The following is a 115343-nucleotide window of genomic DNA, read 5'->3' on the forward strand; positions in this document are numbered from 1 at the left end:
ATCTACAGCGCTGACGAAATCGATAACGGCGTGAACGCCACGGTCACCCTAGGTGAAGGCACCCAAGTGGGCGACACCCTGGTGGTCACTGACGGCAAAGGCAACGAGCTGTTCAACGGCGCCGTTACCCAGGACATGCTGACCGCTGGTCTGGTGGTCACGGTCACCGACCTGGATGCCACCGATACGGCGATCAGCGTGACCGCTACGGTCACCGACCCGGCCGGCAACACTGCGACGGCTACCGACACCGGCACGATCGACTTGGCCCCAGTAGCTGAAGATGGACAGCTGGTAGGCAAAGAAGATACGTCTCTGGCGATTACGTGGGATGCCTTTAAAATTTCAGACGCAGATTCTGCTGATGAAGAGCTGGGAGTAACCATCACCCGGTTGCCTGAAGCAGGAGCATTGCAATACAAAGCTGCCGATGGAAGTTGGCAGAGTGTTGAAGAAAATAGCCACTTCACTAAAGCCCAAATCGATGCAGGCGAGCTGCGCTTTATGCCAGCAGCTAATGAATCCGGCTTCGACGGTTATGGTGGCGATGGTGTGGGTAATCAACAGGCTGACTATGCGCAGTTCAGCTTTATACCTACGGACGCGCGCAACGAGGGTAAAGAGGCAACGCTTACTATTGATATCAAGCCCGTTGCGGATGCGCCTGAAGTATCTATTACGCTAGGGGAAACGGTAGCATCCGAGCGCGAAACAGCTATTACCGTTAAACACGGCAATGTCACGATTGATATCCGGGGAGGAGATATTGCCGCGACGGGGATTGATGGCAAGATTATCAAGCCTCCGTTTAGCGATGGAAACTTGAATCCTGGAAGTGCCAATAATACGCATGGTGCTGATGTAATTGCTTTGATAGGTGACTTTAACAAGCTGGTAAGAGGAAACCAGCCTGTTAACTCTATCAACGGGCAAGACAAGGATTATGTTTTCTTGAGTAAGCCGTATAGCAGCTATTCCGTAGCGTTGGGTGAGGAGCATCAAAACTCTGGCTACGATGGAAGTATCACTGACTTGTCAACTGGGCATACGATTGTCGTTAACAACATCAAGGGTCTCATTTTTGGTGATGGGCATACCATGATGCCGATTGATGCGACGACCACGATTGCCCAAGAGGGTTTCGACATCGTTGAGCTGGATGTATCTGCGAAGCTTGTGGATATTGATGGCAGCGAGTTGTTATCGGGCATCACGCTAACGGGTATACCCGAGGGTGTCATCGTAACCAGCCAGACAGGCGCTGAGGTCATCAAGCAGAGCGATGGCTCTTGGTTCATCAGCAACCCAGATGGTCAGAATCTCACCGATCTGGGCTTGCGGATGGAAATACCGCTTAGTGCCGGTGCGTTCGATGTGGTGGCAAGTGCAACATCGAAAGAAGTTTTGGGCTTCAATGATGACGGTACGCCGATCGTCATCGATACAGCAACCAGCACGGCGACCACGGGCATTGAGCAGTACAATATCATCGTCGGCTCGCCGGGCAATGACGGAATCGAAGGTAGCAGTGGCAACGATATTATCATCGGTGACGTGGCTGGTTTACAGCTCGTGCCAGGGTCGGACTACAATATTGCCTTTATGGTTGATACCTCAAGCAGCATGGGTGTCAAAGGCATTGAAGATGCCAAGGCTTCTCTGGCAGAAGTTTTCAAGGCATTAAAAAACAGTGCCATTGGCGATGATGCAGGTAAGGTCAACATCTTCCTGACAGACTTCAATACGCAGGTGGGTAAGACCGTAAGCGTCGATCTGAAGGATGCAGGGGCGTTGACAAAACTGCAGGCGGCTCTTGATGGCATGAAGTACGTGCGTGATAAGGGAACCAATTACGAAGACGTCTTCAAGACGACCGCCAACTGGTTCCATGGTGATCAGGTTCAAGGTAACCCGGGCACTAATCTGACGTATTTCATTACCGATGGTGCGCCCACGTTCTATCAGCAAAACGAGACCACGAAACCTGTCATTGGATCCAAGAGCAGCAGGAAGTGGACAATAGATCTGGATGTAATTCATTATCAGCCTGGACAGTCGGTTTATGCCAATATCGACGGTACGACACGCGAAGTTATCGACAAAGATGGCGCCGTCAAACAGTGGAACTATAGTTCGGGTTGCGGTGGCGGTAGCTGGAGCAGTACGGTCATTGGCTCCGTCATGGCGGATGGCAAGGGCGGGTATGAGGTCTCCGATTTAGGGGGCAACGGCAGCAGTACGACTCAGGACGTGCTTACCAGCTCGAAAGCTGCATTTGCGCTGCTGGATGGACTGTCCGACATCAATGCTATCGGTATCGGGCCAAGCCTCAACGAAACCCTACTGAGCCAGTTTGATTCTGACGGCATCGTGCAGGCGAACATTGACCCTGAAGATTTGGCTGATGCCATTCTAGGCCAGAACACTACGCTGCCATCGGGCGACGATGTCATTAAGGGCGGCGAAGGGAATGACATTCTCTTTGGTGATCAGGTCAAGTTCGCTGGTATCGAAGGAAACGGTTTGCCGGCCATGAAGGCTTACATTGCTGATAAGTTGGGTATTAAAGATCCTAACGCGCTATCAGCACAGCAGATTCATGAATACATTACCGAAAATCATGAGGAGTTTGGCCGTTTGGGCGGAGCCAGCGGGGGTAATGATATTCTCATCGGTGGCGAGGGTGATGACATTCTCTTTGGCATGGGCGGCAACGATACGCTGATCGGTGGAACTGGTAATGACATCATGTACGGCGGCACTGGTGCCAATACCTTCGTCTGGGAAAGTGGCGACCAAGGTTCGCTCCAGGCACCCGCTGTCGACCAAGTCATGGATTTCCACGTGGGGCGCTTTACCGGCAGTGATTCTGCCGACCGCCTGGATCTGGCTGATTTATTGCAAGGAGAAGACAGCGGCAATATCGATCAGTACATATATGCTGAGCAACAGGGCAGCGATACGGTGCTGCATATCAAGTCAGATGGTGGCTTGAAAGCCGGTGGTGACAATGCCGACCAGCGGATCGTGCTCAAGGATGTCGAGATGCCACAAGGGAGCAGCTCATCAGACTTCATCCAGAGCATGTTGAACGACGGGCAGCTCAAGATTGATCTCTGATATGACATCGTAGTGTAACGAAGCTCCACCTGTTTTTAACGGGTGGAGCTTTCGCCCCTTCAGGATGCTTACGCTAATGCTGAGGAAAGCTTGCAACATGTATTTCGACGATGAACAGTTATTACGCTGGATGAAAGGCGATAAATCCGCCGTTGAATTCATTGAAATGATCTGTGACGTAGCGCACAAATGGGATGATCTGATCGACAGAGATAAAGAGCTTAATGACGATAGCATCAATAAGCTCTTTTTCGACTTGCTGATCCGGCTGCCTCGCAACGTGTTTTACAGAAAGCATTTCGAGCATCTGAACTCGGTGCTGATGAATGCTATTTCCAACTGGCAGATTGCAACAGAGATGGAAAGAGAGGGAGGAGATTATGAAACAAGTATCGCCTTTATTCTGCGATCTTCCTATATTGATTTAATTACTCAGGCTGCGATGCTCACAGGTGGTAATCAATGGGCATGTAATGTCGGCAAACAAGCACGGGCGATTACGCATAACGAGACCTATGAAGGCTATTTAAAGAACTTAACGAAGGAGAAGCAGGAACGAGCGGCAAGACAGTCGTAAGTATTGAGTGTCTATCCCCGCCCTGCAAAGACACTATGTTCTATATCAAACGTAACGCCCAAGGTGAGGTTGTCATGCTCAGTAAGGAGCCGACGCCTGAGTGCAGTGAAACTCTATCGCCTGATTCGCCGGAGGTGATGGCTTTTTTGGCCACGCAAAGTGGTCAGTCTGCGCAATTTGTGGCTTCTGACCTGGCATTTGTACGCGTCGTGGAAGACATTCTTGCAGTGCTGCTAGAAAAGGGGATTATCTCGTTTACGGATCTGCCCATTCCTGCCCAGCAAAAAATCATGGAGCGTAAGTCGCTACGCGCAAAGAGTGGGGTAGGCCTGTTAAGCGACGACGACACGATCTAGGTCGCCGCCGCTAATTCAGAAAATTAAAGACGCACGCCTGGGCCGGTAACGCCATCCATACCACTTAAGAAGGCGTACATTAACTCCTGCGGCTCAGTGACACCTTCGGCAATTACCTGAATACCCAGCGAATGGCACAGTGTCGCCATCCCGCGCACGATGGTTTGTTGCTCGTGGGAAGTATCCAACCCACGAATCAAGCTGCTGTCTATTTTTAGATAAGACAGCCCCACATCGTGCAGGTCAGCGAGTTTGGTAAAGTCTGCGCCCACATGCTCGATGCCGAACTGGCAGCCCAGGGGGCGCAAGGTATTACATAGCCCACGTAATCCGGATAATGCCGATGCATTTAACGTCGCCGGCACTTCAAAACAAAGCTTGGCCGCCAGTATAGGAGCGCCTTCAAGCAGTGACCGCAGCTCAGTAACAAACTGCGCATTGGTGATGGAGGCAATCGAGAGGTTGATGCCTAAGCGCTGTTCGCTGTTGTCTTCCAGCTGGGCCAGTGCGGCCTTCACCACAGCCAGATCAAGTCTGGGTTCTAATTCAAACCGTGTTACCCAGGGGATAAAAACACCAGCGGTCTGCCACTGTTCGCCTAACGCTAACCGGGCCGGACACTCATAATGAAGCACCTGGTTCTGGGCATCGACTACCGGGAAATAAGCTAGCTGTGGGCCTTGTATGATGGCGTTATCCAGGGCTCTGCGCCACTCCGCGTGGGTATTGAATAGGGCGTGGCGTTGATGATGTCGAATGACAATGCGGTGATAAGCGCTGTCACTTTCCGCTTCGGCCAAGGCATCATCCAGGGCTGCTAACAAAAGGCCACGCTGGTCGTTAGCAGAGTAGGGTGTAATAGCGGCGGGTAAGCCTACATCATTTGCCAGTGCTGCTGTGTTATTTAGCGCTTGCTGCAGAGCTGTCTTTAAGGCTTCAACATCGTCTGCCAACGGAAGGAGTAAGGCAAAGTCGCTACCGTTTAAACGGCCAATCAGCGGCGCTTCACTTGTTGTGTCCAGCGCCGCCAGCTGCATTACCAACGTGCGTAGTAAATGGTCGGTTGCCTGATGGCCTAAACGCTCATTGAGCTTGTCCAGCTCACTGACGCGTACCATTATCATCAAGCCGCTGGCACGTGCTTCATCGCTTTCCAATAAGGCACTTAATCTGCCCATAAAGACATCACGGCTTAGCGCATCAGTGACAGGATCATGCTGCAAGCGGCGGCGCAGTTCATCGAGCTTCTGGCTTTCACTGTTGAGCATTTGGCGTACGTTGGCAGACAGCTGGTTCATGGCCTGGGCAAGGTAGCGTAATTCCAAGGTGCGGGGTTCACTGATGGTGGTAAAGCGCTGCGCACTAATATCCTGAGCTTGAGCTACCACGCGGTTAAGCGGGCGCTGAATGCCACGTACAATAGCCATCGCCAGTGCCAAGCTAATAGCTCCGGCGAGGAGAAACCAGCCTGCTAACTCTAATGTGCTGCGCCATAGCGCGTCATAGGCAAAGCTATGTTGGCTCTCAAGTTCCAGCGTACCAAACTGACGCCAGCCGTCTTGAACGGTTGCTACGCCGCTGGGCACATCAAAGTCAATTAACTGTCGAAACCACTGCGGCACGCTGCCCTGGTAGCTTTCCGCTGAGCGCTCAATCAATACGCTGTTGTCGGTATCGCGTAAGGTGATCCGCCGGTAGTAGCCGGTATCAAATTGTGCAGCAACCAGTAGCTCCAAGATAACCGTGTCTTTATCAAGCTGGCTCATGGAGAGCGCAAGAGCGGTGGCGTTGTCTGAGTTTTTAATGCGTACTTCCTGCTCGATATAGTCGCGGCTGGAGGTAATGCTGACCGCTAAGCTACCGATAAATGACAGCAATAGCAGGACAATAATTGCAAGCCAGAGCTGTTTGATCAGTGACATGGTACCTAATGACTTCTTTTCTGATGATTGAGTGCCTAAAGACATAGTGCCTTAATCCTTATTAGATGAAGCCTTGTGATTGCATGCGCTCAAGTACACCCCGCCAGCGCGACAGTCTTGCCAAGGGGTCGGCACGTGACTCAGACGAGCCGCCTGCCCATAATCCTTCGCTGTTAAAACTGAAGAGTGGGTCAAGGTCGGTACGCTGCGAGGCGGGGGTGATAGATGGCGCAATGTTATCCAGTACCAGCGGTTCGGCATTAGGCGTCGAATAGTAACCTAACACCATGTGGGCTTGGGTGATCTGGCTGCGTCCAATACGGGCACGTACATAGATCATTCGCAGCCGTTCGCCCGGCACGCCGAGTTGCTTGAGCGTTATATATTTGGCAATGGAGTAATCCTCGCAGTCTCCACGGCCATTGCCCATTGCTTCAAGAGGAGTTGCCCAATAGTCCTCTTCTCCCCACACCACCATATCGTCAACCCAACGGATGCGTCGGTTAAAGAAATCGTTGACCTCACGCAGCTGCATTTGGACATCCTGGCCGCGTAGGCGCTCCAACATGGCAAACCATTCCTCAAGCACAGCAAGGCCTGACTGCCCATAAGCTTGCTGCATGCTTTGACGTAAGCGTTGGGGGTCAAATGCCGCCGCAGGCGTTGGGTGAATGCCTAAACCAGCGCCCAATAGCAAAGCGCCAGCAGTTGCCAGGAACTGTCGGCGGGAAAGCTTGAAAGGGGAAGGATTAAAAGGCGCGGGCATGAGTCGCCGTCATCACAAAAGGGTGTGCTAAGACTACAAGCTGCCGCGGCTAAGTTCTACATTTGCTTAATGATAAATGACTACTCCGCTGATACCTGATAGGCATTATCCAGAAGCGGTTCAAGCTCAGGCCACACGTTATCTAAAATAATCGGCTGAGCATCGGCGGTTGGGTGGATCCCATCGCTTTGCATGAGCGCCTGATTAAGCGCGATATCTTCCAATAAAAAGGGTACCAGCGGCACGTCATACTCTTCTGCCAGGGAATAGTAAACGCCGGTAAACGCATCCCGGTAGGCCTGGCCGTAGTTGGGAGGAATATCAATTCCCAGCAAGAGAACTTGGGCATCGGCTTCCTGGCTTTGCTCAATCATGCTGGCTAGATTGTCGCGCATCTGAGTGGGCGCAAGACCTCGTAGGCCATCGTTACCACCCAGCTCCAGCAAGACAATATCAGGCTGTTGCTTGGTTAGAATATCGCTAAACCGCTGCAAGCCGCCGGAGGTGGTTTCACCGCTGATACTGGCATTGGCCACCGTTGCTTGGTCGCTCAGACGCTTTTCTAAAAGCGTTACCCACCCTTGGTCATTCTCCAGGCCGTAAGCTGCGCTCAAGCTGTCGCCCATGACCAATACGGTTGGGCGCTCGTTTGCGTTGATAGTTGGGGCGCTTAAGGTGACTATCAGAACCACCAGTCCGCCGGTTACCATGCGGTTAAGTTTATGCCATGCCACAGGGATGCTTTGCTTCATGCCTCACTCCTCGGATCAATCTACACAGTCTTCCACCGCTGGCACCTCGCCGCAAGCGGTTAGCCAACCCAACACCGACTCTCCAATAAGCGGCAAGGTTCCCGCGACTCCCGTGAGCCGGCCTGTTCTACAGGCAGAGAAGCTAACCAAAACGGTTACCAGCGGTGAGCGTAAGCTCGCTATTTTAAATCAGCTGTCGTTAAGCGTAGCGGCGGGCGAGAGCGTTGCAATATTGGGTAAAAGCGGGGCGGGTAAATCAACCCTGCTGGGCCTGTTGGCCGGTCTGGATACGCCCAGTGATGGCGAACTCCGACTGTTCGGTCAACCACTTAGCCGGTTGGATGAAGATGGCCGTGCCGCATTAAGAGCCGGGCGGGTAGGCTTTGTCTTCCAGAATTTCCAGCTGCTGCCTACGCTAAGCGCCCTGGAAAACGTATTATTGCCACTTGAGCTTTCCCCACGTGCAGGAGAAGACCACACTGCGCAGGCCTGGTTGGATAAGGTAGGCCTGGGGGAACGAGTGGATCATCTGCCCAAGCAGCTATCCGGCGGTGAGCAGCAGCGGGTAGCTATTGCCCGAGCGTTTGTTACCGACCCTGAACTGGTGTTTGCTGATGAGCCGACCGGTAATCTGGATCCCGACACCGGCGCTCAGATTATTGATTTGCTGTTCACACTCAACCGGGAGGCTGGCACAACGCTTATTCTGGTCACCCATGACCATGCTCTGGCACGCCGCTGTGATCGTTGCCTGCGACTCGATCAGGGCCAGCTTTTGCCCCTGGATCCCAATACGGTGGGAGGCGGGCAATGAGTGATGTTCCCTGGCGATTAGCCGCAAGAAGTTTAAAGCGTGATTTGCGCTCTGCCGATGTGCGTGCGCTCTTTGTCGCGTTGGTGCTCGCCGTGGCCGCTTCCACCATGATTGCCTTTTTTCTCGATCGTCTGGAGCGTGGTCTTGAACGCCAGGCAGGGCAAATGCTGGGAGGGGATTTAGTCCTTGAACAGCGAAGCCCCTTTTCAGACGAGCTGCGCAATACCTTGCAGGCGGCTGGTTTTGCGCTAAGTGATCAGGTCGATCTGGTCTCTATGATCAGCCTTGGCGAGCGCTTCCAACCTGCAAGTCTTAAAGCGGTCGATGATGCTTACCCGCATTATGGCGTTTCTTATGTGGATGTAGGCAATGGCGCCGAACCTTTTGAACGCGGCCCCTTGGCAGGCGAGGCATGGGTCGACCCGCGCTTGGCCCAGCTGATTGAAATAGAGCTGGGCGACCGTGTTCAGGTTGGTCAAACCGAGTTAACGGTTAGCGGTATTGTTGAGCGGGAAGCTGACCAATCCGGCGGGTTTGGTAATTTTAATCCCCGCTTGATGCTCAATACGGCAGATCTGGAGGCCACGGGGCTTGTGCAGGAGGGCTCTCGAGTCGAGTTTGAACTACTGGCGGCAGGTCCGCCGCAAGCGCTGGATCAAGTGCAAGGCCTGTTGGCGGAACTGCGTCGCGCAGGTGTTGACGTTCGCGACGTACGCGTGGACCGGCCACAGCTGGGTAATGCGTTACAGCGGGCCGACCGCTACCTTGGGCTAGCGGGGCTGGCGGCCGTTTTACTGGCTGGCGTCGCGGTGGCCATGTCGGCGCGGCGTTATGTCGAGCGCCATCTGGATACAGCCGCGTTGCTACGCTGCTTTGGCGCGAGTCAACAGCAGCTTATGGTGCTGTTTAGCCTTCAATTGATCGGCCTTGCCTTGGTAGCGTCGGTGATTGGCGCGTTATTGGGCTTAGCCGGTCAGGCAATTCTACTGCGCCTTTTGGTTAGCTTTTTACCCATGACGCTGCCACCGCCAGGAGTAACGCCACTCTGGTTAGGGATATTAACCGCACTGGCGGTACTGGTGGGGTTTGCCGGGCCGACCCTTTTACGTATTAAGCGGGTTAGCGCACTTAAAGTGTTGCGCCGTGAGCTGGACCCCTTGCCACCTTCGGCTTGGCTTGTAGCGGGCGTGGCAGCTAGCGTATTTGGCGGCCTGCTATGGCTTTACTCGGGCAGCTTGCCCTTAGCAGTCGCGCTATTATTGAGCGGCGGTGTGCTGCTGACAGTGCTGTGGGGCGTCAGTGCGCTGCTGCTTAACGGTATTTTGCATGGCGTCAAAAAGTTAGCCGGTGTGGGTGAGTGGTCGCAGGCGCTTCGTTTGGGCGCGCGTCAATTAGCGCGTCGCCGCCAAGCGGGTGTCGGTCAGCTATTGGCATTTTCGGTGACGTTTTTTGCCATGGCAATGATTGTGCTGGTGCGGGGTGATCTTCTTTCGACCTGGCAGTCTCAACTGCCTGACGATACACCCAATTACTTTGCGATTAATATCCAGCCCGCTGAGCGCGACCCATTTGAGCAGGCCGTGGCTCCACGCGTGGATACGCAAAGCACGCTTTACCCGATGGTACGCGGGCGGATTACGGCGATAAACGATCAGGCGCCAATGGAGGCCGTACCAGAAGATGCCAGAGGCGACGGTTCACTGAGACGTGAACTCAACCTTACCTGGCAGGCCGAGCTGCCGGAAGGCAATCAGGTAGTCGCCGGAGAATGGTTTACACGCCAGCAAAGCGTGCCTGCTGAGCCGCAAGGCTGGTTGAACGCCGTGGATGCCACCCCGCAGCCTGATATAGTGCCTATTTCCATGGAAGAGGAGCTGGCGAGTCGATTAGGACTATCGCTCAACGATACCTTAACCTTCTCCATAGGTGGCGATGAACTAACAACGCGCATTACCAGCTTGCGCAGTCTTAACTGGGACAGCTTCAAGCCTAACTTCTTTGTGATTTTCCCACCCGGCGTGTTGGAACAGTTTGGCCATAGCTATATCACCGCCTTCCATTTACCCGATGAGGAGCAAGGGCTAATACGCCAACTGGTGAGTGATTTTCCAGGGGTATCGTTACTCAACGTCGATGCGATTTTAGGCCAGGTGCGGGATGTGCTCGCCCAAGTGACGCGGGCAATAGAGCTTGTACTGATGCTAGTTCTGCTCGCCGGAATCAGCGTGCTTTACGCTGCTTTAACCGCAAGCCAGCCCATTCGTGCCCATGAAAGTGGCTTGTTGCGTGTCTTTGGTGCGGGTAATCGCATGATTTCTCGTATTCAAGGCGCAGAATACGCACTGCTTGGCTTTACCAGCGGCTTAATGGGGGCCGCACTTGCTGAAGTGGCAACCGCCGCACTCTACATTTACTGGCTCGACTTAACGCCGCGACTGCACATCACCTTATGGCTGGCGTTACCGTTTGGAGGCGCGCTGTTGATCGGCATCATCGGCCATACGCTCTCACGCGGGTTACGCCGCCAAGCACCTGCGGCCAGTTTAGGTTTGTTAGGGGAAGCCTAGATAAATCGCTGGCTGAAGTTAACTTCTTCAGCCCAGCGTTTTTGCGTTTGACCCGTCATGAGCGGCATTCATGCAGTACCTGACGCGGATGCGATGAAAGTCGCGTCCGGCTGCGTTATGATAGCGGCCTGATTGCTTTCATGAATGATCCTTATCTACGAGGTTTCCCGCCAATGTTCAGCCGCGATATGACAATTGCCGGATTTGATGATGCGCTGTTTGATGCCATGCAGAAAGAAGTGGCTCGCCAAGAAGCTCACATTGAGTTAATTGCTTCCGAAAACTACGCAAGTCCACGCGTAATGGAAGCGCAAGGCAGCCAGCTGACCAACAAATACGCTGAAGGCTATCCTGGCAAGCGCTACTATGGCGGCTGCGAGTTTGTCGATATCGCTGAAAACCTCGCGATTGACTACGCAAAAGAGCTGTTCGGCGCAACCTACGTTAACGTGCAGCCGCACTCTGGTTCTCAGGCCAACAGCGCGGTATTTTTAGCGCTGGTTAAGCCGGGCGACACCATTTTAGGTATGAGCCTGGACGCCGGCGGTCACTTGACCCATGGTGCCAAACCAAGCTTCTCCGGCAAGCAGTACAATGCGGTTCAGTACGGCTTAAACGAGCAAGGCCTGATTGATTATGATCAAGTGGCTGAGCTTGCCCGTGAGCACAAGCCGAAAATGATTATTGCCGGCTTCTCTGCCTACTCGCAAATTGTCGATTGGGCTAAATTCCGCGAAATTGCCGACGAAGTAGGCGCTTACCTGCTGGTGGATATGGCCCACGTAGCGGGTCTGGTCGCGGCAGGCGTTTACCCAAGCCCCTTGCCGCATGCCCACGTTGTTACCTCAACGACCCATAAGACGCTGCGCGGTCCGCGTAGTGGCGTGATTTTGTCGGCTGAAAATGATGCCGACATCGAGAAAAAGCTGCAGTCTGCCGTATTCCCCGGTGGCCAGGGCGGCCCGTTGATGCATGCGATTGCGGCAAAAGCGGTCTGCTTCAAAGAAGCCATGGCGCCCGAATTTAAAGCTTACCAGCAGCAGGTCGTTAAAAATGCCAAGGTAATGGCGGGCGTGTTTATGGACCGCGGTTTTGATATCGTTTCCGGCGGCACCGAAGACCACCTGTTCCTGCTCTCGTTAATCAAGCAGGGCGTGACCGGTAAAGATGCTGATGCGGCACTAGGCCGTGCGCATATCACCGTTAACAAAAACGCCGTGCCTAACGACCCGCAAAGCCCGTTTGTCACGTCAGGTCTGCGTATCGGTACGCCAGCGGTAACTACACGTGGTTTCGGTGAAGAAGAGTGCCGTCAGCTGGCAGGTTGGATCAGTGACATTCTGGATGTGCTGGCCAAAGGCGAAGACACCAGCGCCATTGAAGCGCAAGTGGCAGAGAAAGTGGCCGAGGTTTGTGGCCGTTTCCCGGTTTATAAGTAATTAGTAATCGCTATACTGGATAAATAGTTCTCCGGCTATGGACAGCCGCAACGCGCGGGAGGCCCCAAAGGGTCTCCCGCGTTTTGCTTTTTAAGCTCAAGCTTTTAAAACTGAAAAGCTATTAACCTAAGCGAGTGCCGCGAGGCTAGCCAAGCTTTTCTGAACCAGGGCAGATGCTTGCCCCTGTGAGTCAGACTCACAGTAGCAGCGCAGTTCCGGGGCATTGCCGGAGGGGCGCAAATGCACGATATCGCTATTTTCCAGCGTCGCGCGTAAGCCATCAATAGTGTTCACCTCTTTAATCGGCGACGCTAACTCTAAGGCTTCCTGCATATTTTCAGGAGCTGCTTGCCATTTGGCTAACAGGGACGTGCTCTGTTGGGTAGGAAAATCCTTGAGCCGGTCGCTGGCGGTGTATCGCAATGGAAGATCGCTAAATAGCTGTGACAGTCTGATACCCCGTTGGGCCGCTGTTATCATCAAGGTCAGTGCGGGTAAAAGGGCATCGCGGGTCGGCAGTGCCGCCAGCTCACGATTATCAGCCTTCAACTCACTGCCCAGTAAGAAACCGCCATTTGCCTCAAAGCCCGCGACGCGATCAAACTGCTTGTTGAGCGTTGCCATACTGGCTAATACATAGGGTGAACCAATGCGGGTCCGCTCAACTTGTTTAAACGCACCGCATGCCTCGATAGCTGTGTTACAGCTTACCGGAACCGCAAGCGCTTCAATTCCCAACGCTCGAGCGCATAGTAAGCCCACCACATCACCCCGCTGCCAGGTACCTGTCTCATCGCCCACCAGTGGCCTGTCGCCATCACCATCAGTGGAGAATAGGGCATGCAGCTGGTGCTGTTTTGCCCATGCACGGCCCTTTGCCTGATCTTCTTCGCTGACTGCTTCAGTATCCACTGGAACAAAGGTTTCGCTACGGCCGAGTACAACGACATCGGCGCCCAGCTCAGTGAATATATGGGCATTTAAATCACGCCCGGCAGCAGAATGTTGATATAGCCCTACGCGCCAGCCTTTTAGCGGCTCGCCGGTAAACCACGAGGTAAAGTGTCGGGCGTATGTCTCGTTGGCTACATCAGAAACGTCATTGCGTACCGGAAGCACCTCTGCTGGCATCTGCGCAGTAGAGGTTAAGATTGCGTTTTCGTCCTGCTTGGTAATTTCGCCATCAGGACGGTAGAACTTAATCCCATTACGATCAAAGGGGATATGACTGCCGGTAATCATTATGCAGGGAATACCGTCTGCCATGGCCTGCAGCGCAAGCGCAGGAGTAGGCAGTACGCCATAGTCATCAACCTTGATACCCATGGCGTGGGCGGCGCCAGTACACGCCGCTACCATGGCTGGACTGCTGGGGCGGCGGTCCATACCGATTGCAATCCGTTTTACGTCAAAGCTCGACTGCATGGCGGAAATAAACGCCACGCTAAATGCGGCACATACTTCGTCAGTAAACTGCTCTACCAGCCCCCGTGCGCCGCTGGTACCGAAGGCGATGCCGCTGTCAGCAATAATGGCCGCTGCTAAACGTGTTGAGCTCAACGTGTTTCTCCAAGGTTAAAGGCAGGTGTGAAGTAGTAAGCGTATAAGTTTATGCAATGAATTTAACACGCTGTAAAGCCGGGACCACGGATTACCTGTGTTCGGGGAGTTATTCGAGGCTTAAAAAAATGGCCTCCGCAAGCGAAGGCCATTGATAACTGACGTTTCAGTACTGTTTGGATGCCAAGTACTTTTTAGGTTCCAAGGACGGTTTAGACCTCTGCAGCAGTTAGGTTTAAACCCACCAAAATAGGGTCGTGATCAGAGCTGCGGAACGGGTCCGGCGCGTACAAGTTTTCAACTTGGCGCTCAGTCGTGTACTCGGTGTTGTAATCCAGCGCGGTCGCTTCATCTGCATTGATATGCCAAGTCGTCGTGCCGGTGACCTGCTGGGCCAGCGATTCGCTTGCCAACGCATGATCCAGCGACCCCCAGAAGCCATCAAAGACGTAGCTGTAATCGTCATCCAGCAGCTCAAACCCCGCTTCTTTCAGAGCCGTAATGGGGTCTTCCATGGCATAAGCGTTCAAGTCGCCCAAGATGAGTACGTCTTGATCGTTACTGCCTGTTGGGTTACTTTCCAGCCATTCAAGGAGCTCCTTGGCTGCCTCAACGCGCGTCGGGTTGTTGTTGCCTTGACCATCCCCAATGGCGTTTTCGCCATTGATCACACTGCCCTTTGACTTGAAGTGGTTGACGACCACGGAGAACTGCTCGCCGTTATCGTCGGTGAAGGTTTGCATGACCGGGGGGCGGTTGCCATAGGCAAACGCGCCGTCGGTCTTGGTGGCCGCGTCACCGGCGGGTGTCACTGCTTGGCTGTTGTAGATCACGCCAACGGTGATGGCGTCACTACCCGGGCTTACGATATTACCTTCCGCATCCTTGGGTATGCTGTAGGCCCATGTCACGCCATCAAGGCCTTTTTGCTGAGCATCGGCATTCAAGGCATTAACAAGGGCCGCAATGGCACTGTCTTCCCCGAAGCCATTGTTTTCAACTTCCATCAGGCCCACGACATCGGCACCGCTGGTATTGATGGCGTTAACGATCTTGGCTTCCTGCCGGCCAAATTCTTCAGCATTGTTGGCGCCACGCGGTGAATGCACAGTGCCGTCAAGGGTGGTTGTTTTATTGCCGTTCTCATCCAGCGTATTGAAATAGTTAAGTACGTTGAATGACGCCACCTTGATTCCAGCATCGCCCAAAGCATCGGTATCCGGAGTGGCTGGGCGGTCGGGGCCGTAGAAATCCAGGCCATCGACGTTTTGTACTTTCCACTCCCCATGGCTGAAGTCCAGTACACCCTCCAGGGTGTCCAGCATATCGCCCCCACGTAGAGGATTGGTAGCAGAGAGCTCTTCACCGTTACGACCATAGATAATCGGGTCCGGGTTTTGCGACGAGTTGGCGTCATCGATCTTGATTGTGCGGGCTTCTGCATCCTCGAGCCAAGCGCTATAACCTTCCACACTCGGCGTATTGACCTCGGTAAACTGCTCCAGGCGGCCGTTGGCAGAGAGGGTTACCTCACCATAACGGCCTAGCTCATAAAGCTCAGTAACCACTAACGGCTCGCCATTTAGCCCTTCAATAGCAACACGCATGCCTTCAAACGCTTCCAGACCCTGTTTGTTGGCAAAAGGCAGCTTGATGACCTGGCTCTGAGGCAGAGGCTGCTCGCGAGCCAGAATATCGAGGCTGGAGCGGTCAGCGGTAAGCTGGGTCTTTTCATAAAATTCTGAGACGGTGCCACCAATACGGATCTGGTCGCCAGCCGAGAGTTGCTCAAGCCAGGCGCTGCTGCCGCTTCCGGTGTAAACAAAGATGCCTTCAGAAGTCAGCGGGTTATCGTCGTTATCCTCGTCTTCTTCTTGCAAGAAGAAGCCGTCCATGCCGGGCGTTACCATGGTAACGATCGCCTCTAGCGTGACGTTCTCGCCATCTAGCGTGCTGGTGCCGCCTTCACCTTGAACCGTCGATATCAGTGTAATTTCAGGCTCCGGCTTGATTGCAACGCCAGGAGAGGCGAGGGCAGGCATGTCACCGTTATCACCCCCTGTAGCAGAAGAGCTAGCCGCGCCTTCTTCATCTGCCTGGGTGAATGCCTGGCGGTCCACGTTCCACGAAGCGGCGTCGTTTTCCGACGTGTCGGGGTAGGCTTCAAAAGCGACTTTGTTGCCATCAATACGCGGGTCGCCTTGCCAGAGAGTCACTGCATCGCCACCGCTGCCGAGGCCAGCGGCATTGTCGGCAAAGCCAATATTAAGGCTATCGATGTTACTGATATTGCTCCAGGCCTCACGAAACTGTGCCACGGCATCAATACCACCATCGACGATCACAATGGCAGATTCGCCCGGTGCCAGCGTGGTGAGTCCTTCGATAAGCACGGCATCTTGCGGGTTGGCGCTGTCGTCATCGTAGTAGAGCGGTGATTCAGTAAAGTCCAGAGTTTCACCAGAGCGATTGGTGATTTCAAACCAGTCTTCGGTAATATCCGCCCCCGCTTGGCCTGGCCAGATCTCGGTGATGGCCAGGCCAATGTCGCTTTCGCCCGGCACATACGGGGCTTCCATCGTGCCGATACGAAATGCCGTTGTTGCATTATCAGGCAGGGCGTTGCGGTCGAATGTCCAGTTGTCGGGATTGCCAATCGCTGCCAGAAGCGCGTCTGCGGTGCCATAACCATCGGCGGTAAAGGCCGCATTACGCGCGCTGCCTACGGCGATGGCTGTCGTGCCATTTTCAAGGCCCGGCGGCAGGGCAGAATTATTGGAATTTGTCGCCGTTTCCTGCCACTCGCTACTATTGGTTTGAATGGCATAGATAAACGTGGGAGCCGTATCTTCGCCCACAAACGCGATGACCTGGTCGCCACCCACGGCAAGGTTGAAACTGCCGTTACCTACTGCGGCGCTATTGGCATTCGAAAACTGGTCGGCGTTTTGAGTGTGAGAAATTACCGTGCCCGGGGCAACACCGCCAGCAGGCGCTGTCCATTTTACGGCACCTTCATTGGCCCGGAAACCATCGCCCGCCCAGCCGGAATCCGTGAAGGTAATTTCTGCTCCTTCGGCGATACCGTGTAACACCACAAACTGAAACTCTTTTTCGCTGCCGCTGACGGCCGTTACCGCTATATCGCCTGGGCGAGGTGTCATATCCGGCAATGCGGCAAAAGAAATGTCGGTGCCAATAAACTGCTGCTGGCTATCCGGGAGATCCTTTGAAGCGCGACCATCATCAAACCAGTCAACCGTGCCGCTATCAAAAAGCACGCTGGCCGAAATGCCCGCATCGCTCATTTTCACATCGAAAAGTGCTTCGGGTTTCGCGGTGAGCGCATCCGGGATGGTATTGAGATCAACCCCCTCAATTTCACGCACGGCGTGGTGGCCGTCCCAGAAGTAGAGCCCGAAATCAACGTCGTCGCTATCGTCTACAGGGCCTGCCAGAATCAGGTACCCCTCATCGCTGGCTTGCTCAATGGCGCGCACGGCCCGGCCATCAAGGTCCAGACGCAGCGGCTCGCCGAAAGACGCCTGTGTCGCGCTTCCATCGACCAGATCGATAGCATTGGTCACCGGTAGCAATTGGGCGAAACCGTCATCTAGCGGTGCCCGAAGGCCAAGATAAAGGGTATCGTCGATGAATACGGCACCTTCAACGTTTATCCCCTGGGCCAATTTGAGTGCGTTTTCGCCTAACCCGTGTCCGTTGCTGGCATCCCAGTTGGTTAGCTGTTCGGCAAGGTCGGTAAACTGGCCAGTCACGTTGATAGTAAAGGTGTCAGCGCTGTCGCCGGCCACTTCCGTGCTGAAGATCATCGAACGCTGGCCGCTTTGATGCGACCCCAGCCAGTACTGGACACCCTGGTAGGTCGCCACGGCTTCAAGATCTACTTCCTGGCTATCGCTGAGCCCTAGCGCATCATTCAGATTCATTTCCAAAAGCGGCGGGCCACCTGCCTCGCGATCATAAAGGCGCAAGGTCTGATCTTCGTCATCGGCTACCAACATTAGCTGTTCATCAATGGCAACGGCCGCGGATGCATCTGATGCACCCTGGTAGTAACGCTCGCCAAGCTGGAAATCGGGCTGGGGTGTTTTACTCTGTTCCGGCTCTTCGGGCTGTTCCGGCTCTTCGGGCTGCTCCGGTTCTTCGGGCTGCTCCGGTTCTTCGGGCTGTTCCGGCTCTTCAGGCTGCTCCGGCGTTTCTGGCTCAGGTTGGGCTGCTTCATCCTCTATTCGGTCAATAAGATCGCCCAGCAAGGTATCGAAACTCACGCCTGCTGCACTGTCATTATTCCCCATAAGGGTTTGCAGCACTTGGGCCGGGGCCAGCTCCTGGCTTTCGCTACTAGCTGTGATGGCTTGTAGAATCTGCTCACGTGAAGCGCCCGTGGAAAGTAGTCCCAGCCAGTAATCAGCGCCTGCGGGCTCCGGCGAGCGTCCCAATATCCCCTGATACGCTTGAGTCAGCCAGGCGGCATCGTCGCTTTGCGAGGCAATCGTCTGGAACTCAGCAGACGCCTTGAAACTTTCAGTGGCTTCTTGCAGCGTCAATCCCTCACGCAGCATGTTGGCCCAGTAGGTAAGGCCTTCGGTATCGGCTGAACGCAACAGGTAAGTGGTATATAGCTGACTGATCGGCTGAATCACTTCGCTGAACTCAGCGCTGGCAATCAGGTTACGAGCAACGCCCTCGACATCTATCTCAGCGCTATCAAGTAAACCCGTCCAGTAACGCTGTCCTTGATCATCGGATTGGCGTAACAGCAGCGTCTGGTACAACGAACTAACAATGATCTGATTATTCATGCTCATTTTCCGTCCAGGTAAGCAGTCATTCATTTGTGGTTTGGGCTATGCATGTGCTTGGTGCAGGCCACATGCCCGATAAGGCCCTGTCAATACGCGGCGTCCATCGTTCGCAATATCACGTGATTACCTAACCTAACGTCTGGGTATGTCATGATTGTGACGTTTTGGATATCGTGTAAACGTTACGCAACAGGCGCTTGCCCAAGTCCCGACCTCTCGGGTGAAATGATTTTTTTGTGCGAATTTATTCAAAGTGTCATATAGCCGTCATTGTTAGCTCAGTAACATTCCCCATTGCTTGACGGGCCGATTACTCAAAAAAAGAAGGGGATTTCAATGAGCAACTTTCAACTACAGCTTCTGCATGCCGCTGACATGGAAGGGGGCGGTGGGGATCTGCTGAACGCACCCAATTTCGTTTCCATTATCGACCACCTGGAAAACCAGTACGCCAACTCACTGTTTGTCAGCTCCGGTGACCTGGTGTTACCTGGGCCTTACTTGAGCGCCGCGTCTGAAGAGAGCCTGCAAGCTGCGTTCCAGACCGCCGTGGAGGATATTTACGGGTTGGAAGCGGGTTCCATGAGTGGCATTACCGCCGCGTCGGGCCGGGTTGAAGCGCTGCTGATGGATCTGGTAAATGCTGCGGCCGTGACGCTTGGCAACCATGAGTTCGATCTGGGCACCGGCTTGATTGCCGACATGCTGGCGCCTGTGGTCAATGGTGACAGTGCCGCCGACGTCGCGTGGCTGGGCGCCCAGTTTCCGTATATCTCTGCCAACCTGGACTTCTCCGGCGATTCAGCGCTAAGCGGTCTGGCCACCAACGAGATTTTCTCACACGATGCATTTCAGTCGACGCTTGAAGAAGTGCTGGCTGGCGCGAACAAGCCCAAGCTAGCCCCGGCGGTCATTGCCGAACGCGGCGGTGAAAAGATTGGCATCATTGGTATTACCACCCAGATTCTCGAGAGTATTTCATCCATTGGCGGTGTAGACGTTCTCTCGGGCGGCAGCAATGATATGCAGGCGCTTGCCGCTATCATTCAGCCAGTGATTGATGACCTGGAAGCGCAAGGCATCAACAAGATCATCCTGAGTGCGCACTTGCAGCAAATTCAGTTTGAAGAGGAGCTTGCCACCCTGCTGGACGGCGTCGATATCATTATCGCCGGTGGCTCGGATTCGCTGCTGGCCAATGAAACCGACATTGAACGCGGCCTGTTTCCCGGTGCGGGCGAGCCGTATGACACCTATCCGATTCTTACCAAGGATGCGTCCGGTAACGACGTGGTCATCGTGAACACCGATGCCGGCTGGCGCTATGTCGCTCAGCTAGTGGTCGAGTTTGACGAAAATGGCCATATCGTAACCGACTCGATCGAGCAGGCTACTTCAGGAATTTACGCCTCGACGGACGAGCAGGTAGAAGCCCTGTGGGGCAGCCTGGAAGCCGCTTTTGCAGATGGCACCAAAGGCCAGATTGCCCAGGATCTTGTCGGTGCCGTAGGTGAGTTCGTGGCCGACCAGGATGGCAATGTTCTTGGCCTGACCGATGTGTATATGGTAGGCGAGCGCGGCTCTGTGCGCACCGAAGAGACCAACCTTGGTAATCTCACCGCCGATGCCAACCTCTGGTATGCCCGCCAGCTGGATAGCGACGTCATGGTCTCGTTCAAGAACGGCGGCGGCATTCGTGAAGCGATTGGCGAAGTCGTGGTGCAAGGCGGCGATAGCGAGCCCAGCTACCAGGCACCGTCTGCCAACGATGCCATCGGCAAACCGGCAGGTGGCGTGTCGCAGTTGGACGCCGCCTCGGCACTGCGCTTCAACAACGACCTAACCATTCTGACGGTTAACCGCAGCACACTGCTTGACGTGCTAGAGCACGCGGTAGCCGCAGCTGCACCCAGTATCACTGCGGGTCAGTTCGCTCAGGTGGGTGGTATTCAATACAGCTACGACTGGGAACAGCCTGCTGGACAGCGCATTCAAAGTGCCGCCATTCTCAACGAAGACGGCAAGATTCACGACGTACTGGTGGCCAACGGGCGCCTGGTCGGCGATGCAGACGCGACCGTTAAAGTCGTTACTCTAGGCTTCATGGCCGATGGCGGCGACGGTTACCCGTTAGGGGAAGGACGCTATCTTGAACGAGTTGACCTGCTTGAAGCCTATACGCTTGATGGCAAGTTCGATTTCGCCGAGAAGGGCAGTGAGCAGGACGCCTTCGCTGAATACATGGGTGCCATGTATAGCGAGACACCGTTCAGCGAAGCCGAAACGTCGATTAGTGAAGACCTGCGCATTCAAAACCTGGCATTCCGCGATGACGCCGTGCTCAGCGAAGCGGTTGACCCGCTCCTGCGCCTTTACGATGCGGCTTTTGATCGCGATGCCGATGGCATGGGCCTGGGCTACTGGCTAGATGTGAGCCAGAGTGCAAGCTTTGAAACTATTGCCAACAGCTTTATTGCCTCTGATGAGTTCAACCAGCGCCATATAGGCATTCAAGATGACGCCTTTGTAGATTTAATGTACGCCAACGTGCTCGAACGAGCGGCAGATGCGGCAGGTAAGCAGTACTGGCTGGATGCAATGGCCAACGGCGCGGAAAAAGGTGCGGTAATGGTTGGTTTTTCAGAGTCTGATGAGAGCATGTTGCTATTTGGATGATGTTTTCGTTCTAAATATATAAAACCCGCTCTTGTAACGCCCCTACCCCTGGCAGGGGCGTTTCTGTTATGCTGCCGCGATTAATCTTCGCGTGACTTCTTTGATTCAACGGTGACCCCTCCATGGCAAAGCAACAGGAAGCAACGGATCTACAGCGCGCATTAAGTGCCTGTAAGGGTTCGTTTGTATCGGTGGGTTTTTTCAGCATGTTCGTTAACCTGCTGATGCTAGTTCCCCCGATGTATATGCTCCAGGTTTATGATCGCGTACTAACCACGCAAAGCTTCGATACTCTGGTTATGCTCACACTGGTTGTCGTATTTCTTTTTATGGTGATGGGAGGGCTGGAGCTTGTAAGGTCGCGCATGCTGGTGCGTATCGGCAACCGTCTGGATACCACCATTAATCAACGACTTTACAGCGCCATGTTCCGGCGCAGCATCGTAACGCAGGGTAGCTCCAGCGCTCAGCCGCTGAACGACTTGACCAGCCTGCGTCAGTTTTTGACTGGCAACGGCCTGTTTGCCTTTTTTGATGCGCCTTGGGTGCCTATCTATCTTGGTATTTTGTTCATTTTTCATCCATGGCTTGGCGTCTTTGCCACCTGTGCGGGCATTATCCTGTTCGTACTGGCCCTGGTGAATGAAAAATCAACAAAGGGCCTGCTGGCAGAAGCCAATAGTGAGCAGATCCAGGCGCAAAACTTGGCCAACTCCAACTTGAGAAACGCAGAAGTACTCCATGCCATGGGCATGTTGCCGGGCATCATGGGCCGCTGGTCCAAGCGCCACCATGAGTTTCTTGCCAAACAGTCCCAGGCAAGCGACCGCGCCGGTGCATTGACAAATACATCTAAAGTGATGCGCCTTCTATTCCAGTCACTGATTCTTGGCTTGGGTGCGCTGCTGGTGCTCAATGGTGATATGACGCCCGGTATGATGATTGCAGGCTCCATCTTGATGGGGCGTGCGCTGGCACCTATCGATCAGATGATTGGTGGCTGGAAAGGCTTTGTTGCTGCGCGAGGCGCTTATAGCCGGTTAAACGAACTGCTAAACCAGATACCCGAAGACCAGCGCCGTATGTCGCTGCCGGCTCCCAAGGGTATCGTGGATATTGAAAATGTTGCAGCGGCCCCTCCAGGAACCCGCATGGCCACGATTCGCGGCATTAACTTCAGCGTGGCCCAGGGCGAACATGTCGGCATCATCGGTCCAAGTGCAGCGGGTAAGTCAACGCTTGCTCGCGTGCTGCTGGGTATATGGCCAACCCAGGTTGGCGATGTACGCCTGGATGGCGGTGAAATCAACCAGTACAACCGCGACGAGCTGGGTCCTTATATTGGTTATCTGCCACAGGATATCGAGCTTTTCGACGGCACCATTAGCGAAAATATTGCCCGGTTTGGCAACATTGACGCTGATAAAGTGGTAACAGCGGCCAAAAAAGCCGGGGTGCATGAAATGGTGTTGGAGCTTTCCAACGGTTATGACACCGTTATCTCCTCCACCAGTGGCGCGCTTTCCGGTGGCCAGCGTCAGCGACTCGGCTTGGCGCGAGCGCTGTATGGAAACCCTGTTTTAGTCGTGTTAGACGAACCCAATGCCAACTTGGATGACGCAGGAGAGCGTGCGCTAGGCCAGGCGATCTCCCATTTGAAAGCTGAAGGTACAACGCTGTTTGTCATTAGTCATCGTACTAGCGTGCTGAAGTCCATGGATAAATTATTGGTCATGAAAGAAGGCCAAGTAAGTATGTTTGGCCCTAGAGACCAAGTGCTTGCCCAGTTTGCTAAGAAATCGCGCCCCCAAGTAGGCCAGCAAAGTTCAGCTCGCCTTTCCGCTATTTCCGGTGGTCGTAGTGGCGGCAGTGAGGAGTCGTAATATGAGCAAGCATAAAGATCAACTTCCTGCGAAAAACGAAATTGATGTAACACCTCAGGGGCCAGTCACTATTGATGGTGAGGCTCAGGAAGTGTTGCCCACTAGCGATAAGGGCTATCGCAAGCTAGGTTATGCGATTTTAATTATTGCGCTAGGCGGCTTCATATTATGGTCGGTGACCGCCTCGTTGGCGGTAGCCGTTGTCGCACCAGGCAATGTGTCGATGGAGTCATTTAAGCGCACCGTCCAGCATCTTGAAGGTGGGATCGTACGCGAACTGCTGGTATCCGACGGTGATCAGGTGGAAGCCGGTCAGCCTCTGGTTGTACTGAGCGACACCCAAGTGCGTTCACAGCTGGAAATTGCCCAATCTCAGTACTACATCAACCGGGCCATGGAGGTGCGCTTGTTGGCAGAGCAGCAAGGCGCCGCGCTGCTGGAAATGCCCGAAGAACTCAGTTCTGTCGACAACGAGCGTGTTCAGCAAGTGACCGCCGTGCAGCAAGGCCTCTTTCAGGCCCGCCGCCAGTCGCTTATCAGTACCATGGAAGCTATGGATGAGCAGATCGTTCAGATGCAAGAGCAGATTGATGGTTTGGAGTCCCGCACTCGGGTCAATAACCAGCGCATCAGCTCGCTGCGCTCTGAAGCCGAAGACTTCCGTTCGCTCTACCGTGAAGGGCTGGGTGATAACCAGCGCCTACGTGAGCTTGAGCGCCAGATTCTGCAATACGAAGGTGACAATGCCGAGTTCCAGGCCAATATGGCCCAGCTGCGTTCGCAGATAAGCGAAAATCGCATGCAGAAAGAGACTACTCAGCAGGAGTTTCAGGCTGAAGTGGGCGAACAGTTGCGTAACGCTCAGTCTCAGATCGCTGAAGCGGAAGAGCGCATTACCTCGCTGACCGATCAAGTGAATCGCACCGTGGTAAGCGCGCCTGTCTCTGGCACCATTGTTGGTCAACAGGTACATACGGTCGGTGCGGTTATTCGCCCAGGCGACCCCATCATGGACGTTGTACCTTCTAATGACGGATTTGTGGTCGAAGCCCGCGTGCCCACGCGCGATATCGACAACCTTTTTTTAGGCCAGCTCGCCGAAATTCGCTTCTCCGCGTTCAATCAGCGCCTGACAAATATCATCGATGGCGAAATTATCCATATCAGTGCCGATAGCTTTGAAGACGAAGCAACCGGGCAGCGCTACTACAAGACACGTATACGTGTGACAGAAGCTGGGCGTGAAGATATGACCGAACAGATGCAGTTATTGTCTGGCATGCCAGCCGAAGTGATGATCCGTACGGGTGAGCGTACCTTTGCCAGCTACATTGCCAAGCCTGTTACCGATATGCTGGCTCGCGCTATCCGGGAGGACTAATGACACGGACGCCACGCTTTACCTTAAATGCGCTGACCATGGCGGTTGCTTTATTCAGCCATGCAGCATTCTCGCAAAGCGACGTGCCGGTTGAACAGCAGGCGTTGAACGAATTTGAAGCGCTGACCGATGCCACCGGCGAGCCCCAGGCGCTGCCCTCACTACCGGGCTTGTTCGTTCGTGCCTTGGAGCACGATTCAGATTTGTCACGCCAGCGGTTTGAACTTGAGGCCACGCGGGAAGAAATTCCTATGGCGCGCTCACGGTTGTTGCCTCAGGTAAGCGCTACGGGCGGATACTTGTGGCAAGACTCAACCAATGTTCAAACGGTTGAAGAGATAGACGAGTTTGGTAACACCCAGCGACCTGGTGAAATAGACGAAACGTACTGGCAAATCCAGCTACAGCAGCCGCTCTTTAGTCTTGAGCGTTGGCGTAGCGTCGATGTTGCAGGCGCTCAGGTAAGCGCCGCTGAGCTTCAGTTAGCCGTGATCGAGCAAGAGCTTGCGATGCAAGTCAGCGAAGCGTACATAAAAGCTTATCTGGCGGCTCAGCGTTCAGGCTTGCTGGAAGCCCAGCAGGAATCGCTCGATTTGCAGGTGCGCCAGGCAAGTCGCGCTTTTGATCTGGGCGTGGGAAACCGCGTTGATCTGCTAGAGGCTCAATCCCGTTATGATCAGGCTGTTTCAGACGCGGTAGAAGCAGAAAACGAACTGGACAATGCGCTTAGTGAGTTAGAGCGCCTGACCGGGGTAATGCCTTCCTTTACAAGCAGCTCGCCGGGCGAGTTGTCTAGCGTAACGCTAGATGACGAGATTGGTGATGTAGAGCAATGGTTAGCGCTGACAGGGCAAAACCTGAGTGTTCTGCTTGCAACTGAACAGCAGAAAATTGCCCAGGCAGATACCGGTGTAAGGCGCGCTGGCTACTATCCGGAGCTTAACCTGAATCTCAGCTACTCCGACCGCAGTAGTGATGATCCAGTACGTGAAAGTGAGGACTACCGAGCTGGCGTTGAGCTGAGCGTGCCTATTTATCGCGGTGGTTATACCAATGCCAGCGTGCGCCAGGGTGAAAGACGTATTGAAGCAGGTCAGGCTACGGTTGATAATGAACGTAACCTGGCAATACAGGAAGTTCGCCGCCGCATTCGTGCGCTGAATGGTGGCCAGCGCCGGTTGGAAGCTCTAAATCAGGCAATTGCCTCAGGGCAGCTATTTCTGGAGGCGGCAGAAAAAGGAGAGCAACTAGGTCTACGTGATCTGGTGGATGTGCTGGATGCTCGCGCAAGCTTCTACGACCAGCGTATTCAGTATGTCGATACGGTAGGTAATTATGCTCTGGACATGCTGGCGCTGCATTCCGCCGTAGGCGGTCTGGAGGGTCAGGACTTGGATCGCATCATGGCGCTATTGGCCTCGATGTCTACGTCCGTACAGGTAGCCCGGTAATCAGCATCTATGGCCGTTATAAGAACAAGTCAAGGCAATGAATGGTTGCGGCGCGCAATGCGCTGCTTTGATGCAGGTATAGCCACAGGCGTTGCTCTTATTGTACTGTGGCTGATGCCGCATATTAATGTAGAGGGCAACGATTACCTCTTCCTCATCTTGATCGGTAGCTTACTGCTGCCCGCCGTTGGGGAAATGATAGGGCTCTATCAGCCGTGGCGCGGTCGTAGTCTGTACAACATGCTAGGTATTTACCTAGCCGCCTGGATAGCCACGTTAGGGCTGCTTAGCTTGCTCTTGGTGGCTATTCAAGAGACTCAAAGCTTCTCGCGGTTGTGGATGGGCGTTTCAGCCTTGGCAGTACTCATTATCGGCAGCATAATGCGTACCTTGCTTTATGGTTACCTACGACGTCTGCGTGCCAAGGGTCACAACCTTAAACGCGTGTTGCTAATCGGTAAAAAAGACAACATTGCACTATTGGAAGAGAAGGTTGTTGAAACGCCCCACGCTGGTTACATCATAGTAGGGCATTATATTGACGAAGACGATGCTACGTTTTTTCACAAAATGGCGGCGTTTGCCAAAGCCAATATTTTTCAACGTGATTTTGATGAGATTTGGCTAGGATACCCGCTAGTTCAAGGCAACCGTGTGCGCCATCTGATGCGGCTTCTCGCCGGGATCCCGACTAGCATACGATTTTTCCCTGACTTGCCCGATATCCGTTTGTTGAATCACCGGATTACGCAAGTCGCAGGCCTCTATTCGTTAGAGCTGAATTACACTCCTTTAAATGGCCCCATGCGGTTTATCAAAGCGTTGGAGGATCGCATGCTAGGGCTTGTGCTATTTATTCTGTTTAGTCCTGTGATGCTTGGCGTGGCAATTGCCATACGCTGGAAAATGGGTGGGCCTGTCCTTTTTAAACAGGAGCGCCATGGTCTAGATGGAAAACGCTTTAAAATATATAAATTTAGAACGATGCATCTGCACGAGAGTTCAGTCACCAAACAGGCTTCACACCTCGATGAGCGTGTCACCCCTGTTGGTCGTTTTCTACGTCGTACCAGCTTGGATGAATTGCCTCAGTTATATAATGTTCTTCAAGGGCGTATGTCGCTGGTAGGGCCAAGACCCCATGCCATGGATCATAACGATCACTATAAAGACCATATCGATATCTATATGCAAAGGCATCGCGTCAAGCCCGGTATGACAGGCTGGGCGCAGGTGAACGGCCTGCGAGGTATCACCGATGATGTCAAACTGATGGAAAAGCGCGTTGAATACGACCTGTATTATATTGAGCGATGGTCGTTGGGTTTTGATTTGAAAATATTAATTATGACGCTAACACGGGGCTTCGTTAATGGCCAGCCATAAATAATATGTATTTCAGTGCATTAAGTTAAACATCGCGTTTAGAAATAGTCGGCGCAGTTTAGTCAGGTTATAAAGAAAGGCTGGGTAGGATAGCAGTCTCCCCAATGGCTTATCTCAAGGAGGAATCATGATTTTACCTGTCATTTTATCAGGAGGCTCCGGCTCACGCCTATGGCCTGTCTCTCGCGAGCATTATCCCAAGCAGTTTCTAAACCTGCATAAAGAAGATGTGAGCCTGTTGCAAGAAGCTGCGCTGCGCATAAAAGACATTGCGAATTCAGGCAAGCCTCTCATTGTTTGCAATGAAGAGCACCGTTTTCTGGTCGCTGAGCAAATGCAGCAGGTAGGGCTTAAAGGCAGCACAATTATTTTAGAGCCGTGTGGCCGTAATACAGCACCCGCGTTGGCACTTGCTGCCTTGGCAGCAAGTGCCGCCAATCCTGATGCTGAGCTGCTGGTTATGCCGGCAGATCATGTCATTAAAGATACCGAAGCCTTTGCCCATGCCGTCGAACAGGGCCGTGTGCTTAGTCAAGAAGGCAAGCTGATAACATTTGGCATTACCCCTTCGTCGCCGCATACAGGCTACGGCTATATAAAAAGAGGCCAGGCGTTAACTCAGGGATTTTCAGTCGCCGCTTTTGTTGAAAAACCCGATCTAGACGCTGCGGAAAACTATTTACAAAGCGGCGACTACTTCTGGAATAGCGGAATTTTCCTGTTTAAAGCCAGCAGTTTCCTAGCAGCGCTTGGGCAATATGCGCCGGATATATTGCAAAGCTGTCAGGCCGCTTTTGAAGCGCGTACTGAGGACATGGATTTTCTACGCATTGACGAAGAATGCTTCGCTGAATGTCGCAGTGAGTCCATTGATTATGCGGTAATGGAGCATACTGATCAGGCTGCCGTTATCCCTATGTCGCCCGGCTGGAGCGATATAGGTGCCTGGGATGCGCTGCATGAACTGCGCTCAGTGGATGATAAAGAAAATGGCAATGCCATTCATGGCGATGTCATGCTGCATCAAACCCGTAACAGCTTAGTTTATAGCGAGTCTCGTCTTGTGGCCGCTGTGGGGGTCGATAATCTGGTGATCGTCGAGACCGACGATGCTGTCCTGGTGGCCGACCGTCGTCAGGCTCAGGATACCAAGCTTATTGTTAATGCCTTGAAAGCTGCTGGTCGTAAGGAATTTCAATCACATCAGCGAGTCTATCGCCCCTGGGGGCACTATCGCACCATGGTGTTAACAGATAGCTTTCAGGTGAAAGAGATTGTGGTTAACCCGAGCGGTAAGCTTTCCTTACAAATGCATCACCACCGTGCGGAGCACTGGGTAGTTGTGCAGGGTACTGCTCAAGTGACGCAAGGCGAAGGGCATGGCAATACCGCTAATCTTCGCAGCTTTCTGCTCTCGGAAGATGAGTCAACCTACATTCCGCTGGGTACGGTTCATCGCCTTGAAAACCCTGGCGTTATTCCTCTTAAGCTTATTGAAGTGCAGACCGGCTCCTATTTAGGTGAAGACGATATAGTGCGCTATAACGACAAGTATGGGCGCGAATAGGAGCAACCCGCTGTAATGAAAGTTGCCATTATTCATGACTGGCTAACCACTTGGGCAGGCGCTGAAAAAGCGCTTGCCGAGCTGCTTAACTGTTTCCCTCAAGCTGAAATATTTACCACGGTTAATTTCCTTGAGAAAAGCGCTATTTCTGCTTTGCAGGGGCGCGTTATCCACACCAGTTTTATTCAGCGTATGCCCCTCGCACGCCGCCGGTATCGCCACTATCTGCCGCTAATGCCATTAGCGATAGAGCAGTTCGATCTTAAAGGCTTTGACCTGATTTTGTCGAGTAGTCACGCCGTAGCAAAAGGCGTGATTTCTGATCCCAATGCGGTTCACATATGCTACTGCTATAGCCCAATGCGCTACGCATGGGATATGCAGCATCAATATTTGCGCCAATCAGGTAAAGAAAAGGGATTGATGAGCTGGGTAATGCGCTGGCAGTTGCATCGTCTACGCCAGTGGGATTACTTAAGTGCCCAGCGTGTTGACCACTTTGTAGCCATTTCAAGCTATATACAGCGTCGTATTCAAGCCTGCTACCGGCGAAAATCCGACGTTGTATTTCCGCCGGTCGAAGTGGAAAAATTCCGCTACGATCAGCCAAGAGAAAACTTTTATCTAACCGCTTCGCGCATGGTGCCCTACAAGCGTATCGATCTGGTCATAGAAGCATTTAACAAAATGCCCGATAAACAGCTTGTCGTTATCGGAGATGGTCCCGACTACGCTAAATTGGCTGCGCTGGCAGGCCCCAATGTCACAATGCTTGGGTATCAGTCTGACAAGGTACTAACCGATCACCTGGAACGCACCAAGGCCTTTATATTTATGGCCGAAGAGGATTTTGGTATTTTGCCAGTAGAAGCCCAGGCGGCTGGAGCACCTGTTATTGGTTACGGCGTAGGCGGTTTAGCCGAAACAACGCTAAACAATGTCACCGCGCTCTGGGCTGAAGAACAGACCAGTCACGCGCTGGCTCAACGTGTTCAGGAGTTTGAAGAGCGCAAGCAGCACGATGCAGATGCCTTTGCACCGATGGTATGTAGACAAAGCGCAGAAAGGTTTGCGACCGCCAACTTTACCCGGGCGATCCAGTCACTGGTAGCCAAGCACATGCCTAAAGCCTAGTTTCAATAGTTTACCATGAGTAGCATGCTTTTAATGTTTAGTGCCTAGCGCTTATTTGCTTGATAGAACTGCTGGCATGCAGCCATCGGTTGGCTACCCAGCCAGCCGATAATCTGTTGGGTATACGCCGAGCGCGCCTCGTCTACCAAGTGAAAGTTAGTGTCAAAGAAGTCGTTTGCTTCCCGCATTGCTTTTAGTGGTTTACCTACCCAAAAAAGTCCTTCGCTCGTCGCCCATTGGGGCAGCGTCTCATAGAAATTAGCTTCTAAAGATGAATCCTTATAAGACTGCCGCCATAACAATGGCGGCGGCATGAAAACAGGGCAGGCTCCCTGAGTAAGTAGCTCATCACGAAAGTGTTGCAGGCGAGCCCAGTCAAAACCGCCTTGCTGCAAGGCCGCTCCATAGGTTTCATCAGGCAAAGAGTTTAAAAAATTCCAATGCCGCTCTTCGCGTAATGCCCGGGCTGTATGCAACTGATCACCTCGGCTATCCAGGTTGTGAGGACCATAATCGCCGCTAACGGAAAAATCGACAGGAACCCCTCGGTAGCCTTCTAAGATGCGTGTAAACGAGGTTTGTGCAAATACCTTGAGCGCGCGCTTGGGGGGCAATCTTAAGAAAGCCTCAGGGTGGCTATTTGCCCAATGAATCAGCGAGCTGGAAATAGTCTCCTCGCGGTTATAAAGCGGGTATTCAAGGGGGAGGAGTACTAAGTCGCCTGGCTCAATGACCGGTACAGCTTCTTGTAAGATAACCGGTAAGGAAATGCCTGCATTTACTCCCAGGTTAACGGCGGGTCGATGATAGGCAGCCTCCAGGTCACCACTATTAATACCAAACATGGCTCCTGAGCCTGAAACCACAACAATCTTTGGGGAAGGAAGCGCGCTGGCAGCCTCCTGCTTGTACGTGATCGCGTTGGCAATCCATACGTTATTAGGATGCTCGTTGCCCAATTGCCCAGCCCACAGCGCCACCCACAGTGACAGGACCACCAAGCTTCCGCCCACTACTCCTTTAATAAAGCTAGCCATGCTCGTACTCACTTATCGCCCACGTAAGATTAAAAGTTGAAATACAGGAAAGCCTGGCTGGGCAGATCCAGCATGGCTTTTGTTACCACTAGTAAAATCCCGCCTACCAAGGCGCCTTGGTAATAATGACGCTGTGATTGAGCAAGCCACGTGGTTAGCGTCATGCTGTTAGGCATGATTAATACGATCAAGGTAGCCCCTATAACTAGCAGGCCTGGCGCGCGTAGGCCCATCGCTCCCTGGTGTAAACCATTCAACAGCTCGCCTAGGGCGCCCCAATGCCATATTGAAAGAGCCGAGTAAAAGGCCCATGTGTACTCAAGGCTGTCAGCACGAAAAGGTACCCAGGCCAGCATGACGGCCATAAAGGTCAATAGCCATCCGATGCCTGTTGGTAACCGAAAAGTAGTAATCCGCTGCCATACCACCATTAATGTGAGCAAGCTGCCATGTAACCCACCCCACAACACAAACTGCCAGCCTGCGCCATGCCATAATCCACCTAGCAGCATGGTAGCGAGTAGTGCTAGCAGGTGGCGAGGCAAGCCATGTTGGCTACCCCCTAGCGGAATATATAAATAGTCACGGAGAAACCCTGAAAGGGTGATGTGCCAGCGTCGCCAAAAGGCTTGGATATCTCGTGCTTTATAAGGCGACGCAAAATTTTCGGGTAGCTTAATGCCAAACAAAAGTGCCAGGCCAATCGCCATGTCTGCATAGCCAGAAAAATCAAAGTAAAGCTGCAAACCATATGCCCAACCAGCCACGACGGTATCACCCGCCACCATTGTCTCGGCTGGTAGGCTATAAAGTTGATCAACATAAGGAGCGAGGTTATCGGCAATAATTAGTTTTTTAGCTAAACCCAGCGCCAGTAGCAGCAAGCCACACCGAATAGCCGCAGTAGTTGGCGGTGTTAAACGGCTTAACTGAGGGGCTAGATCGCGATAATGGACGATAGGTCCAGCAATCAACTGAGGAAAAAAACTAACGAACACGCCGTATAACGACAGTGGCCCGCGCTGAATGATCCCCTTGCGCACATCTACCAAAAAAGCAATTTGTTGAAAGGTAAAAAAAGAAATACCTAGCGGCAATATCAGCGGACTAAACGATTGGGGGGGCAGGTCGGCAACCGAAATGATAAAGACCGAGTATTTAAACCAACCCAGCAGACCAAGATTAAAGGCCACGCCGAGCCATAACCAATATTTGCGTTGACTGCTTACATAGCCTGCCAGCCAATAGTTCACGCCAATGCTGGCAAGTAATAAGGGTAAAAGCGTAATATCCCACGCGGCGTAAAAGAACAGCGAAGCGGCCCCTAGCCAGCCAAGCAGAAAACGCTGAGAGGAAAAGATTGAAAGTATTAAAAAAATTAGCCAAACAGTGGGCAAAAACACAAGAAGAAATTCAGGTGTGCTAAAAACCATGCCGATGATGCTCACTTATGGCAGAGGATAAAAAGAGTGACGCAGGATTTAAGTGCCGAGGCTATTGCTGCATTAACACTGAGCGCGAAGCATATCATAGCCAACGGGTGGGGCGGTTAGATGTATCATCGGTATCCTTCATTACGTGGGCAGTATGCCTTTTTCAATTATTTTGACGTAAGAGCGAGCAAATGGACATGCAACGCCGCGTAACCATAGTGATTGCTGCCTGTATAGCGGGTCTGCTGGGAAGCTATTTCTATGCCGGTATTCTCAATCCTTTAAAGGTTGAGTGGCTATTGCAAGAGGGGGATCTACTACAACACTTTTTGGGTTGGCATTATTACCGTCACGAACCCTGGGATTGGCCAATAGGTGCTTTGCACACCTATGGTTCCGAAGTGCGTAGCAGTATTGTATTTACCGATTCTTTACCGCTACTTGCTATACCGCTGAAGCTGATCCAAGCATGGCTACCTAATCCTTTTCAGTATCAAGGGCTTGCATCAGTTGCACATCTGATACTTAATGCTATCGCCGCCTGTCTTATCTTTACACGGTTGAAGATGTCTCCTATTGCGGCGATTGCACTAAGTCTTGTGGTGGCAATTATGCCACCCGTATTGTTTCGTGGGCCGGGTGGGGCCGGGCACGAATCATTAATGGCGCATTGGACGTTTTTATTCGCTATCTATTTAGTGCTGTTTAGCACTGACCCGGGCTGGAAGGCCCGCTGCCAATGGGCGTTAATGCTGACGCTTGCCGTATTGGTGCATTTTTATTTGTTTCTACTGGTGGGGCTGCTATGGAGCTTATGGTGGCTGTTACGAACCTCGCAGCAGTATCGCCTGAAAGGGCTCGCTTATCACCGTCAATGGTGGCTGCTATGGGGAGCTTATAGCCTGCTTCAACCGCTCATTATCTTATTCGTCATGTGGGGTGTCGGCTATTTACACAGCGGTGGCGAGTCGCCAGGCGCTGATGGATTCGGTTTTTACTCGGCGGAGCTGGTCGCTTATTTCAATGCCTACAGCTTCCTGCCGGGCATTATTTCTGCATCAGTAGCCTTGCCCGTTTGGGTACCTGGCATTGGTGGTCAATACGAAGGGATGAGCTATGTAGGGGCAGGGATAATGGCGCTTTGGCTGATGGCGTTGCTGCTATTTATCCGGCGTCCTATCCGTATACCTTCTACCTACCGATGGCCGGTGAGAGGTTTAGGTGCGCTGGCTATCGGTTTATTTATCTTTGCGCTGAGCGATAAAGTCGTCATAGGTCCTTATACCGTTAACTTGCCTTTACCTTGGCCTGAATCACTAAAGGCCATTTTGCGTGCAAGCGGCCGAATGGTATGGGTGCTAATGTACCTGAGTATTTTCTTGGCCGGTGCAATACTGGTTCAGCGCCTAACGCCACGTAATGCCACCCTGGCCGCTTTATGTGTGCTGGTAATACAGCTATTTGACTTGCAGCATTGGCACCACTACTTTCACACCCGTAGCCAGCAAGCAGCAACTTACCACATGGCAGAAGATCCACGCTTTACTGGCTGGGATTCATCAGATTTGCAAGCGGCGCTTAGCCAACGCCAATCGCTGCATATAACTCAAGCTGATGACATTGTCGGTATGTTACCTCTGGCATGGCTGGCAGGGCAGCACGGCATGGCCGTTAATGTCGCCTACGTGGCTCGGATTACCCCATCCATTATTCATCAAGCGGTAGCACCTGCCCAGCAAGCGCTGATGGCTGGTCAGCCAGACCCCAGTGTGGTCTACGCTATCACCAATCCTGAAGCTGTTCAGCAGGCCTGTAGCTTAACCAATATGCAGTGTATTGCCACTCCTATGGCAACCTTTGCTTGGCAACTTACTTCTGAGGAAACCCAATGAGCGAGACTAGTTGGAACCTAAGCATCATTGTTCCAGTGCTCAATGAACGTGACTCCTTAGAGCCGTTTATTGAGCAGATGCTTCCTGTATTAACAGGCTGCGCACCTAACTTTGAAATTCTGTTTATCGACGACGGCTCTACTGACGACACGCTCGTCCAGCTAAAAGTGCTTAATCAGCAGGACGCTCGTATTCGCTATGTGTCTTTCAGCCGTAATTTTGGCAAAGAAGCGGCCCTGACGGCAGGGCTGCGTCACGCGACCGGCGATGCGGTGGTGCCCATGGATGTCGACTTACAAGATCCCCCCGAACTGATTCCCGAGTTTGTGCGACTTTGGCGCGAAGAGAGCTTCGATATGATCTATGGGGTGCGAGCTTCACGCCCCGAAGACTCCGCTGCAAAGCGCACTACCGCCAAAGGCTTCTACCACCTATTTAATCGTATTACCCATTCGCCCATTCCTGGAAACGCGGGCGACTATCGCCTAATGTCACGGCGTGTGGTGGATGTATTGTTACAGCTGCCCGAGCGCAACCGATTTATGAAAGGGCTTTATGCCTGGGCGGGGTTTAAAACAACCGGCGTTCCTTACCAGCGTCCTTCACGACACGCAGGAGAAAGTAAATTCAGTTTTTGGAAGCTGTGGAATTTTGCGCTCGATGGGTTAGTCGGTTTTAGCACTATTCCGCTGCGGGTGTGGAGTTATATTGGCGCGGGGGTCGCCTTACTCGCATTTCTATATATTGTAGTACTGGTTGCAGGCGTGCTGATAGGCGGGCGCGATGTGCCTGGTTATGCCTCCTTGATGAGCGTAGTGCTATTTTTTGGGGGTATGCAATTGCTCTCGATTGGCATTTTAGGCGAATATATCGCCCGGCTATTTATCGAAGTAAAAGGCCGACCTTTGTATGTCGTGCAAGAGTCCTCCGAGCCTGATAATAGTCATTTGCCTGCTGTGAATACCCATGCCGTACCGGGCCATACAACACCTGAACATGAGTAGATATTTGGCATGACGAAAACCCGCGCCGAAGTACTCCAAGCGCTGCGGTTCATCGCGGTGGGTGCAGCCGCAACGGCTACACACATGGGGGTAGCCACGCTGCTGTTTGCCCTTATGCAAGGCCGTTATATCGCGCTTGCCAATTTTATTGCTTGGCTGGTCGCATTTGGCGTTTCATTTTGGGGACATCAGCGAGTAACGTTTAAGCGTCAAACGACCTTAAGCCGCTTTTTATTGATGTCGCTTGCTGGATTAGCTATCAATTACGCAGCGCTCGGGGTGCTATTACTAACGCCGCTTCCTCCCTTGCTAGCCATGCTCAGTGCAATTGTGACCGCCGCGGTGAGTACTTACCTACTGGCCAAATATTATACGTTTGCCATGCCCTGAGTACTCCGCTAAACCCTATGCTAATGGGGAACTATCCACACGTTTAGCTGCCAGTAACGGTGGTGTGCGCTTAGCGCTTGGCTTACCATGACGCCCTTGAATTAATCACTGCCTGGTTCGGGTAAAAGGTAACGGAATGCTGGAATCCCTAAAAGGGGCATGGCGCTATCGCCAATTTATTGCCACATCAATACGTCACGAATTAGTGACGCGTTTTGCACGTAGCCGCATTGGTGGTGCCTGGATGATCATTCATCCGCTCTCCATGGTACTGATTTACGCGCTAATACTCTCAGCAGTGCTCTCCGCCAAGCTGCCCGGCATTGAAAGCCAATATGCCTACGCTATCTACCTAACCGCTGGCATGCTCGGGTGGAGCCTGTTTAGTGAGATTCTTAACCGCTGCCTCGGCGTTTTCATTGAAAACGCCAATCTAATGAAAAAGCTCGTTTTCCCTAAAATAGCCCTACCTGTAATTATCACCGGCTCCTGTTTAATTAATAACCTTGCCCTATTTGTGGTTATTCTGGTTGTTTTTGCTGTGTTGGGTCATTTCACGCCCAGCACGCTGCCCTGGGTCATCGTGCTTACCGGCATTACGGTATTGCTGGCGCTAGGGCTTGGGTTGATGCTTGGTATTTTAAACGTCTTTATCCGTGATATAGGCCAGCTTATGCCTATTGTGTTGCAGTTTCTTTTCTGGTTTACCCCAGTGGTATATCCCGCCGAAATTGTGCCGGCTTCTTTGCAAAAGCTGATTGCCTTTAATCCCTTATTCCATTTGGTAGGGGCTTATCATGATGTGCTGGCCTACGGCCAAGCGCCTTCCCTGACGGCTTTAGCGGCTCTTACTGTACTGGGTGCCGGGCTGGTACTGATCAGCGCGCTGCTATTTCGAAAAGCCAGTCCAGAAATGGTGGATGCCCTATGAGCCAAGCAACTCAAACAACCCAAACACCACCAGCCACGCCTAAACCGTTACTTGAAGTACGCGAGCTGGGCAAATCTTATCGGCGCTACCGTAATGAGCTGATGCGTGTGGCTAGCTGGTTTAGTCCGGTTAAGCCGCTCGATGAAACCTGGATACTCCGCGATATCAATTTCGACGTTGCCCAGGGTGAAGCTGTCGGTATAGTTGGCCAAAATGGCGCGGGTAAAAGCACGCTGCTAAAAATGATTACCGGCACGTTGCGCCCGACTGAGGGATATATACGCACGCATGGGCGTGTAGCAGCCATTCTAGAGTTGGGCATGGGCTTTAATGGCGAGCTAACGGGCCGTCAGAATGTACTTCACTCCGCTGGGTTGATGGGCTTTACCCATGCGCAAGTAGATGGTGCCATGGCTGATATTGAAGCGTTTGCTGAAATAGGCGATTACTTTGACAAACCCATGCGCGTTTATTCAAGCGGAATGCAAATGCGGGTAGCCTTTTCAGTGGCGACGGCCTTTCGGCCAGAAATTTTGATCGTTGATGAAGCGCTTTCCGTTGGTGATGCCTATTTCCAGCACAAAAGTTTTGATCGTATTCGTGAGTTTCAGCGCCAGGGCACCTCGTTACTGATTGTCTCCCACGACAAGGCCGCCATTCAAAGCCTCTGCGACCGGGCTATTCTGCTAGAACAGGGAAGGGTGCTTGAGGACGGCCTGCCTCAAGACATCATGGACTACTACAATGCGCTGATTGCCAAAAAAGAGAACGACCGGGTAGAAATTACCCCGTTGGACAGCGGGCAAATCCAGACCCGCTCTGGCTCGGGCGAGGCAACGGTAAAACAGATAAGCTTGCACGCCGCCAATGGCAACGCGTTAGATGTGGTTGACGTCGGCCAAGCGGTAGAGTTGCGCATTACCGTAGCTATCCACACCAACCTGCCTGAATTAGTAGTTGGCTATAAATTAAAAGACCGTGTAGGCCAGGACGTATTTGGCACCAACACCTGGCATACCCATCAGATAGAAAAGCAGCTAACGGCAGGTGAGGTGCTTACCTATCGCATGCGCTTTAATGCCAATTTAGGCCCTGGCAGTTACTCGGTTTCGCTTTCATTGCACAGCAGCGATACCCACCTGATCCATAATTACCAATGGGTAGACCACGCGCTGGTTTTCCAGATGGTCAATATGGAAAAAGATTTCTTTTTAGGTAGTAGTTGGGTAATGCCAGCCATTGAGTGTGAACGCCACGTCGCGACCAGTTCAGAACCTAACGAGTCAGTTTAATGGATTTCTATACCCGTTTTACCAATCATTTCCGCGGCGAAAAAGACGCCATTAAAGAGCGCCTGACGGTGTATGTTCCGTTGCTGGCACCAATTATGGCCCGCTACCCAGATGCACCGGTGGTCGACCTGGGTTCTGGTCGAGGCGAATGGCTAGAGCTGATGCAAGAGAACGGCTGGCCCGCCAAGGGCATCGATACCAATGAAAGTATGGCCCAAGCCTGTAATGAAAGCGGTCTGACCGTTGAGGTCAACGACGCCTTAACCGCGCTTCAGCAAACGCCAAGCGACTCCCTGGCAGCGGTTACCGGTTTTCATATAGCCGAGCATATACCTTTTGATAGCCTGGTCGTTTTGATTCAGGAGGTGCACCGAGCGCTGGTGCCTGGCGGTGTACTCATACTTGAAACCCCTAACCCCGAAAACCTGACTGTAGGATTATGGAGTTTCTATCTTGACCCTACCCACTTGCACCCGTTGCCGCCACCGCTACTGCACTTTGTGGCCACGGACACAGGCTACGCCAAAGCCAATATCTTACGCTTGAATGGCCCAAAGCCACCAGAAGAGGACGCCCCTTTACGCCATCACCTGGACTGGTTGGTCTCTGCCTACCCCGATTACGCCCTGATTGCGCACAAGCACGCCGATGAAGCGAGCGCCCCCTGGTTTGACTACCTCGATACGCTTACCGAGGCCCAGCAAGGCAGTCTGGAAACGCTAGCCGCAAAGATAGAAGAGCAGACCGAGTTGCTGACACAGCGCGACACTGAGCTTGCCCAGCGAGACACTGAGCTTACACAGCGCGGCGTTGAGCTTAAGCAGGTAGAGCAAGAGCGCCAGCATTATCATCAGCAAGCTGAGCACTTGCTGCAAGAACTCAACAGTGTTTATAACAGTCGCTCCTGGCGGGTAACCAAACCCCTGCGCGGTGTTATGCACCTGCAGCGCCAGTCCACCATGTCAAGCGGCAAGCTAATGCGCCGAATGGCACAGATTCCCTGGCTGAAGCGGCTGGCACTGAAAGTACTCAACCGGTTTCCCGCGCTGAAAGTGCGTGTTCTAAAGCGCATGGCCGCAAGCGAAGGCCTGTTCAGCCGGGCAGGGCAGTTCCGTGATGAAGACTTCATCAACCTGGACCGCGATATTCTCGCCGCCGTACGCCTCGAGGCCGCGGCCCTGCGTGACGCCCCGCTGGCTGAGCACCATGCACTGGTGAAAGGTATCCGCCTGGAAGGCCATATCAACGGCAGCTACAGCCTAGCCGCGGTAAACCGCCACCTGCTCACCCGCTTGCAGCAGAGCGATGACGCCCCCGCCCTGTGGCTGGTGCCTCACGAAAACAGCCTGGAAGAGCGCGTGCGCACCACCCCCGGTGGGGAAGCAGAAACCACGCGCCTGAACGGGTTGACCGCGCCGGCCGCCTGGCAAGCCCTGCCCGAACAGGCGCGCGTCGCGCTTTACCACCACTATCCGTTGATTGAACCTGACCCGCGCCACGGCCTGCCCATCGCGCTGTTTTTCTGGGAAGAGTCCTGGGTGCCAAGGGAAATGGTAGACACCCTTAACCGCCATTATGCCGGTGTGATGGTAACCGCCTGGTTCGTCAAGAAGGTGCTGATGGACAGCGGCTGCAAGCTGCCTGTTCACGTGATTGCCATGCCGCTGGTGGCCAACCCCCTGGCCGCCACCAGCCAGGTAAATGACCTGGCCCGGGTAAGCCAGCGCCAGGCGCTCAACCTGCTGCATGTATCCTCAGCCTTTCCTCGCAAGGGTGTTGACGTACTGCTGCAAGCCTTCGAAAAGCTCGCTGCAGCAGATCCTGAGATTACGCTTACCCTCAAGACCTTCCCCAACCCCCACAATCAGGTGGAGGTCTGGGCTGAGCAATACGTAAGCCAGCCGCACCTTGATCGCCTGCGTATCATTATGGAAGATTACGACGCTGAGCAAATGGCCAGGCTTTACCAAGAAGCTGATATCGTCGTGCTGCCCACGCGTGGTGAAGGTCTCAATATGCCTGCCATAGAAGCCGGCGAATTTGGCCGCGCTCTGGTCGTAACCGGTTACGGCGCCCACACTGACTTTACCCCAGTACAGCATAGCGGCTGGATAAACTACTGCTTCGACCACGCGCAGTCGCATTTCAGCGCAGGCCAGGCGGTATGGGTCGAACCCAGTGTCAAAAGCGTTGTAGAACAAGTGCAGCAGCAAGCCAGCAGGTTGCGCGCTAGTGGAGCAAACGCAACCGGCGCGGCAGATAAGCTACAGCGCGCCATACAAGAGCGTTTTTTCTCACCGGCTGCCGTGGATTCGGTAATGGCTGCGCTAACACGCCTGACGCTGGTTGCCCATCAATCAGCGCCTGCGCTTTCTCTGAGTGTGTACACCACCTGGAATGAACCTTGTGGTATTGCCCAGTACACACTTCATTTGCTGCAAGCACTGAAAGAAACCAACGAAGCCGTTACCTACACGATCCATGCCCCGCATCTTGATAAACAAGGCGGCCAGCCTAATGCGGCTGAAAACGTCACTCTCAGCTGGAAACGTAGCGAAAGCCCAACGCTAACAGGCGCTACGGGCAGCATAGTATGGCTACAGCATCATTTTGCTTTCTACGAGCTGGACCGCACGTTACAACACCAAGTACAACAGTGTCGCAAACAAGGGCAGCGAGTTTACATTACCCTGCACACCACGCGCCCGGTTATCGATTTTGAGACAGCGCGCCGTCGTACGGTTGCCGCTACACTGGCCGAGTTTGATCGTGTATTTGTGCATACTCTAGATGACCTCAACTACTTGAAGCGTATTGGTGTGACCGATAACGTCACGCAAATACCTCAAGGGGTCGATGACCCTGCAGAAAGTCAGCCCGCACCCACTCAGACAGGCTCAGCACCTATTATTGGTAGCTTTGGCTTCCTGCTTCCTCATAAAGGGATTAACGCCCTAATTGAGGCGTTTGCAGCGCTGCGTAAAAAGCAGATGGTGCCCGAGGCCACGACGCTACGCTTGGTAACCTCTGTGCGTGATGAGCCAAGCTCACAAGAGGAGTTGGCGCGCTGTCAGCGTACTGCCCAGCGTCTAGGTGTCGAAGGCTATATTGAGTGGTACACCGACTTCTTGCCCTTGGAAGAGGCCCAGCAGCGCTTGGCTGAATGTGACGCAGTCGTTTTGCCGTACCAGTACACACAAGAGTCTAGCAGTGCGGCGGTACGCACGGCGGTTGCTGCCTGTCCCAATATTCTCACCACGCCAGCACCCATTTTCGATGAAGTGAAAGACGTGGTATGGCAAACCCGGGGGTTTGATAGCCACGATATTGCCGAAAGCATCACACGGGTATTAAATGCTCCAGAAGCACAGCGCAATGCTTACCATAGCGCCCGCCAAGAGTGGTTGGCCCAGCGTAGCTGGTCAACGCTTGCGTCCCGCTATCACGGGCTGCTTAGCGCAGCTTTAATTGATCAGGTGCTAACTCAAACGACTGAGTGAATTCAGGTTGACACCGGGGCCTAGCCCGCCACAATACCTAACCTATTAGGCTGTTCCGCCCCTAGAGCAGCCTACACCCTCACGCGTTAATTTCGCACCCCATGCACACCTACTACCAAGAAAGGAACTGCGTCATGAATGCAATCGTGACAGGAATAACAGGCCAGGACGGCGCCTATCTCGCTGAGCTACTGCTTGACAAAGGTTATACCGTATACGGCACGTATCGCCGGACCAGCTCGGTCAACTTTTGGCGAATAGAAGAACTGGGAATTGAAAACCACCCCAACCTGCACTTGGTCGAATACGATTTAACCGACCTGTCTGCCAGCATTCGCCTGGTGCAACAGTACAAGCCCCGTGAAATCTACAACTTGGCTGCTCAAAGCTTCGTTGGGGTGTCCTTTGACCAACCGCTCACCACCGCTGAAATTACCGGCTTGGGCGCTGTGAACCTGCTTGAAGCCATTCGCATCGTGGACAGCTCGATTCGTTTCTATCAGGCCTCCACGTCTGAGATGTTCGGTAAGGTGCAAGAAGTACCGCAAACGGAAGCGACCCCGTTCTACCCCCGAAGCCCATACGGTGTGGCCAAACTCTATGCACATTGGATGACGATTAACTATCGCGAATCTTACGATATGTTCGCCACCAGCGGAATTTTGTTTAATCATGAATCGCCCTTGCGCGGACGCGAGTTTGTAACCCGTAAGATTACCGATGGCGTGGCCCGTATCAAGCTTGGCAAGCAAGAGCGCCTGGAGCTAGGCAATCTGGATGCTAAGCGCGACTGGGGTTATGCCAAAGAGTACGTGGAAGGTATGTGGCGCATGCTGCAAGCTGATACGCCCGACACCTACGTACTGGCCACCAACCGTACTGAAACCGTCCGTGATTTTGTCACCCTAGCCTTTAAAGCGGTAGATATTGAGCTACGCTGGGAAGGGCAGGATGAAGGCGAGTTTGCGGTAGACGTTGCCACCGGAAATCGCGTAGTTGTGATCAACCCACGCTTCTACCGTCCAGCAGAAGTGGAACTGCTGATTGGCAGTCCTGCAAAAGCCACCCAGGAGCTCGGTTGGAAGCCCACTACCAGCTTGGAAGAACTATGCAAGATGATGGTAGAAGCCGACCTCGAACGAGTGAAAAACGGCACAGGTGCTTAATTAAGCGACTTATTAATGATAGCCCAAGGAGATACCATGCCAACCAGCTTGGTAACGGGCGGTAGCGGTTTTACGGGCCGCTACCTGATTGCTCACCTAAAACGTCAAGGCCACCGTGTGGTGGCCTTAGCAAGCCAGCCTTGCGGTGCTGATGAAGCTCACCATATTGATATCAACGATGCAGCCACTCTGCAAGGTGTCATCAATCAAGTCGCACCTGAATATGTATATCATCTAGCTGCGCTATCATTTGTGGGACATCCTACGCCGCTGGATTTTTATCGCGTGAATGTACTCGGCACTGAAACCCTGCTGCAAGCCTTGGTTACGCTGCCAGCGCCACCGCGTGTATTAATTGCCAGTAGCGCTAACGTGTATGGAGCTAACGCTCAAGCGGTGATTGATGAATACGTGCCGCCAGCACCTGTTAACCACTACGCCAACTCCAAAATAGCCATGGAGCATATTGCTCGCACCTATGCAGAACAGCTCCCGCTGCTCATTGCCAGACCGTTTAATTACACGGGGCCAGGCCAGGCGCCGCACTTTCTAGTGCCTAAGATTGTTGAGCATATCAAGCGACGCGAAAGTGTCATTGAGTTAGGTAATACTCACGTCAGCCGTGATTTTAGCGACGTTCGCGATATAGTTAGTATTTACTTTCAGCTACTAACGACGTGGCCTAAGCAAGCGGCAAGTGGCAGCTTAGTCAACGTGGGGAGTGGCGAGGCTGTATCGCTGCATACCTTAATCAAAAAGTTGGAAACGTTGGCCCAGCATCGCATCGAAGTAAGGGTTAACTCCGCTTTTGTACGATCTAATGAAATTCCAGAATTAAAAGCGTGTAATAAGCGCTTAAACGCCTGGGTGCCTAAGTTGGCGCGACATTCCCTTGAGCAAACCTTGCAGGAAATGTTGGAGTCACCATAACTGATTGATAGAAAATATCTTTATCATAATAATATAGTAAAACTGACAATCCTAGGCTAATCAAATCGGCTGCCAAGGTTAGGTTGGCAAGAAAAAAGTAATCCAAATGCCTGCGCTCTTAATAAAACGATGCAATTTATGTTTTTACGCCACAAAAGTGCTGTTCTGACGGGTCGCTATCTGATTGCTCACCTAGAAACGCCAAGGCCATCGTGTGGCCTTGGCAAGCCAGCCGTGGAACTGATGACGCTCACCATGTTGACATTAACGATGCAGCCACTCTGCCGCGTGTCATCAACCAAGATATCGATGCCCCCGCGTACTGCTCGTGACCTTTCCTCTAAATTAGCACCACTGGCTCAGTGAGATTCTCCACATCATGCCGCCCTTTGAGCATATTCAGCGGGTGGCACATAATTGAGTGAGCTGTGAGGGCGAACGTAATTGTAATGTTCTCGCACGCCTTTATTTCTGCTCTTGCCTCATCCAATGTTCTAAACCAGTGGCGGTTTAGGCATTCGTTTCGGAACTTGCCGTTTAAGCTCTCCACAAAGGCATTCTGAGTAGGCTTGCCAGGCTGAATAAAGTCCAGCGACACCGTAGTTTCTTTGCTCCAGAAGAACATCACCTTGCTTGTAAACTCGGTACCATTGTCGCAAATAATCTGTGAGGCTTGCCTCTTGCTTCGCACAGCTACTCTAAAAACCGAGCCACCTGACGTCATCGATACGGAGACCAGCTGACCCACCATTTCTCGTGAAAAGTCGTCCACCACATTCAGCACTCGGAAACGCCGACCATTCGCGAGCTGATCGGAGACGAAGTTCATCGACCAACGCTTATTGGCTCTTGTTGGCACGTTCAAGGGCTGTTATGGCCGATGGAGTTTCTTGCGCCGCTTGGTGCGTACCTGCAGGCCTTCTTCGGTATAAATTCGATACGTTCGCTTTCGGTTAATGACCAGCCTTCTGCTTTTAACAACGCATGTAATAGCAGATAGCCATAGGCAGATTGCTGAGTGGCAAGTGCTTTAAGACGCGCTCTTAAGGCACCGTCTTGTTTATCCAGCGCTTGATACCGATGCGCTGTTCGAGAAATGCCTACAAGTTGGCAGGCAAAACGCTCGCTGATCTGGTGGCAATCAACAAGATACCGAGCAGCCGCTTTTCGGGCTGTAGGCGTTACCACTTTTTTGACAGAACATCCTTCATGGCCTCGACTTCCAAGAGCTTGTCAGCCAAAAGCTTTTTCAGCTTATTGTTTTCCGTTTCAAGCTCTCGCAAGCGCTTCGCTTCATTTACTTCAAGCCCGGCGTACTTACTACGCCAGTTGTAGAAGGTGGCGCTGGAAATGCCCAACTTTCGGCACAGGTCGTCCACCTTGGCCCCTGCCTCATGCTCCTTGATAGCGCCAGTGATTTGCTCTTTGGTATAGCGTGTCTTTTTCATAGTGAGACCTCCGTTAACCAAGATTAACTGGAAATCTCATCGAGTTCATGGTGTTGGTTTTGGGGAAAGGTCACTCGCCAGTAGTGCCAATGTGTATGGCGCAAATGCCCAGGCGGTGATTGATGAATATGTGCCGCCAGCACCGGTTAACCATTACGTCAACTCCAAAATAGCTATGGAACATATTGCCCGCACCTCTGCAGAGCAGCTTTCGCTGCTCATTGCCAAGCCGTTTAATTACACCGGGCCAGGGTAGGGGCCGCGCTTTCTAAAGCCTAAAATTGTCGAACATATTAAGCGACGCGAAAGTGTCATAGAGCTAGTTAATACTTACGTCAGCCGTGATTTTTAGTGATGTTAACTACGTAGTAAGTGTTTACTATCAACTCATGGCAAAGTGGCCTGAGTGGCCAGTAAGTGTCAGCTTATTCAGCATGGGAAGCGGGGAGGTCGTATTGCTGCATACCTTGACCGAAAAACGAAAACGTTAGCACAGAATCACATCGAAGTAAGAGTTAACCCCTTTTTATGCGATCTAAGAACTAAAAGCGTGTAATAAACGCTTAAACGCCTGGATGCCACGGTTGGTGCGGCTTTCACTTGAGAAAAATGCTGTAAATTCCGTAACTAGCTGATTGCAAAAACTGTTTTTATTGGAAAATATCGTGAAATATGGCAGGATTAAGCTAAACTAAGTAGTTGACTAAGATTAAGTTGGTGGTAATAAAAGTAAACTGAAGTGTCCGCAGTGGCACAGAAACAGCACAATGCGCATTTTGTTGATTAATTTTTGCTCTCAAAAATGATTTTTTGAGAGGCGCTCAGTGCTAAAAAATACTGTTCAATAAATAACAGCATGCTACTAAAGTTGTGTGACGTGCTCTGGCATTGCAAAGTAACGTTTGGTGACAAACGCACAGTATTCCAAAGGCAAGTTTTTTAACTGCAGTAATGCTATTGACTTACTATGCCTGCTACGGTTAAAACGTAGCGGTGAATATTAACGGCAAAAATTAAATTTTCGTGACGGTGTTAAGTATTCGCCGATATTTCTGCGAAGCCTAAGCCGAAACATAAAGGGATGAGAATTAGTGCTGATGGTTTCCGTCAGCCTAATCTCTGGAGCGAGGCCTCGCTCACGGTCGCGTTTTCCATACAGGCTTAAACGCGACTAATGTCGATTCGACACCTAAATATGGAGTTACATCAATGGCTTTATCAGATACTCAAATTCAGCAGCTTTATACGGCCTACCTCGGTCGTCCTGTTGACCGTGAAGGTTTGGATTACTGGCAGGAACAAGACGTTTCCATTGCTGAACTTCGTGCCAGCTTGGCAAATGATGCCCAGCCTGAGTATGTCGAACTTTATGGTGACCGCACTCGCGCTGAGCTGGTAGAAGCTGTCTATCAAAATATGTTCGGTCGCGAAGCTGATGCAGAAGGCCTGGAGTACTGGGTGAACGGTGGCGGCGCATCTGTACCTGCCAGCGAACTGCAGCAACTGTTTATTTCCGCTGCTTCAGCTACAGATCGCCTAGCATTTAATGATCGTGTTGCTGCTGACCAAGCTCAAATCGAAGAGCCGATCGATCCTGTAGATCCAGGCACTCCGGGCGAAACTTATGTACTAACTGAAGGTCGCGACAATGTGACTGGTACTGCAAACGACGATACCTTCTTGGGTGACGTTGGCCAGAACCAGAACGGCGCGATTTCTAACGCCCTGTCTACTGGTGACCGTCTAGACGGTGCTGGCGGCCGCAATGTTATCGAAGCTTCTCTGATCAACGATAACGAAGTTGATAATGGCGTAACTCAAGCGCCGCGCCCGATTACACAAAACATTCAAGAAGTTTACATCGAAGCGTTGGAAAGCAATTCTTCTGATGGTGGTAACGCCACTCTAGATGCTACCCGCATGCAGAACGTTGAGCAGTACTGGTCCAACTTCAGCCGTAGCGACATGACGTTCTCTGGCGTTAATCTAAACGGCAGCAACCTGAATATCACCAAAGACGTGACATTCGGCATGCGCGATGTGGATTTCGACTCTGGCCTACGCGCCATGTTCGAAAGCCAGTCTCTGGTTCGTGCGCCGGCTACTCAGCTCAACTCTCAGCTGCTGGTTCGCATTGCTGACGTTAGCACCGAGACTCCCACTACTCCGCTGGCTAACGTTGACCTCAACCTGAGCTTCAATCTTGGTGGTGAGACGGTAACGCTTGACGGCATTCGCTCTACTGACGGCACTTATGCTGGTCTGGTAGAAGCGCTGCGCGCTGAGCTGGCGGAAGCTGGTCAGACTGATGTGAATGTAGCTTTGTCTACTCCCTACGAGCAGGTAACTGTTGCAGGTAACACTGTAACTCTGCCGTTCACTGCTCAAGAAATCCTCATTACCGATGCTTCTGGTAACGAGTTCAGCAGCGTGAACTTTACTCAGCGCGCTATTGAGCCGGTAGCGGATGGCTTCCTAGTAGCGGGTAATGCACAGCCTGTTGATCCTGCTGTAAGCAGCAACCTGATCGAAACCAACCTGATTCTTGACAACGCTGGTCGTGGTTCCACTGCAGGCGACGTTACTATCGGTGGTATGTCTAACTCCGGTAAGGTAATTGAAAAGCTGAATCTGGAAGTTGATCGTAACAGCAAAGTTAACGACGTTTTCTCTGCTTATGGCATGGGCCATGGTGTTGTTAACAACACTGAGACTAAGGTCGCCTTCGAGCAGATTGAAGTCACTTCCGGCGATGCGCAGGGCGACCTGTCGATCACTAACGTTGGCAATGTTTATAACTTCGACGCGACTGCGTTTGAGGGTGCTAACCTGACTGTTGGTGGTCAAGCTGGCGTTAGCAACTTTGCCGGTGATTGGGAGCCGAACGCTGAAGCTCGTGCTCACGTTTACAACACAGCAAACGAGGCAGGAAGTAACGACAGCGTTACCGTTGTTTACTCTCACGACAAAGCAGCTGAATTCAATGGCTTCTCGCTGGCCATTAATACTGGTGCGGGCGATGACTTCGTTCACACTATTGCTGTGGGCGAATTTAGCAACAATCTGCCTAACCAGCAGGATCTGCAGCAAAACGTCAATATCAATGCAGGCAGTGATAACAACACTGTTTGGACTGAAGGTGCAGGCGGCGTAACCGTTACTACCGGTGCTGGCAACGACGTTATCTACACCGATAACAGCGGTCTGTCCGAAATGAATGGCGATTTTGGTGCTGCTACTTGGTTGGTAAACACTGCCAATACAGAGTTCACTGATCTGCGTGGTACTGCTACTGGCCTGTCTTCCGGCGTGGCTACTCCTGCTGGCAATGACATTCCTGCTGTACTGTACGGTGCAAGCCTGACTGTTACTTTGGCCGGTGCTAACACTGGTGGAGCGGTAACAAGCGGTGCTGCTGCTGGTTTCGCAAATGGTTTTGAAGGTATTATCAACCTGAATGATATCCTGGGTGATCGTGTATTCGGTGATCAAACTGATATCAATGCTGCAATCATGCAGGTTGTTAACAACCATAGCGTACTGAGCAATCTGCTGGTTGCAGAAAACGGTCCTGATAACAGCCTTGTTATTCGCTCTTTGGTTGATGGCGAGTTTAATGCAGAAGATCTGCAGATTACTCTGTCGCCAGCAAACGCTGCCAACATCGGTACCTCTGATCAGGGTCGCCTGGTAAACGCTATTCGTGAAGAGTCTAATGACTCATCTTACAATGGCGATAACCTACAAGACGTGCTAAATGGCTCTACCAGCGCTGTACACCAAGGTATGAACGGTGTTGGCACAGCTGGTGGTGTTCAAGCTACTGACCTTGGTGTTGCTCTAGCTGGTTCAGCTTCTACCGCTGACAACACCGGTAACGTTATCAATGCTGGTGACGGCAACGATGTAATCGTTCTGTCTACTAACGGTGTGAGCAACGAAACAGTTGTTTTCGAAGAGAGCTTCGGTCGCAACACTGTTGTTAACTTTGATGCCGATGGCACAAGTGCTGGCGCTGATACCCTGGACTTCACTGCCTACTTGGGTAATGAGCAGTTCCAAGGTGGCAGCACTTCAGCGGAATCTCGTGACGTGTTCGCAACTGTTGGCTCTAATGGTACTTCAACTGTTACTGCTAACAACGTTATTACACTGAACGACTTCGCTGCTGGCACTGGTAACAACTCCGGCCAGACTTGGGGCAACCTGACTGCTGAAAACCTGCTGACTGCTATCCAGAATGGCAGCAACAGCGCTGACTACGGCAACCTGCAGTCTAGCACCCTTGACGTTGGTAACGTCGCTGGCCTCGTTGGCAACACCATCAACGCTGTTGTTATGGTTGAAAATAACAACAACGCGGGTGAGTACAAGGTGTTCTCATTGACTGGTAGCGGCGTTAATGACGCTAATACTGCCAATGAATTCACTGGTGCTGAGCTGGTTGGTATCGTGGACTTCGGTAACACTATCGATGGATCCGCGGTTAACTTCGCTTAATCGTTGAGAACGCTGGTTGTCAGTTGATTATTGTGACAACCAGCTTCCTATTTACGATTTCTTTAATCGTTTATTAGGAAAACAAAACCCCAATCCTTGGATTGGGGTTTTTCCTTTTGAAAGAGGGAGCCAGCATGTCTAAATGGGTTACCATCTCGCGTCAGCAGCACTCAGATCTATTTTATCTGCCGCGCCATAACTATCGCTTTACTGCCGAACATGCCGTCGTGCCAATTCTAGCGGGTGAATTAAGGCAAGCGGTCACTCAATTTGTAATGGGCTTTATCAAGCGTGAAGAGCGATTTATTTTGGTTGCACTGCTTGGTAAAAGTGCACATTCACATCACTATATACATCCTGAAGACGCTAGTTGGCTGGGAGTTTATGTTCCTGCCGTTTTTCGCGGGCATCCCTTTGGACTTGCCAAGCAAGACGCAACAGGAGAAATGGTCTTACAGGTTCATGCCGATCACTTATCGGATGAGGCGGGAGAGCCTTTATTTAATGATTCGGGCGCGCTTAATAACGCGGTGGAACAGCAATTGAGCTTTTTAGGTGAGTGTGCGAAAAATAGACAACAAACGGATGAGGCATGCCATCGTCTCGCCGAAAAAGGTGTGTTGCAGCCTTGGCAAACTGGTAAAGATGAGCCCAATGCTATTGGGCTATACCAAATTAACGAAGAAAAACTGAATAAATTATCCGAGGCAAGTTTTTATCAGTTACAGGGTGTGCCTCTGGCGATAGCATATGGACAGCTATTTTCTATGGCTCAGCATGAGCAGCTTTCTCAGCGTTCAGAGTTGCACGCTAAGCTAAATGTGCCCGAATCTATTGATGAGCTATTTGCAGATAATGACGAAGATTTGCATTTTAATTTTTAATCATCATCTGCCCAATACATGAGAGTAGGCTTCCATGCGCAGTTTTAGGTCTTGTCTGGAAAGTGCTTGCGCTCGACAGCGTGGCGTTAGAAAACGGCTCAGAATACTCATTTACTCTCTGTGAATTCCCTTTCTTGGCCGATTTATGATTTGTTTTGCTTTCGACCGTCAACTTTTTAGACAGAACCTAATACATCTTAGCTACCAAATTAAGCAAAACAGTTTTTACCCCGTGATGCTAATTCAGTAGAATAGCGCGCTTATTTATCGCGACGAGAGTGGAGCATGATGTCTACGTTGCCCAAAAGCGTTGTAGTGGGAGGTCGCCGATACCCAACCTGGGCGTTAAGCTCAGAGGCCCGTCAGCAGTTGATCAACTTAAAGCGGGTGGATGCGTACATTGCAGAACTAAAGGGTCGTTTGGCCTACTACTTAGCTGCTCGGAAGCAGTGTCAAGATAGCCTGAGCCGGGCGCTGCCAACCAGTCAAACTTCCCAAGTGCAGCGCTATTATTGGCAGATGGCACCTGCTGAGTGGGCACATCAGCCGTGGCCACCAGAAAGTGCCCAGCTGTTAATGCGAAACTTTGGCGCAAGAGAGCATTACCGCGAGGGCGACTGTTTGCTTATATATGTTAAAGGCTATGGTGTATGCGGCTGGGGGGAGGTTCGCGTAGGTAGCCACTCGACAAAGCGCTTACTGGTCTGGCGGAGTAGGGTGACTGCTCTGGCTGACGCAATATCGGCTAAAATGTTAAGAGAGTATGCATTACGTCACCCAACGCGAGCATCGCAACGTTTGCCCGAAGATACTAATATTGAGCCTTTATTAAGTGCGCTGAAAGCTCGAACTGGTGTAGATGCAGTATAGTTTTCAGGCAGCTTGATAGCATCAAAACTGCTACAATATGTCTGATATTTTATGATTAATTTAAAGGGAGCCTGGCATGGCAAAAGATGAAACTCAATATGTCACGATTGATGGGCATGAGTACATTTTATCTGATCTATCCGAGAACGCGCGTAATCAACTGATTAATTTGCGAGTAACCGATCAAGAAATTCAGCGTCTGAACCAGCAGCTTGCAATTGGACAGACAGCGCGCACTGCTTATGCGAACGCGTTGAAGGCAGAGCTGCCAGAGAAAAAGACTCATTAAGGGCGAGTTGTAAAAAGGTATTTAATGAAGCACAGTTTTTTAACTGTGCTTTTTTATAGATGTAGAGCGCCGAATTTTTAGCCATGCATAGAAAATAGCGCCCGCAAGCGCTTTCGTATCGTTTATCAGTGTCTGGGGATGAGTTAGTTGCATCCGGAGGTTCGTTGACACCGCTATCAGAATTAAGCTATAGCTAGATCAGTCGTTAGTTAATAACTATGCATCAGCTTAGCGTTGATCTAAAGCAGAACGAAGATTCGGCCAGCGTTATGGCTAACGGACGACAGGGAACGTAATTGATGATGTCGGGAGACAATAATGCTAACTCCATCACAGCAGTTGCAGTCGTATTATTTAGCAATGTTTGGCCGAGCCGCCGACCCGGGCGGATTAAACTACTGGCTGAATGAGTTGGACACTGGAAGTTTAAGGCTTGAGGGCGTTCTTCAGCAAATGTTGTTATCCGACGAGTTTGCTTCCCAGCGGGAAGTGCTTGCCCAGCTTGATAATAGCGGTTGGGTCAATGAGGTATACCAACGTTTGTTTGCGCGTGAAGCAGAAGCTGAGGCAGTATCTTACTGGTCTGAGCAGGCTCAAAATGGTTATTCTCCCCAAGCTATTTTGCTCGCTATTACCGACGCTGCGAAAGGTACTGATGCAGAAGCGCTGCATGCATATGCATCAATTGCGGATTTCTACTCCTCGAACGTATCAAGTGACGAGTACGATGCTGAGCGTTCGCTAGTACAGGACGGTTTCAGGTCAAACGACCAGCTTTATCAGGATTTGGCGGAGTTAGATGCTACTTACGATACTTTAAGTTTGGCTCAGGCAGGAGAGTCCATAGAGGGTCGTCCGCTATATAGCGCCACCGTTGGGGAAGGTCCACGTAAATTAATGATCGTGACCCAGCAGCATGGTGATGAACCCGTGGGCACCGAATCCGCGATGCACCTGCTGGAGTGGTTGAGTGGCGATAGTGAGGCAGCTCAATCGTTGCGTGAGCAGGTCACATTGACCGTTATGCCCAGAGTTAATCCAGATGGTTTTGAGCGCTGGGAACAGCTGGTTTCAGGTAATAGTGATCCTGAAACTACATTAGACCCACGTCGTAACTCAGCAGATATAGATCTCAACCGCACATGGGATTCCAGCGAAACTATTGATCCGGCGCTGATTCCTGAAACCTTAGCTGTACGTCAAATATTGGAAGCGTTTCAGCCGGATTTGATTCTCGATTATCACAACCAGAATAACTATCTCAATGAGATGGGCGAGCTGGAGACAATGTCGATTCTGTGGCCAACTAATGACGGTGTCGAGCCTTCTATTACGGCTACCGCGCAGCAGGCTGCTATAGCACTTGCCCAAGGGGTTGAGCTATTCGATTATGGGTATCTATCTTTATTCCCCGGCGGCGATGCGGCTGATATCGGCCGTAATGGAATAGCGATAGATGGTACGCCGGCACTTTTAATAGAACAGCGTGGGCTTGAAGAATTTGAGTTAAAAGCGCTGGAAGGGCTAGAGCTTGATTTTGATGCAGTCGCAAGCGCGCTAACTCTTGAAGGGGTTCTAAGCATGATTGGCGTTATGCAGGCTCTTGGTAAAGATGGCTTTGAAACCATTGACCCTGAATTAGCCATCTTGATCCCGGAACGAGGAGAGCGTACCCCCTTCGATGAAATTTATGCTGAAGAGGTTGATTGGGGAATGGATATCGCGGCTACCCCTAGCACAGAGTCTCTTTATGATGGGGAAGAACTTACTCCTGTGACATTGGCGGGTGTAGCTGAGCCCTCATCAACGGAATTTTTAGCCGCATAAAAAGACCCGGTGATTCCTATCTGTTCGAAATGCCCTCATGCTAATAGTGAGGGCATTTTTTTGGCTGACGTGATTTCTAAGATATTAGTATAGATAGCGTATAAGCCTGCTAAGCATATTTGCGCCTACTAGCCCCCTTTGAGAGTTGTGCTACTATCACCGGCCTTCGTTTTCTGCTGGAAGCGCTAAATGGTCGTTACAAAGCCTTTATACCAAATGATAAGTGGCATGGTGTTTTTAATGAGCGCCTTGGCGCTGGTTGTGCCATCGGGCTATTCAATCGGTCCTGTGATGCTGTTATTGGCCAGTGGGCTGCTTTTAGTTAAACGTCTACCTTGTAAGCTCAAGCCGCAAGACCTATGGATTATCGCCGCGCTGGGTATTTATGGCGTTGTTGTAGGTGCGCTTTCTTTACTTGAGCTTAGTACGCGCGAGCTTGACCGCCCGGTACGGTTTTTATTGGCGATACCCGTGTTAGTGTTGATTCTGCGCGTTCCTCCGCGGCTGCCCTGGCTATGGTCGGGCATTGCGTTAGGCGCAATCGGTGCAGGGACGCTGGCGGCTTGGCAAAAATTTGTTGAAGAAGTATGGCGTGCCGGTGGGTTTCTGCATCCCATACAGTTTGGCAATTTAAGTATGCTAATGGGGGTGTTGTGTCTAGCAGGCTTAGGTTGGGCTGCCGTGCAAAACTCTCGATATAAATGGGTGGCGCTCTTATTAATAGGTGCGCTGTGCGGCATGCTGGGATCGTTATTTTCGGGTAGCCGAGGAGGCTGGATTGGTTTGCCCATTATAGGACTGGTGCTTTACCGCAGCTATGGTCACTGTTTCTCAGCGCGGGTTAAATTCAGTATTATTGGTTTTGTAACGTTGCTTCTTGCAACGCTTTATATGTTGCCCCAAACCGGCCTTCAGCAGCGAGTAAAAGAAGCAGCCAGCGACATCAGCAGCTATGTGACGGGAGAAGAAAGGGATACCTCACTTGGGCTTCGGTTTGAAATGTGGCAAGGGGCAACGCAGTTGATCGCAGACCGCCCTTTATTAGGCTGGGGGGAGGCTGGTTATAAATCCGCCATGCACGAGTTAGGCGAGAAAGGCGATATTTCAGTCGCTGCTTCTGAATTTGGCCATGCACACAATGACGTCATCGATGCATTTGCAAAGCGCGGGATCCTAGGGGTGGCAGTATTGCTATTGTTGTACCTAGTGCCCATACGTATGTTTGCTTCAGGTTTGCTGCATTCCAATCATGAAATTCGAGCGTTAGCCGTAGCAGGCACGTTATTGTCTGTGGCTTATATTGATTTTGGTCTTTCGCAAACCTTTTTTGCGCATAATAGCGGCGCTATGTTTTACGCGTTCTGGCTAGCCGTGCTATGGGGCACTTATAGTGCAAAGAAATAATCGAGCAAGGGTTACAGTGTTACGCATTACTCGATATCAATAGGGAAATAAGGGCAGTGGCCAGGCATTAAGGTTTGCGTGGTGATGTTTTGGGGGCAACCACTTCCACTTTTTTCTGTTCTTTTGTCCACTTGCCTGCTGGTTTATCAATATATTGAAAATACTCGTTGGTAAAACTGCCCTGGTTGCAAGCATGCCGATAGGAAACCGTCGGCACGTCTGCTTGATCAAGCTCCTGATTAAAAACGCCAGGGCCGGTGATATCAAACACGTTTTTAGATTCGTTAGCCTCAATGTTCGCGCATGCTCTATCAATCAGCTTGGCTAAATTGGGGTTGGCGGGTTGGCTGGCAATAAAGTAGTTGCTGAAAAGGTCTTGCCGGGTAATGACATATAGTTCGTCAATATTTTCAGGCACCACGCGGGCTAGCGGCCAGATAGCGTGAGCATCTATATCAAGATAAACCCCGCCATGTTTTTGAAGAACCAGTAAGCGCCATAAATCCGCCTGTGCTGCCCCAATTTGCAAGCGGTCATAGCAGGCAAGTATTTCTTCATTAAAGCTTTCGCTGATAAATTGGCGCCGCTCGTCAGTCACCATAAACCGGTATTCAAACCGGGGAGCCATCAGTCGATTAAAAAGATAGTTGAGGTATACGGGGAGCGTGACCTTACCCGTAAAATTGGTCTGCCAAATAATGCGTGGTATGACAGGCTCTCCCTTGGGGGAGAGCAGTGGGGAAGCAGATGCAGGCAAGGTAAAACGTTTGTTGGGAAAAACAGCATGAAAAACATAGCTTGAGAGCTTGGTAACGTTGGCCAACAGCTTAATAAGGCGGCTTGTTCCTACAATAAGCGCATTTTTAAAGACAGATGATGCGGACATGACAATGTTCCCGACTGGCAATCATAGCCGCTTGGTTAACGGCAAATGCGGCTAGTCTACCAGCCTCCTTGGCCTTCCAGTAGACTGCGCATGTTATTGTCCAGTTTTATACGAAAGTCTGCACTGCCCAGCACCATGGCATCGCCTGAACGTACCACTCTGGCGCTGACGTACAAATAGTCTTGTCCTTGAGCATAAGTACCCATCAGGATAGAGCGGGCGTTGTGCTGAGAGCTTAAGCGCTGGACTTGGCGGGAAAGGATCAATTCACCCACGCTTTCCTCGATAAACATGCTGTCGCGCATTTTAACTTCACGCACCTGCATGCCTTGCTGGGCAAGGGCGGAGGCCATGATCTCTGAGCTAATACGCCCAAACGTGGAAGACTGACTTAAGTTATCAATACTCACAAAGGTAGCAGCAATCATGGGGCTATAGCGCGTAAGGTCTGGGTTGCTTGAAACCATCTGTTGGGCTGCTTTATGAGCCAACTCAGAAAGATCTGGCGCGGGTTCTGCTGGTTTATTGTTTGAATTACCCATCGTGCTGCAGCCCACCATGGATAGCAATAAAACGCTCATCAGAAACAGGCGACTAGCGGATGAACGTTTGCGCGATGGCAGCCTTGCGATAAATGTAAAAGACATGACGTTACCAGGTATTAGTGATGGAAACAGTGGGCGTTACCGGTGCTCTTGGAACGCGGTGAGGCGCGTATTGGCGGCGGTCGCCTGCATTGATGTAATAAATATTCGATGACGAGTAAAGGATACGCTCACCATCAATAATCTGTGTGGTGATAATAACTTCTTCATTGCCTGTCGTAGTCCAGCTGCCACTTACCGTGTCGGCAATCATTGCGGCTGGAATCAATCCAAGCGCAGGTTCTGCCCAGTGATTGAAGGGAATAGTAGCCACCGCGACACCTGCTGTTAACGCAGTAAACGCGCCTGTCGGGGGGCGAATAAAGCCTCGGTCGCGATGCTCAACGACTTCGACACCAATATGTATATTGGCGGCATTGGGTGTCGGCACGGTGGTTAAATTGGCGCCTCGTGAGACCAGTTCGCTGGTAAGCAGCGTGCGAAAGCCGCGTTCAAACTCGCCGCCGCTATAGAAGTTCACGCCTGGGTGATCAGGCTCGGTAACATGTAAGTCACGAAAGCGAACCCGCTCACGCTGTAGAATGCTGCTGGCTTCATGACGAGCAAGAACCTCCCAGTGGTGAGCGGCCTGCATGCGTTGCTGCTCTGTATAGGGGTAGGTGGTGGCTACAGGGGCCTGCGAGGTATTGGCATAGAAACAGCCACTCAGCAACAAGCCGGTAACCCCTATACTGGCAAAGCGAAATAATTGAGTAGTAAACCGACGACTTAAGCTGCTATGCACCAGAGGTTCCTTATCGCTTCACGGGGTCTTTGATAGACTAGTTGAGTTTTATCATGCCTAGTAACAATCGGCCACGAGGTTGAAAACTTGAATGAGCGATAATACGCATGCTTGAAGATCATCGCAGCGGTCCGCGCCATGATTCGCTAATGTCAGCGTACCCAACCGATGAAAGCAGTAGCGGATGGATGATTAGCTATATCGATATTATGACGCTGCTGGTGGCGCTATTTGTCATTATTGTGGCGGCGGCGGGCAAAACGGCGCCTGAAATTTTTCAAGTATCGTCAGAAGACGTTGCTCAAGTGTCCACCCCTGTGCTTGAAGTGCCGCTTCCTGATGCCATGGAAAGCGTGCTACAGCACCGCGTTATAGAAGAGTGGCGGCATGGGTTGGACCCTTTCGCGTTAAGTGCCGCATTAGGGGTAGCGGGTTTACCTAAGCCAAAACCTACGCCTAATTCGCCACCCCCTTTGCTGGCGCTTGAACGCTTTGAATCGCTACCACCTGTTGAGCTTGACGAGCCATTGGCCTGGCTTCCGCCAGTGGTATTACCTACCGCGTTAGTGCCCGCCGGTGATGTCCCGGCGGCTCCGCTGGCAAACTACATGGTATTGCTAACGGATCGCCCGCCGGTCAATGTACAAGAAATATCGGTAGATGCCATCAATAGTGCCCAGGCCGTCCAAATAGCATTAGCCGAGCGTGTCGAAACATCTCCCTACCTGCCAAACCTGGAAGGTGTTGAGGTATCGCGTGTCGCGGAAGGGATTAGTTTGCGGGTACAGGATCAATTGCTGTTTCCTTCCGCGGCCGCAGACCTAACCAGTGGAGGCTCCTCTCTGGTAGGCAGTCTATTGGAGACCATACAGCGCTACGACGGTGAAGTGTGGGTCGAGGGTCATTCTGATAGCCAGACCATCAGCACCGATGAGTTCTCTTCTAACTGGGCGCTTTCAAGCGCCCGAGCGATTGCGATTGTAGAGGCGCTGGAAGCCGAAGGAGTTGCTCCTGAACGGCTGCGGGCCGTTGGCTTGGCGGCGACCCAGCCGCTTGAAGATAACGGGACCCCAGAGGGGCGAGCGCGCAATCGGCGGGTAGAAGTGGTGATTCATGTAGAGTAGGAGATCGCTTTAGCGCTGGTCCGACACCTCGGCGAAGCGCTGCCGGATTTAAGGGGCGGCTGGCGTCGCCATCGCCGAATAAATTCAGCTCCCACCTCGTGGCCGGATGAATAGAGCTTGGCTCAATACGGTGCGCTAGCTTAGGAGGGGTAGGTATATAGAGGTTTTACTAATAAGTACCGGCTTAGCTGCACAATAATGATGCTTTTTCGGGATTAGTAATTAATGCTTTGCGCGGGACATTCTATATTTTTTTATTAAGATTTTAATAAATAATAATTTTTTCTGCATTGGCATATAAGCTGCTTATTTAAGGTGGTCATTAACGACAAAGCCTAGCGGCTTCTTTAAGCCAAAAGAGGTAGCGCTATGTCTGAACATGCCAGTACCGCATTGTTAACCGAGTTGCCTGACGCGGAACATCGCTCACGCCTGGTTCTTACCGACTTAGATGGTTCGCTACTCGATCACCACAGCTATGATTTCTCACCTGCGGCACCCAGCTTGTCGCGCTTAAAACAATTAGGCGTGCCGGTAATCCCTGTGTCCAGTAAAACACGTGCTGAATTATTGCCGCTGCGTGAATTGCTTGGACTTACGGGAACACCTTTTGTAGCTGAAAATGGCGCTATTATTGGCCTGCCGCCTAGCTGGTGCCATGCGCGTCTTGACCGTCCAGGCAATGGACGCGATGGCATTGTTACAAAACACGTCGGTGTTGATATTGGGTTTATCCGAGCACGCTTAAGGGTATGGCGCAAACGGCTGGGCGTGAATTTTACCAGCATGGGTGAGTTGAGTGTTCAAGACGTCGTTAAACTGACGGGATTAGATGAAGCGCGCGCACAGGATGCATGCAAGCGCGAAGGCAGCGAGCCGCTAATTTGGCAAGACGACACAGCCTCGCTCGAAAATTTCCGGCTGGCGCTGAAAGGTGATGGCCTCGAGCTTACTCAGGGTGGGCGCTTTTGGCACGTTATGGGCTATGGCGCAGATAAAGGCTGCGCCGTCACATGGTTAATCAAGCGCTTTGCCAAATTAAGGGGGTGCACGCCGCTCTCGTTAGGGCTGGGCGACGGACCCAATGACTTAACGATGCTGGAAGCGGTTGATCAGGCCGTGGTTATTAGAGGCTTGCATAAAGCGCTTGTTACACCGCAAACCGCGGCGTTATATCGAACAAAGGCAGCCGGGCCTGCCGGATGGGCAGAAGGAGTAGCGTACTGGTGGGGAAAGGATAGCCGTCAGCTAAACGCACCAACGAAAACCTTTGCGGTAACTCAGTAACGCCAAGGAGGGATATCCATGAGTGATTTTTACCAAAATGGGGTGATTACCGATTTTCATAATCTCACCCGTCGCCCTGTTGAGGCGCTAGAGCAGGAGCTTACCCAGTTTGCCAAGCGCCGCCCTATGGGCTTGATCTTGCCGTCGCTGTTTTCTGAGCTGGAAGGGCCTGCGCTATCAAAAATAATCGATGAATTGGTGCAAGTGCCTTATTTGAATGAAATCGTAATTGGGCTGGATCGCGCGGATCGCGATCAGTTTTTATACGCTCGAGAATTCTTTTCACGCCTGCCGCAGCATACCCGCATTTTATGGAACGACGGCCCGCGTCTACGTGAGCTGGACGCAGAGCTTGAAAGCCATGGTTTGGGAGCATTGGAGCCAGGTAAAGGACGTAATGTTTGGTACTGTGCGGGGTATGTTTTAGCTTCCCACCGCTCAGTCGTCGTTGGACTGCATGATTGCGATATTCTTACGTATGATCGAGGGCTCTTGGCGCGCTTGATGTATCCGGTTGCGCACCCGCGCTTTGACTATAGCTTCTGCAAAGGTTATTACCCGCGCATTGCTGAGGGAAAGCTTAATGGTCGTGTGTCACGCTTATTAGTAACCCCTTTGCTTCGTGCGCTTAAAACCGTGTTTGGGCCTATGCCTTACCTGGAGTATCTGGATAGCTTCCGTTACCCGCTTTCCGGTGAGTTTGCTATGCGTAGCGAGGTACTGGAAGGCATCCGTATCCCCGCCGACTGGGGGCTTGAAATCGGCGTGCTGTCTGAGCTGCAGCGCAACTACTCCCACCGCCAGCTCTGTCAGGTAGATATCGCTGATGCCTATGATCACAAGCATCAGCCCATCAGTGAGGAGGATGCCAGTGGCGGCTTGAACCGAATGAGTTTAGATATTTCCAAGGCGCTCTATCGTAAGCTGGCCACTCAAGGCGTGAGTTTTAGCAGCGAGGATTTTCGAACGCTAAAAGCCACTTATTACCGGCTGGCGCTGGATCTGATAGAAGCCTATGACCATGACGCTACCATGAATGGCTTGAGCCTGGACCGCCATTGTGAAGAACAGGCGGTAGAGCTGTTTGCGAGTAACTTACTAGAGGCAGGCAATCTGTTTCTGGATAACCCGCGCGAGCGGCCGTTTATTCCCAGCTGGAACCGCGTGCAGGCAGCCGTACCGGATTTGTTAAGCCGAATGCATGAAGCCGTGGAGCTTGATAACCAGGGTAAGGTTTAAAACGTTTACGATGAGCTTCAAGCGTTGGAAGTTGTTTTTTTTCATAAAATGTTATCTAGGTGCGAAAAAAAAACGCCCCCTTGGCCTAAAGCCAAAAGGGCGCTTGAACGCCTATCAATCAGATTTAGAAATCGTTATCGTGCGTATACCGTGTTGTTGACGAGGCTAACGGTAGGGTGGCTGACGGAGTAGGCGCTGCGTTTTGGTTAATGCGGAAGTTAGCCACTCGCTGGCGCAGCTGAATACTTAGATGGGATAAGGCTTGGGTTGCATGGTTACTCTCTTGCACCAAGCTAGCATTTTGCTGGGTCATTTGATCCATTTGGGTGACCGCCAGGTTCACCTGTTCGATGCCGCTGCTCTGTTCGCTGGTAGCCGAGGAAATTTCCTGTACCAGCGTGCTGAGCTGCTGAATATCGGTGACCACGTTATTAATGATTTCACCGGTATTGCGAACTTGCTGGCTACCATCGGCTACTTTGGCGCCTGAGTTCTCGATCAGCTTTTTAATTTCCTGGGCAGCGGATGCCGAACGGCTGGCCAACTGCCGTACCTCATTTGCTACCACCGCAAAGCCACGCCCCTGTTCCCCCGCTCTGGCCGCTTCAACCGAAGCATTAAGCGCCAAAATGTTAGTTTGGAACGCGATAGCATCAATCGTGTTAACGATGCTGCTCATTTGGGCCGAGCTTTCATTGATGTTGGCCATGGTGCTTACCACTGCCGTCATCGCATCGCTGCCCCGTTGAGCTTTTTCGGCGGTGTTGGTCGCCAGCTTGCGGGCATGATCAGCGTGCTCGGCATTTTGTTTCACCGTTGCCGTAAGCTCTTCCATGCTGGAGGCCGTTTCAGCAAGCGAGGCGGCCTGCTGTTCGGTGCGTGTTGAAAGCTCTTCATTCACGCCCACAATTTGATCAACACCATTATTTACCTGATCGGCACCGTGGTGAATATCGCCAATCGTTTCGGCTAATGCTTCACGCATGCGGTTAATATCAAACAGCAGGCTATCCTGGTCATTCCTGGAAAGCTGAGTGTTGCGGGTCAAGTCGCCGTCGGCAATATGACGAACTATGGTGGCTGCGTAACGCGGGTCTCCTCCTAAACGGCGAGCTACATCGCGAATAACCCAGCCCATCAGTACGGTAACGGGGATGCCGATAATCATCAGCGCTATTAGAGAACGGATAAGATTACTGATAAAAGCATCTTGGATATCGTCGACATAGATGCCAGCGCCAAATGCCCAGTTCCACTCGGGGATATAGGCGAAATAGCTGATTTTTGGAAATTCTTCGTCACCCGAAAGGCGGCGGGAAAAGTAATCGACATGCCCTCCACCTGAGCGCGCGGCATTAAGAAAGGCAGGATACAAGTGCATCCCTTGGGTATCTTTAAAGCCACTCATATCTTCGCCTCGTGGGCGGTTAGGGTGGGAGACGATCTTTAGCTGGTCATCAAAGGCAAAGACATATTCGCCCTCAGCGAAACTTGCATTGGCTAGGCTATCAATGGCGCGCTGCTGAGCCTCTTGCAGGGTTAGCTCTCCACGGCTTGCCATGGTTTGTAATGCATCCAGCTGAGAGTGAAGGCTTTCGACCACATGTTGAATACTCGTGCGACGTTCTTGCTCAATGGTTTGGCGAGACTCCCAGGTTAACCAGCCAACCAGCGTCAGCATGGCCAAGCAAATGATCCCCAGAATGCTCCAAAGTTGTTGATTCGTAGTCAGTCGAGTCATGTGTGTCCTGTAAAAATAAAGCTGATGATGAGTGATGCCTGTATATCGGCTTAATTTCCTACGACGTTAGCCTAATTTACAAATATTTTTTTGACGCAACACGTTATAAAAAAGCCTTCAATTATGAGCTATTAAAATCAAACGGTTATGCATATAAACACACTATAGTTAGTGCTGATTTTAATTTGTAAAGCATGGCTTGAGTTCAGTCGATTCGTAGATTGTTGTGCAATGTCTCTCGCCCAGCAGTGCTGATAGGCATTGCCTTAAAAAGTTGGGCTTTTTTGTATACTGATTCTTCGATCTCGCGTGATGACACTCTCCCGGTAATTACCTTAGCTGGCACGAACGTGAGTAAAACGTCAGCGCACCCTAGATTGAGATAACAAAACGCCCCTTAACTCTAGGCCAAGGGGCGTTTTAGTACGGCTATCAATCAGCTTAGAAATCGTTGTCGTGCGTGTACCGTGGCGTTGAAGAAGCTAGTGGTAGGGTGGTTGCCGGTGTAGGCGCTGCATTGTGATTAATGCGGAAGTTAGCTACTCGTTGACGTAGCTGAATACTCAGATGAGACAGTGCTTGCGTTGCATGATTGCTCTCTTGTACCAGGCTGGCGTTTTGCTGAGTCATTTGATCCATCTGCGTGACCGCCAGGTTCACCTGCTCAATGCCGCTGCTCTGTTCGCTGGTCGCCGCTGAAATTTCCTGTACCAGCGTACTGAGTTGCTGGATATCGATCACTACGTTATTAATGATCTCGCCGGTATTGCGAACTTGCTGGCTGCCATCAGCCACCTTGGCACCGGAGTTCTCGATCAGCTTTTTGATTTCCTGAGCAGCCGACGCTGAGCGGCTAGCCAACTGGCGTACTTCACTGGCGACAACGGCAAAGCCACGCCCCTGTTCCCCGGCTCTCGCCGCCTCGACTGAGGCATTAAGCGCTAAGATATTGGTTTGGAAAGCGATGGCATCGATCGTATTAACGATACTGCTCATTTGGGCCGAGCTTTCATTGATGTTGGCCATGGTGCTCACCATGGCGGTCATCGCATCGCTGCCCTGTTGTGCTTTATCGGCAGTAGTGGTCGCCAGTTTGCGGGCATGATCAGCGTGCTCGGCATTTTGCTTTACTGTTGCCGTGAGCTCTTCCATGCTGGAAGCCGTTTCAGCAAGCGACGCGGCCTGCTGTTCGGTGCGCGTTGAAAGCTCTTCATTCACGCCCACAATCTGCTCGACACCACTATTTACCTGGTTGGCGCCATGATGAATATCGCCAATCGTTTCGGCTAACGTTTCCCGCATACGATTAATATCAAATAGCAGACTTTGTTGGTCTTTTGATGAAAGCTGAGTTATTTGGGTTAGATCACCATTGGCTATATTACGTACAACGCCAGCCGCATAGCGGGGGTCTCCGCCTAAACGACGAGCAACATCACGAATAACCCAGCCCATAAGCATGGTTACCGGTAAACCAAAGATTAGAAGTATCCCCGCCGAGCGAAGCAAACCGGCAATAAATGCTTCATTAATATCATAAACATACACACCCGTTGCCAGTGACCACTGCCACTCGGGAAGATGCGCTACATAGCTGGTTTTCTGTAACTGTTCATCACCGCCAGCGCGAGTAGCGTAGTAGTCAACGTGGCCTCCGCCTGCCTGGGAAACACGCAGCAACGCCGGGTATAGCGCCATGCCACTAGCGTCCAGGTAGTTGGTCATATCAGTGCCAGGTGTGCGGGTAGGATGAGAAATAACCAACAGATCGTCATTGAAAGCGAAAATGTATTCGTCAGCGCCGAAGCTCACGCTGGCCATATTGTCGATAGCGCGCTGTTGCGCTTCTTCAAGGCTGAGCTCACCAGTGGCTACTCTTGCTTGTAAGGCTTCGATTTGGTTATGCACGCTTTCGACCACGTGTTGAATGCTGTCGCGGCGTTCGCTCTCAATCGTTTGGCGGTTTTCCCAGGCAAGCCAGCCCACCAGTAGCAGCATGCTGATCCAAATAATACCCAGCGTTCCCCAGAGTTTTTGTGTTGTTGTTAGACTCGTCATGTTTTTTCCTATCAAAAAACCAAGCTAATAGAGGGTTGTTATTTATGTATCGGCTCAATTAGTGAAGGCGTTAACGTAATTTACATATATTTTTGTTATGAGCAGTATTATAAAAAAGCCGCCTAAGGATAGGCGGCTTTAATCAATTAGTTATATGAATTTAATAGCTATACTTTAATGTTCGTCTGGCGCTGGGCCGCCCATCATTTCAATCAGGCGGGCTTCATCTGGCATACCCTGTGTTCGGTCGATACGTAGATCACCGTTAGGCGTTTCCCGTTGAAAGGCGCTGGTGGGCGTAGCGTAAAGTCCCAGCGCTTCAAACAGCTGGTTATTCGTGTATACCTGCTCTTCGATCTCGCGTGGCTGCGCACTCGCCGTGATCACTTCGCCTTCTTTCTGGCGCTTCAGTGCTGCGCTGGGGTCATCAGCACCAAGTAGAACGGCAGCTTTGCCGGGGCTATCTGGCGCTAATATACCGATCATAATGTGGCGTAGCTGCACCTCGCCAGCATCTACCCAGGGGCGGGTTTGTTCCCAAAACGCCTGGCAATAAGTGCAGTTGGCATCGGTAAAAGTGTAAATCACCCGAGGAGCTTCGGGGCTACCATCCTGTATCCAGTGACTGTCTTCCAGCAATTGCCATGTTTCGGCTTCAAGTGCCGCGCGTACGTGCTCATCCAGCTGGGCTTCTGTCAGATTATTGCCTTGGCTATCCATCAGCGTTCCAACAATGGCGTGCTCGCCGTCAGGGGTAAGGTAGATGGCTATTTCCTGCCCCTGAGTGCTTGCTCCATAGCCTGTAAGGCCACCCGGAACATCGAACTGGCCATGAATTTCCCACCCTTGATTGGCTAATGCCTGTACCGGGGCAGGTAGTTCACTCGCCTGGCCTGTGCCTGCAAATAATAAAAGGCCACTCAATAACGAAGAGCTAAAAAAGCAGAGCCTAAAAGACATCACAACATCCTTGCGTATACGCGATTGCGTAAAAAAGACAAACTCAGTCAGTGGCATAACGTAGCAGAGCCTATCGTCAGGTAATACCAAAATGCTGTTAATACCCAAGCACTATCAATATCCAAGCACTATCAATATCCAAACGCTATTAATATCCAAGCACTAGGCGAAAGCGACCAGCCAGCGTGCCGCGTAAGGCGAAAGCGTATCTTCTTGTGAGCTATCGGGTTCAAGCGCTTGCCAGTCGTGCTGTTCAAGTGATTGCGTAACGGCTTCGCCCGCGTCTGACAGGCGTAGAGGTTTGTCAGTGACATTATAAAGGGCAAGCAGTCGGCGTCCGTCATGTAACGGGCCGCGTTCGATGGCAAGAAGCTCCGGTGGCGAAGTAAGTACGCGCTGTGCAGTACTGGGATGAAAGCATGGTTCCTGCTGGCGTTGCTCGAGCAGGCGACACAGTGCATGGAAGATATAGTGCGTCGGGTTGGCGGTGTTATCGAGCAGTAGATCAAGTTCGCTGCGCTGCCAACGACGCCGATTGATGGAGCGCAATCGGCCACTGCGCTCGACGCCTTCGATATCATTGAGCGTACTGGTCAGCGTATGAATATAAAGTGCTGGAATTCCCTGTAGGCTCAGCATAATAGCCTGACTGCATAAAAAGCGTGCCACCTGCCAAGGATCTGGTCCGCGGTGCGTGCCGCGCATTGCCTCAAACCAGGTAATATTGATTTCGTAAGGTGTATCGCTGCCATCTGGGTTGCTGCGCATGCTGACAAAACCGCCGAAGCGATGCATCAACTCTAAAAGAGCGTCGCGCTCATGGTTAGGAAGTAAGCCTTCCAAAGGGCGCACGCCAATACCGTCGTGGCTTGCGGTAAAGTTCAGGTACGTACAGTGGTGTGGCAATACCGGTAAGCTCGATAGCCATGTTTGCAGGGTTTCCGACTCGCCCCGCGTCAAGGTATGAAGTAGCAGAGGAGGCAGCGCGAACTGGTACACCATATGTGCTTCATCAGGCGGCCCATCAGGCAGGCGTTCTAACCCGAAGTAACTGATATTTTCTTCGTGAGGCACGTTGGTTTCGGTAACTAGCAGAGTGCCCGGCGCAACCTCATCCACTATGGCGCGTAACAGACGCACAACGGTGTGGGTTTGAGGCAGATGAATACACGAAGTGCCCAGGCGCTTCCAAAGAAATGCCACGGCATCCAAGCGAATGATTCGCGTACCTTGCTGCAGGTAGAACAGTAAAATCCCTACAAACTCCAGAAGCACATCAGGGTTTTCAAAGTTTAAATCGAGCTGGTCTTCTGAAAAAGTTGCCCATAGGTGGCGCGTGCCGCGCCGTGTTGCCACCGGAACGAGTAGGGGGCTGCTTCGCGGACGGGTAACGTGGGAAACATCCGTTTCAGGATCTACTTCAATAAAGTAATCGCGGCCCGGCAAGCTGCCGCTTAAATAATCGACAAACCATAGTGATTCCCGGGAAACGTGGTTCAACACCAGATCCGCCATCACATCACAGTGGTGGGCAAGTGCCTGGATATGGTGCCAGTCGCCAAGTTCTGGATTAACCTCACGGTAGTGAATGACCGAAAAACCGTCATCGCTACTCCAGGGAAAGAAGGGCAAAACATGCACGCCGCTGATGCGATCGCCCAAGCGCGTCTGTAAAAAATCGTTCAGGACTGCAAGAGGGGGCGAGTCAGCATCTATGATGGAATCACCATAACAGATCAACCACTGATCTTTTTCGCTCCATGTTGGTGCTGAGCCATAGTGCATTGGCGCATCGGTAAATGCTGGTGCTCTTGACGAACGAAAATGGTCGAGATGCTGGCCCAGGCGACGCAACGTTTCATCAGCCCGAGGGCCATAAAGATGCGTTAGATAACCGTGAATCTTCTTTTCAAATGTTGGCATAAGCGACTCCTTATCAACCATCTGTCCCTTAAGTTTATCAAGCACATGTATTGAACAAATGCAGCTTGTGTGCCAAATCGTTACAATGCAGGGGAAGGGGCCGTTAACGTTGCATTAAGGCCCGCGTTTAACACCTTACTGGCATATGAGTTTATGTCAGGTAAGAGATAAAACGCGCTTGAAAACAGTGAGTGATAATTAGGTTATAACACGCTTACTCGTGCAGCTTACAGCACGGGCTGACAACAGGTTGACCGCTATGCATTGCCCTTTTTGTGGTGCTAATGATACTCGAGTAACCGATTCGCGACTGGTAGCGGAAGGCGATCAGGTGCGTCGGCGTCGGCAATGCGCTAATTGCCATGAGCGCTTTACTACCTACGAAACGGCCGAGCTGCTGATGCCTCGGGTCATAAAGTCAGATGGCTCTCGTGAAAGCTTTAATGAAGCCAAGTTACGCGATGGAATGGTGCGTGCATTAGAAAAACGCCCGGTCAGTGCAGAATCTATTGAAGCGGCGGTTGAGCGTATTCGTCAAACGCTGCGCGCCAGAGGCGATCGCGAAATTAACGCGCGTGATATTGGCGAATCCGTGATGCAGGCGTTAAAGAATCTGGATCAGGTCGCCTATATCCGGTTTGCCTCTGTATACCGTAAGTTTCAGGATCTGGATGAGTTTCGCGCCGAGATTGACCGGCTTTCTCAGGAGCCGCCCCGTATAACGTCTGAGCGTGACAAGGAAGATACGTAATGAGTACTACCAGCCCGTTTAGTGATTCAGACCACCACTACATGGCGCGTGCCTTACACTTGGCCAAGCAGGGGCTTTATACCACGGACCCTAACCCACGAGTGGGCTGCGTGATTGTTCAGCAGTCATCTGGCCATCCAGCGCATATTGTAGGGGAAGGTTTTCATGTTCGGGCGGGCGAGCCCCACGCGGAAATCCATGCGCTTAATGCCGCAGGTGAAAATGCCAAAGGGGCGACTGCTTACGTTACCCTTGAGCCCTGTTCTCACACCGGCCGAACCGGGCCCTGTGCGGTAGCGCTTAAAAATGCCCAGATAGCACGCGTTGTGGTCGCCATGGTCGATCCTAATCCACAGGTCAGCGGGCAGGGAATCGAAGTACTCAGGGCTGCTGGTATAGACGTCGATGTAGGCTTGCTTGAGCAGGATGCGCGGGCGCTAAACCCTGGTTTTATCGCACGTATGCAGCATAACCGGCCCTTTGTGCGCCTGAAAATGGCTATGAGCCTGGATGGCCGCACGGCGATGGGGTCAGGCGAATCGCAGTGGATAACCGGGCCTGAAGCGCGCAGTCACGTTCAACGTTTGCGAGCGCGTTCCAGCGCTATTTTAAGCGGCGTTGAGTCGATTATCATGGATGACTCGCGGCTGACCTTACGGGCTGAGCAATTGCAGTTGGCAAACGCGGATACGGTGGTTTTGCGTCAGCCGCTGCGCGTTATTGTGGATACCCGGCTGCGCTTACCGCTGGCCGCGGCCTGCTTAACCGAGCCGGGCCGAACGCTGATCATGACAACGCCTGCGCATTCGCCTGAAAAACGCGCTAAATTGATCGCCGCTGGCGCTGAAGTGCATGTGTTTGAGGCAGGTAGTGATGGACGCCTTCCGCTGAAGGAGTTGCTTCAGTGGCTGGCTGAAAACGAGCAGGTTAATGAGTTACTGGTTGAAACAGGGGCTACGCTTGCCGGGGCGCTGTTAGATGCTCAGCTAGTGGATGAGCTGCAGCTTTTTGTAGCACCCACTTTATTGGGCGGCGAAGCAAAGCCGCTCTTTGCTTTGCCTGGGCTTTCGCGAATGGCAGATCAACGGCGCTTAACCATTCATGACATGCGCGCAGTAGGCCGTGATTGGCGAATTATTGCCTCTCCTCAGCCTGACTAGCGCACGTGGCAATAGCAAGGTACTCTGTTCCCAAAATCAGTGTCCCAAAATCGGTGTCCCAAAATTAGTGTCGCCAACGTTGGCATCACAACCTTTAAATATTGCGGAGCATAGATGCTGCGCGACATCGCATACCGTGCGAATTCATATTTAGGAGCTTCCATGGCGCACTCCTCCTCTGGGGGCTTAGCCTCTATCGCCGATCTGGTAGATGATATTCGCCAGGGCAAAATGGTGATCCTCATGGATGATGAGGATCGCGAAAATGAAGGTGATATCATCATGGCGGCCGAGAAAGTGCAGGCCGAGCATATCAACTTTATGGCTCGCTTTGCCCGCGGCCTTATTTGCATGCCGATGACACGCGAACGTTGTGAACAGCTCAACTTGCCGTTAATGGTGCGGGATAACGGCTCGGGCTTTGGTACCAAGTTCACGCTTTCCATAGAAGCAACGGAAGGCGTCACGACCGGCATCTCGGCCGCTGATCGCGCACGTACGGTTCAAGCGGCCTGCGCGCCGTATGCGAAACCGACGGATATTGTGCAGCCAGGGCATATCTTTCCACTGATGGCCGAGCCCGGTGGCGTATTGCGTCGCGCAGGTCATACAGAAGCCGCCTGCGATTTATCCGCGCTAGCCGGTTGTGACCCCAGCGGTGTGATCTGCGAAATCATGAATGATGATGGCAGTATGGCGCGTCGGCCGGAGCTTGAAGCGTTCGCCAAGCAGCATGATATTAAAATCGGTACCATTGCCGATCTGATTCATTACCGTATTATTCACGAGCAGACGGTTGATCATGTGGAAACTTCCACCGTCATGACTTCTCAAGGGGAGTTGGCGCTGCATGTTTTCCGTGACCGCATCCAAGGGGCGCATCATTTAGCGTTGGTGAAAGGGCAGCCCACTCCAGACCAGGCAACTACGGTACGCGTTCATCTGGCGGATACGCTGCGTGACGTGCTCGGGTTAGCCAAGGATGAGCAGGGCCGCTGGAATGCCCATCGGGCGCTTGAAGAGATCGCGGGCTCGCCCGCCGGCGTTCTGGTGCTGATTGACGATGGTCGTCCGCATCAGGATTTAAAAGATCAGTTAGACGTGTTTTTGGACCGCGTGCGCCAACCGCGCACCAGCGAATCTGATGGCACGGGTAATTATTTAACGATTGGTACTGGCTCGCAGATTCTGCGCCACTTAGGCGTTGGTAAAATGCGGCTACTAAGCTCACCATGGAAGTTTTCGGCCCTGTCAGGCTTTGATCTCGAAGTTGTCGAGCTCGTAGGGCCTAATGACACCGTGTATGAGCCAATTTCTCAGCAGGAATAAATTGATGCAATCCCTCTCTCAAGTAGAAGGTACGTTTGTCGACGTCGATGGCCGCTACGTTATCGTGGTTGGCAGGTTCAACCATCATGTGGTTGATAGTCTTGTGGAAGGCGCTATTGATAGTTTGACGCGTCACGGCGTAGATGCCGAAAATATTCACATTGTTCACGTCCCGGGCGCCTGGGAACTGCCGCTTGCGGTAAAACGTGTTCTTAAAGTGATGAAGCCAGATGCAGTTATCGCGCTTGGCGCGGTTATTCGTGGCGGTACGCCGCACTTTGAATACGTAGCAGGCGGCTGTAATACTGCGATTAATCACTTGCAGCTTGAGTTTGATACGCCGATCGCGAACGGCGTATTGACCGTTGAGTCCATCGAGCAGGCGATTGAGCGAGCGGGTACCAAAGCGGGTAACAAGGGAACGGAAGCCGCTATGGCAGCGATGGAAATGGTCTCACTGCTGCGCGCGATACCGCTAGGAGATTCACAATGAGCGAGCGCCGTGAGCGTAAGCCCTCTGCCGCACAGCAGAGCCGTCACGCTGCCCGTGAATTGACCGTGCAAGGCTTGTACCAGTGGCAGATGACCGGTAAATCCATCACTGCTGTTGAAGCCGAGTTTCGTAGCCAGGTAGCTGATGATGACCTGGAAGATCATGAAAACTGGGTCAAGGTAATGGAAATCGCTGACAAGGCGCTTTTCCATGAGCTTTTGCACAACACCGCGCGTTTTAAAACCGAGCTTGACCGCGAAATATCTCCCTTGCTGGATCGCCGTCTGGAAGATCTGGACGCGGTAGAGCTTGCCATTTTGCGCCTGGGGGCCTACGAGCTTTCGCGCCGTATGGAAGTGCCGTACCGGGTGGTTATCAATGAAGGGGTTGAGTTGGCCAAGTCGTTTGGCGCAACCGACGGCCATAAATACGTGAACGGCATTCTCGACAAGCTGGCTAATCGCTTGAGAAGTGCCGAAGTCAGCGCTCGCCGTTTATAACGGCGGGCTGCCTGATTAAACGGTTAAGGGGCCTTTGTGCTTGCCGAATTTGATTTGATTCGTCGTTATCTGATGCCGTCGCAAAAACTGCATGTGAAAGATGGCGTCGCACTGGGCGGTGGCGACGATGCTGCCCTGTTAGTGCCTCAAGCGAATCATCAGCTCGCGGTTAGCGTTGATACGTCCGTGGTAGATGTTCACTTTCCCCATGATGCCCCTGCCTTTGCGGTGGGGCATCGTGCGCTTGCCGTGGCGTTAAGCGATTTAGCGGCCATGGGCGCAGACCCGCGCTGGTGTTTTATGGCGCTAACGCTGGATCAGCGGGCGTTTTCTGATGACGCCGCGATCCACGCGTGGGTAGAAGGTTTTGCCGATGGTTTTCATTCGTTGTGTCAGCAACACACAACCACGCTGGCCGGTGGCGACGTCACGTCGGGCGCTCTGAGCATCGGAGTAACCGTCATGGGCGAGGTGCCTGCAGGTCGTGCTTTAACGCGTGCCGGTGCAAGGCCTGGCGATATGATTGCGGTCACCGGTACTTTGGGCGGTGGCGCTGGCGGGTTAGCACTTTGGCAACGTGGCGAACGTGATCTCAAACATCCCTTGCTGCGCCGTTATTTACTGCCTGAGCCGCGCTTGGTAGCGGGGGCAGCGCTTCGCGATATAGCGACCGCCGCAATGGACATCTCGGATGGGCTGCTGGCCGATCTTGGTCATCTGCGCAAGGCATCCAAGGTGGGCGCTATTGTTGATGTCGAGTCGCTGCCATTGGCCGAGGCACTTGTCGAGTCGCTTGGCTTTGAGGGCGCGCGTAATGCAGCACTTTCAGGCGGTGACGATTATGAACTGCTGGTCACTCTGGCACCGGAAAACGTGGTTAACGCACAGCGTGATCTTCGCGAACTGGGTTTAGCATTAACGGTGATTGGTCAATGCAGTGAAACGCTAGGTGTTGAAGGAATCGCACCGTATCGCAACGCTGGTTGGCAGCATTTTAACGAGGGAACGCCATGAACCGTGCACCATCAAGTGTGTGGCGTCGCCCAACGCATTTTTTCGCGTTTGGTCTAGGCAGTGGTACGGTGCCCTGGGCGCCGGGTACCTTTGGCACGCTCGCCGCCATTCCTTTCTATTGGATAATGGCTGATCTACCCCTTGGGTGGTATTTAGGCATTGTGCTTGTCGCTTTTATCGTCGGCGTTTGGCTGTGTGATAAAACATCGCATGATTTAGGCGTACACGATCATTCCGGCATTGTTTGGGATGAGTTCGTAGGTTACTGGATTACCATGGCCGCTGTTCCTTTCTCCTGGGAAGCCGCGCTATGGGGTTTTATTGTGTTCCGTATTTTCGATGTTTTTAAACCCTGGCCGATCCGCTGGGCGGACCGGCGCGTTGCCGGTGGTTTCGGCATCATGATTGATGATGTCATGGCCGGCATCTATGCCTGGAGCACCATGCATCTATGGTATTGGTTACATTGAGAGTATTGGTTGCACTAAAATGCAGCGGCAGGTGACACTGGCGAACATTACTTCCTAATGGTGCGGCTCAAGGAGATGGCATGCGCAAGGAACGTTTAATCGTCCCTATCTTGGCAGCGATCGCCATTGTATGGATGGCGGGGCAGTTGCTGTCCAGCGTGTTATTTGAGCGCAGTCTTCGCCAGGCACTGGAAGATTTGGAAGCGCGAGGGGAGTGGCGGGTAGCCCGTACTGAGAGCAATCGTGGCTGGTTAAGTTCCCAGGGACGTTTGCTGCTCTCACCTTTATTGGGGCGCCCCTGGCGATTAGAGCTTACCTACCGCGCCCGCCACGGCATTTTAAGTACTGATGTCGAAGGCACGCTTTCGCCGCGTCTGGATACGGCCTTGCAGCGTGCGGTGGGCGAAGTCACCGCCGCGTCCGCCCCACGTTGGAAAGGGCGCTATCACACGCTAAGTGGCCGCAGTGAACTGCAGCTTGCCTTGGCACCGTTTATTATCCAGCAAAGTGGGCGTGAACTTGAAGTTCGCGGTGCGCGTCTGCGCCTTGACGGCGTGTTTGGTGACTGGCGTTTACGCGTTCGCTTCGACCAGCTGTCATTAGTCGATGGTGTAGCGCAGTTGACCTTGGGCCCAACGCTACTTGAGAGCCGTTACACCTATATTGACGATGCCTATCATTTTACCCAGCGCGACCATCTACAGGTGGATTCGGTAGCGCTACGTTATCCTGCCTATGCCATACAGCTGGCACCGCTAAGCCTGCAAAGTTATATGGTGCTGGATGAAAGCGAGCTGCGCCTGAAAGGTGAGCTGGTGATGGGCGATATGATGGTGCCCTCGGAGGCACCGGATACGCCGCTGCTTAACGGGCGTATTGAAATGGAGCTTTCGCGCCTAAACGCCGATGCTATACGCCAGACAATCCGGCGCTTGCGTCAAGAAGCTGCATGGGGCGATACCAGCCTGCCTATGGCCGAAGGGCTGGTTTCCCGCCTTGAGCCTGATCTCCTGCAGATACTGAGCGACTCTCCACGCCTGGATGTATCTACGGTGGCGTTGGATAGCCCTTTATTGGGTATTCGTGTCGATGCCGATGGTGCGCTGTTTTTCGATGCACGAAAGCTGGATCAATTAAGCGTTACCTCGCTTGATAAACCTGATGAGCGAGAGCGCTGGTTTGAACGTCTGGACGGTGATTTTATCTGGCATGAGGCACCTACTGTGGCCGCATTATGGTTAGGTTTGCCGTTAGGTACCCGGGATTTACAGTTTGACGTTATACGTGGTAGCTGGCGCGTTAATGGTCGGCCCATGCCTGAGCTATGGCCGCAATAGACGCTTACAAGGGTTGAAGTTTTCAGTCTGTGCCCGCATTCCATAAGCAATGCTAGACGGTATAGCCGTCAGTCACTGTTTATTGGAGGGTGCATGAGCGACCAGGATAATAACCGCGATCACGATAATCTCGATTGGCTGGCGGACGACGAATCGTCATCGCACCAATCTGATGATGCCAGCGAAAATGAGCATCGTTCAGACGGCGAGAAGATAAACTCGCTGGTTCCCGCCAGTGAAATGCTCCCCGAGCGCATCTACTTACTCCCTATTCACAACCGGCCTTTTTTCCCGGCTCAGGTACAGCCACTGGTAATCAACCGTGAGCGCTGGGAAGAAACCATGCGCCGCGTCGGCAATACGCCGCATAAGACCCTGGGCGTTGCATTTGTAGGCGAGGGCGGTGTTGAGTCGTTAGACCACGACGATTTTCCAGAAATTGGTACCGCCGTCAGAGTGCATAAGCTCAAAGGCGAAGACCAGCAAATTCAGTTTATTGCCCAAGGTGTGCAGCGCTTTCAAATCAAGCGCTGGCTTTCCAAAGAGCCGCCTTATCTGGTTGAGGTTACCTACCCCAAAGAACCCGTTGATGCTGAAAATGAAGAAACCCGTGCTTATGCCATGGCAATTATTAATGGCATCAAAGAATTACTGCCGATCAACCCGCTGTATGGCGAAGAGCTAAAGCACTACCTGAACCGTTTTAGTCCCCATCAGCCAGGTCCGCTCACCGATTTTGCCGCAGCGATTACCTCGGCTAAAGGGCCAGAGCTTCAGGACGTGCTGGCAACGCTGCCGGTAGCCGAGCGTATGCATAAGGTGCTGCCTCTTCTGCGTAAGGAGATTGAGGTTGCCCAGCTGCAAAGTGAAATCAGCGAGCAGGTCAATGCGCAGATGCAGGATCGCCAACGCGAGTTCTTCCTGCGTGAGCAGCTGAAAGTCATTCAGCGTGAGCTGGGTATTTCCAAGGATGACCGTGAAAACGATGTCGATACCTTTAGAAACCGCCTGGATTCGTTAGTCGTCCCCGAGCGTGTCCAAAGCCGTATCGATGATGAACTCAATAAGTTGAGTGTGCTTGAGACCGGTTCTCCCGAGTACGGTACCACGCGTAACTACCTTGACTGGTTGACCTCTTTGCCCTGGGGAGTGACAAGTCAGGATAAGCTTGATTTAGGCCATGCCCGCGAGGTGTTAAACCGTGACCACGACGGCCTGCAGGATGTTAAGGAACGTATTGTAGAGTTCTTGGCGGAAGGCACGTTTAAGGGTGATGTGGGCGGCTCGATTGTTCTGCTGATCGGCCCTCCAGGCGTGGGTAAAACCTCCATTGGCCGTTCCATTGCAGAAGCCTTGGGGCGTGAGTTTTATCGCTTTTCGGTCGGCGGAATGCGCGATGAAGCGGAAATCAAGGGCCATCGGCGCACTTACGTAGGGGCGATGCCCGGCAAGCTTGTCCAGGCGTTTAAAGAAGTCGAAGTCGAAAACCCCGTTATCATGCTGGACGAAATCGACAAGCTGGGTCAGTCATTCCAGGGCGACCCTGCATCAGCGCTGCTTGAGGTGCTGGATCCAGAGCAAAATGTCGACTTCCTGGACCACTACCTTGATGTCCGGATGGACCTTTCCAAGGTGCTGTTCATCTGCACGGCCAATACGTTGGATTCGATTCCTGGTCCGTTACTTGACCGTATGGAGCAGATTCGCCTCTCCGGTTATATCGCCGAGGAAAAGCTCGCGATTGCCAAGAACCACCTGTGGCCGAAGCTGCTCAAACGCAACAAACTGCCTAAAAAGCGCATCAACTTGACCGAGGCGGCGTTAAAGCAGGTCATCGAAGGGTACGCTCGTGAAGCAGGCGTTCGGCAGCTTGAAAAACAGCTTCACCGTATTGTGCGTAAAGCGGCCGTTAAGCTGCTGGAAGAGGAGCTTGAAACCGTCAAGGTGTCGGTCAATAACCTGGAAGAATTCCTGGGCGCGCCTATGTTCCGTAAGGAGAAAGTGCTCAAGGGCGAAGGCGTGGTAACAGGGCTTGCCTGGACGTCGATGGGCGGCGCAACGCTGCCTATTGAAGCTGGCAAGATCCATTCGCTGGATCGTGGATTCAAGCTAACGGGCAAGCTTGGCGATGTCATGAAAGAGTCCGCCAATATTGCCTACAGCTACACGCTGGGCCACCTGCAGGAGTATGGAGCAGATGCTGATTTCTTCGATTCAGCCTTTGTTCACCTTCATGTGCCAGAAGGCGCAACACCTAAGGATGGGCCGTCCGCCGGGGTAACCATGACCACCGCGCTGCTTTCACTTGCCAAGCATCAGGCGATCAACCGGCCGCTTGCGATGACGGGCGAGCTGACGCTAACCGGTCAGGTACTCCCGGTCGGGGGGATTCGTGAGAAAGTCATTGCCGCCCGGCGCAGCGATATCTTTGAGTTGATTCTGCCTGAGGCCAACCGTCGGGATTATGAAGAGCTGCCGGGGTATCTTAAAGAGGGTGTGACCGTGCACTTTGCGAATCGCTATAAGGATGTCGCCAATGTGGTTTTTAAAAATTAGGGGGTAGCGCGTTAGCGAGCACATCAATAGTTCATTAGCTAGCGTGCTAGCATAAGGCCAGTTTTATCAGCTGATTATAAGCGCCGTACAAAAGTACGGCGTTTTTTTATGTCTATTCCTTCATTCACTTTCATGGTAGATAGTGACAATAACGCTAATAAAAAAGAATTAAATTTCTTGGGGGCTCTGATGCGTAATAACCAACCTGTTACTCAGCGTGAATACGTCTTGAGCGAAGAGTCTGTATTGATTTCACGCTCTGATTTGAAAGGGCGGGTAACGTTTGCTAACTCCACGTTTGTTGAAGTCAGTGGTTATACACGCGACGAACTTATCGGAGCGCCGCACAATCTACTTCGCCACCCAGACATGCCTGAAGCCGCCTATGCAGACTTCTGGAAGACCATTAAGTCAGGCGCAACCTGGCAGGGGATCGTTAAGAATCGGCGTAAAAACGGCGATTACTACTGGGTCAGTGCAACGGTAGCCCCCCTTAAAGACGGTGACCGGGTGGTGGGTTATACCTCGGTGCGTCGCAAGGTTTCGCCCGAAGCCGTGGCCCAAGCGGCACCTGTTTATGCGGAACTGCGCGAAAAAGGCAGTGCCCGACGCTACAAGCTGGTTCAGGGCGCCCTGCGCCGCAAGGGGCTGGCGGGCCTCTTGGCGCGGTTTAATATCACCAGCTTGAAAGCCAAGCTGATTACCATGGTCGTTACGGCCCTGACGCTACTCTGCTTGGCTGGCGGCTTGGGTATCTATGGGCTGATGGAGTCGGGTAAGCGTCTGGACACGCTTAACCATTCGGGCCTTGAATCCATTGCCAGCCTGCAGCGTATTGAGCGCCACCTGGGGCAGAGCCTTGAAGCGCTAGAGCCAGCGGTGCGCAACCCTCGCCGTGCAAATATTGAGGAGCTGAATGTTGAAGTAGACCAGCATACGGCTACGCTGCGGGAGTTATGGCAGACATTCAAGGCGGATGGAGAGACCAACAATGACTTGGTCATGACATTCGACACTACCTTGAATGAATGGATATCAGGTGTGAATACTGCGCTTGAGGCCATTCAGACCGGGAATGGGTTTGCCGCCTTTGAGGCCCTGAATGACACCATACAACCGCATACCGAAGCGCTTCGTGGAATGAATAGCGAACTGGTCGCGGATGAGCGTGCGCAAGCTCAAGTGCTGGTGGCCGATGCGCAGCGCACTCGTCATCAGATGCTGATTGCCCAGCTAGTGCTGATCGGGATAGGCCTTCTGGTACTGGTCGGGCTGAGTGTGTTCATTCTGCGCAACGTATTGAACGGTCTGGCTGGCGCTCGCCATCTGACCTTTCAGATTGCGGCTGGCAATCTGGCGGCCAGCGAGCGTCAAACGAGCAATGATGAGCTTGGGGATCTGCTTTATTCGCTGGATACCATGCGCTTTAGTCTGGCGAGCATCGTCAACGACCTAGAAGGCCGGGTATCTGTTGTAACGCCTGCGATCAGGCAGATCGCCGCAGAAAATGAAGAGCTCTCTTCGCGTACCGAGCAACAGGCATCATCGCTTCAACAAACCGCGGCCAGCATGGAAGAAATCACCTCCACCGTGCAGCAGAATACCGAAAACGCTCGTCAGGCGACGGACCTCGCCATGCAAAATGCGGCCAGCACCCGAGACACCGGCAAGCAGATGGAGGCGTTGGTCGAGCGTATGCAACGCATCGCGCAAAGTGCAGACAAGATGAATGAAATGATCAGCGTGATTGATGGGATCGCTTTTCAGACCAATATCTTGGCGCTTAACGCTTCTGTCGAGGCGGCTCGGGCAGGGGAGCACGGGCGTGGTTTCGCCGTGGTTGCCAGTGAAGTACGCAATCTGGCTGGGCGAAGTGCCGACGCCGCCCAGGAAATTCGCAAGATGATCGACAGTACCACGCAAGAAGTCAACGGCGGCCGCAGCGCGGTTGAGCAAGCCGAGCGTGCTATTGAAAATGTCATGCGACAGGTGAGTCAAGTCAGCGAGTTGATGGAATCCATTAGCACGGCGTCCAACGAACAGAGCAGCGGTATCGGGCAGATTAATTCAGCCGTGGCTGAAATGGATCATGTGACGCAGCAGAATGCCTCTAAGGTACAGTCCATTGCGGCGTCCGCTGATAACCTGGCGCTGGAAGCGTTTGAGCTTGCTAACGTGGTGGATGCGTTTCGCTTAAAAGGCGTACAGGAAGAGAGCATCGTCACCGCCCGTGAAAAGCTTCAGCACACGCATCAGGCTGAGCAAAAAACGACCCAGCATTTAGCACCGGCTAAAAGTGAGTCTCGGAAGAAACTGGTTGCCCAGCCTCAACATGATGAGTGGGAGGCATTTTAACGGGACCTTACATATAGACATTGTGCTTTCTCTACATCTGGTCTGATGAGAGCGCTCATGCCACAATCTAGGGCGCTGGATTCAACTGCCCACCGCCGAGTTGGCAGCGGGCCATAAAAAAGATGTAGAGGACACCATGCCTGAGTATCGCTCCCGTACGACTACCGCTGGCCGCAATATGGCTGGCGCTCGCGCTTTATGGCGCGCCACTGGTATGAAGGATGAGGACTTTCATAAGCCGATTATTGCGGTCGCCAACTCCTTTACCCAATTTGTGCCTGGTCACGTTCACCTGAAAGATATGGGCCAGCTGGTCGCGCGTGAAATTGAAAAAGCCGGTGGCGTAGCCAAGGAATTCAATACTATCGCTGTCGACGACGGTATCGCGATGGGCCACGATGGCATGCTGTATTCGCTGCCTAGCCGCGACATTATCGCTGACAGCGTCGAGTATATGTGTAACGCGCACTGTGCGGATGCGCTGGTCTGTATCTCCAACTGCGACAAAATCACCCCCGGAATGTTGATGGCCGCTATGCGCCTGAATATTCCGGTGGTCTTTGTGTCCGGTGGGCCAATGGAAGCAGGTAAAACCAAGCTTTTAGATCACGGCCTGGATTTGGTAGATGCCATGGTCATGGCCGCCGATGACAGCGTGGATGATGAAACGCTAGCGGAAGTCGAGCGTAGCGCTTGCCCCACCTGCGGCAGCTGCTCAGGCATGTTTACCGCCAACTCGATGAACTGCCTGACCGAAGCGCTTGGTCTGGCGCTCCCGGGTAACGGCACCGTACTGGCAACGCACTCTGACCGCCGTCGGCTGTTTGAAAATGCCGGCCACAAGATTGTCGAGCTGGCCAAGCGCTACTACGAAGGTGATGAGGCGCATCTGTTGCCCCGCGCTATCGGCTCCAAGGCTGCTTTTCGTAACGCCATGACCTTGGATATCGCCATGGGCGGTTCCACCAATACCATTTTGCACCTGCTGGCGGCCGCGCAAGAAGCGGAAGTCGACTTCACCATGTCGGATATCGACCAGCTTTCCCGCGAAGTGCCTCAGCTGTGTAAAGTGGCACCCAATACTCAGAAGTATCACATTGAAGACGTGCACCGGGCAGGCGGTATCATGGCGATTCTGGGCGAGCTTGATCGCGCGGGTGTGCTGGATACCTCGGTACCCACGGTTTACGGCGACAGTCTCAAGGCAGCGCTGGACGAGTGGGACATCATGCGCTCGCCCAGCCCGGAAGTGGTTGAGTTCTTCAAAGCGGGCCCTGGTGGTGTACCCACCCAGACCGCGTTCTCGCAAAGCACACGCTGGCCAAGCTTGGACGGCGATCGGGCGACCGGCTGTATCCGTAATCTGGAGCATGCGTTCTCGACCCAGGGCGGTCTGGCGGTGCTTTATGGCAATATCGCGCTGGACGGCTGTGTGGTTAAAACCGCCGGCGTCGATGACTCAATTCTGCTGTTTGAAGGCACCGCCCACGTAGTGGAGTCCCAAGATCAAGCGGTTGCCAACGTGCTGGATGGCAAGGTAAAAGAAGGCGATGTCGTGGTGATTCGCTACGAAGGCCCTAAAGGTGGGCCCGGCATGCAGGAAATGCTTTATCCGACGTCTTACCTGAAGTCCAAGGGGCTGGGTAAAGCCTGCGCACTGCTGACCGATGGTCGCTTCTCTGGCGGTACATCCGGTTTATCAATCGGTCACGTATCCCCGGAAGCCGCGGCGGGTGGTGCGATAGGCTTGGTAGAGCAGGGCGATACTATTGTTATCGACATCCCCAACCGCACGATTAACGTCAAGCTTTCCGACGCTGAGCTTGCCGCCCGCCGCGAAGCGATGGACGCCAAAGGCAAAGACGCCTGGAAACCAGTCGAGCAGCGTCCGCGTAAGGTAACGCCTGCGCTCAAGGCTTATGCACTATTGGCTACCTCCGCGGATAAAGGGGCGGTGCGCGACCTTTCAAAACTCGATTAAACTTTCGCAAGGAGCATTATGAAAGCAACGATCAATGTGGGCCTGGTAGGTTATGGGTTCGCGAGTAAAACGTTTCACGTACCGCTCATTCAGGCCACGGAAGGCCTGAATCTGGTGGCCGTATCTTCAAGTGATGCCGACAAGGTGCGCGCTGACCTGCCTGATGTTGAGGTCGAGAGCGAAGCGCGGGCGCTATGCCAACGTTACGATATTGACCTTATCGTGATTCCCACACCCAACGATACCCACTTCCCGCTTGCCAAAATGGCCCTGGCTGCGGGTAAACACGTTGTGGTGGATAAGCCGTTTACCGTGACGCTGTCAGAAGCCAAGCAGCTGAAATCGCTTGCCGTGGTGAAAGAGCGTTTGATCTCGGTGTTTCATAATCGCCGTTGGGATAGCGATTTTTTAACCGTCAAGGCACTGCTTGAGGCCGGCACGCTAGGGCGTGTCACCGGTTTCGAGTCGCGCTTTGACAGATTCAAACCAGAAGTCCGCGACCGCTGGCGCGAGAAAGCCGCAGCAGGTGGCGGTCTCTGGTTTGATCTGGGGCCTCATCTGCTTGACCAGGCGTGTGAACTGTTCGGAATGCCCAACGCCATTTTGCTGGAGCTGGGCACACGCCGCGATGGCGCTCAAGCCGATGATGATTTTCTTGCGCTGCTCGCCTACGATGACCGGCGCGTCCAGTTAAGTGCCAGCGCACTAGTGGCCGAAGCGACACCGCGTTTTCGGATACATGGCACGCAAGGCAGCTATATAAAATATGGCCTGGACCCCCAGGAAGACCGCCTGAAGGCAGGAGAAGCGCCCGCTATAAACTGGGGAGAAGATACCCCTGGTGCGTTAACGTTGCGCGACGGGCAGGATGAAAGCGCATCACTGAAAAGCCATGAACACCCTACTCAGCCGGGTAACTACCTGGCCTATTACCAGGGAATCGTCGAGGCCATTCAAGGCCGCGCTACGTTGCCGGTCGATATCGAAGCCGCGCTACGTTCGATGACGCTTTTGGAAGCCGGCCAGGATAGCTACCGCCAACGCCGCTGGATAGCGCTTAAACCCCACTTTTAACTCCAACACGAATGTCGGCACCCGCTTCACGCGGGTGCCGGTATTCGCTCGCCCCCCGCGCTACTGCCGAATTCGAACAGAGTGACAACCCGTAGAGCGTGGTAAGCGCCAGCGCACCTGCGGAAGCAGCGCGAAGCGCTGCCGGGGTTGGGTGATGGGGGCACTAAGGCATAGCATTGATGGCGAGCCCAAGGCGGCTTGCGCCGCCACCCGCGGGTGCCTTATTTGCTCGTTCCTCGCAAAACGTTACCACGCGCTACGTAGGGGGCTTATCCATCGTTTGATAATGCACAAACCGTAGCGCGTGGTAAGCGCCAGCGCACCCGCGGAAGCAGCGCGAAGCGCTGCCGGGTGATGAGGTGCAAAGCATAGATATAGGCACGGTGACACAGCCCAGGCGGCTTAGCGCCGCTATCCGCGGGTGCCTTATTTGCTCGTTCCTCGCAAAACATTACCACGCGCTACGGTTCTTGCTGGATTCGAAGATCGAGGCCCGCGCTGAAAGGCGTGTCCGGCATTACCTCACAACAAATCAGCAGCGTCCTGACGCTTCTCATCACGTAATTTATCGCGGGCGATATACAGGGCTGCTATGGCGCGGGCTTCATGAAAATCGTCGCGCAGCAGAAGGGCAGGCAGATCTTCGATGGGGTGGGTTTCGACAATAAGCGGTTCTGGTTCATCGCCCGGCAACCGTTTGGGGTACAGGTCAGTGGCAATCAATACCTGCATTCGATGGCGCATATAGTTAGGGGCCAGCGAAAGCTCAACCAGCGGCTCGATGCGGTGAGCGCCAAAACCACACTCTTCCATCAGCTCCCGGTTTGCGGCGGTCACAATATCTTCACCCGGGTCTACAAGCCCTTTAGGAAGCGTTAATACGTAGTCTTCAAAGCCTGCCGCATACTCGCGAATCAGCAGCACATGGTCGGGGTCGGGCATGGCCACAATCATGACGGCGCCACGGTCAGCCCCGGTCAAGCGCTCAAACTGGCGCTCCTCGCCGTTTGAAAAACGTAAATCCAGCGACTCGATATGGAATAAACGGCTTTTGGCTACGCTCTCACGAGCAAGTATCTGCGGCTTGCGCAGGTAGCCGGAAGGAGAATCAGATGCTGACATACAGGCCTCCATGGCTGCTAAAAAGGGGTTAGGCTACAATAGCACGCTTACTCTTTTAGACTGGAGCGGCAATGATTGATTGGCGCGAAATTGATACCGTCCTGCTGGATATGGACGGCACGCTGCTAGACCTGCACTTTGACAGCCACTTCTGGCTTGAGCATTTGCCCCGTCGCTACAGAGAGCTTCATCAGCTTGATGAAGCGTCTCAAAATGCGCTGCAAGAGCGGATTATCGGCGAGCAGGGTACGCTAAACTGGTACAGCCTGGCGTACTGGAGCCGTGAGCTTGATGTCGATATTGTCGCGCTCAAGCGTGAAGTGCAGCATTTAATCGGTCTACGTGGCGATGCGCTCGATTTTCTGAAATGGCTGAAGCAAGCTCACCCTCGCGTAATATTGGCAACCAATGCCGATAGAGCCAGCCTATCGCTTAAATTGCCGTTAACGGGGTTGGAAAACTACCTGGATGCCATCATTTCCTCAGAAGACGTAGGGGCGGCCAAGGAGGAGCAGGCGTTTTGGTTTGCGCTTCAGGAGATCGAACCCTTTGACCCTGCCCGCACCCTGTTTATAGACGATAACTCCCGCGTGCTGGAAAGCGCCCGTGAATTTGGTATCCGGCATTTGCTGGGTATTAAACAGCCGGACAGCCAGTGCCCTGAAAAAGAGCTGCAGGAATTTATCGCCTTGGATCGATTTGCCCAGCTGCTGCCACAAGATACTCCAGGGCAGCAAGGAGAGCGTTAATGAGCGACGCCGTTCGCTTGGATAAGTGGTTATGGGCCGCACGGTTTTTCAAAACCCGCGCGCTCGCCAAAAAAGCCATTGAAGGTGGCAAGGTGCACTACGACGGTGCGCGTGTCAAAACCAGTAAAAACGTCGAGCTGGGGGCGCTGATTCGGGTGCCTCAGGGTTGGGATATCTATGAAGTCGAAGTGATCGAGCTTTCTGACCAGCGCCGTGGCGCGCCTGAAGCACGCAAGCTCTACGCAGAGACGACAGAGAGTGCCGAGCGCCGTGCCCGCGAGACCGAAGCACGCAGGCTTACTAATGAAGCCATGCAGCACCCCCTCAAGCGGCCTGATAAAAAGCAGCGCCGCGATATACAGCGCTTTCAGCGCCAGCCAGGCGAGTAGCCGATACGCTCAATGCCTAACGGGGTGCCAAAGTACCCCTCATAGGTTAATCCGCCAGGTACACTTTTTATCCTAAGGCCCTTTTATGTCTGATCAGATTCAGCGGTTCATGTTTGACCAAACCAATGTACGTGGCGAAATCGTAACGCTGGCCACTGCTTACCACGAAGTACTCACGCGCCATGCTTATCCGCCAGCGGTCAATGAGCTGCTTGGCGAACTGCTGGCCGCCGTCGCGCTGCTTACCGATACCATCAAGCTGGACGGCACGTTAAGCATTGAAGTGCGTGGCCAGGGCGTGCTGTCGCTGTTAATGGCGGAATCCAATCCCGGCGGCGAGCTACGTGCGATTGCCCGTATTGCCGAAGACAGCCACTTGCCCAGCGAACGGACGAGCTTTCGAGAGCTGGTCGGAGAAGGGCAGATCGTCATCACGCTCGACCCGCGAGAAGGCAACCGCTATCAAGGAATCGTCGCGCTGGATCATGAAACGCTTAGCGGCTGTCTGGAAGCCTACTTTAGTCAATCCGAACAGTTGCCTACGCGCTTATGGCTAGCGGCAGACGGCGAGCGCGCTGGCGGCCTATTGCTACAGCGTCTGCCTGATGCCGCGCAGAACCAGGATACTGATGCCTGGGAGCGCAGCGTAGCGCTGGCCGATACCATCAAAACCGAGGAGCTTCTGGGGCTGGAGCAGCGCGAAGTGCTTTATCGCCTTTATCACGAAGAAACCGTGCGCGTATTTGAGCCCAAGTCGCTGCGCTTTGGCTGTACCTGTTCATGGGAGCGCATGGCCGATGCATTGATAACGTTAGGCGCTGACGAACTGCGCGATATTTTGCGTGAACAGGGCGCGATCGATACGCAATGCCACTTCTGTCACACGAAATATCACTACACAGCGGCTGATATTGAAACGTTATTGGATAACCCGGATGCCCCATCACCGGTTATTCACTGATTATGTAGTCGCTTATGCAAGCGCTCTCTAAAAGTGCAAGCTCGCGGAGGGCCAGTAGCGACAACGTATTTGGCAAGTCTGTAAAACGGGTGTTTGAAATTTTACTGCGCTGCAACACAAAATATTGTGTCTTTGTAGTAGTTTAACTACAAAATGTTTGGTGAAAGCCCCCGTTTCCCGGGGGCTTTCTTTTTGCAATAATGCGCCTGACTTCAGCACACCCAGCGAATTTTATGCCGCTGGGATGACTTTTTTTGGTGGCGTCAGTGACGCCCGGTAACGAGAGAATGGCCTTAAGGCCCAGGAATCGAAATGACCACGACTCAAGCCGCTCCCCGAATCCATGTGAACCTTAGCCATGTGAATCTTAGCAGCGCCGAATTGATCGAGCGCGCCGTGGCCCGTGGTGAAGGCCGCTTGTCGGCTGATGGCGCCCTGGCCGTTAATACTGGCGTACGTACCGGCCGTTCGCCGAAAGACCGCTTTATTGTCGATGAGCCGTCCACGCGTGACAGTATTGATTGGGGCAGCGTCAACCGTCCGTTCGATGCCGCTAAATTCGATGCTCTTTGGGAGCGTGTTGAAGGCTATCTGGGTGGTCGTGAGCATTTCGTTTCCGAGCTGCATGTGGGTAGTGATTCCACCCACTATCTGCCGGTTCGTGCGACGACTGAAACCGCTTGGCAGAATCTTTTCGGCCGCACCATGTTTGTACGCCCAAGCGCTTACAACCCGGCAGGTAAAGACGAGTGGGTCATTCTCAACGCGGCAAATTTTGAGTGCGAGCCGAGCCGTGATGGCACCAACTCTGACGGCTGCGTGATTATCAATTTCGCCGCGAAGAAAGTGCTGATCGCCGGTATGCGTTACGCAGGCGAAATGAAAAAAGCCATGTTCTCGGTACAGAACTTCCTGCTGCCGGCGTCTGATGTATTGCCGATGCACTGCTCGGCCAACGTGGGTGAAGACGGCGAAACCTGCCTGTTCTTCGGCCTTTCGGGTACCGGTAAAACCACGCTTTCCGCTGACCAGGCCCGTTACCTGATCGGTGATGACGAGCACGCCTGGGGCGACGGTATCGTCTTCAACATGGAAGGTGGCTGCTACGCCAAGTGTATCGACCTTTCCGAGAAAAACGAGCCGGTTATCTGGAATGCCATCAAGTTCGGCACCGTGCTTGAAAACGTGGTGCTCAATGACCGCCACGAGCCTGACTACGCTGACGATAGCTTGACCCAGAACTCGCGTGCCGCTTACCCGCTTGAGCATGTAGAAAAGCGCGTTCCGGAAAACCTGGCGGGCGAGCCCAACGCCATTGTCTTTTTGACCTGCGATATGTCAGGCGTACTGCCGCCGGTGTCGGTGCTTTCAAAAGAAGCCGCGGCGTACCACTTCCTGTCCGGTTACACCGCTAAAGTTGGCTCTACTGAAATGGGTTCTTCTGAAGGTCTGGCCGCTACGTTCTCTACCTGCTTTGGTGCCCCGTTCTTCCCACGCCCGGCGCGTGAATACGCTGATCTTCTGATCAAGCGTGTTGATAAAAAGGACGCCCAGGTTTACCTGGTGAACACCGGCTGGACGGGTGGCGCTTACGGTGAAGGCGGTTCGCGCTTCTCTATCCCGACCACCCGCGCCATCATCAGCGCAATTCAGTCAGGCGTACTGCGTGATGTGGAAACCAAGCACATTGAAGGCTTGAATCTGGAAGTTCCGGTTGCCGTGCCGGGCGTTGATTCCAGCCTCCTTGACCCGCGCGATACCTGGGAAGACCGTGACGCCTATGATCGCCACCTGAAAGAGCTTGCGACCAAATTCGTGGATAACTTCAAGAAATTTGAAGGCGTAAATGAGGCCATCATCAAGGCCGGCCCGCAGCTGACCTGATGATGAATGGTTAGCAGAGCAAGCCATGCCATAAGGCCGCCTCCGGGCGGCCTTCTGCTATCTATGTATTTGAACGCTTCGTGGAGGCTTTTGCGTCGCGTCCAGATAAAGCGGTAATAGACTGATTGTGATACCTTGTGAGCACTTAAAAATGCTGCATGAGTTAGTTGCAATTTATGGATGTCAATCAGCGAATTATTTCCCGTCTAGCCGATGAGCTAGGCGTGCGTACACAGCAAGTGGCGGCCACAGTCGAGTTATTGGATGGTGGCGCAACGGTGCCTTTTATCGCCCGTTACCGTAAAGAGATCACCGGGGCGTTGGACGATACCCAACTGCGCCAGCTAGACGAGCGGCTGCGCTATTTGCGCGAGCTTGAAGAGCGCCGTGAAGCGGTACTGCTGGCGATTGACGAGCAGGGCAAGCTGGATGTGTCGTTAAAAGCGGCGATCCAGGCAGCAGAAACCAAGCAGCGTCTTGAAGACCTGTATCTCCCCTTCAAGAAAAAACGCCGTACCAAAGCACAAATTGCTCGCGAGGCGGGGCTTGAGCCACTTGCGGATGCGCTGCTGGCCAACCCGGCTCTTGACCCGGAAGCTGAGGCCGAAGGCTACCTGCGCCCGGCTGAGGGCGATATCCCGGCAATTGAAGATGCCAAAGCGGCACTGGATGGCGCCAAGCAAATCCTCATGGAGCGCTTTGCTGAAGACCCCGAGCTAATCGGGCGGCTGCGCGAGCGGCTCTGGCAGGAAGGCGAACTGAGTGCCCGCGTGTTGGAAGGCAAACAGCAGGAAGGTGCTAAGTTTGCGGATTACTTCGAACACGATGAGAAGCTTGCCAAAGTGCCCTCGCACCGCGCGCTTGCGATGTTCCGGGGCCGTAACGAGGGTGTACTGAGCCTAGCCATTCGCCTGCCGGGTGAAGACGAAGCGCCCATCCATCCCGCTCAGGTCGCGATTGCCAAACAGGTCGGCATTAGCGACGAGGGCCGCGCTGCCGATAAGTGGCTGGGTGAAGTAGTACGCTGGACCTGGCGAGTGAAGCTTTATACGGCGCTTGAAACCGAGCTTCTTGGCCGCCTGCGCGAACAGGCCGAGCAAACCGCCATTGATGTCTTTGCGGCGAATCTAAAAGACCTGCTACTGGCCGCTCCGGCAGGGCAGAAAGTCACTCTGGCGCTGGATCCGGGGCTGCGTACGGGGTGCAAGGTCGCCGTTGTCGATGCTACCGGGCAGTTTATTGACCAGGCGACGATCTATCCCCATGCGCCGCAAAACCGCTGGGATGAGTCACTCAACGTTCTCTCGAAGCTGGTTAAACAGCATGGTGTAGAGCTTATTGCGGTGGGCAACGGCACCGCCAGCCGTGAAACCGACAAGCTGGCCATTGAGCTGCTTAAAGCGCTGGCGCCAGCGCATCGATTAAGCAAAGTAATGGTGTCTGAAGCCGGCGCTTCGGTATATTCCGCGTCTGAATACGCTTCCCGCGAACTGCCTGATCTCGATGTGACGATACGCGGCGCGGTATCCATTGCACGCCGTTTGCAGGACCCGCTGGCTGAGCTGGTTAAAATTGAGCCCAAGTCGATTGGTGTCGGCCAGTATCAGCATGACGTTTCCCAGGTACAGCTATCGCGCAGCCTTGAAGCCGTAATTGAAGACTGCGTTAACGCCGTCGGCGTCGATCTTAATACTGCCTCCAGCGCTTTGCTCTCGCGTGTAGCAGGATTAAGCACCGCCATCGCGGAAAATATCGTAGCGCAGCGTAATATTCAGGGCGCGTTCAAAAGTCGTAAAGCGTTACTCGAAGTGAGCCGCTTAGGGCCCAAAACCTTTGAGCAGTGCGCCGGCTTCCTGCGTATCCATAACGCCGAAAACCCGCTGGATGCCAGCGCCGTACACCCCGAGGCGTACACACTGGTTGAGCGTATTGCCAAGCAAAACGGCCGCGAAGTAAAAGGTTTGATTGGCGATAGCGCGGCGCTGAAAGCCTTGAAGCCTGCTGATTTCGCTGATGAACGCTTCGGTATTCCGACCGTCAGCGATATTTTGAGCGAACTGGATAAGCCGGGACGTGACCCCCGGCCTGAGTTCAAGGCCGCTGAGTTTCGGGAAGGGGTAGAAACCTTAAAGGATCTCAAGCTGGGTATGGTATTGGAAGGCACGGTTACCAATGTGACGCCTTTTGGTGCTTTTGTGGATATCGGTGTTCACCAGGACGGCTTGGTGCATATTTCCGCGCTGTCTGACCGCTTTATCGATGACCCGCGCAGCGTGGTCAAAGCGGGCGATATTGTATCGGTTAAGGTAATGAGCGTGGATATTCCCCGCAAGCGGATCGGTCTTTCCATGCGCCTGGATGATGAGCCTGAGCAAGAGCAAAGCGCGTCAGGCAAGGCCTCCCACAGTGATACGCGCAAGCCCGCGCGCAGTCAGCGCCAAGGGAATAAACCCAATGAAGCGCCTGCTCCGATGGGCGCTTTAGGCGCTGCGCTGTTAAAGGCGCGCAAAGGTAAATAGCCGCATGTCTTGAATATTTAATGGTTGCCGCCATATCCTGCCTCTTATTGTTTATGAAATGGTTTATAAAACTGTTTATGGAAATGCTGGCGATGCCACCTGATTTCACCAAGGCCCGCAGCGCGGGCCTTACTGACAAGGAGTGTTCACCTTGCCTGAACCACTCACTGTGCCAACCGCGTTAACCGCCCAGGTTGAGCGTTTGCTGCCCAGCGCCCGTCTGGGAAGATTAGGCCGCCTACGCCGCGGTGTAGAAAAAGAAGGGCTGCGCGTTGACGCCCAAGGGCATATCGCTCAAACACCGCATCCCAGTGCCCTGGGCTCTAAATTAACGCACCCGCATATCACGACTGATTATTCCGAGTCATTGATTGAATACATCACGCCGGTGTATTCGCAGCCGCGCGAAGCGCTAGCGTTTTTGTCCGACCTGCATACGTTTACCTACCAGCATCTCGATCAAGAGTGGATCTGGCCGGGCAGCATGCCGTCGCGCCTTTCGGGTAACGACAGTATTCCGATTGCCGACTACGGCACGTCCAACGTGGGTACCATGAAGCACGTGTACCGCAAAGGGCTGGACGTGCGCTACGGGCGTATCATGCAGGCCATTGCCGGCGTGCATTACAACGTCTCGCTACCCGAAGATATGTGGCACGCCCTGCGCGAGATGGAAGGCGCGAGCAATATCCCGTTTAACGACTACCGTTCCACGCGTTATTTTGGCCTGATCCGTAATTTTCGCCGCCATAGCTGGCTGCTGCTTTATCTGTTTGGCGCCTCGCCCGCGATAGATAAAAGCTTTCTACCCGAAGGTAACGTACCCGAGAAGCTGCAGGCGCTGAACGACGATACCTTCTACGCGCCTTACGCCACCACGCTGCGCATGTCTGATCTGGGCTACCAGAATAAAGTCCAGTCGCAGCTTAAAATTTGCTTCAATTCGCTATCCAACTATGTGAATACGCTGCGCCATGCGATCTCATCGCCTTGGCCGGATTATCAAAAACTGGGCGTTAACGAGGACGGTGACTGGCAGCAGCTAAACGCCAATATCCTGCAAATCGAGAACGAGTACTACAGCGATATACGCCCCAAACGGGTTGCCAAGCACAATGAAACGCCCAGCCAGGCGCTTGAAGCGCGGGGTGTTGAATATATTGAAGTGCGCTGCCTGGATTTGAACCCGTTTGATCCTTTAGGCGTCACTGAAGCCCAAATGCGTTTCGTCGATACCTTCCTGATGTGGTGTCTACTCAGCGATAGCCCATGGATTTCCGATGAAGAGTGCGACCGCCTGGACGATAACCGGCGCTGGGTGGTGGAGCGCGGACGCGATCCTGAATTGACGTTGATTCGTCAGGGCCAGACCACTTCGGTACGTGAGTGGGGCGAGCAAATCATTGCCGAAATGCACGAAGTAGCCCGCCTGTTGGATGCGGTCGAAGATGACGCGCCTTATGCGGCGGCGCTGAATGAGTTGGCCCCTCGTTTGAAAGACCCATCGCTTACGCCGTCTGCACAGATGCTGACGCGTATCAAAGAGGGCAACGGCTCGTTAAGCGATACCCTGCTTGCCTTGGCTAAAGAGCAGGGCGAAAAGCTTAAGAACACGCCTATGCTGCGCTCACGCGAAGCTCTGCTTGCGCAGTTGATCGAAACCTCACATCAGCAACAGCACGATATCGAGGCCGCAGATCAGGTAAGTTTTGCCGAATTTTTAGAAACCTACTTTACCAAAGCGCGTGAATCCCGTGCTCTGTCGGCGTTACCACCTGAGGATAGCCAATGAACCAGGCAGCACTTCGTCCAGTCGCCCTCGCGGGCCTGGCATTTTGTGTATTGATGATGGCGGTAGCGCTCGGCCTTGAGCATATTGGCGGGTTTGAACCCTGCCCACTATGTGTTTTTCAGCGCGTAGCGGTGATCGTCGCAGGGTTAATCTTTGCGGTAGCGGCTATTCATAACCCCGGTGGCAAGGTAGGCGCAGGTATTTACGGTGTGCTAGGCCTCGCGGCGGTGGGAACGGGCGCCTTTATTGCCGGGCGCCACGTCTGGCTGCAAAGCTTACCTGCCGATCAGGTACCTTCCTGTGGGCCTGGTCTTGATTACATGATGGATGTGCTGCCCATGAGGGATGTCATTTCCATGGTGCTTAATAGCTCAGGTGAGTGTGCTGAGATCGACTTTATGTTCCTGGGCTTCTCACTGCCTGCCTGGACGCTACTTGGTTTCGCGATACTCGCGCTCGTACCGTTGCGTATGCTGTGGTTAGCGATTAAACGCTAATGTTTTAAGCTGTCGGCTATTACTCAAAAACAATAAATAGGAGCACGACGTGCTTTATCGCCACTTCGCCACACAAGAAGAGATCGACCGGGCCTACAATCCAATGCTTGGTCGAGACCCTCAGGTTTTAGTCCAAGACTGGCAGCAGCGTAGTGAAGCGTCACGCGCACAACACCGGGTGACGCTGGATCTTGCCTATGGTCCTTCCACTGCCGAGCGCATGGATATCTTCCATGCACAAAGCGCGGATGCTCCTGTGCATGTTTTTTATCATGGCGGCTATTGGCGCTCATTAAGTCATCGTGAGTTCAGTTTTATTGTCGATGGTCTCGTCAAGGCGGGCATTACGGTAGCCGTGGTCAATTACGCCCTGTGTCCCGAGGTGCGTTTTAGCGAGCTGGTTCGGCAAAGCCAGGCAGCCGTTGCCTATATCTATCGGCATGCAAAAGCGCTAGGGGTCGATCCTTCTCAACTGAGCATTTCAGGGCATTCAGCCGGTGGGCATTTGTCGGCCATGCTTATTGCGACCGACTGGGAAGGCGGTTTTGGCTTGCCCAATCAGTTGATTCGCGGCGCGCTGTGCATCAGTGGTTTATACGATCTGCGGCCATTTCCATGGTCGTGGCTGCAGCCGAAGCTGCAGTTAAGCGGGCGAGATGTTCAGGAATTCAGCCCGTTATGGCTACCGTGCCGGGTATCGGCTCCAATGCAGTTAGCCGTGGGTGGCCAAGAGTCTGCCGAGTTTGAACGGCAAATGACGGCGTATGGCGAGCAATTACTGCGCGACGGCCAACAGGTAGAGCAACATTTACTCAATGAAGCCGACCACTTTTCCATTCTTGAGCACTATCTTGAAGGGGGGTGTTTTGTTGAGTGGATCAAGGCGTTTCATAAGGTTTAGCAGCGCCCCGTCTGGGGCGCTTTTATATCTCTAGGCGCCAGGAATCATCGCTGTCGCTTCGATTTCCACCTTGGCCTGGTCTTCGACCAGCCCTGCCACCTGAACCATGGTCATCGCCGGAAAATGCTTACCCAATACTTCGCGGTAGGCAGCACCGACTTCTTTAAGTCGCGCCAGATACTCCCGTTTATCCGTCACATACCACGTTAACCGCACGAGATGCTCAGGGCCTGCGTTAGCCTCTTTCAAGACCGCCACAATATTTTGCAGTGCCTGATTCACTTGAGCGACAAAGTCATCGCTTTCAAATACCTGGTCGGCATTCCAGCCGATCTGCCCGCCTACAAAAACGGTCTGGCCCGAAGCAAGCACACCATTGGCGTAGCCGGCGGCTGCTTTCCAGGAAGAGGGGTGGAGAAGCTGATGAAAAGTGGCGTCACTCATGTTGGCTATCCTTATTGGTTGTCGACGGTAATATGCTGGCGTATCGCATCGTTCCATGGCATAGACTTACCGCTACTTAACTCCATGAATACAAGCGTTAAACAACTGGTTAAGCGTTTCTGCTCACCGCAGTAAGCAATAATTTGAAGGTTTAGGCTGCTTCGCCCTACGGCCTGAACACTCAGTTCAAACATAAGCCGTTCGCCTAGTCGGCTAGGCGCGTGGAACTGGGTCTCGATAGAAACAGTGGGAACCCCCGTGCCATTTTCCACGTGCAGCTGGTTAAAGTCGTGGTGCAGAACCTCTTCGAACCAGTCCTCTACCACGGAGTTAATCAGCTCAAAATAGCGCGGATAAAAAACGATACCCGCGGGGTCACAATGCTGAAAACGAACCTTTCGCTGTGTCGTAAACGCCATTGCTCCTCCTGTTTATTATCAGCTGTTTTGTTAACTAGGTTTTTAACTAGATTCTTAACTAAACTATTAACTACACGCCCAGATAACGGTCTCGAAGCGTGCCATCAAGTAAGGCTGGCTTGCCATCCCACACTGTGCAGCCTTTTTCCAGGATGGTGCAGCGATCAGCAATGGGGAGTATTTCACTTAATGACTTATCCACCAGCAGCGTGGCCTGGCCTTGCTCCTTGAGCAGGCGAATCGCTCGCCAGATCTCCTGGCGGATAACCGGTGCCAGGCCTTCGGTGGCTTCATCGAGCACCAGAAGGCGAGGGTTGGTCATTAATGCACGGCCAATGGCTAACATCTGCTGTTCGCCCCCCGAAAGCGTCTTGGCCATTTGTGCGCGGCGTTCTTCCAGGCGTGGAAAGAGAGTTTCGACTTTATTTAACGTCCACTCGCCGGGCCGTGCGGTCACCATCAGGTTTTCGCGAACGGTGAGATTAGGAAAGCAGCGTCGGCCTTCAGGAACCAGGCCCAGCCCCGCTTTGGCGATTCGATAAGCGGGTAAGCGGCGTAGATTTTGAGCATCAAACTCAATGCTGCCTTTACTTGCCGGGGTCAGCCCGAATATCGAGCGAATGGTCGTGGTTTTGCCCATACCGTTGCGGCCCATCAGCGCGACCATTTCACCGGCGTTGACTTCCAGATTAACGCCAAATAGCGCCTGGGAAGGCCCGTAGAAAGTTTCAATATCGGCAACTTTAAGCATCATCATTCCCCAGGTAAGCTTCCCGAACGCGAGGGTCCTGTTTGATCGCATGGCTATCCCCATGGGCGATCACGCTACCCGATACCAAGACAGAAATACGATCGGCCAGCCGGAAGACAGCCTCCATGTCATGCTCAATCAGCAGGATAGGCACTTCGTGTTTCAGCGCTTCGAGCAGCTCGGTAAGCTTGGCTGATCCTTCAGGGCCCAGGCCCGCCATGGGTTCATCCAGCAGTAGGGCACGCGGTTTGAGCGCCAGGGCGCAGGCGACTTCTACCTGGCGGCGTTCGCCATGCGAAAGCTCCGATACCGGCGTCCAGGCGCGGTGGCTCAGCTGCATACGCTCGAGCGCCTCATAGGCAGGTTCCAGAAGTGCCTTGTCGCGGGCGATGGGTTTCCAGAAACGGAAGCTATGACTTTGCAGTGCCTGAACGCCCATCATCACGTTACGCATAACCGATAAGGGTTCTGCCAGGGATGAAACCTGAAAGCTGCGTCCCAGGCCAAGCCTTGCGCGCTGGGCAATGCTCATCTGGGTAATCTCGGTACCGGCCAGGAAGACGCTGCCCTCATCAGGGCGTAAATTGCCGGCTATTTGCCCAATCAAAGTGGATTTGCCCGCCCCGTTAGGACCGATAAGCGCATGAATCTCGCCTTGATGCAGTTCCAGTGAGACATCATGAGTCGCCTGTAGGGCACCAAAGCGCTTGTGCAAATGTTGCAGCGAAAGGATTACATCACTCATTGCGCTCCCTCCCGGCAAGCCAGCCCATTACACCGTGCTTGGCAAACAGCACAACGCCTAATAGCACCAGCCCAAGGAAGAGCTGCCAATATTCGGTGATCCCGCCTAGCAGCATTTCCATCATCACAAACAAGATAGCGCCGGCAAGCGGGCCGTAAAGGCGCCCAACACCGCCTAAAATAACGATAACCATCAGCTCACCGGAGAAGTGCCAGCTGAGCATCGTTGGGCTGATAAACCCGTTCAAATCCGCATACAGTGCGCCAGCAAGCCCGGTAATCGCGGCGGAAATTACAAACGCTACCAAGCGAATGGGGTAGGGGCTAATGCCTGCTGTCGCCAAGCGTACATCGTTTAATCGCGCCATGGTCAACGCGGCGCCAAAGCGTGATTTCATCAGGCGTGAGGTAATCGCCATCGCTAGAACAAGGCCGGTAAAGCAGATAAGAAAATAGGTTAATGCGTTAGTGGTATCTACTATGGGGAGGCTATTGCGCAGGTAAATAGGCAAGCCATCTTCGCCACCATAGGTTGGCCAGGAGTTGGCAAAGTAATAAATCATCTGCGCAAAGGCCAGGGTGATCATGATGAAGTACACCCCGGTGGTGCGCAGTGAAATAGCCCCGATGGCCAGCGCCAGAAGCCCGCACAGCACAATAGCTGCCAGCCATACCACCAGCAGGCTATCGCTGCCCGGTACGTTAAATGGCCAGGTCATAAACGGTGTCATATCAAAGGCGTGGTAAGCACTGATCCCCGCGATATAGCCACCCAGGCCGAAATACGCGGCGTGACCAAAACTCACCATGCCGCCGTAGCCAATGGCTAAGTTAAGGCCTACGGCCGCCATGGCAATAATCGTGATTCTGGACGCCAAATTAACGTAATAAAGATGGCCCAGAAAGTAAGCGGCTATGGGTAACAGTAGGAGTAGACCGAGCAGAATCATCTGCACGATGCCCTTACGCCCAAAGTGGCTATCTACCTGGGTAGCTGGCGCAACCTCGGCAGTGCCTTGGCTCGGCATCGGCGTTTTCTTGGACACAGGTGTGTAATTAGTCATGGGCAGAGAACAATCCCTTCGGCTTGAACGCGAGAATAACGGCCATGAGGATATAGATCAGCATCGCGGCCAGCGCCGCCCCGGTGCCGGTTGCCTCGGATGGCGGCATAAAGGCGCGGAAGAAAATAGGCAAATAAACCCGGCCAAGCGTATCGACAACACCTACCAGCAGGGCTCCGAAGAGAGCCCCTTTGATAGAGCCGATTCCACCGATGACGATGACCACAAAGGCGAGAATCAACACCGGCTCGCCCATGCCTACCTGTACGGACTGCAATGCGCCGACCAGCGCACCCGCCAAGCCCGCAAGTGCTGCCCCCAAGGCAAATACCACGGTATACAGCCGTGCGATATTCACGCCCAGTGCGCCAATCATTTCACGGTCACTTTCCCCCGCACGAATGCGCATGCCTAACCGCGTTCGGGAAATCAGCAGGTAAAGAGCAATCGAAATACTCACCCCCACGCCAATCAGCATCAGGCGGTAAAGGGGGTAGCGGGTACCTCCCGGTAGCGTGACGAATCCGGTTAACCAGGAAGGTGGGCTTAGCCAGAGTGGAGATGAGCCGAAAATCCAGCGTGTACCTTCCGAGAAGATCAATATAAGTGCAAAGGTTGCCAGCACCTGATCAAGGTGAGGGCGATGATACAGGCGGCGTATCACCAGGAGTTCAACCAGCGCGCCTACCAGGGCAGCCGCGGTAATACCCGCGCCCAGCCCAATCAGAAAAGAGCCTGTCGATGCGGTCACCGCCGCTGTCGCGTAGGCGCCCACCATATAAAACGAGCCGTGGGCGAGGTTGATAAGACCCATCACCCCGAATATTAGCGTGAGGCCGCTGGCCATCAGAAACAGCATGGTGCCAAGCTGCACGCCGTTGAGTAATTGCTCAATTAGCAGAGTAACGGACACGTTGGGCATCCTTTAACGAAGGAAAGTGGAGATGGAATTAGAGATAGGCTGGGTGAAATCACCCAGCCACGCTGATCTCACATCTGGCACTGTTCGAAATAAACGTCCTGAATATCTTCGATTGCGATACCCAGCAGGCGGTTGGTAGGTTGACCATCATCACCTTCTACTACTTCACGAACGTAGATATCCTGGATGGGATGGTGATTGGGGCCGAACCGGAATTCGCCGCGTACGCTGTCAAAGTCGGCGGCACGCAGTGCTTCACGGAAGGCGTCTTGATCGTCAGGATGGGCGACTTCCAGGGCGCTTAAAATCAGGTTCGCGGTGTCAAAACCCTGTGCTGCATAAAGGGTCGGTGTCCGGCCGTAGGCTTCTCGGAAGCTGTCTACAAAGCGATGATTGGTTTCATTATCCAGATCATAAGCCCAGAGCGACGTATTACGCGCGCCAATGGCCGCGCTGCCCACCGCCTTGATTAAAATCTCATCAAACGAGAACGCTGCGCCGAAAATGGGAATATCCACGCCCGAGCTTTCCCACTGTTTCATAAACGAGATGCCCATGCCGCCGGGTAGAAAGAAGAACAAGCTATCGGCATCGCTGGCGCGAATCTGAGCAATTTCAGCTGCGTAGTCGGTTTGGCCCATCTGGGTGTAGAGCTCGTCGACTACGTCACCTTCATAAAGGTGCTTGAAACCCGCCAGGGCGTCAGTACCTGCCGGGTAGTTCGGTGCCATGATAATAGGCCGCTCGTAGCCTTCTTCGCGCATGTAAGCGCCCATGGCACCGTGCAGGTTATCGTTCTGGTAGGCCACGTTAAAGTAGTTCTCATGGCACATACGGCCGGCTAAATCGGAAGGCCCTGCATTAGGGGACAGGTAAAAAGTGCCCTGGCGTGTGACGGAAGGCACTACTGCCATGGCAAGGTTGGACCAGATAATGCCGGTAAGAATGTCAACATCGTCACGCTGCATAAACTCATTGGCCAGGCTGCGCGCCAGGTCAGGACGGTTAGCATCATCCTGAATGAGCACTTCAACTTCATCCTGTCCCGACTGCTCCATCGCCAGCATAAAGCCATCGCGCACATCGACACCCAAGTGAGAGCCACCGCCTGAAAGCGTCGTAATCATGCCGATTTTGACGTTCTCAGCCTGAGCCATCGCGACGCTTGAAGAGAGCAGAAGGCCAAGGCCTAAGCGAGTCATGTTTTTCATAATCATTCCCTCAATGTATTTATGGCGTTGTTATCACTTAGAGGTAGGTACGTTAGTGCCAGGAAGGCCGTTATCAGCGTAATACGCCTGATTTAATCGAAAGCGCTGGACTTTACCGGTGGTGGTTTTAGGCAGCGTATCGATAAAGCGTATTGAGCGAGGATATTTATACGGCGCAATCGTTTGCTTAACAAAATCTTGCAGCATTTGTCGGCAAACATCATCTTCCTCAAATCCATCGTTTAAAACCACAAATGCCTCAACAATCTGGCCGCGTTCCTGGTGCGGCGCCCCAATCACGGCACACTCCTTGACGGCGGGGTGGGCAAGCAACGCTGACTCCACCTCAGGTCCGGCAATGTTGTAGCCTGCAGAGATAATCATGTCGTCATTGCGGGCGGCGAAATGGAAGTAGCCTTCTTCGTCCTGATAAAAAGCATCGCCGGTAATGTTCCAGCCATCGGCGACGTAATTGCGCTGACGCTTATCGGCTAAATATCGACAGCCGGTAGGCCCCCGCACCGCTAATTTACCGACCGTACCACGCGCCACATCGCCCATGGCGTCATCTACAATGCGCGCCTGATAGCCTGTCACCGGTTTGCCTGTGCAGTTAGGCCGGTGGTCGTCCAGGCGATTGGTGATAAAGATGTGCAGCATCTCAGTGGCGCCGATACCGTCGAGTATTGGAACTCCCGTTTGTTTGATCCAGTCGTGATAGATAGGTGCTGGCAGCGTTTCGCCTGCAGAAACCGCAATGCGCAAGCTGCTTAGGTCGGTACGGCTAGTGGGCGCGGACAGCATGGCGCGATAGGCGGTAGGCGCTGTGAACACCACCGTTGCCTGATATTCGCGGATGATTTCCATCATGTTGGGTGGGGAGGCGTGCTCAAGCAGCACGGCCGTTGCCCCAAAACGTAGAGGAAAAATGGCAAGCCCGCCCAAGCCAAAGGTAAACGCCAGTGGGGGAGAGCCGACAAACACATCATCCGGGGTTACCTGCAGCACTTCTTGAGCGTAGCCATCGGCAATGATCAGTAGGTCTCGCTGAAAATGCATGGTGGCTTTAGGTGAACCAGTAGTGCCGGAAGTGAAGCCCAGCAGTGCCACGTCATCGGCCGCGGTATCCACAGCATCAAACGTTATAGGCTTGTCTAACGCCATACGGTCCAGTTCTGCGTCATGGTTCGCTGTGCCATCAAAGCCCACCACCCGCTTGAGAAATTGGCTTTGGGCCTGGCTTTCCACGAGTTCTTCAAGCAGCCGGGTATCGCATAAGGCCAAACTGATTTCCGCCTTATCGATCACCTGATTCAATTCTTTGCTGCGCAACATGGGCATGGTGTTCACCACCACCGCACCTGCTTTGGTCGCCGCTATCCAGCAGGCCACCATTGCCGGGTTATTGGCCGAGCGAATCAACACCCGCTGGCCGGGGATCACGCCCAAATCGTCTACCAAGACATTGGCAAGGCGATTGGTCCACTCGGCGAGCTCACGATAAGTGCGGCGGCGCCCGTTGCCTGCCAGGGCAATGCGTTCGCCGAATCCGTTGGCGACCAAGCGGTCACAGAGTTCCACACCCGCGTTTAGCCGCTCGGGGTAATCAAAGCCTGAAAGCAGAAATTCTGGCTGTCCATCAGTGGGTGGCAGGTTATCCCGCGTAAACGTGTCCACATGGGCCGACTGAAAGTACATACCAACCTCCGTATTTAGTGTCGTTGTTTATTCCTGACGACGTCTCAACGAAGGCGCTGTCAGGGATACGGTGTCTGGCGTTATGCATTATTTTTGTTCTTGGCAATGCTTTTTCTTGGCAATGTAGCGTTTAGCAATGTCGTATTGAGCAAAATCGTGTTGAGGAATGTGTAGCGTTTACTGGTGTCAGTTCCCCTCGGCAAGCAGGCTGCGGGCGATCACGACCTTTTGTACGTCTGAAGCGCCTTCATAAATACGCAGCGCGCGGATTTCACGGTAAAGGCTTTCAATAATATGGCCTTTGCGCACCCCGTCGCCTCCGTGTAGCTGCACGGCCTGATCAATGACTTCCTGCGCCTTGTCAGTGGCAAATAGCTTGGCCATGGCCGCTTCCCGGGTAACGCGCGCAGCACCCTGATCCTTGGTCCAGGCCGCGCGGTAAACCAATAAAGCGGCGGCATCCACATTCAGCGCCATATCGGCCAGGTGGCCCTGAACCATTTGTAGATCAGAGAGCGAGGCGCCAAATAGCTCGCGCGAGCGGCTGCGGGATAATGATTCATCCAGCGCCCGGCGTGCGAAGCCCAGCGCCGCCGCTCCAACGGTTGAACGAAACACATCCAGCACCGCCATGGCGATACGAAACCCCTGGCCCGGCTTGCCGATTAACGCGCTTTCCGGCAGGTACATATCGTTAAAACCCAGGCGAGCTAGCGGATGAGGGGCAACCGTTTCCAGGCGTTCTAAAATCTCCAGGCCAGGTGTCGTGGCAGGCACTAAAAAAGCCGACAAACCCTTGGCGCCTGGGCCTTCGCCGGTGCGCGCGAAAACCGTATAGATATCGGCAATCCCGCCATTAGAGATCCACGTTTTTTCGCCATTCAAACGGTAGCCATCGCCCTCGCGCTTGGCCGTGGTATCCAGCTGCGCCACGTCAGAGCCTGAGCGAGGCTCGCTAAGCGCAAACGCCGAGAGCGCTTCACCACGGCGGGTTTTATCCAGCCACTGCTTGTGTTCATCACTGCCAAACAGACTGATCGCGCCGGTTCCCAGCCCCTGCATGGCAAACGCAAAATCCGCCAGTCCATCATGACGGGCGAGGGTTTCGCGGATCAGGCACAAACTGCGTACATCGATATGCTCGCCAGCCGTACCTTCCAGGAAACCTGCCTTGCCCAGGTCGCGGACGAGCTGAACGCAGGTTGCATCCACATCGGCGTGCTCGCGAGGCAGTTCTTTGTTGCACCACGCTTCCAGGCGCGTGGAAAGATCGCGATGCCGGTCCTCAAAGAAGGGCCACTCAAGAAATTGCTGATCGCTCATTAATCCCCCTTGAACTCGGGTTTTTGTTTGGCTACGAAGGCGTGGTAGGCACGTGCAAAGTCGTTGGTCTGCATGCAGATCGCTTGTGCCTGGGCTTCTGATTCAATGGCCTGCTCAAGGCTCATCGACCACTCCTGGTTCAGCTGGGTCTTGGTAATGCTGTGCGCAAAGGTAGGGCCTTGAGCCAGCCGGGTGGCATAGGCGATAGCGTCTTCTTCCAAGGATTCAGGTTCGACTACACGGTTATAAAAACCCCATTGCAGGCCTTCGTCAGCGCTCATGCTGCGGCCGCTATAAAGCAAATCTGCCGCTCGGCCCTGGCCGATAATGCGCGGTAACATCGCGCAGGCGCCCATATCACAACCGGCTAAGCCCACGCGGGTAAACAGAAACGCCGTGCTGGCGCGAGGTGTGGCAAAGCGAATATCCGAAGACATGGCGATAATCGCTCCTGCCCCTACGCAAATGCCGTCGATGGCGGTAATAATTGGTTTGCCGCAGTTCAGCATGGCTTTTACCAGATCCCCCGTCATACGGGTGAATTCCAGCAGGCCTTTCATGTCACGGCCCACCAGCGGGCCGATAATTTCATGCACATCACCGCCGGAGCAGAAGTTGTCGCCGTTGGACGTAAATACCACCGCACTCACATCGGTGGCGTACACCAAGTCGCGAAAGGTATTGCGCAGCTCGGCATAGCTTTCAAAAGTCAGCGGGTTTTTACGCTCTGGGCGATTCAACCGAATAACGGCGACGTTGCCACGCATTTCCCAGATAAAATGTTCGGGGGCTAATTCAGCCATGCTTGTCATCTTATTGTTCTCGTCGGTCAGTGGTTAGTCGGGTATCAAGCGGCGTGATCAGGTTGCATCGCTAAGCGGCGTGGGTAGCCGGTGGAGCAGCTCACCGATATGGTGGGCGTCTTCTTCAGCCACTCCTTCAAACAGCGCGTTGATCCAGCGCTCATGCTCCGCCGCCATTTTGCTGAAGCTCGCGCGGCCCGCATCCGTCAAACATACCCGGGTGGCACGCCGGTCACCCTCAATGGCGATACGCTCAACGCAGCCATCCTCTACCAGGCGATCAATAATGCCGGTAACGTTGCCATTGGATACCCGAAGTCGGCGCGACAGCTCATTCATCTTCAGGCCATTCCCATCGGCATACAGCGCCGCCATGACGTCAAAACGCGGTAGCGTCGTGTCATGCTCGGTACGCAGGCGCTCACGTAGCGTGGATTCAACCTGGCGAGTAACGCGTAACATGCGCAGCCATAACCGCAGGCGTTCTTTGCTCAAGCGCTCTGCCGTCATACTTCGCCTCCTGAAATCGAGATCGCCTGACCATTAATGGCGCCGCTATTCGGGCCGCATAACCACATGGCAGTCGCGGTTACTTCTGAAGGCGTTATCAGGCGGCCTGTTGGGTTCGTGGATTTAAAGTGGGTGCTTGCCTGCTCGGCAGACTGTCCTGTCTTGGTCACAATGGTCTCAATGCTGGCCGCTAAAAGGGGCGTGTCGGTAAAACCGGGACACAGCGCGTTAACGGTAATATTGCGGGTGGCCGTCTCGGCTGCCAGTGAACGCACTAGCCCAACCACCCCGTGTTTTGCCGCGCAGTAAGCGCCGACGTAGGCGTAGCCTTTAAGGCCCGCGGTTGATGCAACAGCAATCAATCTGCCGCCGTCGTTTAGCTGTCTTAAGCCTTCTCGCAGGGTCAAAAACACCCCGCTCAGGTTAACGTTCAGCATGCGCTGCCACTGCTCAAAAGAAGTTTTAGCGAACGGCGCACTTTCGGCAGCGCCAGCGTTGGCAATCACAATATCAACGCTCCCCAACTGCTCGAACAGCGCCACCATGGCGGCTTCGTCGGTAACATCGACTACCGCGCAGTGGATGCTTGCATGCTGCTCGGCAACGCCTTGAAGGGCGGTTTCTCGGCGTCCGGTAATCGTCACTTCAGCCCCCGCTTCAGCAAAGGCCAAGGCCATATCGGCGCCGATACCGCTGCCGCCGCCGGTAATCACTACCCGTTTGCCTGCCATGTTTTTGTCTACTATGTCTTTGGCTACCATGTCTTTGCCTACTACGTTTTCGTCTACCGCGCTCATATCCAGCCCTCGCCACGTTCTGCCAAGCGCTGTAGCTGATCGGCACCTGCCCGGTAGGGCGCTGGCCACTCAACATCGTGATCTCCCAGGCCCGCGGCAACGTGCAGCAACCAGTAAGGGTCGGCGAGGTGAGGGCGAGCGATACACACTAAGTCAGCACGCCCGGCGATCAGGATCGAGTTGACGTGGTCGGCCTGATAAATATTGCCCACCGCTATGGTTGGAATAGGCGTCTCATTACGAATCCGGTCAGAGAAGGGCGTCTGGAACATACGTCCGTAAACCGGCTGGGCTTGCGTCGACGTTTGTCCGGCCGAAACATCAATAATGTCCACGTCTGCGGCGCGTAGCCGCTTGGCGATTTCCACGGCATCGTCAGGGGTAATGCCCTCATCACCGCGCCAGTCATTGGCGGATATGCGCACCGATAACGGTTTATGGGCAGGCCAGGCGCTGCGCACGGCGCGGATAAGCTCAAGCGGGTAGCGCAGGCGATTATCCAAAGAGCCGCCGTACTCGTCGTCACGGTGGTTGGTCAGCGGGGTAATAAACGATGAAAGCAAATAGCCGTGGGCGGCGTGAATCTCGATCATGTCAAAACCGGCACGGTCAGCCATTTGCGCGGCGCTGACAAATTCATCGCGCACCTGATCCATATCGTCGCGAGTCATGGCTTTGGGCGATTGATTGCGCTCTGACCAGGACTGGGCAGAGGCTGCCAGTAACGGCCAGTTTTCTTCAGCCAAGGGGGCATCCATTTCCTGCCAACCGAGCTGAGTAGAGCCTTTCGGACCAGAGTGGCCGATTTGAGCGCACAGCTTGGCAGCGGTTTCCGCATGCACGAAATCACATAGGCGTTTCCAAGCGGTTTCGTGTTCCGGGGCGTAAAGACCGGGGCAGCCGGGAGTGATCCTGCCCGTTGGGCTTACGCAGGTCATCTCGGTGTACACCAAGCCGGCACCGCCTTTGGCACGCTCGGCGTAATGGATAAAATGCCAATCGGTCGGGCAGCCATCTACCGCTTTATACTGCGCCATGGGTGATACCACCACGCGATTGACCAGCCGCATATCGCGAAGCTGGTAAGGCGCAAACATCGGTGCTCGTGAGCTTCCTTCATTGCCTGACTGGGCTTGAAACCAACGCTCAGCACTCGCCAGCCACTGCGGGTCGCGCACGCGTAAATTCTCGTGGCTGATGCGTTGCGAGCGGGTCAATAACGAGTAGTTAAACTGAACCGGGTCCAGATCCAGATAGCGCTCAATCTGCTCAAACCACTCGGTCGAGTTGCGCGCGGCGGACTGTAAACGCAGCACCTCGAAGCGGCGCTCTTCTTCGTAGCGGGCCAGCGCATCGGCCATGCGGGTTTCGCTGTGCAGGTACTTGGCCAGCGCGATCGCACTTTCCAGAGCAAGCTTGGAGCCCGAGCCAATCGAAAAATGCGCCGTAGCGGCCGCATCGCCCATCAACACTACGTTTTCGAAACTCCACTTCTCGCAGAGTACGCGGGGGAAGTTGATCCAGGCCGAGCCGCGCACGTGGTTGGCATTGGTCATCAATGAATGCCCGCCAAGATGTTTGGCAAAGATCCGTTCGCAGATCGCAATCGATTCCTGCTGGCTAAGCTCTCCAAAACCAAACGCCTGCCAGGTGGCCTCGCTACACTCAACGATAAACGTCGCAGTGTCTTTATCAAACTGATAAGCGTGCGCCCACACCCAGCCATGCTCGGTTTTTTCGAAAATAAACGTGAAGGCGTCATTGAAGGTCTGATGCGTGCCCAGCCATACGAATTTGCACGCCCGCACATCAATGTCGGGTTTGAAATGCTCGGCATAGGTTTGCCGGGTACGCGAGTTGAGGCCGTCGGCGGCGAGGACCAGGTCAAATTCGCGCCGGTACTCATCAATGCTGGTGTCGGTGACGTCGGTTTCAAAGCGCATTTCCACGCCCAGTTCACGCGCGCGCTCTTGCAGTAAGATGAGTAACTGGCGGCGGCCAATGCCACAAAAACCATGGCCGGTCGAAACGGTCTTTACCCCTTTATGGATAACCGCAACGTCATCCCAATAAGCAAAATGCTCACGAATGCGCTCGGCGCTAACCGGGTCGTTAGCTGCCAGATTGTCCAGGGTTTCGTCGGATAAAACCACGCCCCACCCGAAGGTATCGTCTGCTCGATTGCGTTCAAACACCACAATGTCATGGGCTGGATTATGCAGCTTCATGCTAATGGCAAAATACAGGCCGGCAGGCCCTCCACCCAGGCAGGCGATTCTCATTGTTATTCTCCCCGTAGACTCTGTTCTCGCTTGAAGATAGAAAATAACCGAATAATATTCAAGTTTAAATTTTTTAAGCCTAAAGTATTTTTTCGCTCGCGTTTAATCTTTATTGGTCTCCGCAAACTCGCAATCACTTCAAGAAGGTGAGAGCATGAAACGAGGCAGCATTTTTTTAAGCATTGAATCGCTTAGCGCAAATCATCATAAAGTATGACGATTTGTGAATAATTAATACCACGGAAACCGTCTATGGCGGGATTGACAGCGCAAGTCGGAAAGGTGAGGCTTGCTTTGTTGTAGGTGGCTATTAGCAAGGAGAAAGCCCCATGCTCGAAGATTGTAAAAATGCCCTGGAGCGCTGGGGAGGCGTTCACAGTCTGATCGACCGTTGGCTTGACCAGCGTCGCTCTCTTTTGGTCAGCTTTATTGAGCTAAAAGAGGCGTGCGATAGCGAGCTTGAGGCGGTTAGCAAGGCACGTATCGATACCTTCAGCGAAACGCTGATGGATTATATCAGCGCCGGTCATTTTGAAATTTATCCGCAGCTGGCTGAAGAGGCCCGGGCCTTCAATGATGAAAGCGCTTTGCAGATTGCCTCGCAGCTGCTGGAGCGTCTGGAAATGTCCACCGAGATGGTGCTTGAATTCGATACTGACTACGCCTCCACCGTGCGCTGCCAGCAACATCTGGCGCGGCTTCCGGCCTGGATTGATCGCCTGGCAAAAGGTCTGACCGAGCGCTTCTCGTTAGAAGATCAGCTGATTGCCCGCATGCATGCGGCGCATACGCCACTGCATACTAAAACCACCGCGTAATATTGCCCCTACAGAAGCATCGTTAAGCGGTGCTCCCGTTTGTTTGGCCCCGCCCATTTCTATGCCTGACTATTGCGCCAGCGACGGGTGATGGCGTCGAGCCGCCCAGGCCGTGCCACCCAACCCCGGCAGCGCTGGGCGCGCTGCTCCCGCGGGTGGCGGCGCCAAGCCGCCTTGGCTGTGCCATCTAACCCCGGCAGCGCTGGGCGCGCTGCTCCCGCGGGTGCGCTGGCGCTTACCACGCGCTACATGTCATCGCGTTACATTAGGATTCCAACACCCGTAGCGCGTGGTAACGCGTTGCGAGGTTACGAGCAAATAAGACACCCGCGGGTGGCGGCGTTTAGCCGCCCAGGCCGTGCCATCTAACCCCGGCAGTGCTGGGCGCGCTGCTCCCGCGGGTGCGCTGGCGCTTACCACGTGCTACATGTCATCGCCTTACATTAGGATTCAAACACCCGCCCGTAGCGCGTGGTAACGTTTTGCGAGGTTACGAGCAAATAAGGCACCCGCGGGTGGCGGCGTTTAGCCGCCTTGGCCGTGCCATATAGGTCATTCTTGGCTATCACTATTCCTGTTCACAACACGATGAAACTTTCCACCCAGCACCAGCATGCAGGGGGTGAGCAGTAGGGTAAGGGCGGTCGCGAAAGTAAGCCCGCCAGCAATGGCGCTCGACATCTGGGTCCACCACTGCGCTGAAGGCGCATTAAACCCCAGCGACGGCGCGAACAGATTGACGTTCATTCCCAATACCATCGGCATCAGGCCGAGAACCGTCGTAATAGCGGTTAACAGCACAGGGCGCAGGCGCAAGCAGCCAGCTTCCAACGCGGCTTCGCCGGGTGCCAATCCATCGCGGCGCAGCTCGTTGTAAGTATCGATCAATACGATGTTGTTGTTCACCACGATACCGGCCAGCGCGATGACCCCCATGCCCACCATGACGATGCCAAACGCCTGGCCCGTTATCAGTAGGCCTATCAGAATGCCCGCCGTCGAGAACACGATAGCCGAGAGCACCAGTATGGCTTGGTAGAAGCTGTTGAATTGGGTGACCAGTATCAGCGACATCAGCCCAATCGCTATAAAGAACGCGCTAATCAAGAATTGCATCGCTTCCAACTGGTCTTCCTGCTCGCCGGCAACGTTAACCATCAAACCATCCGGCAAGCGGTCTTGAGCTGCCTGAAATAGCGCGCTCAAACGTTCATCTGCCAGGTATCCAGGCGCCAGATCAGCGTCAACCGTAATCGCCCGGCGCCCGTCAATGCGGTTAAGCGTGCCCACTTTGGGCGCTGGAGTAATCTCGACAAAGTGAGAAATCGGCACCTGCCCGCGGGGGGTGTTAATCGTCATTCGGCCCAGTTGATCAAGCGAGCGCCAGCCTTCGGGCAAACGAACCCGAATATCCACCTCATCGCTGACTTCAGGGGGGCGGTAGCTGGCCACCTGCAAGCCGGTCGTGAGTAGTTGCACGGCGCTACCAATGGTCGTGATATCAGTACCCATGCGCGCGGCTGCTTCACGATCCACATTGATGCGCCACTCTACCCCTGGCAGGCTGCGGTTATCCTGAATCGCAACGAACCCTCCCAGCTCGCGCATGATGGCTTGCAACTGGTCGACTCCCGTATCGGCGACGCTAGGGTTCATTGCGCTCACTTCCAGCACAATTGGTTTGCCGCCCCCAGGGCCCATTTCCTGCTCCTGAAAATCCAGGCGAATACCTGGTATGTCGCTTGCGCGTTCAGCCATGTCTGCCAATATTTCCCGTGAAGGTCGGCGCTCATACCACTCGATAAACTGGAACTGGAGCATACCGATCACATCGTTACCCATCTGCTCGTTGGGCGATGCAAATGAACGGGCGTAGAGCGCCTGTACTTCGCTCATGCCAGACAGTCGCGCTTCAACGCGCTGCACGATAGCGTCTGTTTCCTGGGCCGAGAAGTCGCCACGAGCACGCACCAACACCTGGGCGCTATCCGGCTCAACATTGGGAAAGAAGTCCACGCCGTGGTTCAAGCGCCCATAAGCCGTGTAAATTAACGCCAGCAGCAGCACGGCAATCACCAATACCCAGCCTGGGCGGGCCAGCAGCCGGGAAAGTAGGCGCCGATAGCCGCGGCCCATTCGGGTGCTTTGATCAGGGCGGGCGCCTTCCTGAGTTGGCTCAGCCACAGTGCGGGTAAATAACCGCCCAAGCGTGGGTAAGAAAATCAGCGCCATAGCCAGTGACGCCAATAAGCAAAGTATTACCGTCGCTGGCAGGTATTTCATGAACTGGCCGACCATGCCGGGCCAGAATAGAAGAGGCAAAAACACCGCAAGCGTTGTAGCAGTGGAAGCGATCACCGGCCAGCTCATGCGAGAGGCCGCGTTCAGCCACGCTTGGTGGGGCGATTGGCCCTCACGCAGATGACGATCCGCCAGCTCACTAACCACGATCGCGCCATCCACCAGCATGCCGGCTACTAAAATCAGGGCAAACAGCACCACAATATTGAGCGTGAAGCCAAAGGCCCAGACCAGCAGAATGCCGGTCAAAAAAGCACCGGGGATAGTCAGGCCCACCAGAAGTGCCATGCGTAGGCCCATTACGGCTACTACTACGATCAACACCAGCACGACAGCGGTCAGCACGTTATTAAGAAGCTCGGAAAGCATATCCTCGACGGTGATCGACTGATCGAGAATAGTAGTCACGTTTAACTGCTCGGGCAGGAGGTCGCTTGCCTGATCCAGGGTGTCGCGCACGGCGGCAATGGTGGCAATAATATTGGCGCCTGCGCGTTTGGAAATTTCCAATACCACGGCCGGCTGGTCATCAATACGTGCAAAGCCTTCGGGGTCTTTAAAGGTAGGATGAATCCAGGCGACGTCGCCAAACGTCACGACGCGATCCTCATCTACCTTTACCGGCATGCTCATAACGTCTTCAAGCGATTCGATAACGCCAGGCACCTTCAAGGCCATACGGCCCGCGCCGGTATCCAGGCTGCCTGCCGCCACCAGGCGGTTGTTGTTGGAGACCATGTTAAACAGTTCATTGAAATCGATGCCGTAGCTATCCAGCACCAGCGGGTCGACCACGATCTCCAGAAGATCCTCCTGCTCACCGGCGATATCGACTTCCAGCACGTCGGCGATGCCTTCAATCTCTTCTTTCAACCGGCGCGCCACGGTAATCCGTTCGCGGGTGTCCAGTTGGCCAGAAAGGCCAATACTGAGTACCGGAAACTCCGAGACATTGACCTCCATGACACGTGGCTCATCTGCCTCCGAAGGCAGCTCGTTACGCGCGATATCGACCCGGTCGCGAACGTCGGAAAGCGCCATGTCAGGATCGAACCCAGGGTCGAACTCCAGCGAGATAGAGGCGTGGCCTTCGCTTGACTGGGCCGTGAACTTGCGCAGTCCTTCAATACCCCGCAGCTCCTGCTCCATAGGGCGAATCAACAGGCGCTCGCCATCTTCAGGGCTAACGCCTTCCAATGTCAGCGACACATAGATCAGCGGGATCGTGACATCGGGGTTGGCTTCCTTGGGAATGACCTGCCAGGCGACAACGCCAGCGAGTAGCAGGCTGACCAATAGGAACAGTGTGGTGCGCGTATGGTGAAGCGCGGCATCGATCAACTGGCGCATTAGCGGGCCTCGGATGCAGCGTCAACAGTAACCGGGTCGACGGCCTCGCCCGGATTAACCAGACCAGCACCCAGCGTAATCAGGCGAACCTGGTCGGGCAGGCCGCTGACATAGGCGCTTTCAATCGTCGCGCTAACCAACTCTACAGGTGTCTGAACCACTTTATTGTCAGTATTGATATGTTTGATAGTTAGCTGATTTTCATGATCCAGCGACAACAGAGCAGGGGAGAGCCGATGAACCGAACGTGGCGGCAGCGTAATGGTAAGTTCCGCGCTGCCGCCCGCCATAGGTAGCTGTAGAGGGTTCTCCAGCGTGGCCTCGATATAGAAGGTACGTGTCGACTCATCGGCGCGGCGACTGATAAAGCTCAGCTCGCCCTCCAGGTGCGCACCGTTGAGAAGACGCGCGGTGACGGGCAGGCCAACACTAAGCTCCCCCACCTCCTGCTGAGATACCCAGGCCGCGCCGGTCAAACGGCTGTCATCCACCAGGCGGCCCCACTCTTCGCCGGGCTGTACAAGGTCGCCAAGCTCCACCTCGACACGATCAAGTGTGCCGCTAAACGGGGCTTGTGGGCGTGAATCGGCCAGTTGCTTTTCAAGCTGAGCCACTTGCGCAGCACTTGCGCTTAACGAGGCTTGCAAGCGCAGTAGTTCCGGCTGGGAAATCAGCTGGCGCTGGCGCAAGCTCTGGGCACCGGAGTATTCCGCCTGGGCCAGTGATAGCTCGTCGCGCGCCTGCTGCAAACGCTCAGGTAGCGCATCGTTATCCAACACCAGCAGCGTATCGCCCGTTTCAACGGGGCTGCCCTGAGCAATGGGTTTTTCCACCACAAACCCGCCTACGTTGGCGCGTAGCGTCACTTCACGATCGGCCGTCAACTGGCCTTGAATCAACTGCTGAGGAATGAACAGAGTACTGTTAAGCGAGGTGATTTCGACGCGCGGGCCGCTTACCTGCCCAGAGTTTTCTACTTCGGGAGGGGCTGGCTGGAAACGCTGAAAGTCGCCCAGCACTAACCAGACAACCAAACCGAGTACCAGCAGGCTGGCTAAGGCGTAAGAAGAAGAGAACTTGCGCATAATAAAGAGCCTGTATCCCTGGCAGCTGTGTTGAGTAACACATGAGAGAAGAAAAAAGGAGCTGCGATACAATAGCGCAACTCATGGCTGGCAGCGAGTGCCTGGCATAAGGCAGGAGGGAACTCATCGTATGTATGATTGAGTTTTTGCATAACTGAGCATAACATCTTGGCATCTTGAGTTCTGTCGACCCATCCTAAGGCGAACCAACCAAGGAGCAATGATGAAAGATCCCGTACGTATTGCGATTACCGGCGGTGCCGGCCAGATCAGCTACTCTTTAATTTTCCGCATCGCCGCTGGCGACATGCTGGGACCGGATCAGCCCGTCATTCTTCAACTGCTCGAAATTCCGCAGGCGATGGATGCGCTGGGCGGCGTTGTAATGGAAGTCAATGACTGTGCCTTCCCGCTGGTGCAGGATATCGTTGCTACAGACGATCCGAACGTTGCGTTCAAAGATGCTGACTTTGCGCTGTTAGTGGGTGCTCGTCCGCGTGGTCCGGGTATGGAGCGTAAAGATCTGCTGGAAGCGAACGCGGCAATCTTCTCTGTACAAGGTAAAGCGCTGAACGACCACGCCAGCCGTGACGTTAAAGTGCTGGTAGTGGGTAACCCTGCCAACACCAATGCGCTGATTGCATCTGCAAACGCGCCTGATCTTGATAAAGGCCAGTTCACGGCCATGACGCGCCTGGACCACAACCGCGCGCTGACGCAGCTGGCTCAGAAAACCGGTAAGCATGTTACTGACATTGAAAACATGATTATCTGGGGTAACCACAGCGCCACTCAGTACCCGGACATCGCGCAGTGCAAAGTTGACGGCAAAGCCGCCACAGACCTGGTCGAGCGTGACTGGTACGAAAACGACTTTATCCCCACCGTTCAGCAGCGCGGTGCAGCGATTATCAAGGCTCGCGGTGCGTCTTCTGCAGCCTCTGCCGCTTCTTCCGCCATCGATCACGTACGTGATTGGGCGCTGGGCACCGATGGTATCGTCAGCATGGCGATTCCGTCTGACGGTAGCTACGGCATCGAAGAAGGCATCATCTACTCCTACCCGGTTCGTTGCCAGGGTGGTAAGTATGAAATCGTTCAAGGTTTCGAGCTTGACGAATTCAGCCAAGAGAAGATGAAAGCCACCGAGAAAGAACTGCGTGAAGAGCGCGCAGCCGTTGAGCACCTGCTCGGCTAAACGCGTTTGCTGGCTCTGTCAGTGACTTCAAAACCCCGCAAGCTTGCTTGCGGGGTTTTTTATTGCCGAATCTTGATGGGTGCCACGGCCGGGGCGTCTTAACAGCCGCCATCCGCGGGTGCCTCATTTGCTCGTGCCTCGCAAGATTCGTTACCACGCGCTACGGATTTATCGCCAAAACTTGGTGTGGTGCCAAGCCGTAGCGCGTGGTAAGTGCCAGCGCACCCGCGGGAGCAGCGCAGAGAGCGCTGCCGGGGTTGAGAAGGATACGGCGCAAAAGCATGCCTTGGGTGCCACGGCCAAGGCGGCTTGCCAGCCGCGGGTGCCTCATTTGCTCGTGTCTCGCAAGATTCGTTACCACGCGCTACGAGCGCTTAAACTCTAACGTAACGCAATGAGCATGTAGCGCGTGGTAAGCGCCAGCGCACCCGCAGCGGCGGCCCGGCGCGGAAGCAGCGCGGAGAGCGGTGCCGGGGCTAGGTGATGGTGTGCGATTAGCCTTGGGCCAATATTTTAAGCCGGTCCCGGCCGTTGCGCTTGGCTTCGTAAAGCGCTTGATCGCTCTGCTCAAGCAGGGTGCTTAAATCCTTGGGCGGTTGGCTAAACAGGATAGCGCCAAGGCTAAGGGTTACCGGTTGAGGCGTGTTGAACGTTTTGGCAGCGGCTTCGTAAAAGCGGGCGCGCAGTTCGTTGCCAAAAGATTCAATCTGCTGGGCAGACGTGTCACTGAGTAAGAAGGCAAACTCATCGCCGCCCAGGCGCGCTTTCAAGGCTTCTGCGGGCAGAATTTGGCGGGCAAGGTCGCTCAGCGTCACCAGTAGATAATCGCCGGCGGCATGGCCGTGAAAATCATTGGCAAGTTTGAAGTGATCAATATCAATCAGCAGTAACGCACCCGGATGCGCTGCAGACACATTCGCCAGATGACGTCGAGTCCGCGCTTCGAAACCGCGACGGTTATAGAGTGATGTCAGTGGATCGCGTTCTGCCAGACGCTTAATCATACTTTCACGCCGGTAGCGTACCGTGCCTGTCATTGAAAGGGCGATCAGCAATATGGCCATCACACCCTCAACCAGTGAAATTTGTATGATAACGCCACGGAAGACGGCCAGATCAATCAGGGTGCCGGGCATCAGCGTGACCGCCGCCTTGGCTATATAGAACAGGCCATGAGCGAGCAGTGCATAGTGCAGTTGGCGAGTGCCGACATTTGCCATATCGGGCTCAAGTCTTAGCAGCGCACTAGCCCGGAGCGAGATGAAACCCACCAATAGCGAATTGACGATCAGATAAAGCTTTGAGCTTTCTGGGCCTTCCGGCAGTAGTAGAAGCAAGCTCCACACCGCAGGCAGGCACCACCAAAGGCGGGATAGGCCCCCACCCACAAAGCGAACAACGCCTAATAAAAACAGCCAATGGGCGAGTACCAGTAGGCCGTTAGCAAACCAGATGCCGACTAGAAAATAGCCGTTAGCACGCAGTAAAGAAAGGCAGCAGCCAACGGTGATGGTGGCAAAGCCTGCCGACCAGCTGAGAAGTGAGCCATCGCGAGCGCTACGCCACTCCAGGAGTAGATAGACCGCCGCCGCAGCGGCGATCGCAATGGTCAAGGTCAGTATGGTAGGTGGGTCGAACGCCATGTTCAGATCTATTCACTTAATTAGCGGCAGCGGCTGAGACAGTGAGTGCTCAGTATTAAAGCACTAATCCCGCAGGCTCATAATTCGCCATTGGCGCTCTTCAGCAACGCGACGAAGGGTTGCGTCCGGGTCAACGGCCACAGGATGGTCAACTTCTTCAAGCAGGGGAAGATCATTGTGCGAGTCGCTATAGAACCACGCGCCGTCAAGCGTAAAGTCCTTATCTTCTAGCCATTCATGCAGCCGGGTAATCTTACCTTCCCGGTAGCTGGGAACGCCGGAGACGCGACCGGTATAACGGCCGTTTTCGACTTCCGGATTGACCGCTATCAAATAATCAACGCCTAAACGCTCGGCAATCGGCGCGGTAATAAAGCGGTTGGTCGCGGTGATGATCAAAAGCGTATCGCCTTTAGTGCGGTGGCGAGCCAGCAGCTCTTCGGCTTTGGGTAAAATATGTGGCTCAATCTTACTGACCATGAACTGCTGGTGCCAGGCGGTTAGCTGTTCAGGGGTATTGTCGGCCAGAGGCTTCAGCGCCATTTCCAGAAACGCCGCCATATCC

85 protein-coding genes and 1 pseudogene (1 of these 86 running past the window's edge) are annotated in these 115343 nt (G+C 53.4%); 52 read left to right on the forward strand and 34 right to left on the reverse strand.

Features of this window, described 5'->3' with window-relative positions; translation table 11 throughout:
- Positions 1–30: 30 nt before the first annotated feature.
- From D467_RS0100005 to D467_RS0100015, 3 genes are all read left to right on the forward strand, one after another.
- Positions 31–3120 (forward strand): type I secretion C-terminal target domain-containing protein, encoded by a 3090-nt coding sequence (locus D467_RS0100005; protein ID WP_208596450.1) that lies wholly within the window; start codon positions 31–33, stop codon positions 3118–3120.
- A gap of 97 nt (positions 3121–3217) precedes the next feature.
- Positions 3218–3697 carry a hypothetical protein gene (locus tag D467_RS0100010; protein ID WP_018915443.1) on the forward strand — a complete coding sequence of 160 codons (480 nt, stop codon included), beginning with the start codon at positions 3218–3220 and terminating at the stop codon, positions 3695–3697.
- A 35-nt stretch (positions 3698–3732) separates the two neighbouring features.
- On the forward strand, positions 3733–4053 hold the full coding sequence (locus D467_RS0100015) for a hypothetical protein (RefSeq protein ID WP_018915444.1): 321 nt from the start codon (positions 3733–3735) through the stop codon (positions 4051–4053).
- A gap of 23 nt (positions 4054–4076) precedes the next feature.
- Here the strand turns inward: D467_RS0100015 and D467_RS0100020 are convergent, their stop codons facing one another.
- The 3 genes from D467_RS0100020 to D467_RS0100030 form a co-directional block, all read right to left on the reverse strand.
- Entirely contained in the window at positions 4077–5975 is a 1899-nt protein-coding gene (locus tag D467_RS0100020; protein ID WP_026285529.1) for a bifunctional diguanylate cyclase/phosphodiesterase, read from the reverse strand.
- Positions 5976–6036: 61 nt separating this feature from the next.
- Entirely contained in the window at positions 6037–6741 is a 705-nt protein-coding gene (locus tag D467_RS0100025; protein ID WP_018915446.1) for a transglutaminase-like cysteine peptidase, read from the reverse strand.
- 80 nt (positions 6742–6821) lie between these two features.
- On the reverse strand, positions 6822–7493 hold the full coding sequence (locus tag D467_RS0100030; protein WP_018915447.1) for an arylesterase: 672 nt from the start codon (positions 7491–7493) through the stop codon (positions 6822–6824).
- On the opposite strand from D467_RS0100030, the gene D467_RS0100035 reads away from it, so the two are divergent.
- From D467_RS0100035 to glyA, 3 genes are all read left to right on the forward strand, one after another.
- Entirely contained in the window at positions 7492–8307 is an 816-nt protein-coding gene (locus D467_RS0100035; RefSeq protein ID WP_026285530.1) for an ABC transporter ATP-binding protein, read from the forward strand. The genes D467_RS0100030 and D467_RS0100035 overlap by 2 nt on opposite strands.
- Positions 8304–10874 carry an ABC transporter permease gene (locus D467_RS0100040; RefSeq protein WP_018915449.1) on the forward strand — a complete coding sequence of 857 codons (2571 nt, stop codon included), beginning with the start codon at positions 8304–8306 and terminating at the stop codon, positions 10872–10874. The genes D467_RS0100035 and D467_RS0100040 overlap by 4 nt, the downstream gene beginning before the upstream one ends.
- A 173-nt stretch (positions 10875–11047) precedes the next feature.
- Positions 11048–12313 (forward strand): serine hydroxymethyltransferase, encoded by a 1266-nt coding sequence (gene glyA, locus D467_RS0100045; protein ID WP_018915450.1) that lies wholly within the window; start codon positions 11048–11050, stop codon positions 12311–12313.
- Positions 12314–12439: 126 nt separating this feature from the next.
- Here glyA and D467_RS0100050 read toward each other — a convergent pair whose 3' ends face one another.
- Positions 12440–13873, reverse strand: coding sequence for a phosphomannomutase (locus D467_RS0100050; protein WP_018915451.1), 1434 nt, complete (start codon positions 13871–13873; stop codon positions 12440–12442).
- Between the two features lie 212 nt (positions 13874–14085).
- Positions 14086–18696 carry an ExeM/NucH family extracellular endonuclease gene (locus tag D467_RS0100055; protein WP_018915452.1) on the reverse strand — a complete coding sequence of 1537 codons (4611 nt, stop codon included), beginning with the start codon at positions 18694–18696 and terminating at the stop codon, positions 14086–14088.
- 339 nt (positions 18697–19035) lie between these two features.
- On the opposite strand from D467_RS0100055, the gene D467_RS0100060 reads away from it, so the two are divergent.
- The 7 genes from D467_RS0100060 (at position 19036) to D467_RS0100090 (ending at position 30177) form a co-directional block, all read left to right on the forward strand.
- Positions 19036–21375, forward strand: coding sequence for a DUF4214 domain-containing protein (locus tag D467_RS0100060; protein WP_018915453.1), 2340 nt, complete (start codon positions 19036–19038; stop codon positions 21373–21375).
- A 122-nt stretch (positions 21376–21497) separates the two neighbouring features.
- A complete protein-coding gene (locus D467_RS0100065) occupies positions 21498–23258 on the forward strand; it encodes a type I secretion system permease/ATPase (RefSeq protein WP_018915454.1) in 1761 nt (586 codons plus the stop codon).
- Between the two features lies 1 nt (position 23259).
- Entirely contained in the window at positions 23260–24639 is a 1380-nt protein-coding gene (locus D467_RS0100070; protein ID WP_018915455.1) for an HlyD family type I secretion periplasmic adaptor subunit, read from the forward strand.
- Positions 24639–26090: a TolC family outer membrane protein gene (locus tag D467_RS0100075; RefSeq protein ID WP_018915456.1), complete on the forward strand. Its 1452-nt coding sequence runs from the start codon at positions 24639–24641 to the stop codon at positions 26088–26090. Before D467_RS0100070 ends, D467_RS0100075 begins: the two co-directional genes overlap by 1 nt.
- Before the next feature lie 9 nt (positions 26091–26099).
- Positions 26100–27476 (forward strand): undecaprenyl-phosphate glucose phosphotransferase, encoded by a 1377-nt coding sequence (locus tag D467_RS0100080; RefSeq protein WP_026285531.1) that lies wholly within the window; start codon positions 26100–26102, stop codon positions 27474–27476.
- Between the two features lie 127 nt (positions 27477–27603).
- On the forward strand, positions 27604–29043 hold the full coding sequence (locus tag D467_RS0100085; protein ID WP_018915458.1) for a mannose-1-phosphate guanylyltransferase/mannose-6-phosphate isomerase: 1440 nt from the start codon (positions 27604–27606) through the stop codon (positions 29041–29043).
- A 15-nt stretch (positions 29044–29058) separates the two neighbouring features.
- Positions 29059–30177: a glycosyltransferase gene (locus tag D467_RS0100090; protein WP_018915459.1), complete on the forward strand. Its 1119-nt coding sequence runs from the start codon at positions 29059–29061 to the stop codon at positions 30175–30177.
- Positions 30178–30221: 44 nt separating this feature from the next.
- On the opposite strand, the gene D467_RS18875 is transcribed toward D467_RS0100090, so the two are convergent.
- Entirely contained in the window at positions 30222–31214 is a 993-nt protein-coding gene (locus D467_RS18875) for a hypothetical protein (RefSeq protein WP_018915460.1), read from the reverse strand.
- Positions 31215–31243: 29 nt separating this feature from the next.
- Positions 31244–32647, reverse strand: coding sequence for an MBOAT family O-acyltransferase (locus D467_RS0100100; RefSeq protein ID WP_018915461.1), 1404 nt, complete (start codon positions 32645–32647; stop codon positions 31244–31246).
- Between the two features lie 191 nt (positions 32648–32838).
- Between D467_RS0100100 and D467_RS0100105 the strand changes: the two genes are divergently transcribed.
- The 8 genes from D467_RS0100105 to D467_RS0100140 all read left to right on the forward strand — a co-directional run bounded on the left by D467_RS0100105 (position 32839) and on the right by D467_RS0100140 (position 43752).
- Positions 32839–34539: a DUF6311 domain-containing protein gene (locus tag D467_RS0100105; RefSeq protein ID WP_018915462.1), complete on the forward strand. Its 1701-nt coding sequence runs from the start codon at positions 32839–32841 to the stop codon at positions 34537–34539.
- Positions 34536–35543, forward strand: coding sequence for a glycosyltransferase family 2 protein (locus D467_RS0100110; RefSeq protein ID WP_018915463.1), 1008 nt, complete (start codon positions 34536–34538; stop codon positions 35541–35543). Before D467_RS0100105 ends, D467_RS0100110 begins: the two co-directional genes overlap by 4 nt.
- Before the next feature lie 9 nt (positions 35544–35552).
- Positions 35553–35933 (forward strand): GtrA family protein, encoded by a 381-nt coding sequence (locus D467_RS0100115; protein ID WP_018915464.1) that lies wholly within the window; start codon positions 35553–35555, stop codon positions 35931–35933.
- 136 nt (positions 35934–36069) lie between these two features.
- Complete coding sequence (locus tag D467_RS0100120; protein WP_018915465.1) at positions 36070–36864, forward strand: ABC transporter permease; 795 nt, start codon at positions 36070–36072, stop codon at positions 36862–36864.
- The gene (locus D467_RS18880) at positions 36861–38156 is read left to right on the forward strand and encodes an ABC transporter ATP-binding protein (RefSeq protein WP_018915466.1); all 1296 of its coding nucleotides are present in this window, start codon (positions 36861–36863) and stop codon (positions 38154–38156) included. The genes D467_RS0100120 and D467_RS18880 overlap by 4 nt, the downstream gene beginning before the upstream one ends.
- Entirely contained in the window at positions 38156–41656 is a 3501-nt protein-coding gene (locus D467_RS0100130) for a glycosyltransferase (protein ID WP_018915467.1), read from the forward strand. The genes D467_RS18880 and D467_RS0100130 overlap by 1 nt, the downstream gene beginning before the upstream one ends.
- Before the next feature lie 134 nt (positions 41657–41790).
- Positions 41791–42822 carry a GDP-mannose 4,6-dehydratase gene (gene gmd, locus D467_RS0100135; RefSeq protein WP_018915468.1) on the forward strand — a complete coding sequence of 344 codons (1032 nt, stop codon included), beginning with the start codon at positions 41791–41793 and terminating at the stop codon, positions 42820–42822.
- Positions 42823–42858: 36 nt separating this feature from the next.
- A complete protein-coding gene (locus tag D467_RS0100140) occupies positions 42859–43752 on the forward strand; it encodes an NAD-dependent epimerase/dehydratase family protein (RefSeq protein WP_018915469.1) in 894 nt (297 codons plus the stop codon).
- Positions 43753–44129: 377 nt separating this feature from the next.
- Here D467_RS0100140 and D467_RS19615 read toward each other — a convergent pair.
- Positions 44130–45200: pseudogene (locus tag D467_RS19615) on the reverse strand (IS3 family transposase).
- Between the two features lie 91 nt (positions 45201–45291).
- Here D467_RS19615 and D467_RS19950 point away from each other — a divergent pair.
- The 6 genes from D467_RS19950 (at position 45292) to D467_RS0100190 (ending at position 54974) form a co-directional block, all read left to right on the forward strand.
- Positions 45292–45456, forward strand: a complete 165-nt coding sequence (locus tag D467_RS19950; RefSeq protein WP_018915471.1) for an NAD-dependent epimerase/dehydratase family protein — start codon at positions 45292–45294, stop codon at positions 45454–45456.
- 953 nt (positions 45457–46409) lie between these two features.
- A complete protein-coding gene (locus D467_RS0100165) occupies positions 46410–49700 on the forward strand; it encodes a DUF4214 domain-containing protein (protein WP_018915472.1) in 3291 nt (1096 codons plus the stop codon).
- A 134-nt stretch (positions 49701–49834) separates the two neighbouring features.
- Positions 49835–50584, forward strand: coding sequence for a SapC family protein (locus tag D467_RS0100170; protein ID WP_018915473.1), 750 nt, complete (start codon positions 49835–49837; stop codon positions 50582–50584).
- A 946-nt stretch (positions 50585–51530) separates the two neighbouring features.
- The gene (locus D467_RS0100180; protein WP_018915475.1) at positions 51531–51743 is read left to right on the forward strand and encodes a DUF6447 family protein; all 213 of its coding nucleotides are present in this window, start codon (positions 51531–51533) and stop codon (positions 51741–51743) included.
- A 318-nt stretch (positions 51744–52061) separates the two neighbouring features.
- Positions 52062–53570 (forward strand): M14 family zinc carboxypeptidase, encoded by a 1509-nt coding sequence (locus tag D467_RS19510; protein WP_018915476.1) that lies wholly within the window; start codon positions 52062–52064, stop codon positions 53568–53570.
- Between the two features lie 477 nt (positions 53571–54047).
- The gene (locus D467_RS0100190; RefSeq protein WP_244147785.1) at positions 54048–54974 is read left to right on the forward strand and encodes an O-antigen ligase family protein; all 927 of its coding nucleotides are present in this window, start codon (positions 54048–54050) and stop codon (positions 54972–54974) included.
- Between the two features lie 67 nt (positions 54975–55041).
- Here the strand turns inward: D467_RS0100190 and D467_RS0100195 are convergent, their stop codons facing one another.
- From D467_RS0100195 to D467_RS0100205, 3 genes are read right to left on the reverse strand one after another with little or no spacing between them, the layout of a single operon-like run.
- The gene (locus tag D467_RS0100195) at positions 55042–55860 is read right to left on the reverse strand and encodes a glycosyltransferase family 32 protein (protein ID WP_018915478.1); all 819 of its coding nucleotides are present in this window, start codon (positions 55858–55860) and stop codon (positions 55042–55044) included.
- Between the two features lie 56 nt (positions 55861–55916).
- Positions 55917–56507 carry a FlgO family outer membrane protein gene (locus D467_RS0100200; RefSeq protein WP_018915479.1) on the reverse strand — a complete coding sequence of 197 codons (591 nt, stop codon included), beginning with the start codon at positions 56505–56507 and terminating at the stop codon, positions 55917–55919.
- A 4-nt stretch (positions 56508–56511) separates the two neighbouring features.
- A complete protein-coding gene (locus D467_RS0100205) occupies positions 56512–57249 on the reverse strand; it encodes a hypothetical protein (RefSeq protein ID WP_018915480.1) in 738 nt (245 codons plus the stop codon).
- Between the two features lie 107 nt (positions 57250–57356).
- On the opposite strand from D467_RS0100205, the gene D467_RS0100210 reads away from it, so the two are divergent.
- The 3 genes from D467_RS0100210 to D467_RS0100220 all read left to right on the forward strand — a co-directional run bounded on the left by D467_RS0100210 (position 57357) and on the right by D467_RS0100220 (position 60899).
- A complete protein-coding gene (locus tag D467_RS0100210; RefSeq protein ID WP_018915481.1) occupies positions 57357–58373 on the forward strand; it encodes an OmpA family protein in 1017 nt (338 codons plus the stop codon).
- A 369-nt stretch (positions 58374–58742) separates the two neighbouring features.
- Positions 58743–59660 (forward strand): HAD-IIB family hydrolase, encoded by a 918-nt coding sequence (locus tag D467_RS0100215; protein WP_018915482.1) that lies wholly within the window; start codon positions 58743–58745, stop codon positions 59658–59660.
- 18 nt (positions 59661–59678) lie between these two features.
- The gene (locus D467_RS0100220; RefSeq protein ID WP_018915483.1) at positions 59679–60899 is read left to right on the forward strand and encodes a glycosyltransferase family protein; all 1221 of its coding nucleotides are present in this window, start codon (positions 59679–59681) and stop codon (positions 60897–60899) included.
- 124 nt (positions 60900–61023) lie between these two features.
- Here D467_RS0100220 and D467_RS0100225 read toward each other — a convergent pair whose 3' ends face one another.
- From D467_RS0100225 to D467_RS0100240, 4 genes are all read right to left on the reverse strand, one after another.
- Entirely contained in the window at positions 61024–62640 is a 1617-nt protein-coding gene (locus tag D467_RS0100225) for a methyl-accepting chemotaxis protein (RefSeq protein ID WP_026285535.1), read from the reverse strand.
- A gap of 441 nt (positions 62641–63081) precedes the next feature.
- Positions 63082–64698: a methyl-accepting chemotaxis protein gene (locus D467_RS0100230; RefSeq protein ID WP_018915485.1), complete on the reverse strand. Its 1617-nt coding sequence runs from the start codon at positions 64696–64698 to the stop codon at positions 63082–63084.
- A gap of 174 nt (positions 64699–64872) precedes the next feature.
- Positions 64873–65658 (reverse strand): thiol:disulfide interchange protein DsbG, encoded by a 786-nt coding sequence (gene dsbG / locus D467_RS0100235; RefSeq protein ID WP_018915486.1) that lies wholly within the window; start codon positions 65656–65658, stop codon positions 64873–64875.
- A 162-nt stretch (positions 65659–65820) separates the two neighbouring features.
- Positions 65821–67581 carry a sugar phosphorylase gene (locus D467_RS0100240; protein WP_018915487.1) on the reverse strand — a complete coding sequence of 587 codons (1761 nt, stop codon included), beginning with the start codon at positions 67579–67581 and terminating at the stop codon, positions 65821–65823.
- A 259-nt stretch (positions 67582–67840) separates the two neighbouring features.
- Here D467_RS0100240 and nrdR point away from each other — a divergent pair, with 259 nt between their 5' ends.
- The 12 genes from nrdR (at position 67841) to D467_RS0100300 (ending at position 82601) form a co-directional block, all read left to right on the forward strand.
- The gene (gene nrdR, locus D467_RS0100245) at positions 67841–68332 is read left to right on the forward strand and encodes a transcriptional regulator NrdR (protein ID WP_018915488.1); all 492 of its coding nucleotides are present in this window, start codon (positions 67841–67843) and stop codon (positions 68330–68332) included.
- Positions 68332–69492, forward strand: coding sequence for a bifunctional diaminohydroxyphosphoribosylaminopyrimidine deaminase/5-amino-6-(5-phosphoribosylamino)uracil reductase RibD (gene ribD, locus D467_RS0100250; protein WP_018915489.1), 1161 nt, complete (start codon positions 68332–68334; stop codon positions 69490–69492). Before nrdR ends, ribD begins: the two co-directional genes overlap by 1 nt.
- A 162-nt stretch (positions 69493–69654) precedes the next feature.
- On the forward strand, positions 69655–70821 hold the full coding sequence (gene ribBA / locus D467_RS0100255; protein WP_018915490.1) for a bifunctional 3,4-dihydroxy-2-butanone-4-phosphate synthase/GTP cyclohydrolase II: 1167 nt from the start codon (positions 69655–69657) through the stop codon (positions 70819–70821).
- Between the two features lie 4 nt (positions 70822–70825).
- Positions 70826–71314 (forward strand): 6,7-dimethyl-8-ribityllumazine synthase, encoded by a 489-nt coding sequence (gene ribH, locus D467_RS0100260; RefSeq protein WP_018915491.1) that lies wholly within the window; start codon positions 70826–70828, stop codon positions 71312–71314.
- On the forward strand, positions 71311–71814 hold the full coding sequence (nusB, locus tag D467_RS0100265) for a transcription antitermination factor NusB (RefSeq protein ID WP_018915492.1): 504 nt from the start codon (positions 71311–71313) through the stop codon (positions 71812–71814). The genes ribH and nusB overlap by 4 nt, the downstream gene beginning before the upstream one ends.
- A 36-nt stretch (positions 71815–71850) precedes the next feature.
- The gene (gene thiL / locus D467_RS0100270) at positions 71851–72828 is read left to right on the forward strand and encodes a thiamine-phosphate kinase (protein ID WP_018915493.1); all 978 of its coding nucleotides are present in this window, start codon (positions 71851–71853) and stop codon (positions 72826–72828) included.
- Entirely contained in the window at positions 72825–73298 is a 474-nt protein-coding gene (locus D467_RS0100275; RefSeq protein ID WP_018915494.1) for a phosphatidylglycerophosphatase A family protein, read from the forward strand. The genes thiL and D467_RS0100275 overlap by 4 nt, the downstream gene beginning before the upstream one ends.
- An 80-nt stretch (positions 73299–73378) precedes the next feature.
- Positions 73379–74635, forward strand: a complete 1257-nt coding sequence (locus D467_RS0100280) for a DUF945 family protein (protein WP_018915495.1) — start codon at positions 73379–73381, stop codon at positions 74633–74635.
- Between the two features lie 93 nt (positions 74636–74728).
- Positions 74729–77191, forward strand: a complete 2463-nt coding sequence (lon, locus tag D467_RS0100285; RefSeq protein ID WP_018915496.1) for an endopeptidase La — start codon at positions 74729–74731, stop codon at positions 77189–77191.
- Between the two features lie 189 nt (positions 77192–77380).
- Positions 77381–79546 (forward strand): methyl-accepting chemotaxis protein, encoded by a 2166-nt coding sequence (locus D467_RS0100290; RefSeq protein WP_040460003.1) that lies wholly within the window; start codon positions 77381–77383, stop codon positions 79544–79546.
- A 136-nt stretch (positions 79547–79682) separates the two neighbouring features.
- Complete coding sequence (ilvD, locus tag D467_RS0100295; protein WP_018915498.1) at positions 79683–81527, forward strand: dihydroxy-acid dehydratase; 1845 nt, start codon at positions 79683–79685, stop codon at positions 81525–81527.
- Between the two features lie 18 nt (positions 81528–81545).
- Positions 81546–82601, forward strand: a complete 1056-nt coding sequence (locus D467_RS0100300; RefSeq protein ID WP_018915499.1) for an oxidoreductase — start codon at positions 81546–81548, stop codon at positions 82599–82601.
- Between the two features lie 522 nt (positions 82602–83123).
- On the opposite strand, the gene nudE is transcribed toward D467_RS0100300, so the two are convergent.
- Positions 83124–83723: an ADP compounds hydrolase NudE gene (gene nudE, locus D467_RS0100305; protein WP_018915500.1), complete on the reverse strand. Its 600-nt coding sequence runs from the start codon at positions 83721–83723 to the stop codon at positions 83124–83126.
- Positions 83724–83794: 71 nt separating this feature from the next.
- On the opposite strand from nudE, the gene yrfG reads away from it, so the two are divergent.
- The 8 genes from yrfG (at position 83795) to D467_RS0100345 (ending at position 93415) form a co-directional block, all read left to right on the forward strand.
- Positions 83795–84472 carry a GMP/IMP nucleotidase gene (yrfG, locus tag D467_RS0100310; RefSeq protein ID WP_018915501.1) on the forward strand — a complete coding sequence of 226 codons (678 nt, stop codon included), beginning with the start codon at positions 83795–83797 and terminating at the stop codon, positions 84470–84472.
- Positions 84472–84861 (forward strand): ribosome-associated heat shock protein Hsp15, encoded by a 390-nt coding sequence (gene hslR, locus D467_RS0100315; RefSeq protein ID WP_018915502.1) that lies wholly within the window; start codon positions 84472–84474, stop codon positions 84859–84861. The genes yrfG and hslR overlap by 1 nt, the downstream gene beginning before the upstream one ends.
- Positions 84862–84946: 85 nt before the next feature.
- Positions 84947–85822 carry an Hsp33 family molecular chaperone HslO gene (hslO, locus tag D467_RS0100320; protein WP_018915503.1) on the forward strand — a complete coding sequence of 292 codons (876 nt, stop codon included), beginning with the start codon at positions 84947–84949 and terminating at the stop codon, positions 85820–85822.
- A 312-nt stretch (positions 85823–86134) separates the two neighbouring features.
- Positions 86135–87706: a phosphoenolpyruvate carboxykinase gene (locus D467_RS0100325; RefSeq protein WP_018915504.1), complete on the forward strand. Its 1572-nt coding sequence runs from the start codon at positions 86135–86137 to the stop codon at positions 87704–87706.
- 176 nt (positions 87707–87882) lie between these two features.
- Positions 87883–90225 (forward strand): Tex family protein, encoded by a 2343-nt coding sequence (locus D467_RS0100330; RefSeq protein WP_018915505.1) that lies wholly within the window; start codon positions 87883–87885, stop codon positions 90223–90225.
- Positions 90226–90376: 151 nt separating this feature from the next.
- Positions 90377–92017 (forward strand): glutamate--cysteine ligase, encoded by a 1641-nt coding sequence (gene gshA / locus D467_RS0100335; RefSeq protein WP_018915506.1) that lies wholly within the window; start codon positions 90377–90379, stop codon positions 92015–92017.
- Positions 92014–92514 carry a disulfide bond formation protein B gene (locus tag D467_RS0100340; RefSeq protein ID WP_018915507.1) on the forward strand — a complete coding sequence of 167 codons (501 nt, stop codon included), beginning with the start codon at positions 92014–92016 and terminating at the stop codon, positions 92512–92514. Before gshA ends, D467_RS0100340 begins: the two co-directional genes overlap by 4 nt.
- A gap of 49 nt (positions 92515–92563) precedes the next feature.
- Positions 92564–93415, forward strand: coding sequence for an alpha/beta hydrolase (locus D467_RS0100345; protein ID WP_018915508.1), 852 nt, complete (start codon positions 92564–92566; stop codon positions 93413–93415).
- A gap of 30 nt (positions 93416–93445) precedes the next feature.
- On the opposite strand, the gene D467_RS0100350 is transcribed toward D467_RS0100345, so the two are convergent.
- The 13 genes from D467_RS0100350 to D467_RS0100410 form a co-directional block, all read right to left on the reverse strand.
- Positions 93446–93859, reverse strand: a complete 414-nt coding sequence (locus D467_RS0100350; protein WP_018915509.1) for a RidA family protein — start codon at positions 93857–93859, stop codon at positions 93446–93448.
- An 11-nt stretch (positions 93860–93870) separates the two neighbouring features.
- Complete coding sequence (locus D467_RS0100355) at positions 93871–94278, reverse strand: acyl-CoA thioesterase (RefSeq protein ID WP_018915510.1); 408 nt, start codon at positions 94276–94278, stop codon at positions 93871–93873.
- Positions 94279–94348: 70 nt separating this feature from the next.
- Positions 94349–95029: an ABC transporter ATP-binding protein gene (locus tag D467_RS0100360; RefSeq protein WP_040460004.1), complete on the reverse strand. Its 681-nt coding sequence runs from the start codon at positions 95027–95029 to the stop codon at positions 94349–94351.
- Entirely contained in the window at positions 95022–95774 is a 753-nt protein-coding gene (locus tag D467_RS0100365; RefSeq protein ID WP_018915512.1) for an ABC transporter ATP-binding protein, read from the reverse strand. Before D467_RS0100365 ends, D467_RS0100360 begins: the two co-directional genes overlap by 8 nt.
- Positions 95767–96837: a branched-chain amino acid ABC transporter permease gene (locus D467_RS0100370; RefSeq protein WP_026285537.1), complete on the reverse strand. Its 1071-nt coding sequence runs from the start codon at positions 96835–96837 to the stop codon at positions 95767–95769. The genes D467_RS0100365 and D467_RS0100370 overlap by 8 nt, the downstream gene beginning before the upstream one ends.
- A complete protein-coding gene (locus tag D467_RS0100375; protein ID WP_018915514.1) occupies positions 96830–97750 on the reverse strand; it encodes a branched-chain amino acid ABC transporter permease in 921 nt (306 codons plus the stop codon). The genes D467_RS0100370 and D467_RS0100375 overlap by 8 nt, the downstream gene beginning before the upstream one ends.
- Positions 97751–97827: 77 nt before the next feature.
- Positions 97828–98970 (reverse strand): ABC transporter substrate-binding protein, encoded by a 1143-nt coding sequence (locus D467_RS0100380; RefSeq protein WP_018915515.1) that lies wholly within the window; start codon positions 98968–98970, stop codon positions 97828–97830.
- A gap of 33 nt (positions 98971–99003) precedes the next feature.
- Positions 99004–100668 (reverse strand): benzoate-CoA ligase family protein, encoded by a 1665-nt coding sequence (locus tag D467_RS0100385; protein WP_018915516.1) that lies wholly within the window; start codon positions 100666–100668, stop codon positions 99004–99006.
- A 186-nt stretch (positions 100669–100854) separates the two neighbouring features.
- A complete protein-coding gene (locus D467_RS0100390; RefSeq protein WP_018915517.1) occupies positions 100855–101991 on the reverse strand; it encodes an acyl-CoA dehydrogenase family protein in 1137 nt (378 codons plus the stop codon).
- On the reverse strand, positions 101991–102794 hold the full coding sequence (locus tag D467_RS0100395; RefSeq protein WP_018915518.1) for an enoyl-CoA hydratase family protein: 804 nt from the start codon (positions 102792–102794) through the stop codon (positions 101991–101993). The genes D467_RS0100390 and D467_RS0100395 overlap by 1 nt, the downstream gene beginning before the upstream one ends.
- Before the next feature lie 57 nt (positions 102795–102851).
- A complete protein-coding gene (locus tag D467_RS0100400) occupies positions 102852–103304 on the reverse strand; it encodes a MarR family winged helix-turn-helix transcriptional regulator (protein WP_018915519.1) in 453 nt (150 codons plus the stop codon).
- Positions 103301–104101, reverse strand: coding sequence for an SDR family NAD(P)-dependent oxidoreductase (locus D467_RS0100405; protein ID WP_018915520.1), 801 nt, complete (start codon positions 104099–104101; stop codon positions 103301–103303). Before D467_RS0100405 ends, D467_RS0100400 begins: the two co-directional genes overlap by 4 nt.
- Positions 104098–106383, reverse strand: a complete 2286-nt coding sequence (locus D467_RS0100410) for a bifunctional salicylyl-CoA 5-hydroxylase/oxidoreductase (protein WP_018915521.1) — start codon at positions 106381–106383, stop codon at positions 104098–104100. The genes D467_RS0100405 and D467_RS0100410 overlap by 4 nt, the downstream gene beginning before the upstream one ends.
- Before the next feature lie 329 nt (positions 106384–106712).
- Between D467_RS0100410 and rsd the strand changes: the two genes are divergently transcribed.
- On the forward strand, positions 106713–107201 hold the full coding sequence (gene rsd / locus D467_RS0100415; RefSeq protein WP_018915522.1) for a sigma D regulator: 489 nt from the start codon (positions 106713–106715) through the stop codon (positions 107199–107201).
- A gap of 59 nt (positions 107202–107260) precedes the next feature.
- Here the strand turns inward: rsd and D467_RS19790 are convergent, their stop codons facing one another.
- The 3 genes from D467_RS19790 to D467_RS0100425 all read right to left on the reverse strand — a co-directional run bounded on the left by D467_RS19790 (position 107261) and on the right by D467_RS0100425 (position 111937).
- Positions 107261–107443 (reverse strand): hypothetical protein, encoded by a 183-nt coding sequence (locus D467_RS19790; protein ID WP_155826415.1) that lies wholly within the window; start codon positions 107441–107443, stop codon positions 107261–107263.
- Between the two features lie 310 nt (positions 107444–107753).
- A complete protein-coding gene (locus tag D467_RS0100420) occupies positions 107754–110852 on the reverse strand; it encodes an efflux RND transporter permease subunit (protein ID WP_018915523.1) in 3099 nt (1032 codons plus the stop codon).
- Positions 110852–111937: an efflux RND transporter periplasmic adaptor subunit gene (locus D467_RS0100425; RefSeq protein WP_018915524.1), complete on the reverse strand. Its 1086-nt coding sequence runs from the start codon at positions 111935–111937 to the stop codon at positions 110852–110854. Before D467_RS0100425 ends, D467_RS0100420 begins: the two co-directional genes overlap by 1 nt.
- 223 nt (positions 111938–112160) lie before the next feature.
- Between D467_RS0100425 and D467_RS0100430 the strand changes: the two genes are divergently transcribed.
- Positions 112161–113135, forward strand: a complete 975-nt coding sequence (locus D467_RS0100430; protein ID WP_018915525.1) for a malate dehydrogenase — start codon at positions 112161–112163, stop codon at positions 113133–113135.
- Between the two features lie 494 nt (positions 113136–113629).
- Here D467_RS0100430 and D467_RS0100440 read toward each other — a convergent pair whose 3' ends face one another.
- Together D467_RS0100440 and D467_RS0100445 are read right to left on the reverse strand one after the other, a co-directional pair.
- Positions 113630–114778, reverse strand: coding sequence for a GGDEF domain-containing protein (locus D467_RS0100440; RefSeq protein WP_018915527.1), 1149 nt, complete (start codon positions 114776–114778; stop codon positions 113630–113632).
- A 63-nt stretch (positions 114779–114841) separates the two neighbouring features.
- On the reverse strand, positions 114842–115343 hold the 3' portion of the coding sequence (locus tag D467_RS0100445; protein ID WP_018915528.1) for a histidinol-phosphatase. It continues 155 nt past the right edge of the window; 502 of the gene's 657 nt are visible here — the last part of the coding sequence; its start codon lies off the right edge, out of view — the gene reads right to left on this strand; it ends in the stop codon at positions 114842–114844.

Source organism: Vreelandella zhanjiangensis DSM 21076, assembly GCF_000377665.1.
GTDB classification, from domain to species: Bacteria; Pseudomonadota; Gammaproteobacteria; order Pseudomonadales; family Halomonadaceae; genus Vreelandella; species Vreelandella zhanjiangensis.

Coding starts and splice junctions, on each gene's coding strand:
- D467_RS0100040 (WP_018915449.1), top strand. CDS start 8,304: ATGAGTGATGTTCCCTGGCGATTAGCCGCAAGAAGTTTAAAGCGTGAT.
- D467_RS0100025 (WP_018915446.1), bottom strand. CDS start 6,741: ATGCCCGCGCCTTTTAATCCTTCCCCTTTCAAGCTTTCCCGCCGACAG.
- D467_RS0100405 (WP_018915520.1), bottom strand. CDS start 104,101: ATGAGCGCGGTAGACGAAAACGTAGTAGGCAAAGACATGGTAGCCAAA.
- D467_RS18875 (WP_018915460.1), bottom strand. CDS start 31,214: ATGGCTAGCTTTATTAAAGGAGTAGTGGGCGGAAGCTTGGTGGTCCTG.
- D467_RS0100020 (WP_026285529.1), bottom strand. CDS start 5,975: ATGTCACTGATCAAACAGCTCTGGCTTGCAATTATTGTCCTGCTATTG.
- D467_RS19510 (WP_018915476.1), top strand. CDS start 52,062: ATGCTAACTCCATCACAGCAGTTGCAGTCGTATTATTTAGCAATGTTT.
- ribD (WP_018915489.1), top strand. CDS start 68,332: ATGAGTACTACCAGCCCGTTTAGTGATTCAGACCACCACTACATGGCG.
- D467_RS0100115 (WP_018915464.1), top strand. CDS start 35,553: ATGACGAAAACCCGCGCCGAAGTACTCCAAGCGCTGCGGTTCATCGCG.
- D467_RS0100290 (WP_040460003.1), top strand. CDS start 77,381: ATGCGTAATAACCAACCTGTTACTCAGCGTGAATACGTCTTGAGCGAA.
- D467_RS0100360 (WP_040460004.1), bottom strand. CDS start 95,029: ATGCTTAAAGTTGCCGATATTGAAACTTTCTACGGGCCTTCCCAGGCG.
- D467_RS0100340 (WP_018915507.1), top strand. CDS start 92,014: ATGAACCAGGCAGCACTTCGTCCAGTCGCCCTCGCGGGCCTGGCATTT.
- lon (WP_018915496.1), top strand. CDS start 74,729: ATGAGCGACCAGGATAATAACCGCGATCACGATAATCTCGATTGGCTG.
- glyA (WP_018915450.1), top strand. CDS start 11,048: ATGTTCAGCCGCGATATGACAATTGCCGGATTTGATGATGCGCTGTTT.
- D467_RS0100090 (WP_018915459.1), top strand. CDS start 29,059: ATGAAAGTTGCCATTATTCATGACTGGCTAACCACTTGGGCAGGCGCT.
- D467_RS0100195 (WP_018915478.1), bottom strand. CDS start 55,860: ATGTCCGCATCATCTGTCTTTAAAAATGCGCTTATTGTAGGAACAAGC.
- D467_RS0100080 (WP_026285531.1), top strand. CDS start 26,100: ATGGCCGTTATAAGAACAAGTCAAGGCAATGAATGGTTGCGGCGCGCA.
- D467_RS0100330 (WP_018915505.1), top strand. CDS start 87,883: ATGGATGTCAATCAGCGAATTATTTCCCGTCTAGCCGATGAGCTAGGC.
- D467_RS0100065 (WP_018915454.1), top strand. CDS start 21,498: ATGGCAAAGCAACAGGAAGCAACGGATCTACAGCGCGCATTAAGTGCC.
- D467_RS0100105 (WP_018915462.1), top strand. CDS start 32,839: ATGGACATGCAACGCCGCGTAACCATAGTGATTGCTGCCTGTATAGCG.
- D467_RS0100325 (WP_018915504.1), top strand. CDS start 86,135: ATGACCACGACTCAAGCCGCTCCCCGAATCCATGTGAACCTTAGCCAT.
- D467_RS0100240 (WP_018915487.1), bottom strand. CDS start 67,581: ATGCCAACATTTGAAAAGAAGATTCACGGTTATCTAACGCATCTTTAT.
- D467_RS0100230 (WP_018915485.1), bottom strand. CDS start 64,698: ATGACGAGTCTAACAACAACACAAAAACTCTGGGGAACGCTGGGTATT.
- D467_RS0100035 (WP_026285530.1), top strand. CDS start 7,492: ATGCCTCACTCCTCGGATCAATCTACACAGTCTTCCACCGCTGGCACC.
- nusB (WP_018915492.1), top strand. CDS start 71,311: ATGAGCGAGCGCCGTGAGCGTAAGCCCTCTGCCGCACAGCAGAGCCGT.
- D467_RS0100440 (WP_018915527.1), bottom strand. CDS start 114,778: ATGGCGTTCGACCCACCTACCATACTGACCTTGACCATTGCGATCGCC.
- D467_RS0100300 (WP_018915499.1), top strand. CDS start 81,546: ATGAAAGCAACGATCAATGTGGGCCTGGTAGGTTATGGGTTCGCGAGT.
- D467_RS0100355 (WP_018915510.1), bottom strand. CDS start 94,278: ATGGCGTTTACGACACAGCGAAAGGTTCGTTTTCAGCATTGTGACCCC.
- D467_RS0100420 (WP_018915523.1), bottom strand. CDS start 110,852: ATGCGCCAGTTGATCGATGCCGCGCTTCACCATACGCGCACCACACTG.
- D467_RS18880 (WP_018915466.1), top strand. CDS start 36,861: ATGAGCCAAGCAACTCAAACAACCCAAACACCACCAGCCACGCCTAAA.
- dsbG (WP_018915486.1), bottom strand. CDS start 65,658: ATGTCTTTTAGGCTCTGCTTTTTTAGCTCTTCGTTATTGAGTGGCCTT.
- hslR (WP_018915502.1), top strand. CDS start 84,472: ATGAGCGACGCCGTTCGCTTGGATAAGTGGTTATGGGCCGCACGGTTT.
- D467_RS0100370 (WP_026285537.1), bottom strand. CDS start 96,837: ATGACTAATTACACACCTGTGTCCAAGAAAACGCCGATGCCGAGCCAA.
- D467_RS0100120 (WP_018915465.1), top strand. CDS start 36,070: ATGCTGGAATCCCTAAAAGGGGCATGGCGCTATCGCCAATTTATTGCC.
- D467_RS0100060 (WP_018915453.1), top strand. CDS start 19,036: ATGAGCAACTTTCAACTACAGCTTCTGCATGCCGCTGACATGGAAGGG.
- D467_RS0100385 (WP_018915516.1), bottom strand. CDS start 100,668: ATGTACTTTCAGTCGGCCCATGTGGACACGTTTACGCGGGATAACCTG.
- nudE (WP_018915500.1), bottom strand. CDS start 83,723: ATGTCAGCATCTGATTCTCCTTCCGGCTACCTGCGCAAGCCGCAGATA.
- D467_RS0100130 (WP_018915467.1), top strand. CDS start 38,156: ATGGATTTCTATACCCGTTTTACCAATCATTTCCGCGGCGAAAAAGAC.
- D467_RS0100395 (WP_018915518.1), bottom strand. CDS start 102,794: ATGGCTGAATTAGCCCCCGAACATTTTATCTGGGAAATGCGTGGCAAC.
- D467_RS0100200 (WP_018915479.1), bottom strand. CDS start 56,507: ATGTCTTTTACATTTATCGCAAGGCTGCCATCGCGCAAACGTTCATCC.
- D467_RS0100225 (WP_026285535.1), bottom strand. CDS start 62,640: ATGACTCGACTGACTACGAATCAACAACTTTGGAGCATTCTGGGGATC.
- D467_RS0100170 (WP_018915473.1), top strand. CDS start 49,835: ATGTCTAAATGGGTTACCATCTCGCGTCAGCAGCACTCAGATCTATTT.
- ilvD (WP_018915498.1), top strand. CDS start 79,683: ATGCCTGAGTATCGCTCCCGTACGACTACCGCTGGCCGCAATATGGCT.
- D467_RS0100430 (WP_018915525.1), top strand. CDS start 112,161: ATGAAAGATCCCGTACGTATTGCGATTACCGGCGGTGCCGGCCAGATC.
- D467_RS0100275 (WP_018915494.1), top strand. CDS start 72,825: ATGAACCGTGCACCATCAAGTGTGTGGCGTCGCCCAACGCATTTTTTC.
- D467_RS0100015 (WP_018915444.1), top strand. CDS start 3,733: ATGTTCTATATCAAACGTAACGCCCAAGGTGAGGTTGTCATGCTCAGT.
- D467_RS0100210 (WP_018915481.1), top strand. CDS start 57,357: ATGCTTGAAGATCATCGCAGCGGTCCGCGCCATGATTCGCTAATGTCA.
- gmd (WP_018915468.1), top strand. CDS start 41,791: ATGAATGCAATCGTGACAGGAATAACAGGCCAGGACGGCGCCTATCTC.
- D467_RS0100220 (WP_018915483.1), top strand. CDS start 59,679: ATGAGTGATTTTTACCAAAATGGGGTGATTACCGATTTTCATAATCTC.
- D467_RS0100140 (WP_018915469.1), top strand. CDS start 42,859: ATGCCAACCAGCTTGGTAACGGGCGGTAGCGGTTTTACGGGCCGCTAC.
- D467_RS0100410 (WP_018915521.1), bottom strand. CDS start 106,383: ATGAGAATCGCCTGCCTGGGTGGAGGGCCTGCCGGCCTGTATTTTGCC.
- D467_RS0100010 (WP_018915443.1), top strand. CDS start 3,218: ATGTATTTCGACGATGAACAGTTATTACGCTGGATGAAAGGCGATAAA.
- D467_RS0100390 (WP_018915517.1), bottom strand. CDS start 101,991: ATGAGCGATCAGCAATTTCTTGAGTGGCCCTTCTTTGAGGACCGGCAT.
- D467_RS0100365 (WP_018915512.1), bottom strand. CDS start 95,774: ATGAGTGATGTAATCCTTTCGCTGCAACATTTGCACAAGCGCTTTGGT.
- D467_RS0100215 (WP_018915482.1), top strand. CDS start 58,743: ATGTCTGAACATGCCAGTACCGCATTGTTAACCGAGTTGCCTGACGCG.
- D467_RS0100110 (WP_018915463.1), top strand. CDS start 34,536: ATGAGCGAGACTAGTTGGAACCTAAGCATCATTGTTCCAGTGCTCAAT.
- D467_RS0100425 (WP_018915524.1), bottom strand. CDS start 111,937: ATGCGCAAGTTCTCTTCTTCTTACGCCTTAGCCAGCCTGCTGGTACTC.
- D467_RS0100075 (WP_018915456.1), top strand. CDS start 24,639: ATGACACGGACGCCACGCTTTACCTTAAATGCGCTGACCATGGCGGTT.
- rsd (WP_018915522.1), top strand. CDS start 106,713: ATGCTCGAAGATTGTAAAAATGCCCTGGAGCGCTGGGGAGGCGTTCAC.
- D467_RS0100350 (WP_018915509.1), bottom strand. CDS start 93,859: ATGAGTGACGCCACTTTTCATCAGCTTCTCCACCCCTCTTCCTGGAAA.
- D467_RS0100030 (WP_018915447.1), bottom strand. CDS start 7,493: ATGAAGCAAAGCATCCCTGTGGCATGGCATAAACTTAACCGCATGGTA.
- D467_RS0100070 (WP_018915455.1), top strand. CDS start 23,260: ATGAGCAAGCATAAAGATCAACTTCCTGCGAAAAACGAAATTGATGTA.
- D467_RS0100165 (WP_018915472.1), top strand. CDS start 46,410: ATGGCTTTATCAGATACTCAAATTCAGCAGCTTTATACGGCCTACCTC.
- D467_RS0100100 (WP_018915461.1), bottom strand. CDS start 32,647: ATGGTTTTTAGCACACCTGAATTTCTTCTTGTGTTTTTGCCCACTGTT.
- nrdR (WP_018915488.1), top strand. CDS start 67,841: ATGCATTGCCCTTTTTGTGGTGCTAATGATACTCGAGTAACCGATTCG.
- hslO (WP_018915503.1), top strand. CDS start 84,947: ATGTCTGATCAGATTCAGCGGTTCATGTTTGACCAAACCAATGTACGT.
- D467_RS0100055 (WP_018915452.1), bottom strand. CDS start 18,696: ATGAATAATCAGATCATTGTTAGTTCGTTGTACCAGACGCTGCTGTTA.
- ribH (WP_018915491.1), top strand. CDS start 70,826: ATGCAATCCCTCTCTCAAGTAGAAGGTACGTTTGTCGACGTCGATGGC.
- yrfG (WP_018915501.1), top strand. CDS start 83,795: ATGATTGATTGGCGCGAAATTGATACCGTCCTGCTGGATATGGACGGC.
- D467_RS0100380 (WP_018915515.1), bottom strand. CDS start 98,970: ATGAAAAACATGACTCGCTTAGGCCTTGGCCTTCTGCTCTCTTCAAGC.
- D467_RS0100400 (WP_018915519.1), bottom strand. CDS start 103,304: ATGACGGCAGAGCGCTTGAGCAAAGAACGCCTGCGGTTATGGCTGCGC.
- D467_RS0100180 (WP_018915475.1), top strand. CDS start 51,531: ATGGCAAAAGATGAAACTCAATATGTCACGATTGATGGGCATGAGTAC.
- ribBA (WP_018915490.1), top strand. CDS start 69,655: ATGGCGCACTCCTCCTCTGGGGGCTTAGCCTCTATCGCCGATCTGGTA.
- D467_RS0100085 (WP_018915458.1), top strand. CDS start 27,604: ATGATTTTACCTGTCATTTTATCAGGAGGCTCCGGCTCACGCCTATGG.
- D467_RS0100280 (WP_018915495.1), top strand. CDS start 73,379: ATGCGCAAGGAACGTTTAATCGTCCCTATCTTGGCAGCGATCGCCATT.